At 69.8% G+C, this 114,492-nt stretch carries 105 protein-coding genes, 5 tRNA genes and 1 riboswitch (2 of these 111 cut by a window edge); of the genes, 29 read left to right on the top strand and 81 right to left on the bottom strand.

What is annotated here, in order from left to right:
* On the bottom strand, positions 1-803 hold the 5' end (the start) of the coding sequence (locus tag ACFY5C_RS19770; RefSeq protein WP_389445869.1) for a bifunctional cytochrome P450/NADPH--P450 reductase. Its footprint begins 2,422 nt before the window's first position; 803 of the gene's 3,225 nt are visible here — the first part of the coding sequence; the start codon lies at positions 801-803; its stop codon lies beyond the left edge, outside the window.
* A 130-nt stretch (positions 804-933) separates the two neighbouring features.
* On the opposite strand from ACFY5C_RS19770, the gene ACFY5C_RS19765 reads away from it, so the two are divergent.
* Positions 934-1,590: a TetR/AcrR family transcriptional regulator gene (locus ACFY5C_RS19765; RefSeq protein WP_389445867.1), complete on the top strand. Its 657-nt coding sequence runs from the start codon at positions 934-936 to the stop codon at positions 1,588-1,590.
* 8 nt (positions 1,591-1,598) lie between these two features.
* Here ACFY5C_RS19765 and ACFY5C_RS19760 read toward each other — a convergent pair whose 3' ends face one another.
* The 7 genes from ACFY5C_RS19760 to ACFY5C_RS19730 all read right to left on the bottom strand — a co-directional run bounded on the left by ACFY5C_RS19760 (position 1,599) and on the right by ACFY5C_RS19730 (position 10,293).
* The gene (locus tag ACFY5C_RS19760) at positions 1,599-2,897 is read right to left on the bottom strand and encodes a PucR family transcriptional regulator (RefSeq protein ID WP_389445864.1); all 1,299 of its coding nucleotides are present in this window, start codon (positions 2,895-2,897) and stop codon (positions 1,599-1,601) included.
* A gap of 297 nt (positions 2,898-3,194) precedes the next feature.
* Entirely contained in the window at positions 3,195-4,835 is a 1,641-nt protein-coding gene (locus ACFY5C_RS19755) for a bifunctional 3-(3-hydroxy-phenyl)propionate/3-hydroxycinnamic acid hydroxylase (RefSeq protein WP_389445861.1), read from the bottom strand.
* Between the two features lie 26 nt (positions 4,836-4,861).
* Positions 4,862-5,785, bottom strand: a complete 924-nt coding sequence (locus tag ACFY5C_RS19750) for a VOC family protein (protein WP_389445859.1) — start codon at positions 5,783-5,785, stop codon at positions 4,862-4,864.
* 61 nt (positions 5,786-5,846) lie between these two features.
* Entirely contained in the window at positions 5,847-6,722 is an 876-nt protein-coding gene (locus ACFY5C_RS19745; protein WP_389445856.1) for a fumarylacetoacetate hydrolase family protein, read from the bottom strand.
* Positions 6,723-6,844: 122 nt separating this feature from the next.
* On the bottom strand, positions 6,845-7,234 hold the full coding sequence (locus ACFY5C_RS19740) for a lipocalin-like domain-containing protein (protein WP_389445853.1): 390 nt from the start codon (positions 7,232-7,234) through the stop codon (positions 6,845-6,847).
* A 269-nt stretch (positions 7,235-7,503) separates the two neighbouring features.
* Positions 7,504-8,694: a spermidine/putrescine ABC transporter substrate-binding protein gene (locus ACFY5C_RS19735; RefSeq protein ID WP_389445850.1), complete on the bottom strand. Its 1,191-nt coding sequence runs from the start codon at positions 8,692-8,694 to the stop codon at positions 7,504-7,506.
* 159 nt (positions 8,695-8,853) lie between these two features.
* Positions 8,854-10,293, bottom strand: coding sequence for a gamma-aminobutyraldehyde dehydrogenase (locus ACFY5C_RS19730; protein ID WP_362384112.1), 1,440 nt, complete (start codon positions 10,291-10,293; stop codon positions 8,854-8,856).
* A gap of 168 nt (positions 10,294-10,461) precedes the next feature.
* On the opposite strand from ACFY5C_RS19730, the gene ACFY5C_RS19725 reads away from it, so the two are divergent.
* From ACFY5C_RS19725 to ACFY5C_RS19695, 7 genes are all read left to right on the top strand, one after another.
* A complete protein-coding gene (locus ACFY5C_RS19725; protein ID WP_328422862.1) occupies positions 10,462-10,977 on the top strand; it encodes an Lrp/AsnC family transcriptional regulator in 516 nt (171 codons plus the stop codon).
* Positions 10,978-10,996: 19 nt separating this feature from the next.
* The gene (locus tag ACFY5C_RS19720; RefSeq protein WP_389445847.1) at positions 10,997-12,370 is read left to right on the top strand and encodes an aspartate aminotransferase family protein; all 1,374 of its coding nucleotides are present in this window, start codon (positions 10,997-10,999) and stop codon (positions 12,368-12,370) included.
* Positions 12,371-12,554: 184 nt separating this feature from the next.
* A complete protein-coding gene (locus ACFY5C_RS19715; RefSeq protein ID WP_389445844.1) occupies positions 12,555-13,295 on the top strand; it encodes an ABC transporter ATP-binding protein in 741 nt (246 codons plus the stop codon).
* Positions 13,277-14,767, top strand: a complete 1,491-nt coding sequence (locus ACFY5C_RS19710; RefSeq protein ID WP_389445842.1) for a hypothetical protein — start codon at positions 13,277-13,279, stop codon at positions 14,765-14,767. The genes ACFY5C_RS19715 and ACFY5C_RS19710 overlap by 19 nt, the downstream gene beginning before the upstream one ends.
* Positions 14,768-14,907: 140 nt before the next feature.
* The gene (locus ACFY5C_RS19705; protein WP_389445839.1) at positions 14,908-15,327 is read left to right on the top strand and encodes a VOC family protein; all 420 of its coding nucleotides are present in this window, start codon (positions 14,908-14,910) and stop codon (positions 15,325-15,327) included.
* 37 nt (positions 15,328-15,364) lie between these two features.
* Positions 15,365-16,486 carry an LOG family protein gene (locus tag ACFY5C_RS19700; protein ID WP_389445836.1) on the top strand — a complete coding sequence of 374 codons (1,122 nt, stop codon included), beginning with the start codon at positions 15,365-15,367 and terminating at the stop codon, positions 16,484-16,486.
* A 182-nt stretch (positions 16,487-16,668) separates the two neighbouring features.
* Entirely contained in the window at positions 16,669-17,325 is a 657-nt protein-coding gene (locus ACFY5C_RS19695) for an LAETG motif-containing sortase-dependent surface protein (protein WP_389445834.1), read from the top strand.
* A 91-nt stretch (positions 17,326-17,416) separates the two neighbouring features.
* Here the strand turns inward: ACFY5C_RS19695 and ACFY5C_RS19690 are convergent, their stop codons facing one another.
* The 6 genes from ACFY5C_RS19690 to ACFY5C_RS19665 all read right to left on the bottom strand — a co-directional run bounded on the left by ACFY5C_RS19690 (position 17,417) and on the right by ACFY5C_RS19665 (position 23,741).
* Positions 17,417-18,214: a maleylpyruvate isomerase family mycothiol-dependent enzyme gene (locus tag ACFY5C_RS19690; RefSeq protein ID WP_389445832.1), complete on the bottom strand. Its 798-nt coding sequence runs from the start codon at positions 18,212-18,214 to the stop codon at positions 17,417-17,419.
* 25 nt (positions 18,215-18,239) lie between these two features.
* Positions 18,240-19,259 (bottom strand): ABC transporter ATP-binding protein, encoded by a 1,020-nt coding sequence (locus tag ACFY5C_RS19685; protein ID WP_389445829.1) that lies wholly within the window; start codon positions 19,257-19,259, stop codon positions 18,240-18,242.
* Complete coding sequence (locus tag ACFY5C_RS19680) at positions 19,260-20,948, bottom strand: ABC transporter permease (protein ID WP_389445827.1); 1,689 nt, start codon at positions 20,946-20,948, stop codon at positions 19,260-19,262. It abuts the gene before it with no gap.
* Positions 20,924-21,997 carry a thiamine ABC transporter substrate binding subunit gene (locus tag ACFY5C_RS19675; RefSeq protein ID WP_389446114.1) on the bottom strand — a complete coding sequence of 358 codons (1,074 nt, stop codon included), beginning with the start codon at positions 21,995-21,997 and terminating at the stop codon, positions 20,924-20,926. Before ACFY5C_RS19675 ends, ACFY5C_RS19680 begins: the two co-directional genes overlap by 25 nt.
* A gap of 112 nt (positions 21,998-22,109) precedes the next feature.
* A riboswitch (TPP riboswitch) is annotated at positions 22,110-22,215 on the bottom strand.
* 45 nt (positions 22,216-22,260) lie between these two features.
* Positions 22,261-23,367, bottom strand: coding sequence for a 23S rRNA (adenine(2503)-C(2))-methyltransferase RlmN (gene rlmN / locus ACFY5C_RS19670; protein ID WP_389445824.1), 1,107 nt, complete (start codon positions 23,365-23,367; stop codon positions 22,261-22,263).
* A gap of 125 nt (positions 23,368-23,492) precedes the next feature.
* Positions 23,493-23,741: a hypothetical protein gene (locus ACFY5C_RS19665; protein WP_389445822.1), complete on the bottom strand. Its 249-nt coding sequence runs from the start codon at positions 23,739-23,741 to the stop codon at positions 23,493-23,495.
* A gap of 402 nt (positions 23,742-24,143) precedes the next feature.
* Between ACFY5C_RS19665 and ACFY5C_RS19660 the strand changes: the two genes are divergently transcribed.
* Both ACFY5C_RS19660 and ACFY5C_RS19655 read left to right on the top strand, forming a co-directional pair.
* A complete protein-coding gene (locus ACFY5C_RS19660) occupies positions 24,144-25,631 on the top strand; it encodes a hypothetical protein (RefSeq protein ID WP_389445820.1) in 1,488 nt (495 codons plus the stop codon).
* 2,519 nt (positions 25,632-28,150) lie between these two features.
* Positions 28,151-28,303: a hypothetical protein gene (locus tag ACFY5C_RS19655; RefSeq protein ID WP_389445817.1), complete on the top strand. Its 153-nt coding sequence runs from the start codon at positions 28,151-28,153 to the stop codon at positions 28,301-28,303.
* A 404-nt stretch (positions 28,304-28,707) separates the two neighbouring features.
* Here ACFY5C_RS19655 and ACFY5C_RS19650 read toward each other — a convergent pair whose 3' ends face one another.
* The 6 genes from ACFY5C_RS19650 to rpsB form a co-directional block, all read right to left on the bottom strand.
* Entirely contained in the window at positions 28,708-29,022 is a 315-nt protein-coding gene (locus ACFY5C_RS19650) for a hypothetical protein (protein ID WP_389445814.1), read from the bottom strand.
* A 279-nt stretch (positions 29,023-29,301) separates the two neighbouring features.
* Positions 29,302-30,486, bottom strand: coding sequence for a phosphatidate cytidylyltransferase (locus ACFY5C_RS19645; RefSeq protein WP_389445812.1), 1,185 nt, complete (start codon positions 30,484-30,486; stop codon positions 29,302-29,304).
* Positions 30,486-31,043, bottom strand: a complete 558-nt coding sequence (gene frr / locus ACFY5C_RS19640) for a ribosome recycling factor (protein WP_062666818.1) — start codon at positions 31,041-31,043, stop codon at positions 30,486-30,488. Before frr ends, ACFY5C_RS19645 begins: the two co-directional genes overlap by 1 nt.
* Before the next feature lie 168 nt (positions 31,044-31,211).
* Positions 31,212-31,970 carry a UMP kinase gene (pyrH, locus tag ACFY5C_RS19635; protein WP_328422897.1) on the bottom strand — a complete coding sequence of 253 codons (759 nt, stop codon included), beginning with the start codon at positions 31,968-31,970 and terminating at the stop codon, positions 31,212-31,214.
* Positions 31,971-32,165: 195 nt separating this feature from the next.
* Positions 32,166-33,002 (bottom strand): translation elongation factor Ts, encoded by an 837-nt coding sequence (gene tsf, locus ACFY5C_RS19630; RefSeq protein WP_328878931.1) that lies wholly within the window; start codon positions 33,000-33,002, stop codon positions 32,166-32,168.
* A 183-nt stretch (positions 33,003-33,185) separates the two neighbouring features.
* Positions 33,186-34,094, bottom strand: a complete 909-nt coding sequence (rpsB, locus tag ACFY5C_RS19625) for a 30S ribosomal protein S2 (RefSeq protein WP_389445809.1) — start codon at positions 34,092-34,094, stop codon at positions 33,186-33,188.
* Between the two features lie 320 nt (positions 34,095-34,414).
* Here rpsB and ACFY5C_RS19620 point away from each other — a divergent pair, with 320 nt between their 5' ends.
* The gene (locus ACFY5C_RS19620; protein WP_389445806.1) at positions 34,415-35,023 is read left to right on the top strand and encodes a murein hydrolase activator EnvC family protein; all 609 of its coding nucleotides are present in this window, start codon (positions 34,415-34,417) and stop codon (positions 35,021-35,023) included.
* A 124-nt stretch (positions 35,024-35,147) separates the two neighbouring features.
* Here the strand turns inward: ACFY5C_RS19620 and ACFY5C_RS19615 are convergent, their stop codons facing one another.
* The 20 genes from ACFY5C_RS19615 to proS form a co-directional block, all read right to left on the bottom strand.
* A complete protein-coding gene (locus ACFY5C_RS19615) occupies positions 35,148-35,705 on the bottom strand; it encodes a TetR/AcrR family transcriptional regulator (RefSeq protein WP_389446112.1) in 558 nt (185 codons plus the stop codon).
* Between the two features lie 95 nt (positions 35,706-35,800).
* Complete coding sequence (gene whiG / locus ACFY5C_RS19610) at positions 35,801-36,643, bottom strand: RNA polymerase sigma factor WhiG (RefSeq protein WP_389445805.1); 843 nt, start codon at positions 36,641-36,643, stop codon at positions 35,801-35,803.
* A 293-nt stretch (positions 36,644-36,936) separates the two neighbouring features.
* Complete coding sequence (gene dprA, locus ACFY5C_RS19605) at positions 36,937-38,097, bottom strand: DNA-processing protein DprA (RefSeq protein ID WP_389445802.1); 1,161 nt, start codon at positions 38,095-38,097, stop codon at positions 36,937-36,939.
* Positions 38,094-39,719 (bottom strand): YifB family Mg chelatase-like AAA ATPase, encoded by a 1,626-nt coding sequence (locus ACFY5C_RS19600; protein ID WP_389445799.1) that lies wholly within the window; start codon positions 39,717-39,719, stop codon positions 38,094-38,096. Before ACFY5C_RS19600 ends, dprA begins: the two co-directional genes overlap by 4 nt.
* Before the next feature lies 1 nt (position 39,720).
* Positions 39,721-40,098: a YraN family protein gene (locus ACFY5C_RS19595; RefSeq protein WP_389445797.1), complete on the bottom strand. Its 378-nt coding sequence runs from the start codon at positions 40,096-40,098 to the stop codon at positions 39,721-39,723.
* Positions 40,099-40,205: 107 nt separating this feature from the next.
* On the bottom strand, positions 40,206-40,514 hold the full coding sequence (locus tag ACFY5C_RS19590; protein WP_003993268.1) for a DUF2469 domain-containing protein: 309 nt from the start codon (positions 40,512-40,514) through the stop codon (positions 40,206-40,208).
* A gap of 56 nt (positions 40,515-40,570) precedes the next feature.
* Positions 40,571-41,116 (bottom strand): NUDIX hydrolase, encoded by a 546-nt coding sequence (locus ACFY5C_RS19585; RefSeq protein ID WP_389446110.1) that lies wholly within the window; start codon positions 41,114-41,116, stop codon positions 40,571-40,573.
* Between the two features lie 10 nt (positions 41,117-41,126).
* A complete protein-coding gene (gene lepB / locus ACFY5C_RS19580; protein WP_389445794.1) occupies positions 41,127-41,873 on the bottom strand; it encodes a signal peptidase I in 747 nt (248 codons plus the stop codon).
* Positions 41,874-42,000: 127 nt separating this feature from the next.
* The gene (locus ACFY5C_RS19575; RefSeq protein WP_389445793.1) at positions 42,001-42,408 is read right to left on the bottom strand and encodes a hypothetical protein; all 408 of its coding nucleotides are present in this window, start codon (positions 42,406-42,408) and stop codon (positions 42,001-42,003) included.
* 89 nt (positions 42,409-42,497) lie between these two features.
* A complete protein-coding gene (locus ACFY5C_RS19570) occupies positions 42,498-42,863 on the bottom strand; it encodes a hypothetical protein (RefSeq protein ID WP_389445790.1) in 366 nt (121 codons plus the stop codon).
* 253 nt (positions 42,864-43,116) lie between these two features.
* On the bottom strand, positions 43,117-44,103 hold the full coding sequence (lepB, locus tag ACFY5C_RS19565; protein WP_389445787.1) for a signal peptidase I: 987 nt from the start codon (positions 44,101-44,103) through the stop codon (positions 43,117-43,119).
* Positions 43,991-45,082, bottom strand: coding sequence for a signal peptidase I (lepB, locus tag ACFY5C_RS19560; RefSeq protein WP_389445785.1), 1,092 nt, complete (start codon positions 45,080-45,082; stop codon positions 43,991-43,993). The genes lepB (ACFY5C_RS19565) and lepB (ACFY5C_RS19560) overlap by 113 nt, the downstream gene beginning before the upstream one ends.
* On the bottom strand, positions 45,075-45,791 hold the full coding sequence (gene lepB, locus ACFY5C_RS19555; protein ID WP_389445782.1) for a signal peptidase I: 717 nt from the start codon (positions 45,789-45,791) through the stop codon (positions 45,075-45,077). The genes lepB (ACFY5C_RS19560) and lepB (ACFY5C_RS19555) overlap by 8 nt, the downstream gene beginning before the upstream one ends.
* A gap of 60 nt (positions 45,792-45,851) precedes the next feature.
* The gene (gene rplS / locus ACFY5C_RS19550; protein WP_004924850.1) at positions 45,852-46,202 is read right to left on the bottom strand and encodes a 50S ribosomal protein L19; all 351 of its coding nucleotides are present in this window, start codon (positions 46,200-46,202) and stop codon (positions 45,852-45,854) included.
* 134 nt (positions 46,203-46,336) lie between these two features.
* A complete protein-coding gene (gene trmD / locus ACFY5C_RS19545; protein WP_389445779.1) occupies positions 46,337-47,170 on the bottom strand; it encodes a tRNA (guanosine(37)-N1)-methyltransferase TrmD in 834 nt (277 codons plus the stop codon).
* Positions 47,170-47,721: a ribosome maturation factor RimM gene (gene rimM / locus ACFY5C_RS19540; protein WP_389445776.1), complete on the bottom strand. Its 552-nt coding sequence runs from the start codon at positions 47,719-47,721 to the stop codon at positions 47,170-47,172. Before rimM ends, trmD begins: the two co-directional genes overlap by 1 nt.
* 126 nt (positions 47,722-47,847) lie before the next feature.
* Positions 47,848-48,087, bottom strand: coding sequence for an RNA-binding protein (locus ACFY5C_RS19535; RefSeq protein ID WP_005479813.1), 240 nt, complete (start codon positions 48,085-48,087; stop codon positions 47,848-47,850).
* Positions 48,088-48,089: 2 nt separating this feature from the next.
* Entirely contained in the window at positions 48,090-48,509 is a 420-nt protein-coding gene (gene rpsP, locus ACFY5C_RS19530; RefSeq protein WP_328878942.1) for a 30S ribosomal protein S16, read from the bottom strand.
* 359 nt (positions 48,510-48,868) lie between these two features.
* Entirely contained in the window at positions 48,869-49,465 is a 597-nt protein-coding gene (locus tag ACFY5C_RS19525) for a hypothetical protein (RefSeq protein ID WP_389445774.1), read from the bottom strand.
* 261 nt (positions 49,466-49,726) lie between these two features.
* Entirely contained in the window at positions 49,727-51,142 is a 1,416-nt protein-coding gene (gene proS / locus ACFY5C_RS19520; RefSeq protein ID WP_389445773.1) for a proline--tRNA ligase, read from the bottom strand.
* Between the two features lie 197 nt (positions 51,143-51,339).
* Here proS and ACFY5C_RS19515 point away from each other — a divergent pair, with 197 nt between their 5' ends.
* Entirely contained in the window at positions 51,340-52,206 is an 867-nt protein-coding gene (locus tag ACFY5C_RS19515) for an SAM-dependent methyltransferase (protein ID WP_389445770.1), read from the top strand.
* Positions 52,207-52,209: 3 nt separating this feature from the next.
* Here ACFY5C_RS19515 and ftsH read toward each other — a convergent pair whose 3' ends face one another.
* The 6 genes from ftsH to ACFY5C_RS19485 all read right to left on the bottom strand — a co-directional run bounded on the left by ftsH (position 52,210) and on the right by ACFY5C_RS19485 (position 61,902).
* A complete protein-coding gene (ftsH, locus tag ACFY5C_RS19510; RefSeq protein WP_389445767.1) occupies positions 52,210-54,147 on the bottom strand; it encodes an ATP-dependent zinc metalloprotease FtsH in 1,938 nt (645 codons plus the stop codon).
* A 127-nt stretch (positions 54,148-54,274) separates the two neighbouring features.
* The gene (gene ffh / locus ACFY5C_RS19505) at positions 54,275-55,828 is read right to left on the bottom strand and encodes a signal recognition particle protein (RefSeq protein WP_389445764.1); all 1,554 of its coding nucleotides are present in this window, start codon (positions 55,826-55,828) and stop codon (positions 54,275-54,277) included.
* An 84-nt stretch (positions 55,829-55,912) separates the two neighbouring features.
* Positions 55,913-58,360 (bottom strand): [protein-PII] uridylyltransferase, encoded by a 2,448-nt coding sequence (locus ACFY5C_RS19500; protein WP_389445762.1) that lies wholly within the window; start codon positions 58,358-58,360, stop codon positions 55,913-55,915.
* Between the two features lie 28 nt (positions 58,361-58,388).
* Positions 58,389-58,727 carry a P-II family nitrogen regulator gene (locus tag ACFY5C_RS19495; RefSeq protein WP_003997576.1) on the bottom strand — a complete coding sequence of 113 codons (339 nt, stop codon included), beginning with the start codon at positions 58,725-58,727 and terminating at the stop codon, positions 58,389-58,391.
* Positions 58,724-60,070 carry an ammonium transporter gene (locus ACFY5C_RS19490; protein ID WP_389445760.1) on the bottom strand — a complete coding sequence of 449 codons (1,347 nt, stop codon included), beginning with the start codon at positions 60,068-60,070 and terminating at the stop codon, positions 58,724-58,726. The genes ACFY5C_RS19495 and ACFY5C_RS19490 overlap by 4 nt, the downstream gene beginning before the upstream one ends.
* 338 nt (positions 60,071-60,408) lie before the next feature.
* On the bottom strand, positions 60,409-61,902 hold the full coding sequence (locus tag ACFY5C_RS19485) for a hypothetical protein (protein ID WP_389445757.1): 1,494 nt from the start codon (positions 61,900-61,902) through the stop codon (positions 60,409-60,411).
* Positions 61,903-62,361: 459 nt separating this feature from the next.
* Between ACFY5C_RS19485 and ACFY5C_RS19480 the strand changes: the two genes are divergently transcribed.
* Positions 62,362-63,018 carry a bifunctional DNA primase/polymerase gene (locus tag ACFY5C_RS19480; protein WP_389445754.1) on the top strand — a complete coding sequence of 219 codons (657 nt, stop codon included), beginning with the start codon at positions 62,362-62,364 and terminating at the stop codon, positions 63,016-63,018.
* A gap of 78 nt (positions 63,019-63,096) precedes the next feature.
* Here the strand turns inward: ACFY5C_RS19480 and ftsY are convergent, their stop codons facing one another.
* On the bottom strand, positions 63,097-64,308 hold the full coding sequence (gene ftsY / locus ACFY5C_RS19475) for a signal recognition particle-docking protein FtsY (RefSeq protein ID WP_389445752.1): 1,212 nt from the start codon (positions 64,306-64,308) through the stop codon (positions 63,097-63,099).
* A gap of 105 nt (positions 64,309-64,413) precedes the next feature.
* On the opposite strand from ftsY, the gene ACFY5C_RS19470 reads away from it, so the two are divergent.
* Complete coding sequence (locus ACFY5C_RS19470) at positions 64,414-65,385, top strand: LLM class flavin-dependent oxidoreductase (protein WP_389445750.1); 972 nt, start codon at positions 64,414-64,416, stop codon at positions 65,383-65,385.
* A gap of 156 nt (positions 65,386-65,541) precedes the next feature.
* Here ACFY5C_RS19470 and ACFY5C_RS19465 read toward each other — a convergent pair whose 3' ends face one another.
* The 4 genes from ACFY5C_RS19465 to ACFY5C_RS19450 form a co-directional block, all read right to left on the bottom strand.
* Positions 65,542-66,957 carry a sugar porter family MFS transporter gene (locus ACFY5C_RS19465; protein WP_389445747.1) on the bottom strand — a complete coding sequence of 472 codons (1,416 nt, stop codon included), beginning with the start codon at positions 66,955-66,957 and terminating at the stop codon, positions 65,542-65,544.
* Between the two features lie 235 nt (positions 66,958-67,192).
* On the bottom strand, positions 67,193-70,801 hold the full coding sequence (gene smc / locus ACFY5C_RS19460) for a chromosome segregation protein SMC (protein WP_389445744.1): 3,609 nt from the start codon (positions 70,799-70,801) through the stop codon (positions 67,193-67,195).
* Between the two features lie 253 nt (positions 70,802-71,054).
* Positions 71,055-71,258, bottom strand: a complete 204-nt coding sequence (locus tag ACFY5C_RS19455) for a hypothetical protein (RefSeq protein WP_030048901.1) — start codon at positions 71,256-71,258, stop codon at positions 71,055-71,057.
* A 383-nt stretch (positions 71,259-71,641) separates the two neighbouring features.
* Entirely contained in the window at positions 71,642-71,923 is a 282-nt protein-coding gene (locus ACFY5C_RS19450; protein WP_389445741.1) for an acylphosphatase, read from the bottom strand.
* Positions 71,924-72,075: 152 nt separating this feature from the next.
* Here ACFY5C_RS19450 and ACFY5C_RS19445 point away from each other — a divergent pair, with 152 nt between their 5' ends.
* Positions 72,076-73,257 carry a CAP domain-containing protein gene (locus tag ACFY5C_RS19445; RefSeq protein WP_389445738.1) on the top strand — a complete coding sequence of 394 codons (1,182 nt, stop codon included), beginning with the start codon at positions 72,076-72,078 and terminating at the stop codon, positions 73,255-73,257.
* 74 nt (positions 73,258-73,331) lie between these two features.
* Here the strand turns inward: ACFY5C_RS19445 and ACFY5C_RS19440 are convergent, their stop codons facing one another.
* Together ACFY5C_RS19440 and ACFY5C_RS19435 are read right to left on the bottom strand one after the other, a co-directional pair.
* Entirely contained in the window at positions 73,332-73,688 is a 357-nt protein-coding gene (locus ACFY5C_RS19440) for a hypothetical protein (RefSeq protein ID WP_389445735.1), read from the bottom strand.
* Positions 73,689-73,766: 78 nt separating this feature from the next.
* Positions 73,767-74,351 (bottom strand): flavodoxin family protein, encoded by a 585-nt coding sequence (locus ACFY5C_RS19435; protein WP_389445733.1) that lies wholly within the window; start codon positions 74,349-74,351, stop codon positions 73,767-73,769.
* Positions 74,352-74,474: 123 nt separating this feature from the next.
* On the opposite strand from ACFY5C_RS19435, the gene ACFY5C_RS19430 reads away from it, so the two are divergent.
* Positions 74,475-74,876: a winged helix-turn-helix transcriptional regulator gene (locus ACFY5C_RS19430; protein ID WP_389445730.1), complete on the top strand. Its 402-nt coding sequence runs from the start codon at positions 74,475-74,477 to the stop codon at positions 74,874-74,876.
* Here ACFY5C_RS19430 and mutM read toward each other — a convergent pair.
* The 8 genes from mutM to recG all read right to left on the bottom strand — a co-directional run bounded on the left by mutM (position 74,849) and on the right by recG (position 82,187).
* On the bottom strand, positions 74,849-75,709 hold the full coding sequence (mutM, locus tag ACFY5C_RS19425; protein ID WP_389445728.1) for a bifunctional DNA-formamidopyrimidine glycosylase/DNA-(apurinic or apyrimidinic site) lyase: 861 nt from the start codon (positions 75,707-75,709) through the stop codon (positions 74,849-74,851). The genes ACFY5C_RS19430 and mutM overlap by 28 nt on opposite strands.
* A 99-nt stretch (positions 75,710-75,808) precedes the next feature.
* Entirely contained in the window at positions 75,809-76,642 is an 834-nt protein-coding gene (gene rnc / locus ACFY5C_RS19420) for a ribonuclease III (RefSeq protein ID WP_389445726.1), read from the bottom strand.
* Positions 76,643-76,649: 7 nt separating this feature from the next.
* Complete coding sequence (rpmF, locus tag ACFY5C_RS19415) at positions 76,650-76,823, bottom strand: 50S ribosomal protein L32 (RefSeq protein ID WP_015657589.1); 174 nt, start codon at positions 76,821-76,823, stop codon at positions 76,650-76,652.
* Between the two features lie 2 nt (positions 76,824-76,825).
* Entirely contained in the window at positions 76,826-77,464 is a 639-nt protein-coding gene (locus ACFY5C_RS19410) for a YceD family protein (protein ID WP_389445723.1), read from the bottom strand.
* A gap of 138 nt (positions 77,465-77,602) precedes the next feature.
* A complete protein-coding gene (locus tag ACFY5C_RS19405) occupies positions 77,603-78,703 on the bottom strand; it encodes an ATP synthase F0 subunit B (RefSeq protein WP_389445721.1) in 1,101 nt (366 codons plus the stop codon).
* Positions 78,704-78,761: 58 nt separating this feature from the next.
* Entirely contained in the window at positions 78,762-79,241 is a 480-nt protein-coding gene (coaD, locus tag ACFY5C_RS19400) for a pantetheine-phosphate adenylyltransferase (protein WP_328422970.1), read from the bottom strand.
* Positions 79,242-79,267: 26 nt separating this feature from the next.
* Positions 79,268-79,855, bottom strand: coding sequence for a 16S rRNA (guanine(966)-N(2))-methyltransferase RsmD (gene rsmD / locus ACFY5C_RS19395; RefSeq protein WP_389445719.1), 588 nt, complete (start codon positions 79,853-79,855; stop codon positions 79,268-79,270).
* Positions 79,856-79,979: 124 nt separating this feature from the next.
* Positions 79,980-82,187, bottom strand: a complete 2,208-nt coding sequence (gene recG / locus ACFY5C_RS19390) for an ATP-dependent DNA helicase RecG (RefSeq protein ID WP_389445716.1) — start codon at positions 82,185-82,187, stop codon at positions 79,980-79,982.
* A gap of 190 nt (positions 82,188-82,377) precedes the next feature.
* Here recG and ACFY5C_RS19385 point away from each other — a divergent pair, with 190 nt between their 5' ends.
* A complete protein-coding gene (locus ACFY5C_RS19385) occupies positions 82,378-84,216 on the top strand; it encodes an HSP90 family protein (RefSeq protein ID WP_389445714.1) in 1,839 nt (612 codons plus the stop codon).
* A complete protein-coding gene (locus tag ACFY5C_RS19380; RefSeq protein WP_389445711.1) occupies positions 84,213-87,185 on the top strand; it encodes a tetratricopeptide repeat protein in 2,973 nt (990 codons plus the stop codon). Before ACFY5C_RS19385 ends, ACFY5C_RS19380 begins: the two co-directional genes overlap by 4 nt.
* A gap of 34 nt (positions 87,186-87,219) precedes the next feature.
* Here the strand turns inward: ACFY5C_RS19380 and ACFY5C_RS19375 are convergent, their stop codons facing one another.
* Positions 87,220-88,911 carry a DAK2 domain-containing protein gene (locus ACFY5C_RS19375; protein ID WP_389445708.1) on the bottom strand — a complete coding sequence of 564 codons (1,692 nt, stop codon included), beginning with the start codon at positions 88,909-88,911 and terminating at the stop codon, positions 87,220-87,222.
* A gap of 256 nt (positions 88,912-89,167) precedes the next feature.
* On the opposite strand from ACFY5C_RS19375, the gene rpmB reads away from it, so the two are divergent.
* Complete coding sequence (rpmB, locus tag ACFY5C_RS19370; RefSeq protein ID WP_003993230.1) at positions 89,168-89,353, top strand: 50S ribosomal protein L28; 186 nt, start codon at positions 89,168-89,170, stop codon at positions 89,351-89,353.
* A gap of 125 nt (positions 89,354-89,478) precedes the next feature.
* On the opposite strand, the gene thiD is transcribed toward rpmB, so the two are convergent.
* Positions 89,479-90,279 (bottom strand): bifunctional hydroxymethylpyrimidine kinase/phosphomethylpyrimidine kinase, encoded by an 801-nt coding sequence (gene thiD / locus ACFY5C_RS19365; RefSeq protein ID WP_389445706.1) that lies wholly within the window; start codon positions 90,277-90,279, stop codon positions 89,479-89,481.
* Entirely contained in the window at positions 90,276-91,244 is a 969-nt protein-coding gene (locus tag ACFY5C_RS19360; protein ID WP_328422982.1) for a thiamine-phosphate kinase, read from the bottom strand. Before ACFY5C_RS19360 ends, thiD begins: the two co-directional genes overlap by 4 nt.
* 206 nt (positions 91,245-91,450) lie before the next feature.
* Between ACFY5C_RS19360 and ACFY5C_RS19355 the strand changes: the two genes are divergently transcribed.
* On the top strand, positions 91,451-91,684 hold the full coding sequence (locus ACFY5C_RS19355) for an Lrp/AsnC family transcriptional regulator (protein WP_383243292.1): 234 nt from the start codon (positions 91,451-91,453) through the stop codon (positions 91,682-91,684).
* A 20-nt stretch (positions 91,685-91,704) separates the two neighbouring features.
* Positions 91,705-92,214 (top strand): DUF3515 domain-containing protein, encoded by a 510-nt coding sequence (locus tag ACFY5C_RS19350; protein ID WP_389445704.1) that lies wholly within the window; start codon positions 91,705-91,707, stop codon positions 92,212-92,214.
* 43 nt (positions 92,215-92,257) lie between these two features.
* Here the strand turns inward: ACFY5C_RS19350 and ACFY5C_RS19345 are convergent, their stop codons facing one another.
* From ACFY5C_RS19345 to ACFY5C_RS19335, 3 genes are read right to left on the bottom strand one after another with little or no spacing between them, the layout of a single operon-like run.
* The gene (locus ACFY5C_RS19345) at positions 92,258-93,415 is read right to left on the bottom strand and encodes a D-alanine--D-alanine ligase family protein (RefSeq protein WP_389445701.1); all 1,158 of its coding nucleotides are present in this window, start codon (positions 93,413-93,415) and stop codon (positions 92,258-92,260) included.
* Between the two features lie 59 nt (positions 93,416-93,474).
* Positions 93,475-94,485, bottom strand: coding sequence for an NAD(P)H-dependent glycerol-3-phosphate dehydrogenase (locus ACFY5C_RS19340; protein ID WP_389445698.1), 1,011 nt, complete (start codon positions 94,483-94,485; stop codon positions 93,475-93,477).
* Positions 94,482-95,273: a lysophospholipid acyltransferase family protein gene (locus tag ACFY5C_RS19335; RefSeq protein WP_389445695.1), complete on the bottom strand. Its 792-nt coding sequence runs from the start codon at positions 95,271-95,273 to the stop codon at positions 94,482-94,484. Before ACFY5C_RS19335 ends, ACFY5C_RS19340 begins: the two co-directional genes overlap by 4 nt.
* Before the next feature lie 170 nt (positions 95,274-95,443).
* Between ACFY5C_RS19335 and cofC the strand changes: the two genes are divergently transcribed.
* On the top strand, positions 95,444-96,100 hold the full coding sequence (gene cofC, locus ACFY5C_RS19330) for a 2-phospho-L-lactate guanylyltransferase (RefSeq protein ID WP_389445692.1): 657 nt from the start codon (positions 95,444-95,446) through the stop codon (positions 96,098-96,100).
* Between the two features lie 10 nt (positions 96,101-96,110).
* The gene (locus ACFY5C_RS19325) at positions 96,111-96,314 is read left to right on the top strand and encodes a hypothetical protein (protein ID WP_389445690.1); all 204 of its coding nucleotides are present in this window, start codon (positions 96,111-96,113) and stop codon (positions 96,312-96,314) included.
* An 80-nt stretch (positions 96,315-96,394) separates the two neighbouring features.
* On the opposite strand, the gene ACFY5C_RS19320 is transcribed toward ACFY5C_RS19325, so the two are convergent.
* The 4 genes from ACFY5C_RS19320 to leuC all read right to left on the bottom strand — a co-directional run bounded on the left by ACFY5C_RS19320 (position 96,395) and on the right by leuC (position 99,725).
* Entirely contained in the window at positions 96,395-97,036 is a 642-nt protein-coding gene (locus tag ACFY5C_RS19320) for an HU family DNA-binding protein (RefSeq protein WP_389445687.1), read from the bottom strand.
* A gap of 137 nt (positions 97,037-97,173) precedes the next feature.
* Complete coding sequence (locus ACFY5C_RS19315; protein WP_328878980.1) at positions 97,174-97,404, bottom strand: hypothetical protein; 231 nt, start codon at positions 97,402-97,404, stop codon at positions 97,174-97,176.
* A gap of 290 nt (positions 97,405-97,694) precedes the next feature.
* A complete protein-coding gene (leuD, locus tag ACFY5C_RS19310; RefSeq protein WP_389445685.1) occupies positions 97,695-98,288 on the bottom strand; it encodes a 3-isopropylmalate dehydratase small subunit in 594 nt (197 codons plus the stop codon).
* 6 nt (positions 98,289-98,294) lie between these two features.
* A complete protein-coding gene (gene leuC, locus ACFY5C_RS19305; RefSeq protein ID WP_389445682.1) occupies positions 98,295-99,725 on the bottom strand; it encodes a 3-isopropylmalate dehydratase large subunit in 1,431 nt (476 codons plus the stop codon).
* Between the two features lie 202 nt (positions 99,726-99,927).
* On the opposite strand from leuC, the gene ndgR reads away from it, so the two are divergent.
* Positions 99,928-100,644 carry an IclR family transcriptional regulator NdgR gene (gene ndgR / locus ACFY5C_RS19300; protein WP_328423005.1) on the top strand — a complete coding sequence of 239 codons (717 nt, stop codon included), beginning with the start codon at positions 99,928-99,930 and terminating at the stop codon, positions 100,642-100,644.
* Positions 100,645-100,796: 152 nt separating this feature from the next.
* Here ndgR and ACFY5C_RS19295 read toward each other — a convergent pair.
* The 10 genes from ACFY5C_RS19295 to ACFY5C_RS19250 form a co-directional block, all read right to left on the bottom strand.
* Positions 100,797-100,869: transfer RNA gene (locus ACFY5C_RS19295), tRNA-Glu, on the bottom strand.
* Between the two features lie 28 nt (positions 100,870-100,897).
* Positions 100,898-100,969 (bottom strand) — tRNA-Gln (locus ACFY5C_RS19290).
* Positions 100,970-100,989: 20 nt separating this feature from the next.
* A tRNA-Glu gene (locus ACFY5C_RS19285) sits at positions 100,990-101,062 on the bottom strand.
* A 62-nt stretch (positions 101,063-101,124) separates the two neighbouring features.
* Positions 101,125-101,197: transfer RNA gene (locus ACFY5C_RS19280), tRNA-Glu, on the bottom strand.
* Between the two features lie 39 nt (positions 101,198-101,236).
* A tRNA-Gln gene (locus ACFY5C_RS19275) sits at positions 101,237-101,308 on the bottom strand.
* A gap of 91 nt (positions 101,309-101,399) precedes the next feature.
* Positions 101,400-102,131 (bottom strand): HAD family hydrolase, encoded by a 732-nt coding sequence (locus ACFY5C_RS19270; protein ID WP_389445679.1) that lies wholly within the window; start codon positions 102,129-102,131, stop codon positions 101,400-101,402.
* Between the two features lie 36 nt (positions 102,132-102,167).
* The gene (locus ACFY5C_RS19265) at positions 102,168-104,384 is read right to left on the bottom strand and encodes a FlgD immunoglobulin-like domain containing protein (protein WP_389445677.1); all 2,217 of its coding nucleotides are present in this window, start codon (positions 104,382-104,384) and stop codon (positions 102,168-102,170) included.
* A gap of 166 nt (positions 104,385-104,550) precedes the next feature.
* Positions 104,551-106,035 (bottom strand): glutamate--tRNA ligase, encoded by a 1,485-nt coding sequence (gene gltX, locus ACFY5C_RS19260; RefSeq protein ID WP_389445675.1) that lies wholly within the window; start codon positions 106,033-106,035, stop codon positions 104,551-104,553.
* Complete coding sequence (locus ACFY5C_RS19255) at positions 106,019-106,804, bottom strand: fumarylacetoacetate hydrolase family protein (RefSeq protein ID WP_389445673.1); 786 nt, start codon at positions 106,802-106,804, stop codon at positions 106,019-106,021. Before ACFY5C_RS19255 ends, gltX begins: the two co-directional genes overlap by 17 nt.
* Positions 106,805-106,931: 127 nt before the next feature.
* Positions 106,932-107,117: a hypothetical protein gene (locus tag ACFY5C_RS19250; protein WP_389445672.1), complete on the bottom strand. Its 186-nt coding sequence runs from the start codon at positions 107,115-107,117 to the stop codon at positions 106,932-106,934.
* A 599-nt stretch (positions 107,118-107,716) separates the two neighbouring features.
* Between ACFY5C_RS19250 and ACFY5C_RS19245 the strand changes: the two genes are divergently transcribed.
* The 5 genes from ACFY5C_RS19245 to ACFY5C_RS19225 all read left to right on the top strand — a co-directional run.
* On the top strand, positions 107,717-111,529 hold the full coding sequence (locus ACFY5C_RS19245; RefSeq protein ID WP_389445670.1) for a nitrate- and nitrite sensing domain-containing protein: 3,813 nt from the start codon (positions 107,717-107,719) through the stop codon (positions 111,527-111,529).
* Positions 111,530-111,538: 9 nt separating this feature from the next.
* Positions 111,539-111,952, top strand: a complete 414-nt coding sequence (locus ACFY5C_RS19240; RefSeq protein ID WP_093910158.1) for a roadblock/LC7 domain-containing protein — start codon at positions 111,539-111,541, stop codon at positions 111,950-111,952.
* A gap of 114 nt (positions 111,953-112,066) precedes the next feature.
* A complete protein-coding gene (locus tag ACFY5C_RS19235; RefSeq protein ID WP_003997626.1) occupies positions 112,067-112,465 on the top strand; it encodes a DUF742 domain-containing protein in 399 nt (132 codons plus the stop codon).
* Positions 112,446-113,021: an ATP/GTP-binding protein gene (locus ACFY5C_RS19230; RefSeq protein WP_030051303.1), complete on the top strand. Its 576-nt coding sequence runs from the start codon at positions 112,446-112,448 to the stop codon at positions 113,019-113,021. Before ACFY5C_RS19235 ends, ACFY5C_RS19230 begins: the two co-directional genes overlap by 20 nt.
* 388 nt (positions 113,022-113,409) lie before the next feature.
* Positions 113,410-114,492 carry the 5' portion of a nitrate- and nitrite sensing domain-containing protein gene (locus ACFY5C_RS19225; protein WP_389445668.1) on the top strand. 2,151 nt of this gene lie beyond the right edge of the window, so only the first 1,083 of its 3,234 coding nucleotides appear in the window; its start codon is at positions 113,410-113,412; its stop codon lies beyond the right edge, outside the window.

Below are 114,492 nucleotides of genomic sequence, written 5' to 3'. Positions count from 1 at the left end.
ACCTGGTCGCGGACGTTGTCGTCGTCCAGCGGCTTGCCGGTCTCCGGGTCGGTGGCCTCCAGCATCAGACCCAGCAGGTCGCCCTCACCGCTGCTCTTGCCCTGGCGGCGCTCCTTGATCACATGCTCGACCAGGTCGCGCATCACCTGGATGTTCTCGCGGTACTTCTTGTCGTCGTCCTCGCGCAGCGCGGTCATCTCCGGCAGCTCGCCCGTGCGCCGCATCGACTCCGTCAGCGCCTCCAGCAGCGCGTTAAGGAAGGGGTGCAGCTCCTCCTCCTCGAAGGAGTCGAACCGGTAGCCGAACCCGGACAGAGCGATGGTGTCCAGTGTCAGCCGCGTGTAGTCATCGGTGATGGCCACCGGCTGACCTGCCCTGCGCTCCCACTTGCCCACCAGGTTCTGTGCGATCTCCAGCATCTGCCCGTAGTAGTTCTTCATGGCCCGCTGGCTGAAGGCCGGCATGAGGATCCGGTGCGCCATGCCCCAGAGGTCGCCGTCGTCCTCCTCATGGGCCGTGAACAGGCCGGTGCCGGTGTAGTCCCGGACGTGGGACAGCGGCGCCAGGATCGGCTTCCCGAAACGCGTCTCGTCGGAAACCTCGGTGACCAGGTCCGGGTCGTAGACGAAGACGTTCTCCCGGCCGCCGAGGTCCAGGCTGAAGATGCCCTCGGGGAACTGCTTGGACAGCTCCGCGAAATACGCGACCGGGTTCGTGTCGGGGATCTGCGGGGTGTCGCCGAGGATCGGGATCCCGCCCGGGGACCGTATGGCGCTTGCGTCGGTCACGGGTTGCCGGGTCATGGCGTACTCCTTTTGCGCGGAGAGGGGGGAGGGGCAAGAGCGCTGTGCATGCGGGTGAGGCCGCCACGGACAGCGGACCCCCGATTTCCATACGCTGTATGGAACTGCCTTCAGTGGTACCATACGCCGTATGGAAACTCAAAAGAAGGCGCCCCGAGGGACGAGGAAGAGGGACGTACCGCTCACCAAGGACGGCATCTACGCCAAGGCGCTGGAACTCATCGACGCCGACGGGGTCGAGGCGCTGACCATGCGCAAGCTCGCCACCGCCCTGGACGCGAACCCGATGTCGCTGTACCACCACGTGCCGAACAAGGACGCCGTACTGCGCGGCGTGACCGAACGCATCGGCTCACAGTTCCGCACCCCGGAACGGGTGGACGCTCCCTGGCAGGACCGCTTGCGGCAACTGGCCCTGGACTTCCGCGCCCTGTCGCACCAGCACCCCAAACTGATGGGCTACTCCTTCGGGCGCGCCGACTTCATCCAGCCGGAAGACCCCTTCTGGCAAGGACTCACCGAGACACTCGCCGCCGCGGGTCTGCCGACCTCCGAGGTCCCGCGCGTGGCCGGCACCCTGTGCGCGGTGTTCACGGGGCTACTGGGCGGCGAGCTGACCGGAGCACTGCAGCGGTGGAGCAGGTTGCCGCCGGCGCCCACCGGCCCAGGTGGGGATGACGCGCCCCCACTCCCGGAAGCCGCGCTCGACGCGATGTTCGGCTGGGCGGTGGACGCCGTGATCACCGGCGTCGAAGGTCATCCCGCGCGGGCCCGCGAGGAGGCGTGACGGGGCACTCAGGCGCTGGCAGATGGGCGTTGCTCCGAGGCAGCCGCGATTTCGAGGGCCACCCGCAGTTCAAGTGAGCTGCCCGCTGTGGTGGTTGCGGGCAGCAGTTCCTCCGCGCGTTTGACGCGGTAGGTGACGGTGTTGCGGGCGATGTGCAGGCGGTCGGACGCGGTGCGGAGGCTGCGTTCCTCGGCGAGGTAGACGCGCAGGGTCTCGCGCAGCTCCCGCAGCCGGTCGCCCTCGGAGGCGAGCGGGCCGAGCACCTCCTGTACGAACCAGCGGGCGTGTTCGGAGTCAGCCGTGACGAGGGCCGCCAGGCGGACATCCCGGTACTCGCAGAGCCAGGAACGCGTACCGTGCGAGGCCATCCGCTGTGCCTGCAGCGCCCCCCGGTGGCTGCGGCGCATGCCGTGGGGGCCGGTCGCGGGCGGGCCGAGAGCCGCCCGCACCCCTGCCGGGTCGGGCAGGGAACTGCGCAGGTGCTCGACGCGGTCTTCGGCGAGTTCGCCCGTGACGGCGAACCAGGCCCACACAGTGTGGCCGTGGGCCGGGATGATGAGCGCCTTGGCCGCCTCCAGGGCGCGGGCCAGGGTGGAGGCCGCGTGGTGCAGCCGCTCCGCAGCAGGGCCCGAGCCGGCGGTGTCGTCCCACAGCACCGCGGCCACGTGCGTGCGGGACAGGTCATACCGCAGGCTTCCGGCGGCGGCCTCCTGGTCGACCGGGCGTCCGGCCAGGATTTCGTCGATGACGGCGCGGCGTGCGGCTTCGTCACTGCCACGCCAGCGGTCCCGTTCGGCGATGTACTCCTCGGCCATCACGCTGGAATGGGCGTCGACGTAGGAGAACATCAGGTCCTCGATCCGGCGCAGCTCACCCAGGCGCTGGTCGGCCGGAACGTGCTCCTCGACTCCTGCCGCCAGGCCGCGCGTCACCTGCGCGTGACCGAGCCGCACTCCGCGCAGGACGAGTTCCAGCGGGATCCCGCGGCGCGCGAACTCCCGGCATCCTTCCAGTGCTTCCTCGGCTAGGGGCGGTACGGGCGCGTTGAAGTCGAACCGCATCAAGTACAAGCCCGTCAGCACCGCGGACTGGGTCACACGTCTCAGGGTGGTCACGGCAGCGGGACCGCCGCCGTGCTCGGGCACTTTCCTGAGGACTTCCTCCGCGATCGCGTCGGCGTTCTGCAGCGCCCACCCGACCGCGTCCGGGCCGAGCTCTGTGCGTGCCGCGGCCAGCTCGGCCGGCGACAGGACGGGCTCGGTGGGGCGGCTGGGGTCCGGCCGCAACCACTCGAGCCACTGACCCATCACGTTCGCTTCCCTCCGTCGCCGGGGAGCCGGGCGGGCGGGCCGCTCACCGCTGCCGCCCAGGCCAGGGGACCATATCTTTCCCGGGAGCGTCGAGCAGCCGCGGACCTCGCCGCTGACGGGCGCCGCCGTACGGCCGAAGGCAGGAGCGTTCTGCCCGGCCGGGACGGTCGTACCGTTCACGGCCGTGGTTGTTCGCTCCGCGCGGCGGCACGGGGCAGCGCATGGAGCGCCGACCGTCCCGTGCGGCTGTCCTCGGGGCGGCCGGCTAGGGGCTCCGTCTGTGGCGCCGACGGCTCAGGCCGTGGGCTCCGAGGCGGGTACCGCCGTGAGCCTGCCGCGCAGCGCAGCCACCAGACGCGGGACGTCGGCCGTACTCTTGGCGCCGCCGAAGACGTAGAAGTCGGGGCGCACCAGCATGGCCTCGAGGCCGGCCCGGGCCAGGTCGGCCACGTAAGTGCGGTCGAGATCGACGACGACGTCGGGGCCGTTCGCCGTCGGATCGTCGGTGATCCTCAGCAGGCGGAGCCCGACCTCGTCGCACCAGGCCAGCGTGTCCTCGTCGAGCCCGTCACGCGGATCACCCGTGGTGAACAGGGTGAACCCGATGCCGACGGTTTCGTCGAACAGGCCGGTACGGCCACTGAACCGCACCCGCCCCTGCCGGCTGAGCTGCCCGGTCGGCTCCGCCCGGGCGCCGGTGAGGTCGCCGTCCAGCAGTCCGTCCACGAAGGTCTGCAGGAAGGGGTCGCCTTGCGGTACCCGACCGGCCTCCTGGTCGGCGAGCATGCGGGCGTCACGCTCGGCGGCCGCGGCCGGGTCCGGCTCGCAGATGACCCGGCCCAGGCGCACTGACGTCTGCATCGCATGCTGCAGATGCCGGCTTCGTTCGGTGGTGTACGTGTCCAGGAGCGCCTCGTCGGCTCTGCCGGACAGCACCAGGTCGAGCTTCCAGCTCAGGTTGATGGCGTCACGCAGGCCTGAGCACAGGCCCTGCCCGGCGAAAGGCGGCATCTGGTGGGCCGCGTCCCCGGCCAGCAGCAGCCGCCCCTCCCGCCAGGCGTCCGCCCACCGTGCCTGGAAGGTGTAGACGGTGTGCCGCTCCATGGTGGCGTTGCCCGGGTGCAGGTCCCACGGCTCGAGCAGCTTCCAGGCGGTCTCGATCTGGTTGAGCTCTGCGACGGACTCGCCGGGCAGGCGCATGAACTCCCAGCGGCGGCGGCCCGGGCCGCCGACCACCGCCGTGGTCGGCCGCCCCGGATCGCAGATCTGCAGGTTCCGGGGCGTCCACTCGCGGTCCCGGTCATGGGGTATGACGTCGAGGACCAGCCAGTCGAACTTGAAGCCGAGGTCGCTGACCGAGGTCCGCATGCACGACCGGATGAAGCTGTTGGCGCCGTCGCAGCCGACGACGTACGCGGCCCGGAGGGTACGCTGCGCGCGTTCTCCGTCACGGAGCAGGGGCTCGTCTCCCGCGCTCTCCGCCACCGTGACTTCCACGGCCGTGGCACCCTCGTCGACGCTGACGGCTTCCCAGCCGCGCAGGAGCTCGATCCCCGGCAGCGACCGGACGCGCTCCTCCAGGGCCGCTTCCAGGGTGGGCTGGTTGAACGCGCTCAGGTTGGGCCAGCCGGAGTGGCTGCCGTCCGAGAAGTCGTAGTGGAGAAGTCTCTGGCCCTCTGCGTTGCGCCACTCGTACTCCACAGCGGGCTCACTGACAGCGGCCATGTCCACCCCCAGGGACGCCAGGATGCGGCCGGCCTCGTGGTCGAAGACGACCGCCCGCGGCAACGGGTAGGCCTGCGGCCAGCGTTCGACGACACCGACCCGCCGGCCTCGGCCGGCCACCTGGATGGCCAGTGCCAGCCCGACCGGCCCGGCACCGACGACCAGCACGTCGTAGGGCTCCTCGGCGAGGCCCTTGGTGGAGATGCTCATACGTACTTCCGTCTCCTTGCGTTCGTTCAGCCGGCGTCGTGCGCGCCGGTCATCAGCGCGGCGAGGTCCTCGGGGCGGAGGAAGGACGGCGGTACGGGCGGGCCCCAGTTGTACAGAGCGAGGCGGGCGTCCTCCCACATCCCGGGGGTCCACAGCTGGTCGTCGACGATGCAGTCCATGTCGGAGTAGTACTCGGAGAAGTTGCCGGCCGGATCCTTGAGGTACCAGAAGAAGTTCGACCCCAGCTGGTGGCGGCCCAGACCCCACACATGGCGCTCGGGGTGGCCTTCCAGCATCCGGGTGGCGCCGCGTCCGACCTCGTCCACGTCGTCCACCTGCCAGGAGGTGTGGTGGAGGAAGGAGATGGGGGCCTTCTGGACGAGCACGTTGTGGTGGTCGGTGGAGCAGCGCAGGAACGCCGCGCCCGGCACCTGGTCGCTGACCTTGAAACCGAGCCCTTCGGTGAAGAAGCGCTGGGAAGCCTCCTGGTCGGTGGAGCCCAGGACGACATGTCCGAGCCGGCGGACGCGCACCGGCCCCTCACGCAGCACGCCGGGGGCACGCTCACCGGCTCGCTCGATCCGTCCGGGAGCGTTGTACGGTGCCGCGACGGGCGCGGACTGCACGATGCGCGGCTGCACCTCGACGGTCACCGTCACCTCCGTGCCTGGGTCGACCGCGCGCAGGCGGTGGCTGTGCCGGACGAACGGCACCTCGAGCCGGTCCAGGGCGGAGGCGATCCGGCCGAGGTCGTCGGGCTCGTCGGCGCTCAGGGTGAGGTCCTCCAGGCGGCGCCGCGCCGCCTGAACGATCTTGAGCTGTTCGCCTCCGTCGGCAGTCGCGAAACGGCCGTCGCCGAGGTCGGTCAGCCCGAAATCGGCGTAGTAGGCCGAGGTGGCGGCCACATTGGGCACGCCCATCGTGATGTGCGCCACGCGATGCAAAGACATGGCAGTCTCCTCAGAAGCTTCAATGTGCGGTCATCTGCGCAGGGAAGTCATGGGCCGCGCGTCAGGCGGCCTGGGTGCCGTCCGGGTAGCTGGGGCCGGCGATCAGCGCAGTGCGCAGCTCACCGATGCCGTCGATCCAGCTGTGCAGTTCCTCACCGGGAGCCAGGAAGCGGCGCGGGTTCCGGGCGCCGCCCACACCTGCCGGTGTGCCGGTGAAGATCAGGTCGCCGGGCAGCAGCGGGCAGATCGACGAGAGCCAGGCGATCTGCTCGGACACCGAGAAGATCATTTGGGAGGTGCGGGAGTCCTGCACGGTCTCGCCGTCGATCGCGCAGCCGAGTGCGAGGTCGTCGGGGTTGTCGAACTCGTCCGGGGTGACCAGGACCGGCCCGGTCGGGCTGAAGCCGGGGAACGACTTGCCCAGCGAGAACTGGGGGGCCGGTCCCTGCAACTGGACGCCGCGCTCGGACAGGTCCTGACCGAGCGTGAGGCCGGCCACGTACTGCCACGCGTCCAGGGCGGCCACCTGGTACGCCTCACGACCGATGACCGCTACCAGCTCGACCTCCCAGTCGACCAGGGCACTCGGCAGCGCGACCGTGTCGTAGGGCCCGGTCAGGGACGTGGGGTACTTGGTGAAGACAGCGGGACGCTCCGGTACGGCGACCCCCGACTCCGACACGTGGTCGGCGTAGTTCAACGCGACCGCGAAGACCTGCCGCGGGCGCGGCACCGGGGCGCCCAGCTGCCGCTCCTCCACAGGGATCCGCTCGTGGCCGGTCGCGGCCGCGGACCCGGCCCAGGAGCGGAACTCGGCCCAGCGGTCGAAGACTGCCTGCGGGTCCGAGGTGAACAGCCCGTTGCTGGCCTTCTCCACGTCGACGGCACCGTCAGGGAAGACGAGTACCAGGCGGCTGTTGAGCGTGGCTGTGCGCATGGCACAACACCTCCATGAGAAAAGGGGGATGAGGGAAAGGAAGGGGTGTGAGAGGGGGATCAGCCAGGCGGGCGCAGGTCGCTGCTTCGGCTACGTGGCGGGGGGCCGCCGGGCCTCGGCCCTCAGGCGTCGGCCCGGCGCCAGCGCAGGCGCAACAGGGACTCATCGGGCCCGGCGGCTGTCAGCTCCAGCCCTGACGGGTTGAGCCGGACATCGCGTACCAACGCCGTCCCCGTCCAGGGTGTGTAGTGGCTGGCCTGAAGACGGTGCACGACCGGCCCGTCCGCCTCGCGCTCCCAGCGTCCGGCATACGCCACGGTCCCGCCGGCCGTCTCCTCGAAGGGGGACGCGAGCGGAGCATCATCGGGATGGACTGTCAGCAGGGCGCTCATCCACCCGTCGGCGGTGTAGAACAGCATCCCGCTGGGACGCTCCCCGAGCGGATGGACGACCGTCCCCTCACGTGTGAGCGTGAAATCCTCAAGCTCCCAGGCTCCGACCAAGCTGTCCATGTCCGCCTCGCACCGTGCTCCAGTACCGTCGGCCCGACCGCGACGGGCACCGTCACAGCACCACGGAGATGCCCGAGCGGCCGGGCCGAGTGGTCGGCCCCTGCCGCCCACACGAACCAGTCAACCCGCGACCGCGGCACCGGCTCTCGGTCTCCGGAACCAAAAATTCCGTCTGCCTTGGGCTGACAGCGCCCATGCGCCCGGCGCGATCCGCAACCCGAATCACAACGCCAGGAGCGTGGAGGTTCGTCAAGAAGGCCCCAGGCGCCCTACAACCCCGCGATCGCGTTCCACCGCTTCGCGAACTCCACCCGCTCCTGCGACGTGATGTCCCGAGCGATCGCCAGACGCCGGCGCATCGCCGTGTCCGGAAAGATCAGCGGGTCCTCGGCCAGGGCCGCCGTCTCCTCGTCCTTGGCGGAGGCGAGGACGTCCTGGGCGGCCGGGACCGGACAGACGTAGTTGACCCAGGCGGCCAGATCGGCGGCGACCTCGGGCTCGTAGTAGTAGTCGATCAGCCGCTCGGCGTTGGCCTTGTGGCGGGCCAGATTAGGGACCATCAGGGACTCCGACCACAGTTCGGCACCCTCTTCCGGGACGACGAAGCGGATGTCGGGGTCGTCCGCCTGGAGCTGGATGACGTCGCCCGAGTACGCCTGGCAGGCCAGGACGTCGCCGCTCGAGAGGTCCTTGATGTAGTCGTTGCCGGTGAAGCGGCGGATCTGGCCCTTGCGGACCTGCTGCTCGACCTGGTCGCAGACCGTGTGGAAGTCGTCCGCCGTCCAGCGGGTGATGTCGACGCCGTTGCCCTGCATGAGCAGCGCGAACGCCTCGTCCAGGCCGGAGAGCAGGGTCACCCGGCCCTTCAGGTCGCTCGCCCACAGTTCGGAGACGCTGTGTATGTCGCGGCCCAGCCGGCGGCGGTTGTACGCGATGCCGGTGATGCCGGACTGCCACGGCACGGTGTACTTCCGTCCGGGGTCGAAGGCCGGTGAACGCAGCAGCGGGTCCAGGTACTTCGTGACGTTCGGCTGGCGCGCCCGGTCCATCTCCTGCACCCAGCCCAGCCGTACGAACCGGGCGCACATCCAGTCGCTGATGACGACGAGGTCGCGGCCCGTGCGCTGATGGTTCATCAGGGCGGGGCTGATCTTGCCGAAGAACTCGTCGTTGTCGTTGATCTCCTCGACGTACTCGACGGAGATGCCCGTGCGCTTCTGGAAGGCCTCCAGCGTCGGCCGCCGGGTCTGGTCCTCGTCATCGGTGTCGATGTACAGCGGCCAGTTCGCCCAGGTGAGCCGCTTGTCGGTGCCGGAGAGATCGGCGGCGGCCCGCTCGGCGGGCGGCACGTAGGCCGCGGGCACCCCGCAGCCGGCGAGGCCGCCAAGCAGCGCACCGGCGCCGAGGGTTCGCAGCAGAGTCCGGCGGGGCAGCGGGGAGTTCGTCGCGGGGAGGGCCATTGCCGCAGCATGCCGCCGCGGCCGGCGGCCGGGCAATCGACGTCCCGTCGAGCCCTACGGCGTCCATCGGACACCTTGTCGATCAGTCGCGGAACCGCAACTCCCTGAGGGACGCGGGGAACTGCGCGAACAGCCCCCCGCGCCCCGTCAGCAGAAGAACTACGCGTCCAGAGACGTCATGACGTGCTTGATCCGCGTGTAGTCGTCGAACCCGTACGCCGACAGGTCCTTGCCGTACCCGGACTTCTTGAACCCGCCGTGCGGCATCTCCGCGACCAGCGGAATGTGCGTGTTGATCCATACGCACCCGAAGTCCAGCGCCTTGGACATCCGCATCGCGCGCCCGTGGTCCTTGGTCCACACGGACGACGCGAGGGCGTACTCGACGCCGTTGGCCCACTCGACGGCCTGCGCCTCGTCCGAGAAGGACTGCACGGTGATGACCGGGCCGAAGACCTCCTTCTGGACGATCTCGTCGTCCTGCTTCAGCCCGGACACCACGGTCGGCGCGTAGAAGTACCCCTTGTCACCGACCTGGTGACCGCCGGCCTCGACCTTGGCGTGGGCGGGCAGCCGCTCGATGAACCCGGAGACCTGCTTGAGCTGGTTCGGGTTGTTGAGCGGGCCGAACAGCACGTCCTCGTCGTCCGGCTGCCCGGTCTTCGTGTCGGCGGCGGCCTTCGCGAGCGCCTGCACGAACTCGTCGTGGATGGCCTCGTGGACGAGGACACGGGTGGCCGCCGTACAGTCCTGCCCGGCGTTGAAGAAGCCCGCGACGGAGATGTCCTCCACGGCCTTGGCGATGTCGGTGTCGGCGAAGACGACGACCGGTGCCTTGCCGCCCAGCTCCAGGTGGACCCGCTTGAGGTCCTTGGAGGCGGACTCGGCGACCGACATACCGGCCCGCACCGAACCGGTGATGGAGGCCATCGCCGGAGTCGGGTGCTCGACCATCAGCCGCCCGGTGTCACGGTCGCCGGTGATGACGTTGAAGACACCCTTGGGCAGGATGCCTCCGATGATCTCGGCGATCAGGACGGTCGACGCCGGGGTGGTGTCCGACGGCTTGAGGACGACCGTGTTGCCCGCCGCGAGGGCCGGCGCGAACTTCCATACGGCCATCATCATCGGGTAGTTCCAGGGCGCGACCTGCGCGCAGACACCGATCGGCTCACGGCGGACGATGGAGGTCAGGCCCTCCATGTACTCACCGGCCGAACGGCCCTCCAGCATCCGCGCCGCGCCCGCGAAGAAGCGGATCTGGTCGACCATCGGCGGGATCTCCTCGGACCGCGTGAGTCCGATCGGCTTGCCCGTGTTCTCCACCTCGGCCGCGATGAGCTCTTCGGCCCGCTCCTCGAACGCGTCGGCGATCTTCAGCAGGGCCTTCTGTCGCTCGGCGGGGGTCGCGTCACGCCACGCGGGGAAGGCGCGCGCGGCGGCCTCCATCGCGGCGTCGACGTCCGCCTGCCCGGACAGCGGTGCGGTTGCGTACGCCTCGCCCGTCGCGGGGTTGACCACCTCGGTGGTCCGTCCGTCGGCGGCGTCCCGGAACTCACCGTCGATGTAGTTGCGCAGACGACGCAGCTCGGTGCTCACTGCCGGCCTCCTGTCAGGTCGAACTGTCCATTCTCTGAGACACCCACCCTAATCGGCTGACCCACGTTTTCAACACCCCCGCCGGTGCCCCTTCTGCGAAATCCGCAGGTCTCGGTCGCGTAAACAACGAATTTCATCGCCTCGGCCTTGCGGAACTGTCGAGACGTCGTGCACAGTGACGTCGTGGCCAGTCGAAGCGCAGAGCACAGGGACTCCCGCGAGTCCAGGAACGGCGGTCCCCAGCTGGACGCCGTCTCCCTCGCCATCATCGAACAACTTCAAGAGGACGGCCGCCGGCCGTACGCCGCCATCGGCAAGGCCGTCGGCCTGTCGGAGGCGGCTGTGCGCCAGCGCGTCCAGAAGCTGCTCGATCAGGGCGTCATGCAGATCGTCGCCGTCACGGACCCGCTCACCGTGGGCTTCCGCAGGCAGGCGATGGTCGGCGTGCACGTCGAGGGCGACGTGGAGTCCGTGGCCGACGCACTGACCGCCATGGCCGAATGCGAGTACGTGGTGATGACCGCCGGGTCCTTCGACCTGATGGTGGAGATCGTCTGTGAGGACGACGACCACCTCCTGGACGTCATCAACCGACGCATCCGTGCCGTCCCCGGAGTGCGCTCGACGGAGAGCTTCGTCTACCTCAAGCTCAAGAAGCAGACCTACATGTGGGGAACCCGATAACCGTGAGGACCCGATAACCGTGAGCACCAACAGCCCTCAGGACCTCAGCAGGACCGCGTACGACCACTTGTGGATGCACTTCACGCGTATGTCCTCGTACGAGAAGGCTCCCGTCCCGACGATCGTCCGGGGCGAAGGTACCTACATCTACGACGACAAGGGCAGGCGCTACCTCGACGGGCTCGCCGGCCTGTTCGTGGTGCAGGCCGGGCACGGCCGCGTCGAACTGGCCGAGACCGCCTCCAAGCAGGCCCAGGAGCTGGCGTTCTTCCCGATCTGGTCCTACGCCCACCCCAAGGCCGTGGAGCTGGCGGACCGGCTGGCCGACCACGCACCGGGCGACCTCAACAAGGTCTTCTTCACCACCGGCGGCGGCGAGGCGGTGGAGACCGCCTGGAAGCTGGCCAAGCAGTACTTCAAGCTGACCGGCAAGCCCACCAAGCACAAGGTCATCTCGCGCGCGGTCGCCTACCACGGCACCCCGCAGGGCGCCCTGTCCATCACGGGCCTGCCGGCCCTCAAGGCCCCCTTCGAGCCGCTGGTCCCGGGCGCGCACAAGGTGCCGAACACCAACATCTACCGCGCCCCGATCTTCGGTGACGACCCGGAGGCCTTCGGCCGCTGGGCCGCCGACCAGATCGAACAGCAGATCCTCTTCGAGGGCCCGGAGACCGTCGCCGCGGTCTTCCTGGAGCCGGTCCAGAACGCGGGCGGCTGCTTCCCGCCCCCGCCCGGCTACTTCCAGCGGGTGCGCGAGATCTGCGACCAGTACGACGTGCTGCTGGTGTCGGACGAGGTCATCTGCGCCTTCGGCCGGCTGGGCACGATGTTCGCCTGCGACAAGTTCGGCTACGTCCCGGACATGATCACCTGCGCCAAGGGCATGACCTCGGGCTACTCCCCCATCGGCGCCTGCATCATCTCCGACCGCCTGGCCGAGCCGTTCTACAAGGGCGACAACACCTTCCTGCACGGCTACACCTTCGGCGGCCACCCGGTGTCGGCCGCGGTGGGCCTCGCCAACCTCGACCTCTTCGAGCGCGAGAAGCTCAACCAGCACGTCCTCGACAACGAGGCCGCGTTCCGCTCGACGCTGGAGAAGCTGTACGACCTTCCGATCGTCGGCGACGTCCGCGGCAACGGCTTCTTCTACGGCATCGAGCTCGTCAAGGACAAGGCGACCAAGGAGTCGTTCAACGAGGAGGAGACCGAAAGGGTTCTGTACGGATTCCTCTCCAAGGCCCTGTTCGACAACGGCCTGTACTGCCGTGCCGACGACCGCGGGGACCCGGTCGTCCAGCTCGCGCCGCCGCTGATCTCCAACCAGGAGACGTTCGACGAGATCGAGCAGATCCTGCGTGCGACGCTGACGGAGGCGTGGACCAAGCTCTAGCCTCACGAGGTTCGTGCGACGGCGGGGGTGCACCCGTAGGAGTGAGAAGGGTGCACCCCCGCCGCGTGCTGTCCGTCGTTGCGCCCCCGGATCCTTAGCGTGCCTTGTAACCGATCGGCCCTGTCTTCGTTCCCCCGCACGGGGGAACGGCCCGGGAACTACGGATCTGACGAGGTGTACGCCCATGGAGGCTCCGCCGGACAACGACGTGCTCTGGGCACGCGCGCTGCACTTCACGCACGGCGACGGCTCCCCCGCACTCGGCGGGGTCTCGCTGGGTGTGCGTGAGGGTGAGATCCTCGCCGTCACCGGTCCCCGCGGCAGCGGCAAGACGGCTCTCCTGCAGTGTCTGTCCGGCCTGGCCCCCGCCCGCAGCGGCGAGGTCTGGTTCAACAGCGTGCCGGTGCACACCATGACCCCGATGGCGCGTGAACGGCTCCGCCGCGACCGCTTCACCTGGATCGACCCCGCCCCCTCGCTCGTCCCCGAGCTGAACGTCTGGGAGAACGCCGCGCTCCCGCTGATGCTGCGCGGCACCAGCCGTCGCCGCGCCAAGACGACCGCACTGGAGTGGCTGAACCGCCTGGACGTCGGCGAGGCGGCCGGCAAGCGCCCGCACCAGCTGGTCCAGGCCGAGCGCCAGCGCGTGTGCATCGCCCGTGCCCTGGCCCCCTCCCCCACGGTCCTGTTCGCCGACGAGCCGACGGCCCCGCTGCACCGCGCCGACCGCGCGCACGTCCTGCGCACCCTGACGACAGCGGCCCGCTCACACGGCATCACCGTCGTCCTGGCCACCCACGACACGGAGAACACGGCCGTCGCCGACCGCACCCTCGCCCTGCTCGACGGACGGCGCGTGAGCACGGTGCACCTGCCCCCGGTCACCGCGACGGAAGGCCGGGCCGCGTGCTCGCTCTCCGTCTGAGCCGCGCCGCCCAGCCCGCCGTACAGCTGCGCCGCCTGCTGCTGGCAGCGGCGTCGGCGGGCACGGGCTTCCTGCTGCTGTGCGCCCTGGGCTACGCCATGTCCCACACCGACACGTCCGCGGCGGTCCTGCGCCTTGCCTGGTGCGTGCCCCCGCTGGCCGCGACGGTCCACTTCGCGGTGGCGGTGGCCCGCACGGACCCCGGCACCAAGCCCCGCCCCGGCCTCTCGGCGATCGGACTGGGCCCGGCGCGCCTGATGCTCGTCTCGGCCACCACCACGGCCCTGTCCTGCGCCCTCGGCTCGATGCTCGCCCTGCTCGTCTTCCTCCACCTCCGGGGCGACCTGACCGGCATGCCCTTCGACGGCGCCGCGTCGCAGTTCCTGGCAGCGAACGCCCCCCTCCCCCTGCCGGCCGCCCTGACCCTGCTGACCCTGACCCCGGCCATCGCCTCGACGACGGTGGCGCTGGTCCTGCGCCCGAAGGAGCCCGGACCCACCGGGGCACGGGGCGCGAGGCGGACGTACGGCGCCTTCGGGGAGTACGGCAGGACCGTGGCGCGGGAAACCTTCGGTGCGTACGGGCGGTTCGGCTCCCACCTGCGACGGGGCGGCAAGGCCGGGCCCGGTACCGGTACCGGTACGGCAGAACACAGCGCGCCCGGTACCGCGGAGGACAGCGCGCCCGGTACCGCGGAGGACAGCGAAGGCGCTGCCGCGCCCTCCGCCGGCAGTCGTGCCGCTGAGGCGGCGTCCGTCCCGGACACCGACGGCACTTCCCCGGCGCCGGACCGCGCGACCGACCCCGCAGCTGACGACGCCAGTCAAGCGCCGGCCCATATGACCCGGCTTCCGGCTCCCAGCAAACCCCCAGCCGGCCTGCCCTGGGGCATCGCGGTCCTCGCCGCAGGCATCGCCGTGGAGGCGTACGCCGGCCGCACCGCCACGCCCACCCCCCTCACCGTTCCCGCCGCCCTCCCCACCGGCCCCGCCGGAGTCCTTGTCGGCTGGCTCCTGACCGCCCTCGGGCTGGCCCTCGCCACCCCCGGCCTCACCCACCTGTGCGGCCGTGTCCTGCAGGCCGTGCGCCCGGGCGCGGTACGCCTCCTCGCGGGCCGCGTCCTGATGGCGGAAGCCACCCGCATCGGCCGCCCCCTCGGCGTCGTCTGCGCCGTGGCCTCCGCGGCGTACGCCATGGCGCCCCTGTCCTCCCCCGCGGCCACCGACGCCATCGGCCCCCTCACCGCCATCGGCGCCACCGTGGTCACCGGCTGCGCCGTGGCCACCCTCCTCACGGCCGCCGTGGAGGCCAGGCAGGCCCGCGCCGACACCACGGCCGCACTGCTCCGCCTCGGCGCCCCCACCACGTTGCTCCGCAGCGCGGCAGCCCTGCGCGCCGGTGCGCTGCTTGTCTTCTTCTGCCCGCTCACCCTGATCGTGGCCGAACTGGCCGCGGCGCCCCTGACCCGCTGACGCCATCCAGCGGGCCTCGCCGAGCCCCGCCGAAAAACTCGTACGAGAAAATCTCCGCCCGGCGATGACTTCCGCTCGGACCCCCGGTCTATCCCACCGAACAGCAGCGAAAGCAGCAGCCACCCGAGGGAGAGACCACGATGACCGCCCCCGCCTACCAGCAGATGATCTTCCTGAACCTGCCCGTGACCGACCTCGACGCCTCGAAGAAGTTCTTCACGGAGCTCGGCTTCGCGATCAACGAGCAGTTCAGCGACGACACGACCGCGTCGGTCGTGATCAGCGAGACCATCGTCGCGATGGTGCACACCCACGAGAAGTACGCGCAGTTCACGAAGAAGCCGATCGCGGACGCGACGAAGACCAGCGAGGTGCTGATCGCGCTGAGCTCCGAGAGCCGCGAGAAGGTCGACGAGCTGGTCGAGAAGGCGGTCGCCGCGGGCGGCTCCGTCACCGGCGAGACCCAGGACCACGGCTTCATGTACGGCCGCGCCTTCGACGACCTCGACGGCCACACCTGGGAGGTCGTGTGGATGGACCCGTCGGCCATCGAGGGCTGATCCCCGCCGTCCCCTGCGTGGTGCCTAGCATGGGCGGGTGCAGACGATGCCCGCCCATGCGGCCCACCACAACGACCGTGAGATCGAGACGCTGGAGGAGTTCGACGCGACCGTCTCGGCGCGCGGCTCCCTCGCCGGATTCCGCATCCAGGCCGTCGACCTGACGGACCGTACGCGCGAATTGCTCAGCACCGACACGGCGGGCGCCGTCTTCCTCGGCTGCCCGATGCGCGAGGACGCGGCCGCGAAGATCCGCACGGACGGCGCCCTGGTCTTTCCGCCGGTCCCCGACCTGCCGTTCGACCCGTACCGGGGCCTGGTCTACACACCCGACGATCTCTTCGCGTCGCTGGCGGACGGCTACGAGAACACGCCCGACGCCCACGCGTACGCCTGGTTCCAGCGGACGAAGGCCGACCGCGACATCCACGCCTCCATGCTCCGCGCGATCCACGACGACTCCATATCGGACGCGCTCGACGAACTCCTGTCCGGCGCCCGGGTGGTGGGCGTCATGGGCGGCCACGCGATGCGCCGCGGCACGCCGGAGTACGAGGGTGCCGCGCGGCTCGGCCGGGAACTGACCCGCGCCGGCTTCACGGTCGCCACCGGCGGCGGCCCGGGCGCGATGGAAGCGGCGAACCTCGGCGCGTACGCCGCCCCGCACGACGACGAGATGCTCGGCGAGGCCCTCCGACTCCTGGCAAAGGCGCCCCTGTTCACGCCGTCGATCACCGAGTGGGCGACGGCCGCCTTCGAGGTGCGCACCCGCTGGCCGCAGGGCGGCCGCTCCGTCGGCATCCCGACCTGGTTCTACGGCCACGAGCCGCCGAACCCCTTCGCCTCCCACATCGCGAAGTACTTCGCCAACGCCACCCGCGAGGACGGCCTCCTGGCCCGCTCGAACGCGGGCGTCGTCTTCCTGCCGGGCGCCGCCGGCACCGTGCAGGAGATCTTCGACAACGCGACGCCGAACTACTACGAGTCGCGCGGCGAGCCCACTCCGATGGTGCTGGTGAACAGGGCCCACTGGACTCAGAAGCTGCCGACCTGGCCGCTGTTGCAGGCCCTCGCCCGGGATCGGTCGATGGAGTCCCGTATCGCCCTGGTCGACCGGATCGAGCAGGCTCCGCAGGCGCTGAAACGCCTCAGCGATTAATAAGAGGGCAAAGCCAACGCGCGTGGGCGGCATATGCGTTGACACTGCTTATGCCACGCTTATAAACCTGTGAGACTCCTGGGGACGGTGATGTGTCCCATCGCCGCCTCGTTCAACCCCCCTCAGTAGTGCAACTCGTAAGGACAAACGTGTCCATAAACCGCCGTACTGTTGCGCGCTCCGTGCGCGCTCTTGGTGTTGCGTCCGCCTCCGCCGCCCTCGCGCTCGGCCTCGCGGGCAACGCCCTCGCCTGCGACATCAGTGAATTCTCCGCCGAAGCCAAGTGCGACGGCGACAAGGGCGTCATCACGGTCACCGACGTGGACCCCAGCGGCATCCCCGCGACCGTCAGCGTCTACCTGCAGAACAACGGCGCCGACCTGAAGAAGGTCGGCGAGCAGGTGGTCAAGGGCTCCCGCGAGGGTGTCACCATCACCTTCGCCGAGAACTGGAAGCCGGACGCCGAGTACCGCGTCCACGTCAAGGCGGCGGGCTACGTCGACGAGGACATCAAGCCGAACCTGACGACCCCGTCGACCGCCTGCAAAAAGGAAGAGGAGGAGCCGCCGGCTCCGTCGGACACCCCGACCCCGTCGGACTCCGCCTCGACCCCGGCCGAGGAGACCCCGGCCCCGACGCCCTCGCAGAGCACGAACACCGCTCCCGCGGACACGGCGAGCAGCGCCCCGTCCCCGGCGACCGATGACTCCAACCTCGCCGAGACCGGTGCGAACTCCAACACCGGCCTGATCGCCGGCATCGCGGTCGGCCTGGTCGCCATCGGTGGCGGCGCGGTCTTCTTCGGACTGCGGCGCCGCGGGGCGAGCAGCGACCGCTGACGCGCCCGTAGAGCAACGCCGCTGTGGCCCGCCCCCGCCCCCCGGGGGGCGGGCCATACGCCTGTTCCCCCGGGGCCACGCCCCACGCCTGTCAGCCGAACGTCGCCCGCTCCAGCCAGAACTCCAGCAGCTCCCGCTCGCCGAGGACCTCCAACTCCGGGCTGTCCAGCGGCAGCCGGCGGTAGAAGGCGAGCAGTACGGCGGTGAGCGGGCCGCGGAGCGCGACGGTCGCCTTCTCGTGGCCGCGCCGCCAGGCGACGACGTCCTGGTCGAGCTCGACGAACCATTCGGCGTTCAGCTCGGCGGCGCTGTCCGTGGCGTGCAGATGGATGCTGCTCCCGGGACGGCGCAGCTCCCGCGCCGGGTCGTCCGGCAGCGTCCGCTGCGCCCACTCGACGATCTCCAGCCACTCGTCGATCGCGTCTGCGGCGATGTCGGGGGCGACCTCGTAGGGCAGCCCGGCGGCGAGGGTCGCGTCCGCGCGGTGGATCGTGACCTCGTGGGTCATACGGCGGGCCCAGAACCCGGCGTTGAACACCCCGGCCCAGCTCCACACCTTGGCGTCGGGGCCGGCCTCCCGCAGCGTGCCGACGATCATCTCGCCGGTCTCCGCGAGCCAGGCGTCGAGCGCGGCGGCGTCCCCGTCGCTCTCCGGGCCGGCGATCCCCGGCACCCGATCCTCCGGGATCTCCGCCTCGGCCCGTGTCCGCACGGTCAGCTCCACCCACCGCAGGGCTCCGCCCGTGTGCCGGACGAGCTGTTCCAGCGACCAGTCCGGGCAGGTCGGCACGGTGGCCGACAGGTCGGCGCCCGAAGTCACGACGGCCCTCAACAGGCCGATTTGGTGGGCGATTTCGTCGCAGTGGCGATCGTGCGGGAGTGACGTCATGCCCCGCACCCTAGGTGCGGGGTGATCAGCTCAGCAGCACAATTTCCGCCGCGTCGAACTCCACGCCGACGGCGTCCCCGACCTCGGGCGCCTCCCGCAGCGCACACGCCGCCTCCAGGCGCGGCGCGTCCTGCGGCTGGAGGTGCACGGCGACATGCGTGCCCTTGAACGTGCGCGCCGTGACCGTGCAGCGCAGCCCCGAGTCCGGGGACACGAGCCGCACCCCGGCCGGCCGTACGAGCAGCGTCCCGGTGCCCTGTGCGGCGTCCTCGCCCACGGGCAGCTTGCCCCAGGGGGTGTCCGCGGCCTCCCCCGCGACCGTGCCCTCGACCACGTTCTCGAACCCGAGGAAGCGCGCCACGAACTCGTCCACCGGACGCTGCCACACCTCGAGCGGCGTGCCGGTCTGCGCGATCCGCCCGTCCCGCATCACCACGACCCGGTCGGCGAGCGCGAAGGCCTCGCCCTGGTCGTGCGTCACGGCCAGCACGGTGGTGCCCAACCGACCGAACAGCTCCCGGAGTTCGACCACGAGCCGTTCCCGCAGCGAGCGGTCGAGCTGGCCCAGCGGCTCGTCCAGCATCAGCAACCGCGGGCGGGGCGCGAGCGCACGGGCCAGCGCCACCCGCTGCTGCTCACCGCCGGACAGGGAGGCGACGGCACGGCGGGCGGCGCCCGGAAGTCCGACCAGGTCGAGCAACTCCCTTACCCCCTCGGCCTGTTCGGCCTTCGAGGCGCCGTGCATCCGCGCCCCGAAGGCCACGTTGCCGCCGACGTCCCGCTGCGGGAACAGCTGATGGTCCTGGAACATCAGCCCGACCTCCCGCTTGTGCGCGGGCACCCCCGCCTGGTCCCGCCCGTCGAGCAGCACCCGGCCCTCGTCCATCGGCTGGAGCCCGGCCACCACCCGCAGCAACGTCGACTTACCGCTGCCGCTCGGCCCCAGCACGCAGACGATCTCGTGCTCGGCGACGTCGAGGCCGACCGCGTCCAGCACGGCACGTCCGCCGAACCGTACCGTCGCGTCCGCAAGGCTCAGCAGCATCTAGAACTCCCCGGTCCGGTCGGTGCGCAGCCGCTCCAGCACCAGCAGCGCCACCGCGCACACGATCATCAGAATCGTCGAAAGGGCCATCGCCTGCCCGTAGTTGAGATCACCGGCCCGCCCGAGCAGCTTCGCCACGGCCACCGGCAGCGTCGGGTTGTCGGGCCGCGCGATGAACACGGTCGCCCCGAACTCCCCCAGCGACACCGCGAACGCGAACCCGGCCGCGATCAGCAGCGCCCTTCGCACCATCGGCAGGTCCACCTCACGCCAGACCCGCCACGGTGACGCCCCCAGCACCGAAGCCGCCTCGCGCAGCCGCTGGTCCACGGCGCGCAGCACGGGCAGCATGGTCCGCACGACGAAGGGCACGCCGACCAGCGCCTGCGCGAGCGGGACGAGGATCCACGTACTTCTGAGGTCCAGCGGCGGCTCGTCCAAGGCGATCAGGAACCCGAAGCCGACCGTCACCGCGGACACCCCGAGCGGCAGCATCAGCAGTGCGTCGAAGCCCCGAACGAACCGGCCCGCGTCCCGTCGGGTCAGCGCGGCCGCGGCCAGACCACCGATCAGCACGGCGATGGCGGTGGCCACGACGGCGTACTGCAGGGAATTGCCGATCGCCTCGATGGGCGGGACGAGGAAGACGCCGCCGTCGGCACTGGTCAGCGCCCGGTAGTAGCCGAAGTCGGGCGCGTCCAGCGAGCGCTGCACCAGCACGGCGAGCGGCAGCACCAGGAGTACGGCGACGACGACCAGGACACCGGCCAGCAGCGACCACTGCCCCGCCCCGCGCGGCCGCCGCGCGGTCACCGACGCGTCCACCAGGCGCAGGGCGCTCTCCCGCCGCCGTACCGTCCAGGCGTGCACGGCGAGGATCGCGCCGACGGCGAGGAACTGGACGATCGTCAGGACGGCCGCCGTGGACAGGTCGAAGATCTCGGATGTCTGGCGGTAGATCTCGACTTCGAGCGTCGAGAACGTCGGACCGCCGAGGATCTGCACCACGCCGAAGGAGGTGAAGGTGAACAGGAAGACCATCAGCGCGGCGGCGGCCACGGCGGGCCCGAGCGCAGGGAGGGTGACGGTCCGCCAGGCAGTGAGACGTGACGCCCCCAGCATCCGTGCGGCCTCCTCCTGCCGCGGGTCGAGCTGCGCCCACAGCCCGCCGACCGTCCGTACGACGACGGCGTAGTTGAAGAAGACATGCGCGAGCAGGATGGCCCACACGGTGGTGTCGAGCCGCACGCCCCACAGCTCGTCCAGGAGTCCGCCGCGGCCGACGAGCGCGAGGAACGCCGTACCGACGACGACCGTCGGCAGCACGAACGGGACGGTCACCACGGCCCGCAGGATCTGCTTGCCGGGGAAGTCGAAGCGGGCGAAGACGTAGGCGCCCGGCAGCGCGATCAGCAGGGTCAGGGCGGTGGAGGCGAGCGCCTGCCACGTGGTGAACCACAGGACGTGCCGGACGTCGGACTGCCCGAGCACGTCCAGGAGGCGCCCGAACTGCCAGACCCCGTCGACCTTCAGGCCGCGCGCGACGATCGCGGCGACGGGAAGGGCGAAGAAGACCGCGAAGAACGCGACGGGCACGGCGATGAGGCCGAACCGCACCGCCGCGCTCCGCGCGCGTCCCCTTCGGAAGGCGCCCTTGCGGGGGGCTACTTCAGTACGAGCGAGGTCCACGACTTGACCCAGTCGTCACGGTTGTCGGCGACCTTCGCCGGGTCCAGGGTCTCTGGATTCTCGGCCTGCGGGCCGTACTTCGAGAACTCCTGCGGCACCTGGGCGCCCTCGACCACGGGGTAGACGAACATGTTGAGCGGCATGTCCTCCTGGAACGTCCTGGTGAGCAGGAAGTCGAGGAGCGCCTTGCCGCCCTCGGTGTTCTGGGCGTTGCTGAGCAGACCCGCGTACTCGACCTGCCGGAAGCAGGTGCCGCTCGCGACACCCGTCGGCGCGGTCGCCGGCTTCGGATCGGCGTAGATCACCTCGGCGGGCGGGGACGAGGCGTACGACACGACGAGCGGACGGTCGGCCTTGGCCTTCTTACCGCCGGCCGAGCCGGAGAACTCCTCGTTGTAGGCCTGCTCCCAGCCGTCGACGACCTTGACGCCGTTGGCCTTCAGCTTCTTCCAGTAGTCCTGCCAGCCGTCGTCGCCGTACTTGGCGGCGGTGCCGAGCAAGAAGCCGAGGCCGGGCGAGGAGGCGGAGGCGTTCTCGGTGACGAGGAGGTCCTTGTACTCGGGCTTGATCAGATCGTCGAACGAGCTGGGCGGGGTCAGCTTGTGCTTGCTGAAGTACGCCTTGTCGTAGTTGACGCAGATGTCGCCGGTGTCGACCGGGGTGACCCGGTGCTTGTCCTGGTCGGCCAGGTACTCGGCCTTGATCTTGTCCGCGCCCTTCGGCTCGTACGACTGGAACAGCCCGTTGTCGAGCGCCCGCGAGAGCAGGGTGTTGTCGACGCCGAAGAAGACGTCGCCCTGCGGGTTGTCCTTGGTGAGGACGGCCTTGTTGACGGCCTGCCCCGCGTCGCCGTCCTCCAGGACCCTGACCTTGTAGCCGGACTGCTTCTCGAAGGCGGCGAGGACGCTCTTCGAGACGGCCCACGAGTCGTGGCTGACGAGCGTGACGGTCTTGGACCCGCCGCTGCCGTTGCCGCTTCCGGCGTCGGACGACCCGCACGCGGACAGCGCGGGCAGGGCGACGAGGCCCAGCCCGACGGCCAGGGCCATGGTCTTCACCGTGGACTTCTTGGTGATGCTCACTAATTCCTCCTGGGGGTGACCAGGAAGAGACGCGGCCCTGCCCGGAACCCTTGGGAAGGCTCCGGGCAGGGCGCAACAGCTCGAGTGGTGACCGATCTCCCTACCCAGAATGACCTGGGCCAGGTTCGGAGGGTCTGCGGCCGATGCCGCACTCTCAGCGCTGTGGCGCTCCCCTGTCGGAATATGAAGATGTATTTACGCCATATGAAAATGTACCTACGGCGGTCAGACTACCGTTCGGTCGCGGCGAGCTGCCCGCACGCCCCGTCGATCTCCTGACCACGAGTGTCCCGAACCGTCACCGGCACACCATGCGCGGCGATGGCCTCGACGAACGCCTTCTCGTCCTCGGGGCGGGACGCGGTCCACTTGGAGCCCGGAGTCGGGTTCAGCGGGATCAGGTTCACATGCACCGGCTTGCCCTTGAGCAGCCGCCCGAGCCGGTCACCCCGCCAGGCCTGGTCGTTGATGTCGCGGATGAGCGCGTACTCGATGGACAGCCGGCGGCCCGACTTGGCGGAGTACCCGAATCCGGCGTCGAGCACCTCGCGCACCTTCCACCGCGTGTTCACGGGGACGAGGGTGTCGCGCAGCTCGTCGTCGGGCGCGTGCAGCGAGATCGCGAGCCGGCACTTGAAGCCCTCGTCGGCGAACCGGTGGATGGCCGGGACGAGACCGACGGTCGAGACGGTGATCCCGCGCTGGGACAGCCCGAGCCCGTCCGGCTCCGGATCGGTCAGCCGCCGGATGGAGCCCACGACCCGGTTGTAGTTGGCGAGCGGCTCACCCATGCCCATGAAGACGATGTTGGACAGCCGAGCGGGCCCACCGGGCACGTCACCGTCCCTCAGCGCCCGCATCCCGTCCACGATCTGATGCACGATCTCGGCGGTCGACAGATTCCGGTCCAGCCCCGCCTGCCCCGTGGCACAGAACGGGCAGTTCATCCCGCACCCCGCCTGGGAGCTGATGCACATGGTCACCCGGTCCGGGTACCGCATCAGCACCGACTCGACGAGCGTCCCGTCGAACAGCCGCCACAGCGTCTTGCGCGTGGTGCCCTGGTCGGTCGACAGATGCCGCACGACCGTCATCAGTTCCGGGAACAGCTCCTCCCGCAGCTTGGCCCGCGCCCCGGCCGGGATGTCGGTCCACTGCTCCGGCTCGTGCGCATACCGCGCGAAGTAGTGCTGCGAGAGCTGCTTGGCACGAAACGGCTTCTCGCCGATCGCAGCGACGACGTCCTTGCGCTCAGCAGGCGTGAGGTCGGCAAGGTGCCGCGGCGGCTTCTTGGCTCCGCGGGGGGCGACGAAAGTGAGTTCTCCGGGTGCAGGCATAACTCTCCCAGTGTCGCAGATCCACTTGGGTGACCTGGGGCTGCCGCTGGCTACGACTGTCGTTAGCAGCCGTCACCGGTCACTGCTGAGCGCCCTCGGACGGCCCACAGACGGCCCAGGTTCGATCACCCGTCGGCTCCCTGCCACTCGTCGAACCGAACCCTGACCTGGTGGTTGCGGTCGCCCTGCCAGTAGACCTCACTGCTGACCAAGGCCCCGAGAGCCGGAAGCTCCATCCCCAGGGGCATCGACGTGATCTCCGCCAGCGCTACGGCGTTCGGCACACCGTCTATACGTATGAAGACCCCGAAAGACTCGCGACCGATGACCTCTCCGGTGATCTTGCTCCCAGACAGGGCCGCGACAGTCGCCACGCAGCCCGCCCACACCGCCTCCGCAGCCGGCACTTCAGGGCCCGCGGACCCACGCGTACACGTCCATCGCTAGATCATGACGCAGCAAGCGCTCAAAAGACGCGGGCACGCCCTGGCAGCCCGGTCCAATCGTTAGACCAGCACCACGCCAGGCTGTTGAGTGCCGCTGCCGTCCACTGTTGTTGCCGTCATTGGCGTCGGCGGGGCTGACGTGTGACCACCGCTCAAGGAGTTCGGTCACGCCCACTCCGGCTACCCCCTCGACTGATGCAATGGCCGGAAGGGTCGCTGGTGCATGCCTGTCCGGCGTTTGTTGGCCGCGGGGCCCAACGGCTTTGGACTGGAACCTGAACGGAGTAGTTTCTCGTGCACATTGCCGACTGAGGCTGCAGTTTTACCCTTATGGGCATTCAACCATGGGTGACTGTGGAACCACCTGATTGCCGCGGCCTTCGCAAGATCATCGTCGACGGCGAGACGGTCGGCAAAGCCTGGTCATTTCGTGAAATGCAAAAGATCCTCCGCCGCCTCGGTTACTCAGAAACGATAGATTTGGAAGATCCGTCATCAATATACTGGCGCGGAGGCGACAGCAAGACATGGCCCGACCACCCGCAGAGAAGGCGCGTAATTATTACATTCATGGTCGCGGGAATGCTCGGATCTTTCATTTTGCACCTGTTTATCGGCTGGCCAGATGCCTTCGACGGACTGACTTTCGCACAACGAATTGTCGGCGCCATATTCATCCTGGCGGGCATGCTGCAGGGTGCGGCGACACTTGCAATCTTTGACTATTGGGGTAGGCGTCAGTCGAAGCTATCTGGAGTAAATGTCCTGATCGGAGCATTGATCGCACTAGGGACCAGTAGCCTCCTCCTGTTCATGTGGTTCGAGGAGAGAGAATATATCACCTTCGTATTGGTGTTTATTTCGCTTTGGGTTTGGTCACTTTGGGCCCTTTGTTTGCTTATCCGAGAAAAGCCTTGGGAGGGAGTTCAGCACCCAAACAGGATTGCCGTCGGGGTGATTGCCACTGCACTCCTTACGGCCGTAAGCCTGGCCTATTCGACCATGTATCAACCCACCGCAGCGCCAGTCCACCTCCTACTTAAGGCTGAATTTGGGAAGCCGCAAGAAAGCCCCGATTCCAAGTATGTCCATATTCCTCTAAGGCTATACGTAAAAAACAGTGGCGGTATTGCCGTCTACGTCATCAACGATGACTACACCGTAGCCGGGTCGTCGGTCTCATACGCCGATAGCGGCGAAGGGTTGAAGCGATGGAAAACCGAAACAGAGAAGATTCCTGGTTATGTCGCAGAAGCCGAGCGGTACATCCGAAACAACGAGGAGACGGTAGTAAGCTCAGGGCACTTCTATGGACCCGGCGGTTGGTTTGAAGTCGGAGAAGAATACGCACACGAGACTGTAGTAAGGCTGCCCAAGGATTCCAAGTTCGATACACTGGAAGCCCGCCTCACTATCGTCACAATAAGAAAGGATCGAGGGAAAATTGATGAAGAATTCTCTTCCCCTCGATTGTCATGGAAGGAATACGAGGGTTCTTACTACTGCCCTCCAAGCGAATGCAGAGAGTACGGAGAGTACGTTGCCTACCGCGGCCGCGTGCGACACAATAACAACATGATCAATGTGACGCGCAGGCCAAGATATGTGACAGCCTTTTGGAATCCAGAATTTGGCAATAATGACTTCATTTCATCATTCAACCCCAAGAAGAAGACTCAAGTTGCATACGATAAAGACTTTGCCAAGAAGGGAGCGCAAGAGGAAATGGAAAGGGAGTCGGCCCGATATGGCGCTGGGGTAGTTTTCACCTATTCCGAGATGCCCATTAAGGCATTACTGAGTCGTTCCGGGGTCTGAGGTTGAAATTACTGGTACTGCCCCAGAGCTACTGTAAGTGACCTTCAGAGGACCTTGCTGCCGTTCTGGGAGGCATTGTCTTAACGAGGGGTCAGTGGAGTCTCAATGGGCGCGTCAGGCGCCGTTACGCGGCCCCGAGAGCACCAATTTGGAAGATCGCGTATGCAGATGCCGCCCGACTTGGCACAACGCTGGCTTGCGCGTTCTTGGGAGGCAATCCCGTGCTCCCCGTCCTTCCCCATTGCTTACCCCTTGATCGGGCACGCAAGGGGCACGTATGGCTCTCTGCCGTGTTCGCAGCTCCCACGACCCGCCAGATGCGTGCGTGCTCACGAGGCTCGTGAGGCGCGGCCTTGGGGCGCCGCTCTGGCGCCACTGTGGACAATCTGACACAGGCGGCGTTTGTAAGGCCGACATGAGGGCTGGACGAGGGGGCTAACGGACCGTGCGCATCTCCTTACGAGACTTAGTGAACTTCTCGCCATGAGGAACACGGCACGTACGGTCGTACGTCTACGCGAAGCACGTGAAGACCTTGATCGGACGCTTCGGATGGAGAGGTCGGCGCGTTCGGAGCTTGCTCGGCTGTACGCAACACGCGAACGGATGCGGAACGGCTATGGAGCGCCGCCGCCATCGGCACATCGGCAGGACTGATTCACTGTCCGCCGCTCCAGTTAGCGGTCTTGCTGGTCACCGACAAGGTCGGCTGAGTCTCAATGACCGAGTCAAGGCAACGGGCGCCGGCCCACAGTGAGGACGGACGGCGCCCATACGAGGCCCAGTTTTTGAGATCTGAGCTCATCCTTATCAGGTCGATCACAAGGGCTCGATCGTCCCCGTCGTCGCCTTGTGCCTGGCTAATGATTGGTCGTGAAGGTCCGGCGTTATCCGTCGCGGTTCGCGCTTGTTGGTGTCAGCTGATGGTGTCAGGAGCTGAGGCGGTCTTGACAAGCGGGCAGCCTACTTCGCCCCCGTTGGAGCCTACGCTGTTGCTGGGGAGATCTCGGCCGACCTGCCCCGGGACAGAGCGAACGGGCCAGCGGCGAGCCGGTGCTCGGTGCTGTGCGGGCTTTGCCTAGGACTGGACCGGGTGACCGAGGCGTACCTAGGAGCAGCGGCGAGTGCAGCGAGCAGCACTGGTATGTGCAAGATTTACCTGCCCTGCTTAGGGAGCAGTCACCCTGCGGCGCGATCCACAGTGTCGGTCGAAGACATCGGCGTCACGTCAGCCGATGCCACCTTCACCACCACTCACCCAGCTCCCATCCCGTCCGCCGTCGACCCACACATCGTGGAGCGGGCGTGGTTCATGGCGTCCAGGTGGAGCGCGCCACTGTACGAACGACCTGCACGCCATGGGCCGCGTCTGCTCGGCTTCGCCTGGGTCGACGGCGGACGGGATGGGAGCTCCCCGCGCACGCCACTACGGACCCGCAGTCGGGAAGCTGTACTTCATTGCTGTACCGCGGCGACGAACCGATTTACATCGTGCTGTTTGACTCGAACGCCAGCTCTCGCCGCCTTGGACTCGAAGGGGTATGGATCACCTGGTGAGCGGCTCTGAAGAACTTGGTGCGCGCTGCATCGGCGCGGTCTTGCAGCTCGTGCAGTTCCTCGAAGGTGGATCAAGGCCAGGCGGCGGTATTGGCGGCAGCGATCGGAATCCCCGGGGTGCTGCTGAGTGGTGTGCTCTCGTATCGAGCGGGCCGACGGCAGGTTCGTGACCAGGGAGTCAACGAGCACTCTCATTGGCTCAGGCAACAGCGGCAAGAGCATTACGTTCGCTTTCTGCAAGCTCTGCATCTCTGCCTGAAGGCGTTGGATGCTCATACACAGGCATGCTGACGGCCTGATCTCCAGGTCGGCGGGTGCCAAGGAGCTTCCGGCCATCGTGGCTCCGGACATGCGGGTACGACAACCGGCACACACGCCTTCCCGAATGGCTCAACGTCGGGATCCCGCCCGCTCAGGTGGCCGAGTGGGCCGGAACAGCGTGCCGGTACTCCGCGCCACGTACGCCCGCTGCGTCGAAGGGCGGCTTTCTGATTTGAAGAAGCGCCTCGAAGCAGCCGGAGACTCCCCGAGCTGTCCGACGCTGATTGATCTTCGACTGAGGAACTTCGACACGTATTCGACACAGCCACCCGCGACAACCCGGTGACAGCCGACAGCCGGACGGCCCCGGATTCTGCCCTTGATCATCAAGAGGGCGCCTGCGGCTCGTCACGTCGGCTGGAAAGCACCCTGACCAGCAAAAACGCCCTCCCGAAGGAGGGCGGAGACTGGTCGCCCCCGGCAGGACTCGAACCTGCGGCCAAGCGCTTGGAAGGCGCGTGTGCGCTAGGAACCTATACACCCTCTGATCAGCGCTAATAGGCATGCTGAAGTCGCTGAGGCGCCTGCGACGACACACATTCGACAGACATCCGCTGTCACGCGACTGAACGCGCCGTCGGTCGCGGTCTCGTCAAGAGCGACTGGGGCTGCTGAACTTGTCGCTATGCAGGCCGTGTTAGTTGCGCTCATCGCAGTCCTGGGCACGCTCGGCGGGTCCGCAGTCACAGGTCTTCTTCAACGACGTCATGCAGATCGTGCCGCTGAGCTGGCCCGCCGCGATCGTCAGCGGCAAGAGCAGCGAACAGCCATTTGCGACCTGGCGGAGGCGCTAGTGGAACTACGCCGCCGGCAGATCTGGCGATGGTCCACGAGACGCGACTACGGGACCGACAACGAAACGTACAGAGAGGCCAAGGACGCCTGTTTCGAGGCCCGCACGACGAGTAGAGCTTGCCTGCTTCGGCTCAGGCTCGCGGGGGTTCCGGAACCAATCGTCCGCCTGGCCGGTGATGCCTTCGAGGCCTCCATCGTCATCGAAGAAGCTTCAGATGCAGAGGAGTTGACCAAGAGAGCGGAGGTGTCGAGGGTCGCCATGGACGCATTTGTGGCTGCTGCAGCCAGTCATTGCGCTGCTACGTAGTCGGTCGGCCCCGGGGCCCTCGCCCAGCCCGGAGACGCCCGACGCAATGCAGGTCACTTCTTTGGTTCAGCGGCAGAGAAGTGAATCAGCAGCTGCTCACGCTGTCTCGTGGTTCAGGTGGATGAGCCCTGCGATGGAGCCCAGGCGGGTCTGCAGGGCGGGGTCCGGGATCAGGGTGCTGGTCAGCAACAGCACCTGGGCCGTCGGGTGTTCCGGAGCGTAGAGGCCGTCGTCGCCGGGGATGGGGTTGGGCTGGATCTCGATCCGTCCGTAGGGGCTGCTGGTGAGGTGGTAGACGCCCCGGTATTCACTGTCGCGCTCGGTGAAGACCAGCCCGAGGCAATCAGTGACGAGCTGGACCAGCTCGCCCATGGTGTGGGTGCTGGTGCCGTAGGTGTGGTGGTCGGTCATGGTGTCCCAGACCCTATGCCGCGAGGTGGCCGGGCGCTTGGCCAGTCGGCCGCGGACGAATCGGGCCCCGGCTCGGACGAGTGCGACGAGGTGGGGCGCGTTCACGGCTCGCCACCGCTGTTGGGCGGACTCGACAGAAGCCGAGCGCGCCGTCGCCGACCGCCGGCGTAGCCCGCCCGCCCCCCGCAGTCGATCGGCCGTACGACGGAGCCGCTACCTGAACCAAAGGGCCCCCGCTCGGCCAGAGCGGGGGCCCCCAGGTGTGTGCATGTACGGACGTCAGCCCGAGCCCACGAACAGCACCATCAGCAGCCACACCACCGGCGCCGTGGGCAGCAGCGAGTCCAGTCGGTCCATGATCCCGCCGTGCCCCGGCAGGAGCGTGCCCATGTCCTTGATGCCCAGGTCCCGCTTGATCATCGACTCGCCGAGGTCGCCCAGCGTGGCGGTGGCCGCGACCGCGAGGCCCAGGAGCAGGCCCTGCCACCACGTGCCGTCGTCGATGAGGAACTGCATGCACAGCGCGCCCGCCACCATCGCGAAGCTCACGGCGCCGAGCAGGCCCTCGCGGGTCTTGCCGGGGCTGATGCGCGGGGCGAGCTTGTGTGTGCCGAAGCGCCAGCCGACGGCGTACGCGCCGGTGTCGCTGACGACCGTCAGGAGCAGGAACGTCAGGACCCGCCAGGGCCCGTCGTCGGCGGTCAGCATCATCGCGACGAACGTCGCCAGGAACGGCACGTAGAACGCCGCGAAGACGCCTGCGGTGACGTCCTTGAGATAGCCCTCCGGCGGCTCCGTCATCCGCCAGACCAGCACGGCCAGCGAGGTCAGCGCCATCGCCGTCCAGGCGCCTTCGGCACCCCGGGCGTACCCGGCGACCACCATGGCCGCACCGCCGAGCGCGAGCGGGACGAGGGGCGCCTTGATGCCCTTGCGCTCCTCGAGCCGCTTGGTCAGTTCCCACAGACCCACGACCACGGCGACCGCGACCACACCGACGAACACGGCCTTGACGACGAACAGCGAAGCGACGATCACCACGCCGAGCCCGACAGCGACCCCTATGGCCGCACCCAGGTCGCGCCCCGCGCTCTTCTTCTGCGGCGGGTGCGCCGGCTGCGGGGAGTCGTGCATGGGCTCCGGATTCTGCTGCGCCGCCTCGGAGGGCCGCGCCTGCGACGTGTCGTACGGCCGCGCACGGGGCGGCTGTTCGCGGAACAAGGGGCCGCTCAGCCGAGCGGCCCCCCGATCGTCATCCTGGTCTCCGCCATACGCGGGTACGTCGGGCACGATGGGCATGGGGCGAGTCTGCTGCGCCTCAGGCGCATCGTACGCGGGACCCGCCGGGGCAGCCCCTTGTACAGGTCCACGCGCGGTGGTCCCCCAGTACCCGGCCTGCCCGGCATGCCCGGCCTGCCCGGCCTGCCCGGCTTGTGGCGGCGCCCCCCAGGAAGAGTCGTTCATCAGACCTCGAGCAGCTCGGCTTCCTTGTGCTTGAGGAGCTCGTCCACCTGAGCGACGTACTTGTGCGTGGTGTCGTCGAGCTCCTTCTCCGCGCGGCGGCCCTCGTCCTCGCCGATCTCGCCGTCCTTGATCAGCTTGTCGATGGCGTCCTTGGCCTTGCGGCGGACGGAGCGGATGGACACCTTGGCGTCCTCGCCCTTGCCCTTGGCGACCTTGATGTAGTCGCGGCGGCGCTCCTCGGTGAGCTCGGGGAACACCACTCGGATGATGTTGCCGTCGTTGCTCGGGTTGACGCCGAGGTCGGAGTCGCGGATCGCCTGCTCGATGTTGCGCAGCGCGCTCTTGTCGAACGGGGTCACGACGGCCATGCGCGGCTCCGGCACGGAGAACGAAGCCAGCTGGTTGATCGGCGTCGGCGCACCGTAATAGTCGGCCACGATCTTGTTGAACATCGCCGGGTGCGCACGGCCGGTGCGGATCGCGGCGAAGTCCTCCTTGGCGACCACGACGGCCTTCTCCATCTTCTCCTCGGCCTCGAGGAGGGTCTCTTCGATCACCACTTGCTCCTGCGTGTCTTGAGTAAGGCCCGGCTGCGGTTCCTCGGTGGGGCGGCGGCCGGCTGCGTCGCGTCTTCTTCCTGCACGGTTCCCGACCGGCAGGACATTGTCCATCCCCCGGTCAGGGTCCGTCCCGTCCGTCCCCCGGACGGGCTTGTTGTCGGAGCGTCAGCCCCGGCCGCCCTGCTCACCCACAAGCGTGCCGATCTTCTCACCCTTGACGGCGCGCGCGATATTGCCCTCCGCCAGAAGCTCGAAGACAAGGATCGGAAGCTTGTTGTCGCGGCACAGCGTGACGGCGGTCGCGTCGGCGACCTTGAGGTCGCGGGTGATGACCTCGCCATAGCCGAGGGAGTCGAACTTGACGGCGTCCGGGTTGGTCTTCGGGTCGGAGTCGTAGACCCCGTCCACGCCGTTCTTGCCCATCAGCAGCGCCTCGGCGTCGATCTCCAGGGCGCGCTGCGCGGCGGTGGTGTCGGTGGAGAAGTACGGCATGCCCATACCGGCGCCGAAGATGACCACGCGGCCCTTCTCCAGGTGCCGTACGGCGCGCAGCGGGATGTACGGCTCGGCGACCTGGCCCATGGTGATGGCGGTCTGGACCCGGCTGTCGATGCCCTCCTTCTCCAGGAAGTCCTGGAGAGCGAGGCAGTTCATCACGGTGCCGAGCATGCCCATGTAGTCGGAGCGGGCCCGGTCCATGCCGCGCTGCTGGAGTTCGGCGCCGCGGAAGAAGTTGCCGCCGCCGATGACGACCGCGACCTGCGCGCCGTCGCGCACGACGGCCGCGATCTCGCGGGCGATCTTGTGCACCACGTCCGGGTCGACGCCGAGGCCCCCGCCGCCGGAGAAGGCTTCTCCGGACAGCTTCAGCAGGTACCGGCCGCGTACTTTGCCGTCGTCGCTCTTCTGGGCCTTGGTGGTCATCGAGATCCCGCCTTTGTTACGTGGTGCACATACGAAGAAGGCCATTGCCGGTTGGGGTGTGTTTCGCATCCCATGCGCGGCAATGGCCTCCTCGTCAGATCTGCTGTCGTCCGTCACGCGCGCGTGCGTGGTGACGGCGTCCGCGGACGACTGCCCTCGACCCTATCGGGGTCGGGCGCCGATCGCGGTACGGACTCAGATGCCGACCTTGATGCGCGTGAAGCGCTTCAGGGTGACACCGGCCTCGTCCAGAACCTTCTGGACGGACTTCTTGTTGTCGAGCGCGTACGGCTGACCGAGCAGCGTGGCGTCCTTGAAGAAGCCGTTGAGGCGACCCTCGACGATCTTCGGCAGGGCGGCCTCGGGCTTGCCCTCGGCGCGGGTGGTCTCCTCGGCGACACGACGCTCCGACTCGACGACCTCGGCCGGCACGTCCTCCTTGGCGAGGTACTTCGGCGCGAAGGCGGCGATGTGCTGGGCGATGCCCTTGGCGACCTCGGCGTTCGGCTTGTCCAGCTCGACGAGGACACCGATCTGCGGGGGCAGGTCGGGCATCGTGCGGTGCATGTACGCGAGCACGAAGCCGTCGCCGTACTGCGCGAAGCGGTCCAGGACGATCTTCTCGCCCAGGTTCGCGTTGGCCTCGTCCACGAACGCCTGGACGGTCTTGCCGGCCTCGATCTCGGAGGCGAGCAGGGCCTCGATGTCGGCCGGGGAGGTCTTCGCGACGTGCTCGGCGATCGCGGTGGCGACGGCCTGGAACTTGTCACCCTTGGCGACGAAGTCCGTCTCGCACTTCAGCTCGACGAGGACACCGGAGGAGTTGTCGTCGGCGATGATCGAGACCACGGCGCCGTTCTCGGCGGAGCGGCCTTCGCGCTTGGCGACGCCCTTCTGGCCCTTGATACGGAGCGCCTCGACGGCCTTCTCGACGTTGCCCTCGGCCTCGTCCAGCGCCTTCTTGCAGTCCATCATGCCGGCGCCGGTGAGCTCACGGAGCTTCTTGACGTCAGCGGCGGTGTAGTTCGCCATGAGTCTGTGAATCTTTCTCGAAGTCTGGAAGATCGAAGATCTACGGGGTCTGCGGCCCCCATGAAGGCGGAAGCCGCTGACCTTTCGTCGACCTACGGGTGAACGGCGGGAGCGGACTTCACCGCGCCGAAGGCGCAAGTGGGTGCAGTACCGCTCCCGCCGTCAACCCTGACGCTGACGGTGTCAGGCCTGCTCGCCCTCGGCGGCCGGGGCCTCGGTGGCGGGGGCGTCGGCAGCCGGAGCCTCGGCGGCCGGAGCCTCGGCGGCCGGAGCCTCGGCGGCCGGGGCCTCGGCAGCGGCCGGAGCCTCGTCGGCCTTCTTCTCGCCCTCGAGCAGGTCGCGCTCCCACTCGGCGAGCGGCTCGCCCGCGGCCTTCTCACCCTTGTCGCCGGTGGCGACGCCGGAGCGGGCGATGAGGCCCTCGGCGACGGCGTCGGCGATCACGCGGGTGAGCAGGGTGACGGAGCGGATCGCGTCGTCGTTGCCCGGGATCTTGTAGTCGACCTCGTCGGGGTCGCAGTTGGTGTCGAGGATCGCGACGACCGGAATGTTGAGCTTCCGGGCCTCACCAACGGCGATGTGCTCCTTCTTGGTGTCCACGATCCAGACGGCGCTGGGCACCTTCTGCATCTCGCGGATACCACCGAGGGTCTTCTCCAGCTTGGCCTTCTCGCGGGAGAGGACCAGCAGCTCCTTCTTGGTGAGGCCGGAGGCGGCCACATCCTCGAAGTCGATCTGCTCGAGCTCCTTCAGGCGCTGCAGGCGCTTGTAGACGGTCGAGAAGTTGGTGAGCATGCCGCCCAGCCAGCGCTGGTTGACGTAGGGCATGCCGACGCGGGTGGCCTGCTCGGCGATGGCCTCCTGCGCCTGCTTCTTCGTGCCGACGAACATGACCGTGCCGCCGTGGGCGACGGTCTCCTTGACGAACTCGTAGGCGCGGTCGATGTACGACAGCGACTGGAGCAGGTCGATGATGTAGATGCCGTTGCGCTCCGTGAAGATGAAGCGCTTCATCTTCGGGTTCCAACGACGGGTCTGGTGACCGAAGTGGACGCCGCTCTCCAGCAGCTCCCGCATCGTGACGACGGCCATGGCCGTATCTCCTTGAATGTTCTCGGTTGTGCCGCGGATGCCGGACGGCTTCCGCGCCTGACGCCCACATGCGCCGTGCCACAAGGACCGAGAGGCGCTGATACGGACCGTCTCCGGTTGTCGTATCGGGGCGTGCGAAGTCGACCCGGTGACCCGGATCGCCAGAAGAAGTGTACGGGACCCGCGGGGCACCGAGTGACGCCGCTGTCCACAACCCGGGAGTTATCCACAGATCCCGGCCATGATCTGCGGGGGTGGGGGACGGTTCTCGCATGCGAGCGAAGCAATGTGCGAGGGCGGCGAGGGCCACGAAGGCCCCGATGACGGCGAGCGCGACCAGGACGGCCAGGGCATGCGGCCGGCTGGTGGTGCTGTTGCTCCTGACGGCGACCGTCCTGCTGTCCCCGGCACCACGACTGACCCCGGCCGCCACGAGCGCCGGCGCAGCATCGGCCCCGGACCCCACAGTTCCCGCGATCGGGCGAGCATGGCCCGTGGGCTCACCCCCGCCGATCCTCCGCGCCTGGGAACCTCCGGCGACACGGTACGGGCGCGGCCACCGGGGCGTGGACCTCGGCACCCCGCCCGGGTCACCGGTACGTGCGGTGGCGGCCGGACGGGTCTCCTTCGCCGGCCGCGTGGCGGGCAGGGGGGTCGTCTCGGTCGAGCTGACGGGGACGGGGGATCCGCCGCTGCGGACGACGTACGAGCCAGTGCGGGCGGTGCTGAGGAAGGGCGCCGAGGTGGCGGCCGGCGAGGTCGTGGGGACGGTGGAGGCGACGGGCTCGCACTGCACGGGAACGTGCGTGCACTGGGGTCTGCGCAGAGGCGACGCCTACCTGGACCCGCTGTCACTCCTGCCACCAGGGCTGCTGCGCAGGGGACCGTCGCGGCTGCTGCCGGTGCTCGGGGTGCCGCTGCCGTCGTAGCCCGACCGGGCTGTACCGCCCCGTCGTAGCCGACCGGGCTGTACCGCACCCCCCCGACCTCAGCGCCGACGCAAACAGTCCTTCCAGCACGGGACGGCGCACATACGCTCGCCCCCCGTCTGGCTCAGCCCCGGACGCCCCTCAGCGCCATCGACACAGCCGCCTCCGTGATCGCCGCAGGCTCCTCCGCCGCCCCCAGCTCGATCCGCCGTACGGCCGCATCCACGACGCCCTGCAACAGCATCGCCGCCAACCGGGGCTCGGCGTGCCCCATCTCCCCCAGCGCCTCGACGATCATCGCGACCAGCCCGCCGTGCGCCGCACGGATCTTCTCCCGGGCCCCCGCGTCCAGCTCGCTGGCGGAGATCGCCACCACGGCCCGGTGCCGCCGGTCCCCCACGAGCGTGAGCTGCTGCCGGACGTACGCCTCGACCTTGCCCCCGGCCGTGGCCTCCCGCTCCATCGCCGCCGAGACCTCCGCGGCCCACACGGGGAAGTCGACCTCGCACAGCTCCTCGACCACGGCGGCCCGCGACCGGAAGTACTCGTACACGGACGACCGCGCGAGCCCCGTCCGCTCGGCAAGGGCCGGGAACGTCAGCGCCTCCGTCCCGCCCTCGGACAACAGAGATCGAGCCGCGTCCAGCAGGGCGGCTCGCTGCATCGACCGGTGCTCGGCCACGGAGGCCGCTCGAATCCTTGGCACGTCAACCACTTTACGGACGCACCCGCGCCGACGGGAGTCTCTCCGGCCAACCCGGCACACGTCCCGCCAGGTCAACGACCGAAGCCGGCCAGTTTCGCCCGCAGCTGCAGCACCGACTTGGTGTGGATCTGGCTCACCCGGCTCTCGGTCACACCCAGCACGTTCCCGATCTCGGCCAACGTGAGCCCCTCGTAGTAGTACAGCGTCACCACGGTCTTCTCCCGCTCGGGCAAGGTGTTGATGGCCCGCGCCAGAAACCGCCGCAGCTCCCTGTCCTCGGCGACCTCCACCGGGTTGTCCGCCGCGGTGTCCTCCAGCGTGTCCATGACGCTGAGCCCGTCGCCGCCCTCACCGCCGACGTGCAGCAACTCCTCCAGCGCGACCACATTGGCCAGCGACAACTGGCTGAAGACCGAGTGGAGTTCGTCCACCGCGATGCCCATCTCGAGGGCCACCTCGGCCTCCGTGGGCGTGCGCCGCAGCCGCGCCTCCAGCGTCGCGTAGGCCCGCTCGACGTTGCGCGCCTTCTGCCGCACCGACCGCGGAATCCAGTCCAGCGCTCTGAGCTCGTCGATCATCGCGCCCCGGATCCGCGTGATCGCGTACGTCTCGAACTTGATCTCCCGGTCGATGTCGAACTTCTCGATCGCGTCGATCAGCCCGAACACGCCCGACGACACGAAGTCCGCCTGCTCCACATTGGGTGGCAGGCCGACGCTCACGCGGCCCGCCACGTACTTGACGAGCGGCGAGTAGTGCAGGATCAGCTGCTCGCGCAGGCGCTCGTCCCCCGTCGCCTTGTACGACCGCCACAGCTCGTCGAGTGTCGAGGGAGCGGGCGGCCGCACGCTGCCACCGTCACGGGCGGCTGGGGGGATCGCCGCCCGGTCGGACCCGGAGGTGTGCTGGGGCATTCGTTGCCTTGTGCCGTTCTGCCGTGAAGTGGGGGTGCCTGGGGGAGCAACCGGTCGGATGTCGTACTGCTGCCGTTCTGGGGTCGAGGTGCCGGTCTGCGCCGGAATCCTCGTGAGCGTAGCGTGACTGAAGTGTCGCGGTGCGCGAAGGGCGGAGCGCACGCCGTACGCAGATACGTTCCGCTGGACGCCCCGCAGGGTCATAACGGTCGCTCTACGTGATCACCCGGACACCCCAACTGGGGGAATTCTCAAGGGCGTCCGTGTTCCCCCGTACGGCCGAACACGCTCGGTCAACATCGACTCCGACCGGCGTGAACGGACATCATCGCCTGGCGTGTCAACTTCCAGCCGTCGCCGTGTCGTTCGACGTAACCAAGTGAGCGGAGTTCGTACAGCCTCGCGATCGCGTCGTCCTCGGTGGTCTGAGCACCGCGCGCGACCTCGTCCGCTCTCGCCGCGCGAGCACCGGGCAGCGCCGCGAGGACCCTGCGCGCGCGGGGCTCCAGCAGATCGCGCGGCAGGACGGGCCCGCGCCGCTCGGGTGCGAGCTCTCCCATGTCGCCGACCAGTTCGACGACCTCGGCGGCGTCGGTGACCAGCACGGCATCCCCGCGCAGCAGTTCGTGCACGCCCGCTGAGAGGCCACTGGTGGCCGGACCGGGAACACCCATCGTGTGGCGTCCCAACCGCTGGGCGGCCCGGGCGGTGACCAGTGAACCGCTGCGGTGGGCGGCCTCGACGACGACCGTGCCCCGCGTCAGGGCCGCGATCACCCGGTTCCGGACGATGAACCTGCTGGGCGTCGGATGGTCCCCGGGCGGCAGCTCCCCGATCACGAGCCCCTGTTCCGCGATCCTGTTGATCAGCTGGGTGTGCCCGCGCGGGTAGGGACGGTCGACGCCGCAGGCGAGCACGGCGACGGTGGCTCCGCCGGAGCCGAGGGCCCCGCGATGAGCGGCACCGTCGACCCCGTAGGCGCCGCCCGACACGACCACCCACCCCCGCTCGGCGAGCCCGCCGGCAAGGGTGGCCGCCATGTGTGCGCCGTACTCGGTGCAGGCGCGGGCCCCGACGACGGCCACGGACCGCAGCGCCCACATCCGCAGACTGGCCCGGCCGCGCACCCACAGCCCGAGAGGCCGGGCGTCGCCCAGGTCGTCGAGCTGCCCCGGCCACTCGACATCCCCGGGGCGCACAAACCGCCCGCCGGCTTCCCGGGCGACGGCCAGATCCCGCTCGGGCTCGGCACGCAGCCCCCGGGCCCTCAGCCCGTCCCACCGCTTGTAACCCACCCCCGGCAAGGCATCCGCCCCCTGCCGCAACCGCCGCACCACTTCCCCCACGCCGTACTCCCGCACCCACCGCCCGGCGACCTCGTCCCCGGGCTCGACGACCCGGCTGAGGAAGACACGGCCGAGCAGTTCGTCGTCGGGATCCCCGGTGCCGGTCACGTCAGCGCCCCGATGGCCATGGGTACGCCGCGCGGCACACCCGTGCGCAGTTGCAGTGCCAGGGCGACGTCCGTGGCGTCGGGCCGGTCGTGGCCGACCAGGTCGGCGACGGTCCAGGCGACCCGCAGCACACGGTCGAGTCCTCGGGCGGTCAGTACGCCGCGTTCCAGGTTCCGTTCCGCCTCGTCCATGGCGCCGATCGCCGCGTACCAACGGCTGCGCAGCTCCCGTCCGGGGATCTCGCTGTTGGTCCGCCACGGGGTGCCGGCGAGCCGGACCGACGCCCGCTCCCGAGCCGCGCGGACCCGGTCGGCGACCGTGGCCGTGGACTCGCCCCGGGCCCCGCGCTCGGTCAGCTGGGCGCGGGTGACACGGTCCACCTCGACGCGGAGGTCGACCCGGTCGAGCAGCGGCCCCGACAGCCGCGCCTGGTAGCGACGAATCGCCGAGGGCGGGCACTCGCACAGGTCGCCCATCTGGGAGAAACGGCCGCAGGGGCAGGGATTGGCCGCGAGCACCATCAGGAACTTCGCCGGGAAGCGCACCACGCCTGCGCTTCGTGCGATCACGACATGCCCGGCTTCCAGGGGTTGCCGCAGTGCGTCGAGGGCGTGGCTGCTGAACTCCGGTGTCTCGTCCAGGAAGAGGACCCCCCGGTGGGAGAGTGACACCGCGCCGGGCCGGGCGATGCCCGCGCCGCCGCCGACCAGCGCCTGCATGGTCGCCGAGTGATGCGGTGCGCAGTAGGGCGCCAAGTCGATCAGAGGCTTGCCCGGGGGCAGCAGCCCCGCCACGGAGTGCACGGCCGTGACTTCCAGCGACTCCTCCCTGCGCAGCCGGGGCAGGATGGCCGGGAGCCGCTCCGCGAGCATCGTCTTGCCCGCGCCGGGCGGCCCTTCGAGGAACAGGTGATGCCCGCCCGCCGCGGCGACCTCCACGGCCGTACGTGCCGAGATCTGGCCCACCACATCGGCGAGGTCGTGCCCGTGATCGGGCTCGGCGGCACCCATGCTGTGCATGCCCGTGGCCGCGCCCGTGCCCGGCACGCGCAGGCCCGCGAGCAGCGGATCCGGGCGGCCCCGTTCCACCGGTTCCTCGTCGGGCACGGGCTCGTCCGCGAGGACGGCGATCAGCTGCCGCAGACTGCGCACGCCGAGTACGGAAACGCCCGGCACCAGCGAGGCCTCGGCCGCGGCGCACTCGGGGACGACGACCTGCTCGTAGCCTGCGTCCGCCGCGGCCAGCACCGCGGGCAGGATGCCCCGCACGGGACGCACCCGTCCGTCCAGACCCAGCTCGCCGATCATCACGATGTCGGCGAGGACCCGCGGATCGATCCGCTCGGCGGCGCCGAGGACGGCGCATGCGACGGCCAGGTCGAAGCCGCTGCCGGCCTTGGGTACCGATGCCGGGCTGAGCCCCACGGTGAGCTTCTTCTGCGGCCATTCCCCGCCCGAGTTCACGACGGCCGCCCGTACCCGGTCGCGGCTCTCCGACAGGCTCTTGTCCGGCAGTCCCACCAGGGTGAACGCCGCCACCCCGGGCTCCAGATCCGCCTGGACCTCCACCACAACGCCCTCGACGCCCACCAGAGCGACCGAGCACGTACGCGCGAACCCCATGTCAGGCCACCCCTCGCGCATGCTCGACCACGGGCGCGCCGCGGTCGGGAAGGACCACGCCGACCAGATCGATGCGCACGCCTCCGGGTGGTGCCCCGCCATGGGCGTGGATCCAGTGTTCCGCGAGGCCGCGCAGGCGCCGCGCCTTGTCGGGGGTGACCGCGGCCATCGGATGCTCGTAGCCGCTGGTCCTGCGGGTCTTCACCTCACAGATGACCAGCACGTCGCCGTCCCGGGCGACGATGTCGATCTCTCCGGTCCTGCCACAGCGCCAGTTGCGCTCCAGAACCGTCATCCCGGCCTCGGCCAGCCGCCGTGCGGCCAGCCTCTCGCCGTACCTGCCCAGTGCGCTGCGGGCGTTTCCCGTGCTCGTGCTCATGTCGGCACCACCTCCGGCGCCAACGATGAGGGCAGCTCAGCGAGCTATTGGATCTTGGTGGACAAGTCCGCGACTGTGGACAACTCCGTCACCCCTGCGAGTGGACCTCACCCGCTCGGAAGCTCGAGATCGCTCTTGTTGAGCTCCTCGATGTTCACATCCTTGAACGTGAGCACCCGGACCTGCTTGACGAACCGGGCCGGCCGATACATGTCCCACACCCAGGCATCCGCCATGGACACCTCGAAGAACACCTCACCCTGTACCGAGTGCACCTGCATCTCGTAGTCGTTGGTCAGGTAGAAGCGCCGCTCGGTCTCGATCACGTACTTGAACAGACCGACGACATCGCGGTACTCCCGATAGAGCTTGAGCTCCATCTCGGTCTCGTACTTTTCGAGGTCCTCGGCGCTCATGGCATGTTCCCCTTCAGCCGTGCGATCCCACCATTGTGCGCCAGTCCCGTCCGCACCTAGACAATTTCGGGGTCAAGGGTCACGGGCCCAGCGGGGGGACCTTCGTCGAGCAGTGTGCGCAGTAGCTCGGCGAGTCTGGTCGGATACACCGTCTCATGCGCCTGGGCAAGTTCCCGACACGTCCACCAGCGTGCTCCGGCCACGCTGCGCCGCTCCAGTTCCGTGAGTCCCGTGGCCCGGGTCGCCGTCTGTGTCGTACGGGCCAGGTAGTACCACTCGTCCTGGTCCCAGCGACGGCCGGCGAACGGGAACGAACACATCCGGTGCCACAGCACGGGACCGAGCTCGACCTCCGTGATGCCGGTCTCCTCGGCGAGTTCCCGCAGGGCGGCCTGAGCACGGCTCTCGTCGCCCTCGACGCCGCCGCCCGGGGTGAACCACCAGTCGACGGCCGGATCCTCCGGCTCGTGGCCGTGCAGCAGCAGAATGCGGTCCTGCGGGTCGAGGAGGACGACGCGGGCGACCTTGCGCAGTCCGCCGTCGTACGAGTCGCCGTACGGCCCGTTCCCGAGGCCTGTCCCGCCGTACGGCCCGTTGCCCACGCCCGTCGCCTCAGCGGGCACCCGCAGGCTCCACACCGGGCCGGGAGCGCTTGCTCAGCCGTTTCGCGATCGGGCCGTAGGCCCCGCCGGCCAGGACGAGTACGCCCCCGCCGACGATCAGCGCGACCATCGTCCGCAGCGGCCCCGGTGACGACAGCGAGCCGAGCTGCTCGAAGCTGGTGGCGGGCTCCAGCATGCCGTCCATGGGCCAGACGACGGCGTCCACGCGGGCCGACACGGCGCTGCGCGCCACGGTGCCCTTGGCGGCGTCCGTGAGGTGGGCCGTGGAGTCCAGGGAGCCGCTGCGCTCGTCGCCGAGCAGGAAGAGCCGGCCCTTCGGCACCGTCACCGTCGGGAAGTTCTGGATCTCGGCCAGGCTGTCCTCGGCCAGGTAGGGCTCGTCGATCTGCTTGCCGTTGACGGTGAGCTTGCCGTCCGTGCAGCAGGCGACCGTGTCACCGCCGACGGCGACCACACGCTTGACGACGGGGGCGTTGGTCACCCAGGTCTTGTCGGTGAAGACGACGACGTCACCGCGGCGCACCTCGCCGCCGTCGACGCGCTGGGCCAGCACCCGGTCCCCCGCGCCGATCGTCGGCGCCATCGAACTGGTGGGCACGGTGTACGGCCGGTAGACCACCGCTCCCCAGGCGAACCCGGCCAGGAACAGCACAAGGCCGAGGGCCACCGCCAATCCGGACACTATTCCGCCCGGATCGGCGCCCGACTTCCCCTTGTCACGTCCAGTGCTGCCCACATCCACTCCCATCCCGCAGTCCGCGCCCGCACCCTATCGCGGCACGAAAAAGGGACCGTGGTGGTCTTCGCGAGATCCTGAATCGCGCGGAGACCACCACGGTCCCGGTAGGCATCAAAGAGGAAGATCAGGCCGTACCGCAGCTCCAGTAGCCCCAGTAGCCCCACTCTCCGCTGCGGTACTCGCCCGCGCCCGCCTGCATGCAGACCCCAGTGCCCTCGGCATAGCTCTTGTTGACCGTCACCGGAGAGCCGTCCGCACCGTTCGGGTTCCAGATGGCGAAGTCATAGCCACCGTTGGACTGGTAGGGCGCGACATCCACCTTCACCACCGCTGACAAGCCCTCCGCGCACTTGTCGTACACGGTGAACACCTCACCGTAGGACGCGAAGTGCGCGGCGGAAGAGTTCGGACAGCCCGTCTTGGCGCTCGCCCCATACACCGTCACGTCCGTTGCCGCCAGGGCCGGCGAGTTGGCGAGCCCCACCAACGCAACCCCACCGACCAGTGCCCCAGCAAGCCGAAACTTCTTCACAAGACCCCCAAAGTTCAACTGATCCCAGCGCCCGAATGCGGCTGGTCCCAGGAGGGGCGAGCCCCCTGGGACCAGCTCACAGTGGAAGATCAGGCCGCGCCGCAGCTCCAGTAGCCCCACGCGTTCGAGCCCGTTTCCCCGCTGGAGTACTCACCCGATCCCGCCTGCATGCAGACGCCGGTTCCTTCGGCGTAGCTCTTGTTCACGGTCACCGGGGAGCCGTCGGCCGAGTTGGGGTTCCAGATGAGGAAGTCGTACCCGCCGTTGGACTTGTAGGGCGCGACATCCACCTTCACCACCGCGGCCCAGCCGTCGGCGCACTTGTCGTACACGGTGAACGTCTCACCGTAGGACGCGAAGTGCCCGGCGGAGGCGTACGAGCAGCCCGCCTTGAAGCTCGGTCCGTACACCGTCACGTCCGTTGCCGCCAGGGCCGGCGAGTTGGCAAGCCCCACCAACGCAACCCCACCGACCAGTGCCCCAGCAAGCCGAAACTTCTTCACTAGACCCCCACAGTTCAACTGATCTTCACCGCTCGAACAAGATCGAAGATTAACAGCAGCCACTCAGAGGGGGGAACAAGTATCCGAATGTGACCATCTCGTGATGTCGCGCTCGGAGAAAAGAAGGGGCCCCAGCGGTGGGATCTCGCGTCCACCTCTAGGGCCCTGGGAGTCGGCGTTGTGATACCGAGCCGTCTTCGTCCGGCTATTCAGCAGCTCCGGCGGAAGTCCGGGCGGGCCGGCGCCGCCACAACGCCACGGGGAGAACGCTCGCGAAAGCGACCGTATTCAGCGCGTCGGACGGTGTCGCAGCGGCGGCGGCCTGCTGGTCGAGCCCCGGCTGGTCGAAGGTGTCAGGCACGGGCAGCGTGTCCCAGCGGTCGATCGGCCAGGCCTTCACGATGGCGCGTCCAATGACTTCCTCGACCGGGACCATGCCGTGGTACTTCTCGCCCTGGTTGTAGCGCGAGTCACGCGAGTTCTGTCGGTGGTCGCCCATGACCCAGAGGTAGCCCTGAGGAATCTTGACCTTGAACTGACCACCCGAGTCGTCGTTCGAGCAGGGTGTGTTGCCGGGGTACACGTACGGCTCGTTCAGTGCCTTGCCGTTGACCTTCAGCGGACCGGTCCCCTGGCACTCAACCGTGTCTCCACCGACCCCGATCACGCGTTTGATCAGGTCCTTCTCCTCCACCGACGGCATCAGGCCGATCCAGCTGAGGAACGTCTGCAGTGCGTTGGGATCCGGGGTCGGCTCGCCCCTGAGCCAGTTACCGGGGTCGTGGAACACGACGACCTCGCCGCGCTCGGGCTCGGAGCCGAACCAGGGGGTGAGCTTGTCGACCAGGACGCGGTCACCCTGCTGGAGGGTGTTCTGCATCGAGTCGGAGGGGATCGAGAACGCCTGTACCAGGAACGTCTTGATCAGCAGCGCGAGGACGAGCGCGATACCGATCAGGATGGGCAGCTCCTTCCAGAAGGAGCGCTGCTTCTTCGACTGGGGGGAAGCCCCGCCCGACCCCTGACCGTCGGCCGGCGGCCGCCCGCCGGACCCTTCGCCGTCGCCGGCCGCTCCGGGGTCATTCCCGGAGGTCACGGCGCCGTCCGCGGCCGGGTCGGCTGCTCCCACGGGGCGTCCGCGGTGCTCCTCGCCGTCGTGCCCGGATCGTGCGCCAACAGCCACATCCCCCACGCCAACTCCTCACTCTCTGCCGCTGCCTGACCGAGAGACGGTGCAGGCCCACCACTCCCATAACGAGCGGGAGTTCCGCAGGGCTCGGGAGCTGAATCGTTCCGATCGATTCGTCGGAAGCAACCCTATGCGACTGCTGGGCGGCCGCGGTCGACCCGGTCGCCGCGTCGGACACCGATGCGTAAGTTTTAGGTTCCTCGAGTGAGTTCCAGTGACCGAAGGGCCAGGCGATGACCATGGCCCGTCCCACGACCTCGGTCTCGGAGACCGTGCCGCCGTAGCCCTGGTTCTGGTGTACGCGGGAGTCCGCGGAGTTGGCGCGGTGGTCGCCCATCACCCACAGCCGGTCCTGCGGGACGGTGATGTCGAACTCCGTCTTGGAGGGGGCGTTGCCGGGATACAGATAGTCCTCGTTCAGGGGAACGCCGTTGACGGTGACCCGCCCTTGCGTGTCACAGCACTTGACGCGGTCGCCGCCGACCCCGACGACCCGCTTGATGAGGTCCTTCTCGTCCTCGGACGGCAGCAGGCCGATGAAGGTGAGCGCCTCCTTGACCTGCTTGATGACGACCGGGTCCTCCTTCTTCACCGTCGTCTGCTCGTCCTGGAGCCAGCCGCCGGGGTCCTTGAAGACAACGACGTCCCCGCGCTCGGGCTCGGAGCCGAACCAGGGGGTGAGCTTGTCGACCAGAACACGGTCGCCGATCTGGATCGTCTGCTCCATCGAGCCGGACGGGATCACGAAGGCTTGGACGAGGAATGTCTTCAGGACCAGCGCTATGAGGACCGCGACGCCGACGAGGAGGGGTATCTCCTTGATCGCGGAACGCCTGCGGCGGCGCTTGACCTTGCGCTGGAGCTTGCGCCGCTCCGCGCGCGTACGACCGCCGGCGGGGCTGGCTGAGCGCCGGGAGCCGGTGGGCAGCAGGTTCTCGGCGGGGCTGCTCGCGACGCCGCGCGGTTTGCCACGGTTACCCATGCGCGCCCTCCGCTGCGGGCACGCGCGCGTAGGCGTCCGGACGGTCCAGGCGGGTCCAGTGGGCGGTCGGCCATACGACCCAGTCGACGCGGCCGATGACGTCGTCGAGCGGGATCATGCCGCCGCCGGGCGAGCCGAGGTGGTCGCGGGAGTCGCTGGACTCGCTGCGGTGGTCGCCGAGGAGGAAAAGGGTGCCGTCGGGCACGACGACGTCGAAGGGCACCGTGGACGGGCTGTCGCCGGGGTGCAGGAATGTCGACTCGTCGACCGACCGGCCGTTCACCTGGACCCTCCCCTCCTTGTCACAGCAGACCACGTGGTCTCCCCCCACACCCACAACGCGCTTGACGTAGTCCGCATCCCCGAAGTACCCAGTTCCGTCGAACACGACAACATCGCCGCGTCGCGGCTCGGCACCGAAACGGTACGCCAACTTATTTACGAGAACGCGGTCGCCGATCCTCAATCCGGACTCCATGGATCCGCTGGGAATCTCGAACGGCCGCAGCACGAACGTGTTGAGCAGCAGCAGAAAGACCAGGAAGACCAGCAGAGTCAGGCTGATCCGCCCGCCCGGGACCCACGCGGCGATCCGCGACAGCAACGCGAAGCGCGACCGCCCCTCCGGTCCCTCGGTGTCCGAGATCGCCTCGGAGTCGGAAGGGCGGGAGGAGCGGTCGCGCTCCGTCGGCTGTGCTTCGGTGTCCATCGGGGCCAGATGTTATCCGGCCCCGCTGGGGACCCCGCGGGGGTGATCCCCCGAAAGCGCTCAGTTCTCGCGCTTCTCCTTGATCTTCGCCGCCTTGCCGCGCAGCTCACGCAGGTAGTACAGCTTGGCGCGACGCACGTCACCGCGGGTCACGAGCTCGATCTTCTCGACGATCGGGGTGTGCACCGGGAAGGTGCGCTCGACGCCGACAGAGAAGGAGACCTTGCGAACCGTGAAGGTCTCGCGAACGCCGGCGCCCTGGCGGCGGATGACAACGCCCTTGAACTGCTGCACACGGGAGCGGTTGCCCTCGATGACGCGGACGTGGACGTTGACGGTGTCGCCCGGGCGGAAGGCCGGAACGTCGCTGCGCAGCGACGCGGAGTCGACGGAGTCGAGCAGGTGAGACATTTCGTCTGCTTTCTTCGCCCATGCCACAGGTCATAGGCGGGAGATAGATTCTTCGTGAGGATGCTGTTCGCGTCGGGGCGGGCGTCGTGTCCCCCTGTGGCAGGGGCGCATGCCGGACGGCGCACAACAGCGGCCTATTCTTCCACGCTCTCGGTCCTGCGCCAAAATCGGCCGAACCGCTCCCCCTCCGGGTCGGGCATCCAGCCCAGGATGGAGAGCATCTCGCGGTCCTTCTTGTCGAAGGCCTTGGGGTCGCAACGCTCGATCAGGTCGGGCCGGTTGGCCGTCGTACGCCTGAGAGCCTCGTCACGCCGCCAGCGGGCGATCTTGCCGTGGTGGCCGCTGAGCAGCACGTCGGGGATGTCCCGGCCGCGCCACTCGGGCGGCTTGGTGTAGACGGGACCCTCCAGGAGGCTCGCCATCGCGCCGGGCGCGAAGGAGTCGTCCCGGTGGGACTCGGCGTTGCCCAGGACGCCGGGCAGCAGGCGCGCCACGGCCTCGGTGATGACCAGTACGGCCGCCTCGCCGCCGGCGAGGACGTAGTCCCCGATGGACACCTCGTGCACCGGCATACGGGTCGCGTACTCGTCGATCACCCGGCGGTCGATGCCCTCGTAGCGGGCCGGCGTGAAGATCAGCCAGGGCCGCTCGGAGAGTTCCACGGCGAGTTCCTGGGTGAAGGGGCGGCCGCTGGGGGTGGGGACGATCAGGCAGGGCCCGCCAGAGCCCGTCTCGTAGCCGTCGGCCAGGACGGAGTCCAGTGCGTCGCCCCAGGGGTCGGTCTTCATGACCATGCCGGGGCCGCCGCCGTACGGGGTGTCGTCGACCGTGTTGTGGCGGTCGTACGTCCAGGTACGCAGGTCGTGCACCTGGACGTTCAGCTGCCCACGCGCGCGTGCCTTGCCGACGAGGGAGACGTTCAGGGGCTCCAGGTACTCGGGAAAGATCGTGACGACGTCGAGCCGCATCAGCCCTCGGCCTCCGCGTCTCGGGAAGAGGCGATCTCCGCGTTGTCGTCGATCAGACCCGGGGGCGGGGCGATGACGGCGCGCTGCTCCTCCAGGTCGATCTCGGTGACGATCGCCTCGACGAAGGGGATCATCACCTCGCTCCCGTCGGGCCGCTCCACGATGAAGAGGTCCTGGGAGGGCAGATGCGAGATCTCGGTGATACGACCGACCTCGATGCCGTCCACGGTCACCACGTCCAGGTCCATGAGCTGGTGGTCGTAGTACTCGTCCTCTTCCTCGGGCAGCTCGTCCGGGTCGATCTCGGCGATGAGGAGGGTGTTGCGCAGCGCCTCGGCGGCGGTGCGGTCCCTGATCCCCTCGAAGCGCAGGAGGAGGCGGCCGCTGTGGACGCGGCCGGTCTCGATGGTGAGCGGCCCGGTGGCGGCCGGGTCCGTGGCCAGGACGGCGCCGGGGGCGAGCCGCAGTTCCGGCTCGTCGGTGCGAACCTCGACGGTGACCTCGCCCTTGATGCCGTGGGCGCGGCCGATCCGTGCGACTACCAGCTGCACTGTGCTTGCTCTCCTGTCATGCGACTGGCCGTACGACGCATACGACGGCCATGAACCGCCCGTACGACTACGGGCCGGGGACGGCCCAGTGGCCCTCCCCGGCCCGAGCCGGTGCTGCGTTCGGCGTCAGCGGACGTGGTCCACGTCGACTAGGTCGACACGGACACCGCGGCCGCCGATGGCGCCCACGACGGTGCGCAGAGCGCGTGCGGTACGGCCGTTGCGGCCGATCACCTTACCGAGGTCGTCGGGGTGGACCCGGACCTCCAGCACACGCCCGCGACGCAGGTCGCGCGAGGCGACCTGCACATCGTCAGGGTTGTCGACGATGCCCTTCACGAGGTGCTCGAGAGCCTCCTCGAGCATGCTCAGGCCTCGGCCGACGCGGACTCGGCGGCAGCCTCGTCCTTCTTCTCCGCCTTCTTCTTCTGGGTGATCGCCTCACCCTTGCCCTCGTCCTCGCCACTGAGGGCCTCGAACGTCGGGCGCGCCTTCTTCGGCTCGGCGACGAGCAGCGGAGCCGGGGCGGGCTCGCCCTTGAACTTCTGCCAGTCGCCGGTCTTCTTCAGAATGGCGAGGACGGGCTCGGTCGGCTGGGCGCCGACACCGAGCCAGTACGCCACGCGCTCGGCGTCGACCTCCATCACCGACGGGTTGTACGTCGGGTGGTACTTGCCGATCTCCTCGATCGCACGGCCGTCACGGCGGGTGCGGGAGTCGGCGACGACGATGCGGTAGTGAGGCGAACGGATCTTGCCCAGACGCTTCAGCTTGATCTTGACTGCCACGGGAGTGGGTTCTCCTGGTTTTGACGTGGTTGGGCACGGCGAGACTGCCGCGTGGGGTTGCGGTACCCGAGTGCCCGATGGACGCGTCAGCCGGAGGCGAGAGGGTTCCTGTGCGGCTGTCGAGTACAGCTAGCCATTGTGCCACACCCTGCGGGGCGCTTTTGAGCCGAGGGGCGGCGAGGGTGCCTGGGCATGCCTGCGAGACACCCGGCGACAGGGGGTGCCGTCGGGTGGGGCGCGCAGCCCGGCGCTGGTGGGGTGCCGTCGATACGGCCGATACGACTGTGCAACGGCACCCCGGCGTCGACGCCACGTACTGAACCGGCAGCCACGAGATGCCGGTGTCCGACGAGGCGTCGCTACGCCGCTCCGACCACCTCGGGAATCCGGAACGGCTTCCCGCAGCCGCCGCACACGATCGGCGCCTGCGCCAGCACCGACGGGACGACCCGGACGTTACGGCCGCAGTCGCAGACCGCCTTGACGCGGACTCCGCCCCCGGAGGAGCCGTGGCGGGCGGCCGGGCCCCGGAAGGTCCTGCTCGTGTCGGCGGAGGTGGCCGCCGTGTGGGCCTTCAGGGCGCGCTGAAGGCGTTCCATGGTCGGGCGGTAGCGGCGCTTGGCCTCGGGGTTGAGCGTGACCAGGGAGAAACCGCTGCTCGGGTGCGGTTCCTCGGGGTGGTCCAGGCCCAGCTCCTCGGCGACGGCGAGGAATCTGCGGTTGTGGTAGCGGCCGGCCCGGGAGGTGTCGCGGACGCCGCGCGCGGCGGCGATGCCATGGACTGCCTCATGAAGCAGTCGCTCGAAGGAGAGCTCGTGACCGCACGCGGACGACGACTCCCCGATCAGGGACTCTGGCGCGGCGAGATCCGGCAGCTCGGGGTGGTACCGCTGAATATCGGCCCACGCCTGCGCCAGCTCTGCGGCGAGTACAGGTGGTGTCTGTGTCGTGCTCACGTAATGACAACGAGCCGGGGTGCCGCTGTGTTCCGATTCCGGGGCATCCCAAATAATTTGCACGTACCCGTCAGTTGCGAATGATGCGCCCGGACGAGGGCGGGTGCGCTGATCTGCGGAGAAGCCTCACAGCTCATACCAAGCCGGTGCGTAGTCTGACGTACGCCCCGGCGCGTACGCCCCGTCCACGCGCCGGTGCGGCTGGGGTCCGCGCATGCGCAAGAGGCGTTTCGGCCGGTCTTCTTCCACCCGGGCGTCGTCTCAGTATGCGCGCGCAACGACGGCGACGTTACCGGGTGCGTCCTCGGCGTCCGGCACCGACCCGTCCTCGGCGACCAGACACCGTACGGTCACCGCGTGCTCGGCCAGTCTGACCTCGCCCTCTTCGCCGAGCGTCGCCCACGGGACACGTGCCCAGCCGCCGGCGACGGCCGCGTCGATCGCGTCCTCGATCGTCGTCACGTCGGTGGTGCGGGACTCGCGGCGCTCGCGGGCCTGGGTCAGCAGCAGCGCCTGGTCCTCCTCGAGGACGGCGGGGAGCAGTCGTACGAGATCCTCGATCGCGATCGGCTCCTTGCCGCCGGGGATGCGGCGGGCCAGCATCGCGGTGCCGTTCTCCAGGTCACGGGGCCCGACCTCGATGCGGACGGGCACGCCCTTGAGCTCCCAGTCGACCGCGCGGCGGCCGAAGGGGGTGTCGGTGCGGTCGTCGACGTGGACGCGGATACCGGCCGCCTTCAGCTGGTCGCCGATCTCGCGGACCTTGGCCAGAACCGCCTCGTCGCCCTTGATGGCGAGGACGACGGCCTGGATCTGCGCGAGGCGCGGCGGCACCCGCAGGCCGTTGTCGTCGCCGTGCATCATCACCAGGGCGCCGATCATGCGGGTGGTCGAGCCCCAGGAGGTCTGCCAGACCAGTTCCTGGGCGCCGTCCCTCGACAGGTACGAGGTGTTGAAGGCCTTGGCGAAGTTCTGCCCCAGCTCATGGCTGGTGGCCATCTGCAGGGCCTTGCCGTCGCCCATCATGCCTTCGAGCGTGAGGGTGTTGACGGCGCCGGCGAAGCGCTCCTTGACGGTCTTGCGGCCGGGGACGACGTCCATCGCGAGGACGTTCACCATGAAGTCCTCGTAGACCGCGCGGTGGATGTGCGCGGCGAAGTCGCGGGCGTCCTCGTAGGTGGCGTGCGCGGTGTGGCCCTCCTGCCACAGGAACTCGGTCGTGCGCAGGAAGAGACGCGGTCTGAGTTCCCAACGGACCACGTTCGCCCACTGGTTGATCAGCAGGGGCAGGTCGCGGTAGCTCTGCACCCACTTCGAGAAGTAGTCGTTGATGATCATCTCGGAGGTGGGGCGGACGACCGCCGGCTCCTCGAGCTCCTTGCCGCCGCCGTGCGTGACGACCGCGAGTTCCGGCGCGAAGCCCTCGACGTGGTCCGCCTCCCGCGTGAGATACGACTGCGGGATGAGGAGGGGGAAGTACGCGTTCTGCGTGCCCGTCGCCTTGATCCGGGAGTCCATCTCGGCCTGCATCCGCTCCCACAGCCCGTACCCGTACGGCCGGATGACCATCGTGCCGCGCACCGGGCCGTTGTCGGCCAGCTCCGCCTTGGCGATCAGATCCTGGTACCAGCGCGGGAAGTCGTCCGCCCGTGGCGTGAGTACGGGTGCCTTTGCCATGGCGCGATGGTACGGGTCCACGTTGCCGGAATGTGAATTTTGGCCACGAACGCAGGGATCTCACAAGCCGGGCTCCGCGACCCCTGGACGCAGCGACGGGTGCGGAGTTTCCTGGCATACGGGGGGATGTGAGCGCATGTCACGGGGGCCACGAAATCAGGTACAGCGGCAACTCTCGGCGGATTGGGGCGCTTTAGATGACACCTACGCTCGTGCGGCAGCACCCACCTCATGCGGGCGCGACGCCCCGTGTGAACCCGAGTGCACGCGCGCGTGACTGGTCCGAGATCCAGGAGCGGATGCTGGTTCCGCTCTACGAGGCCGTCTACGAGCGAGTGGAAGTGTGCACCGGCACCCGACTGCTGGGCCTCGGCTGCGGCAGCGGCCTCGCCCTGCTGATGGCGGCGAGCAGAGGCGCGGCCGTGACCGGTGTCGAGTCCTCCTCCCACGAACGGCTGGCCCTCGCGCGGCAGCGGTTGCTGCCCGAGGCGGGGGGCACGCGCGCGCATGGCGAGGCCCGGCTCATGGACGGCTCGCCCGGCGACCTGGCCGCCGCGGCCGGCGCGCGGACGCCCGCGTACACGCTGGTGACCGCGTTCGAGCCCATCGGATGCCTGGCGGGTGACTCGGAAGGGCTCGGTGAGGCGCTCGCGGCCGTGACGCCGCTCGCCGAGCGCGGGGCGCCCGTGGTGCTCGCCGGCTGGGGCCCGCCGGAGCGCTGTGCCACGTCGTCCGTGCTGCGGGTGGCCACCAAGCTGGCCGATCCCCTGCGCAGTACGGGCAGTTGGCGCCCCGCCCTGCGCGACGACCTGGAGGAGGTCGCCCAGCGCGCGGGCCTCAGGCCCGACGGTTCCGGGCGGGTGGCCTGCCCGTTCGGGTACGCGGACGTCGACAGTGCCGTACGGGGACTGCTGTCGACGGGGCTGTTCGACGCGGCGATCGCGGCGACCGACCAGGCCCAGGTGGACAAGGAGGTGACGGAGGCGCTGCATCCGCACCTGCGGCAGGACGGCACGGTATGGATGCCCAACGTGTTCCGGTACCTGATCGCCCGCGTGCCCTGAGCCCTACCGGGCGTCGTCCTTCTTCAGCCGCGTGATCCCCGCGATCCGGTACGCGTCGGCCTCCTCCAGCGTCTCGTTCTCCAGCAGCGCCTCGGCCAGGGCGTTCAACTGCCCGCGGTGGTCGCGGAGTTTGCGGCAGGCTTCCTCGTAGCACTCGTCGACGATCCGGCGCATCTCGGCGTCGATCACGTCGAGGGTCTGCGGGGCTGCCGCGAGCCCGTACGCCTGCTGGGCGTCGCTGGGCAGGGCGGACAGCCGTCCCACGCGCTCGCTCATGCCCCAGCGGGCGACCATGGCGCGCGCGATGTTGCTGACCTGTTCGAGGTCGTTCTCCGCGCCCGTGGTGACGACCCCGTAGACCACCTGTTCCGCCGCCATGCCGCCCAGGGCGCCGATGATCCGCCCGCGCAGATAGCCCTCGGAGTGCGCGTACCGCTCCACCTCGGGGGTCGACATCGTCACCCCGAGCGCCCGGCCGCGGGGCACGATGGTGATCTTGCGTACGGGGTCGGCGCCGGGCTGCAGCATGCCGAGGAGGGCGTGTCCGCTCTCGTGGTACGCGGTGCGCCGGCGGTCCTCCTCGGGCATCACCAGGGTGCGCTCGGCGCCCAGTTGCACCTTCTCCAGGGCCTCGGACAGGTCCGGCTGGGTCACCTGGTCCTGCTTGCGCTTGACGGCGAGGAGCGCGGCCTCGTTGGCGAGGTTGGCCAGATCCGCGCCTGTCATGCCCGGGGTGGTGCGGGCCAGCTGGGTCAGGTCCACGTCTTCGGCGAGGGGGATCTCGCGGGTGTGGATGCGCAGGATGGCCTCGCGCCCACCGCGGTCCGGCGGGGCGACGTTGACCACCCGGTCGAAGCGGCCGGGCCGGGTCAGCGCCGGGTCCAGGATGTCGGCTCGGTTCGTCGCCGCGATGACGATGACGCCCTCGGAGCCGGAGAAGCCGTCCATCTCCGTGAGGATCTGGTTCAGCGTCTGCTCGCGCTCGTCGTGGCCGCTCACCGAGGCACCGCCGCCCCGCATCCGTCCGATGGTGTCGATCTCGTCGATGAAGATGATCGACGGCGCCACCTTGCGCGCCTCGGCGAACAGTTCCCGGACTCGGGACGCGCCGACGCCGACGATCATCTCGATGAACTCGGACGCGGAGGCGGAGAAGAACGGCACGCCCGCCTCGCCCGCCACCGCGCGGGCCAGCAGGGTCTTGCCGGTGCCGGGCGGGCCCGCGAGCAGTACGCCGCGCGGCATCTTCGCGCCCATCCTGCGGTACGCGTCGGGATGCTCCAGGAAGTCGACGACGTCATCCAGCTCGCCCTTGACCTCGTCGATGCCGGCCACGTCGGCGAAGGTCGTGCGCTCCTTGCCCGGCTGGAGCTCCACCGGTTTCGGCGGCGCCTTGCGGCCGAGCATGCCGCCCGCGCCGCCCAGGCCCGCGCCCATCCGCCGGGCGACGAAGATCCAGACCGCGAGCAGCAGAGCGATCGGGATCAAGGAGAACAGCAGGTTGGACAGCACGCCGCGCTCCCGCACGACCGGCTCGGCGGTCACCGTCACGTCGCGGCTGCTCAGGTCCTGCCAGAGCTCGTCGTCCGCGAAGGCGGGGCGCTGCGTCTTGAACTTGGTGTAGTCGCCGTCGCCGTCGGGGTTGTCCCGGGCGCTCTTGAGCTCGCCCTGGATCGCGTCGCCCTTGGAGTAGATCTTGGAGACGTTTCCGGCGTCGACCTGCCTGCTGAACTCCGTGTAGGAGATCGTCGGCTCGTTGCCCCGGTCGAAATACGTCAGTCCCAGGTAGGCGAGCAGGAAGACGATCACGGCGGTGAGGAGCAGGCCCCACCAACGGCCGCGCATCCGTCGGCCGCGGGGCCGCCCGGGCGGCTCGTCCGGAGTGCCCTCGGTGCGCCACGGCTGGTCAGGAGCCTTGCGCGGCGGCGCGGCATTGCTCATATCTGGACGTTACGGCAGATACCGAGCCGCGGCATGCGCTGGGGGCGCCCCCAAAGCGAGGGGCGCCCCCAGTGACGTAGGCAACGGGACGGCTGTACGTGACGGGACAGCCGTACGAAACGAACCGTCAGCCCATGAACTTCTTGAACTCGTCCGGCAGCTCGAAGTCCTGCCCGCCCTGCTGGCCCGGCAGACCGAGGGCGCCGCCGGCCTGGGCGGCGGCGGCCCGACGGGCGGCCTCCTCCTGCTCCTGCTGCTTGCGCTTCATCGGGTTGCCGGAGCGCTGCTTGCCCTTGGCCTTCTTCGGGGCCTTCTTGGTGCGGCCGGGGCCGCCTCCCATACCGGGCATCCCCGGCATACCCGGCATGCCGCCGCCCTGAGCCATGCGGGACATCATCTTGCGGGCCTCGAAGAACCGCTCGACGAGGTTCTTGACCGCGCCGACCTCGACACCGGAACCGCGGGCGATACGCGCGCGTCGCGAGCCGTTGATGATCGTCGGCTCCTGGCGCTCGGCCGGGGTCATCGACTTGATGATCGCGGCCGTGCGGTCGACGTCCCGCTCGTCGAGGTTGTTGATCTGGTCCTTGATCTGGCCCATGCCCGGAAGCATGCCGAGCAGCTTGGAGATGGAGCCCATCTTCCTGACCTGCTCCATCTGGGCCAGGAAGTCGTCGAGGGTGAAGTCCTGGCCCTTCTTGGAGGCCAGCTTCTCGGCCATCTTCTGGGCTTCGGCCTGGTCGAACGTCTTCTCCGCCTGCTCGATCAGGGTGAGCAGGTCACCCATGTCGAGGATGCGGGAGGCCATCCGGTCCGGGTGGAAGGCGTCGAACTCGTCGAGCTTCTCGCCGTTCGACGCGAACATGATCGGCTTGCCGGTGATCTGCCGGATCGACAGGGCCGCACCACCGCGGGCGTCACCGTCGAGCTTGGAGAGCACCACGCCGTCGAAGCCGACGCCGTCGCGGAAGGCCTCGGCGGTGTTGACCGCGTCCTGACCGATCATCGCGTCGACGACGAACAGGATCTCGTCCGGCGAGACCGCGTCCCGGATGTCGGCGGCCTGCTGCATCATCTCCTGGTCGATGCCCAGGCGGCCGGCGGTGTCCACGATCACGATGTCGTGGACCTTGGTCCTGGCGTGCTCGATGGAGTCCTTGGCGACCTTGACCGGGTCACCCACGCCGTTGCCCGGCTCGGGCGCGTAGACCGCGATGCCGGCGCGCTCGGCGACGACGCTGAGCTGGTTCACCGCGTTCGGGCGCTGGAGGTCACAGGCCACCAGCAGTGGCGAGTGGCCCTGCTCCTTCAGCCAGCGGCCGAGCTTGCCCGCGAGGGTGGTCTTACCGGCACCCTGCAGACCGGCCAGCATGATCACGGTGGGCGGCTGCTTGGCGAACCGCAGGCGACGGGTCTCCCCGCCGAGGATCGTGACGAGCTCGTCGTTGACGATCTTCAGGACCTGCTGGGCCGGGTTCAGCGCCTTGGAGACCTCGGCGCCGAGGGCACGCTCCTTGACGTTCTTGATGAACGTACGGACGACGGGCAGAGCCACGTCCGCTTCGAGGAGGGCGATGCGGATCTCGCGCGCGGTCGCGTCGATGTCCGCCTCGGAGAGCCGTCCCTTGCCGCGCAGGTTCTTGAAAGTCGCTGAGAGGCGATCGGAAAGAGTATCGAACACGGCGCTCGCGGTCCTCGGGGTCGGTGGCGGCTGGCAATCGCCCTCCAGGGTATCCCGGCGGCGCGGGTTGCCGGGATCCCCCGTTCAGCCCTGCAATGTCTCCTCCAGCTTGCGGGCCACGGAGGCCGCCTCCTCCCTGGGCAGCGGCGCCCCCTCCGGCCCTGTGACATAGAACGCGTCGACGGCGTTGGCGCCCAGGGTGCTGACATGTGCACTGCGCACCCGCACGCTCGCGTCCTCCAGCGCCCGGCCGATCCGGAAGAGCAGCCCGGGGGCGTCCTGGGCCCGCACCTCGATCACCGTGGCCAGCCGGGAGGCCGCCGGGTGGACGGACACCCTCGGTGGCGGCGCCACCACGCCCCGGCGGCGCGGGTACGCCGCGTCCCGCTCCGCGAGACGGCCCGCGATGTCCAGTGAGCCGTCCAGGGCGCGTACGAGGTCGGCGCGCAGCCGGGCGGCCTGCGGCAGGGAGCCGTACTCGGCGGCGACCCACCAGTTCAGCAGCAGGACGGAGCCGTCGACGCCGTCCGGGAGATCCAGGGCGCGCAGTTCCGCCGTGCGGACGGTCAGGCGGTGCATCGCCAGGACGCCCGCCACCGCGGGCAGCACGCCCGGCTGGTCCGGTACGGCGATGAGGAGCTCCACGCCTAGCGGCTCGGGATCGCCCGCAGGCTGCTCCCCGGTCGGCGGCTCGGTCTGGGCACGCAGCGCGAGCACCGGACTGCCGGTGGCGATGGCCTCCAGGGCGAGCCGCTCCTGCTCGGCGGTCGGCGCGGCGGCCTCGGGCTCGTCCGGGTCGTCCCCGGCGAGTACGGCCGCGACCCGCTTCACCAGGTCGGCGACCAGGGATCCGCGCCACGACGACCAGGCTGCCGGACCGGTGGCCAGGGCGTCCGCCTCGGTCAGGGCGTGCAGCAGCTCCAGGGTGCCCTGCGAGCCGACGGCGTCGGCGACCGAGCGCACGGTGGCCGGGTCCTCCAGGTCGCGCCGGGTGGCCGTGTCGACGAGGAGCAGATGATGGCGTACGAGGGTGGAGAGCACGCTCACGTCGTCGCGGTCGAAGCCGATGCGCCCGGCCACGTCCCTGGCGATGATCTCGCCGGCCACCGAGTGGTCGCCCGGCCAGCCCTTGCCGATGTCGTGCAGCAGCGCGGCGACCAGGAGGAGGTCGGGGCGGTGGACACGGCGGGTGAACTCGGAGGCGCGCACGGCCGTCTCGATCAGATGCCGGTCGACGGTCCAGATGTGCACGGCGTTGCGCTGCGGGCGGCAGCGGACCCGCTCCCAGTCGGGCAGCAGGCGGGTGATCAGCCCCTCGGCCTCCAGCGCCTCCCAGACGTCGACGGTGGGGCTGCCGGAGCCGAGCAGGGTGACCAGCTGCTCGCGCGCCTCGGCGGGCCAGGGTGTGGGCAGCGGGCGGACGGTGGCCGCCATGCGCCGTACGGCGTGCAGGGAGAGCGGAAGTCCGGCCTGCGCGGCGGCGGCCGCGGCGCGCAGAGGGAGCACGGGGTCGCGTTCGGGGCGCGCGGCGCGGGCGAGCACCACCTCGCCGTCCTGCTCGACCACGCCCTCGGCCAGCGGGGAGCGCTCGGTGGTCGGCTTCCCGCCACCCAGCATGGCGCGCAGACGAGGCCGCACAGCGCGCGAGCGCAAAACGCGCCCCACTTCACGCCAAGTGACATCACTCGCATACGAGATCACCCGGGCCGCCTCGTACACCTGCCGCAGCAGCGTGTCGGCGTCGAGCAGCCCGAGCTCGGCGGCGACCTGGTCCTGCTCCTGCAGGGCGAGCCGGTCGGTCGCACGCCCGGTGGTCAGGTGCAGGGCGTCCCGCACGTCGAGCAGCCGGCGCCGGGCGTCGTCGAGGCCCTCGCGCGGGGCGTCGGCCAGCCAGGAGGCGGCGACGGCGCGCAGGATCGTGGCGTCGCGCAGACCGCCGCGCGCTTCCTTCAGGTCGGGTTCCAGGAGGTACTGCAGCTCGCCCTGGCGCTCGGCGCGTTCGGCGGACAGCTCCTGGAGTTCGGGCAGCCGCTTGGGTGCCTGGTTGCGCCAGTCGGCCAGGACCGCCGTACGCAGTCCGGCCGTGAGTCCCAGGTCGCCCGCGATGTGCCGGGCGTCCAGCAGGCCCAGCTGGACCTTGAGGTCCTCGCCGGCCGTCTTGCGGGCCTCGGCGGGGGTGCGCACGGAGTGGTCGAGGGCCAGGCCCAGGTCCCACACGGGGTACCAGATGCGGTCGGCCAGCGCGGCCACCGCCCGGCTGTCGCCGCTGTCGTGCAGCAGGAGCAGATCCAGGTCGCTGCGCGGAGACAGCTCGCCGCGCCCGTACCCGCCGACGGCGATCAGGGAGACGCCGCGCGTCCCCTCGGCGCCGGCGGCGAACAGGCCGGTCAGCCAGTCGTCGGTCAGTTCCGCGAGGGCGGTACGGCGCGGCGGCCCGGACCGCGCCCCCTCGGTGAGGAGACGCAGCCGGGCCGCCGCGTAGCCGCTGGGTCCCGAGTCCTCTGCATCCTTGGAAACGTCCGTACTCGTCACCCAGCGACTCCTGTTCTGTTTCCCTGCCTCAGAGCGCGTCGGGCCCGCGCTCGCCGGTCCGGACCCGTACGGCCGTCTCGACCGGGAGGGACCAGACCTTGCCGTCACCGATCTTGCCGGTACGGGCGGCCTTGACGATGACATCGATCAGCTGCTCGGCGTCGTCGTCCTCGGCCAGGACCTCGATGCGGATCTTCGGGACCAGGTCCACGGTGTACTCGGCACCGCGGTAGACCTCGGTGTGGCCCCGCTGACGACCGTAGCCGCTGGCCTCGGTGACCGTCAGGCCGTGGACTCCGAAGGCCTGGAGGGCTTCCTTGATCTCGTCGAGCCGGTGGGGCTTGACGACGGCGGTGATGAGCTTCATGCGTCCACCTTCTTGCTCGCGGCCGCGCCGACCGGTGCCGGGGCGGCGGCCGTACGGGCGGCACCGCCACCGGCGCCACTGAAGTCGTATGCGGTCTCGGCGTGCTCGGCCTGGTCGATGCCGGCGACCTCGTCGTCCTCGGAGACCCGCATCCCGATGGTCTTGTCGAGGATGAAGGCGAGGAGCGCGGAGACGATCAGCGAGTAGGCCAGGACCGCGAAGACACCGGCGCACTGCTTCCAGAACTGGGTCAGGCCGCCGCCGTAGAAGAGGCCCTCGACCTCGGACTGGCCCTTGCCGCTGGCGAAGAAGCCGATCAGCAGGGAGCCGACGACACCGCCGACCAGGTGGACACCTACGACGTCGAGCGAGTCGTCGTAGCCGAGCTTGTACTTCAGGCCCACGGCCACGGCGCACAGCAGACCGGCGATGGCGCCGACGGCGATCGCGCCGAGCGGGCTGACCGCACCACCGGCGGGAGTGATGGCGACCAGACCGGCGACCGCGCCGGAGGCGGCGCCCAGCGTGGTGAACGCGCCGTGCCGGATCTTCTCGTAGATCAGCCAGGCCAGCATGGCGGCGGCGGTGGCGACCTGCGTGTTGACGAACATCAGCGCGCCGACGCCGTCGTCGTTGCCCAGCCACGAGCCGGCGTTGAAGCCGAACCAGCCGAACCACAGCAGACCGGCGCCGAGCATGACGAGCGGCAGGCTGTGCGGACGCATCGGGTCCTTCTTGAAGCCGACGCGCTTGCCGATGACGAGGATCACGCCGAGCGCCGCGGCGCCCGCGTTGATGTGGACCGCCGTACCACCGGCGAAGTCGATCACGCCCAGTTCGAAGGCCCAGCCGCCGGCGCCCCAGACCCAGTGCGCGACCGGGAAGTAGACGACCGTGGCCCACAGCGCGACGAACAGCGCCCACGCGGTGAACTTCACGCGGTCGGCCAGCGCGCCGCTGATCAGGGCAGGAGTGATGATCGCGAACATCAGCTGGAAGACCAGGAAGACGAAGATCGGGATGGTGTATCCGTCCCACAGCTCCGTCAGGCCGATGTTGCTGAGGCCCACCCAGTCCGAGTTCCAGCCGATGAGGCTGCCGGAGTCGGTGCCGAACGCCATGGAGAAGCCGTACAGCACCCACAGGATGGTGACGATCCCCAGACTGATGAAGCTCATCATCAGCATGTTCAGGGTGCTCTTGACGCGGACCATGCCTCCGTAGAAGAAGGCCAGGCCCGGGGTCATGAGCATCACCAGGGCGGAACAGATGAGCATGAAGCCTGTGTTGGCGGACGACAGCGTGGGTGCGTCCGCCGCAAGCGTGATGGCGGCTGATGCCATCGGCGTCTCCTCGTCGATTGGTACGGCCCCGTGCGGGCGAAGCCTGAGCGGATTGAGGGGTGGGCCGGTTATGCGCCATGAGATTGGCGCAGCGCCGTTTCGGTGGAAGCCCCTCGTTGTTTCGCCGCCGTGACGAAGGCGCCTTGTGTGTTACGCGTCGATGAACTGCCGGATCTCCGGCTGCCGGATCGTTATCGTGGCGCAACCTTCAATGAAGGTGTACAGGACCGGCCGCGGGCGGCCTTCCGATGACCTGGCATGGGGGAGCCGAGTCGGGCAGTTCGGGAAGGCCGGCCGCGGCCGGGGTTCTGGGGTTGTGCGGGATTTACCCGCGGCTGTCAGACCGCCTCCGCGCTCTCCGGCAGCTCCACCGCGAGCTTGTCCGTCAGGTCCACGACCTCGGCGAGATCCCCGAAGTCGCGTACGGCCGTGTCGACCGTCTTTCGAATACGAGTGTTGACGCGCTCGGAGCGCACCTTCTTGGCGACCTGCATGGCGTGCTCGGCGTAGACCGTGCTCTGCTCGGGCTCGCGCCGCAGCAGGTGCACGGTGGCCATGCCGATCAGGTTCAGCGCATACGACCGCTGGTGTTCGGCGTCCTTCGCGAACAGGTCCACGGCCTGCTGCATGACCGGCTCGGCCAGCGAGGCGTATGTCGGGCTGCGGCCGGCGACATAGGCGAGGTCGCGGTAGGAGTGGGAGTTCTCGCCGTACAGCTCGGCCTCGGAGAAGAAGCGGATCCAGTCGGGGTCCGGCTCGTCCCACTCATCGGCCTCGGAGAAGGTGTCCTCGGCCATCCGGACCGCCCGCTTGCACTTGCCGGGCTGACCCATGTTGGCGTAGGCGCGGGCCTCCATCGCATACAGCATGGACTGGGTGCGCGGGCTGGCGCAGTCCCGGCTGCCGTACTGCGCGAGGTGGACCAGCTCCAGGGCGTCGTCGGGCCGGCCGAGGTGGATCATCTGGCGGCTCATGCTGGAGAGGATGTACGAGCCGAGCGGCCGGTCACCGGCCTCCTTGGCGGCGTGCAGCGCGAGGACGAAGTACTTCTGGGCGGTGGGCTGGAGCCCGACGTCGTACGACATCCAGCCGGCCAGCTCCGCCAGCTCGGCTGCGACCTTGAACAGCTTCCTGGTGGTGGACTCCGGCTGGGGCTCCTGGAGCAGGTCGGTCACCTCGTGCAGCTGGCCCACGACCGCTTTGCGGCGCAGACCGCCGCCGCACTGGGCGTCCCACTGCCGGAACATCACGGTGGTGGACTCCAGCAGGTCCAGCTCGGGCCTGGACAGCCGACCGCGCGCGCGGGACGACGGGACGGGCCGGGTCTCCGCGCGCGGGGCGGACGGCGCAGGGACCAGCCAGCGCTGCATCGGCTCGATGAGGGCCGGGCCCGCAGCCAGGGCCAGCGAGCTCCCGAGGAAGCCGCGCCGCGCCAGCATCAGGTCGCTGCGCGAGAACTCGCTGAGCAGGGCCACCGTCTGCGGACCCGTCCAGGGCAGGTCGACGCCGGACACGGAGGGTGACTGGCGGGCGGCGCGCAGGCCGAGGTCCTCGACGGAGACGACACAGCCGAACCGCTCCGAGAACAGCTCGGACAGGATCCGCGGGATCGGCTCGCGGGGGTTCTCACCGTCGAGCCAGCGGCGTACGCGCGAGGTGTCGGTCGAGATGTGGTTGGCACCCAACTGGCGTGCGCGGCGGTTCACTTGGCGGGCCAGTTCGCCCTTCGACCAGCCGCTGCGCACGAACCAGGACGCGAGCAGCTCGTTCGGGCGCTTGTCAGCGTGCGCTGCGCCACCGGCGCTCGTACCGCTTCCGCTGTTGCCGCTCACTGGAACGCCCCCATCCCTTGGACCACTTGTCACCGAGTGCGCCAAGCCCTATCAGAATGCCGGTAAATACGGTCTCCCGTCCGGCAGTTGTCACCCTTCGAACGGAAAGCCGACTTGCCCCCGGCATACCCACGAGTGCATGTGCCCCGAGGCTCCGTGCACACACGGTAATCCTACGATCACGCCTCCAGCCATGGCGATCCGGGAAACGCCACCATTCGCCACCCCTTCGAATGAACTAACGGGCGCCTCCACGCGATTCACTTGACATAGGACGGCCGGAAGTGGGCGGAGCGAAGCACTCACAGGCGCGCGTCGCACTGTCCACAACCCTGGACGCTTCCAAGCGCCGCGTGAACCGAGCGGCGTCGGCGGGTAACCGGCCTTCTGAGGAACACACAGGGTCACGATGCGAATTCGCGCCGTAACCACTGGCGCGCTGGACCCGTTGGAGGGGGCATGGGCTTCACGATCGGCGGCATCCGGGAGATCCGATCCGGCTCGCGTCGGCGCGGCCGCGCCTCGGAGTGCACCGCCGTCGCCGAGTTCACCGGGCTGTGGGGCTGGGACGTGGTGCCCGGCGCGCGCGCCTCAGCGGGCGCCTGCTCGTGCGGCCGCTCCGACTGCGGTGCGCCCGGCGCACACCCCCTCGACTTCGCGCCGCAGATCCCGGCCGGGGCCACGCTCGACGAGGTCGCCAAGGCGTGGTCGGAGTTTCCCGGTGCCTCGGTGATGCTGCCGGCCGGGCGGGCGTTCGACGTGATCGAGGTGGCCGAGCCGGCCGGACGCCGTGCGTTGGCCCGGCTCGAACGGATGGGTCTCCCCCTCGGCCCGGTCACCGCCACGCCCGACGGCCGTGCCCAATTCCTGGTCGCCCCGGGCGCCGCCGCCGAGCTCCCCGAGCTCCTGTACCGCATGGGCTGGGACGACCCGCCCCACCTCGACCTGCGTGGTCTCGGCCCCGGTACGTCCATCACCGCCCCGCCGTCCGACCGGGGCGGACTGGGGCCGGTGCGCTGGCTGCGCCCGCCCGAACTGGACACGGCGACGAAGCCGCCGGCCGCGCGGCTGCTGCTGGGAACGCTGGCCTACGTGGCCCATCGGTCGCGCGCGTAGCTCTCGATACGGAAGAGCCCCACACCATCTGCACCATGAGTGGGGCTCTTCCTCGGGTACGACTTCTCGTACGTGCACTCAGTCGCCGATAAGCGCATCCACGAACGCCTCCGGCTCGAACGGCGCCAGGTCGTCGGCGCCCTCGCCGAGACCGACCAGTTTCACCGGCACGCCCAGCTCCCGCTGGACCGCGATCACGATGCCGCCCTTGGCCGTGCCGTCCAGCTTGGTGAGCACGATGCCGGTGATGTCGACGACCTCGGCGAAGACACGGGCCTGGACCAGACCGTTCTGCCCCGTCGTCGCGTCCAGCACGAGCAGCACCTCGTCGAGCGGCGCGTGCTTCTCGACGACCCGCTTGACCTTGCCGAGCTCGTCCATGAGGCCGGTCTTGGTGTGCAGGCGTCCGGCGGTGTCGATGAGGACGACGTCCGACCCCATCTCCTTGCCCTCCTTCACCGCGTCGAAGGCGACGGAGGCGGGGTCGCCGGCCTCCGGCCCGCGCACGGTGTAGGCGCCGACCCGCTCGCCCCAGGTCTGCAGCTGATCGGCGGCGGCGGCACGGAAGGTGTCGGCGGCACCCAGCACGACGCTGCGGCCGTCGGCCACGAGGACGCGGGCGAGCTTGCCGGTGGTGGTGGTCTTGCCGGTGCCGTTGACGCCGACGACCATCACGATGCCGGGCTTGCTGGTCTCCGGCTCGGTCTTGACCACGCGGTCCATGTCGGTGCCGACCAGCTTGAGCAGCTCCTCGCGCAACAGGCCGCGCAGCTCGTCGGGCGTGCGGGTGCCGAGGACCTTCACGCGCTCGCGCAGCCCCTCGACCAGCTCCTGGGTGGGCTGCACGCCGACGTCGGCGGTGAGCAGCGTGTCCTCGATCTCCTCCCAGGTGTCCTCGTCGAGGTGCTCGCGCGACAGGAGCGTGAGCAGCCCCTTGCCGAGGGCGGTCTGGGAGCGGGAGAGCCGGGCGCGCAGTCGGATCAGGCGGCCGGCGGTGGGCTCCGGTACCTCGATCTCGATCGGCGGGGGCTCTTCGACGACGGGCGGTTCCTCGACGGCGACCCCGGTCGAGCCGTCGGGAAGATCCACCTCCTCTATGGTCCGGCGCGGTTCGTCGCGCGGCGTCTCGGCCTCGTCGCCGACGTGCGGCTCGGCCGGAGGGGCGGTGATGTCGGGGGCGGCGGGCGGCGGCGGGGGCAGCTGCTTCTTGCGCCGGCTGCCGATGATGAGCCCGCCGAGCGCGCCGAGCACGACCACGGCGATGACTACAGCAAGGATGACGATGTCCATAACCCGTCCAGTATCGGCCATGGAGCCCGGCGACACCGCTCTGGATGTCTGACACACCGTCAGCTAACGTCCGCCTTCACACCCGCCCGGTGAAGGGGGACCCCCATGCCCGTCACGGTCGTACGCTTCAACCTCGTCGAGCCCGACGCGACCCCCGCCTCGCTCGCCGCCCGCTACCGGGCGGCCCTGGAGATGTCCGCGTACGCCGATGAGCACGGCATCACCACCGTGCAGACCGAGGAGCACCACGGCGCCGACAACAACTGGCTGCCGTCTCCGTTCGCCTTCGCGGCCGCGGTCTTCGGCGGGACACAGCGCGTCGCGGTCACCGTCTCCGCGATCATCGGCCCACTGCACGACCCGCTGCGGCTGGCCGAGGAGATCGCCGTACTGGACCTGCTGAGCGGCGGCCGGCTGGTGACGGTCGCCGGGATCGGCTACCGGCCCGAGGAGTACGCCCTGTTCGACGTGGACTGGAAGCGGCGCGGAAAGCTGCAGGACGAACTGCTGGAGACGGTGCTGAAGGCCTGGACCGGCGAGCCCTTCGAGTACCGGGGCCGTACGGTACGGGTCACTCCGCGTCCGTACACCGATCCGCACCCGCTCCTGCTGGTCGGCGGCTCCTCGAAGGCCGCCGCCCGCCGGGCCGCCCGGCTCGGCCTGCCGTTCTTCCCCAGCGCGCATCTGCCGGAGCTGGAGGCGTATTACAAGGAGCGCCTCGTCGAGTACGGCACCGCGGGCTGGACCATGATGCCGGCCGCCGAGACTCCGCTGCTGCACGTGGCCGAGGACCCCGACCGGGCGTGGGCGCAGTACGGGAGGCACTTCCTGCACGAGGCACGGACCTATGCCTCCTGGCAGTCCGGGGACATCCGCTCGGCGGTGAGGTCGGGGGCCACGACGGTGGAGGAACTGCGCGCGGAGGGCGTGTACCGGATCGTGACGCCCGAGGAGTGTGTGGCGCTGGCACAGGCGAACTACGTACTGCACCCGTTGTCGGGCGGGATGCCGGTGGAGGAGGGGTGGCGCAGCCTGCGGTTGTTCTGCGAGCAGGTGCTGCCGCGGCTCGCCGCCTGATCCCGTCGCATACGACCGCATCCGCCGCCCTGTCCCGTCGCATACGACACCGCCGCCCCGGCTCGGGCAGTGGCCGAGCCGGGGCGGCGACGAGGTTACGGGGAGAGGGGCAGCGGGGACTTGGCCCTTCTCCCCGAGTTCGGGGAGCCCTGAGACTCAGCCCATCTCCTCCAGCTTCTTGCCCTTGGTCTCGGGCACGAACTTGAGGATGAAGGGGATGGAGAGGAAGGCGAACACCGCGTACATGACGTAGGTGAGCGACAGGTTCCAGTCCGCCAGGTCCGGGAAGGTGATCGTGATCACCCAGTTGGCGATCCACTGGGCCGAGGCGGCCACACCCAGGGCGGCGGCACGGATCTTGTTCGGGAAGACCTCGCCGAGCATGACCCAGACGACCACGCCCCAGGACAGGGCGAAGAAGAGGACGAAGGCGTTGGCGGCGATCAGCGCCACGTAGCCCTGCGCGGTCGGCAGCGGGTCGTTGCCGTTCTGGAAGGAGAAGGACCAGGCGGCCGCCGCGAGCGAGATGCCCATACCGATGGAGCCGATGAGGGCCAGCGGCTTGCGGCCGATGCGGTCGACGAAGATCATCGCGATCACGGTGCCGATGATGTTGATGATCGAGGTCTCGAACGAGTAGAAGAACGAGCTCGACGGGTCGACGCCCACCGACTGCCACAGCAGGTTCGAGTAGTAGAAGATGACGTTGATGCCGACCAGCTGCTGGAAGACGGAGAGGCCGATGCCGATCCACACGATCGGCAGGAGGCCGGACCGGCCGCCCAGCAGGTCCTTGAACGTCGACTTGTGGTCGCTCTTCATGGCCTGCTCGATCTCGGTGACGCGGCCGTCCAGGTCCACGCCGCCCTCGACGTCGGTGAGCACCTTCTTCGCGTCCTCGATGCGGCCGACGCTGATCAGGTAGCGCGGGGACTCGGGGATGGCGAAGGACAGCAGGCCGTAGACGATGGCGGGCACGAGCATCACGCCGAGCATCCACTGCCAGGCCTCCAGGCCCGCGACCGTGCCGCGCTCCTCGCCGTCGGCCATGTTGAGGATGGCCCAGTTGACGAGCTGCGAGACCGCGATGCCGATGACGATGGCGGCCTGCTGGAAGGAGGCGAGCCTGCCTCGGTACGCGGGCGGGGCGACCTCGGCGATATAGGCGGGGCCGATGACCGAGGCCATGCCGATGGCGATGCCGCCGAGGACGCGCCAGGCGGCGAGGTCCCACGCGGCGAACGGGAGACCGGAACCGACGGCGCTCACGGCGAACAGCACCGCCGCGATCTGCATGACGCGGATGCGGCCGATGCGGTCGGCTATGCGGCCGGCGATTGCGGCGCCGAGGGCGCTGCCGAGCAGGGCGCTTGCGGCGACCGTACCGGTGACGCCTGAGCTGAGGTCGAACCGGGCCTGGATGCCGCCGTTGGCTCCGTTGATGACGGAACTGTCGTAGCCGAACAGGAAGCCGCCCATGGCAGCCGCCGCGGTGATGAAGACGACGTGCCCGAGATGTTCGGGGTGCGCCGTCCTCGCTCCTGACGTGGATGCCTGCGCTGTGCTGGTCACGTGTACTCCTCGGGCGCCGGCAACGCTGCCGGGTGGGGGTCAGCCGCTCCAAGTAGTGATACCTGAAGTTAAAAACAACGTTGCAGAGACTATGCCTTCAAGTATCGAAGTCAATACCCAAGAAGCTGTGACCTTGGAGACGCGACTGAGTGAGTTGTGTTCACTTCTTGAAGTGAACGTGAAGGGAAAGGTGCGGCGGGAGGTGATCGCGCCCGGTGGTCGGCAGCGGCAGGCGTCAACGCAGGCGCTGGCTGATGACCTTTGACACCCCGTCACCCTGCATGGAGACGCCGTACAGCGCGTCGGCGACCTCCATCGTGCGCTTCTGGTGGGTGATCACGATCAGCTGCGAGGCCTCCTGCAGCTCCTGCATGATGCGGATCAGCCGCTGGAGGTTGGTGTCGTCGAGGGCGGCCTCGACCTCGTCCATGACGTAGAACGGGCTCGGGCGGGCCTTGAAGATCGACACCAGCATCGCGACGGCGGTGAGTGAACGCTCACCACCCGAGAGCAGCGACAGCCGCTTGACCTTCTTGCCGGGCGGACGCGCCTCGACATCGACACCCGTGGTGAGCATGTTGTCGGGATCGGTCAGGATCAGCCGTCCCTCGCCACCGGGGAACAGCCGGCTGAAGACGCCCTCGAACTGCCGGGCCGTGTCCCGGTAGGCCTCGGTGAAGACCTGCTCGACGCGTTCGTCGACCTCCTTGACGACCTGGAGCAGGTCGGCGCGGGTCTTCTTCAGGTCTTCCAGCTGCTCGCTGAGGAACTTGTGCCGTTCCTCCAGTGCCGCGAACTCCTCCAGGGCGAGCGGGTTGACCTTGCCGAGCTGCTGGTAGGCGCGCTCGGCGGCCTTGAGCCGCTTCTCCTGTTCGCCCCGGACGAAGGGCTTGGGCTGGTTGCGGGGATGCTCGGGGTCCTCGGGGAGCTGCTCGCCCTCGGCGGCCAGGGAGGGCGGTACGAGCTGGTGGGGGCCGTATTCGGAGACGAGCCCGGCGGGCTCCACGCCCAGCTCCTCCAGCGCCTTGGTCTCCAGCTGCTCGATCCGCATCCGCTTCTCGGCGCCGAGGACCTCGCCGCGGTGGACGGAGTCGGTCAGCTTGTCGAGCTCGGCCTTGAGCTCGCGGCCCTCGTTACGGGCGACGGTGAGTTCCTGCTCGCGACGGGCCTTGGCGGCCTCGGCGGCGGTGCGCTCCTCGTCGGCGCGGGCGAGGGAGACCTCGACGTGCGCGAGGAGCTGCCGGGCACCGGAGGCGACGGCTTCCGCGACGGCCGCCTCGTGGCGCAGCCGGGCCCGCCGCTGCTCGGCACGCGCGCGTGCCTCGCGTTCGGCGCGGGCGGCACGGTCGAGGGAGTCGGCACGCCCGGCGAGTCCCTTGACGCGCTCCTCGTGGGTACGGACCTGGAGCCGGGCCTCCATCTCGGTCTGCCGGGCGTTGGCACCGTCGGCGGCGAGACGGTCCCGCACCGATGTGTCGGGCTCCTCCTCGACCGGCATCTCCTCGGCTACGGCGAGCCGCTCGGCCAGCTCCTCGGCCTCCTGGAGGGCCTTGTCCAGCGAGTCCTGCGCCCGCGCGGCGGCGGCGACGGACCGCTCGGCCTCGCCGGCGGCACCGCGCGCCTGCCCGGCGAGCCGCCCGAGCTGCTGCGCGACGGCCGACTTCTCCCGGTCGGCCGCCCTGCGCCGCTCCCCCAGCTCCTCGACCAGCCCGGCGCACTCCTTGCGCCGCTCGACCGCCGCATGCTGCGCCTCGGCCAGCTCCTCGCACCGCACGGCCAGCTCTTCCAGCTCGGCAGCGGCCTCGTCCACGGAGGCCTGCACTTCGAGGAGGCTGGGCGCCCCGGCGGACCCCCCGTGCGCGAAGTGCGCCCCGAGCAGGTCACCTTCGGCGGTTACGGCGGTGAGGTGGGGGTGGGTGTGGACGAGGTCTTCGGCGTCCTCGAGCGTGCCGACGACGACGATGCCGTGCAGGAGGCGTCGTACCGCCGGCATGAGGTCGGAAGGGCCGCGGACCAGATCTGCCGCGTGTCGCTGCGTGGCGTCCGCCGGTTCGTCGTGGCTGGTCTCGCCTCGCGGCGGAGCCGCGGATTGATACAGCCCCGCGCCCCTTTGGGGCGCCTCCGGTGACCCGGCGAGCAGGAGGGAGGCCCTTCCGCCGTCCTGCTTGCGCAGCATGCGGATCGCGTCCGCCGCCGCCGAAGCCGACGTCACCGCCAGCGCGTCCGCCGCCGCACCGAAGGCCGCCGCAAGCGGTACCTCGTAGCCCGGTGTCACCGTGAGCAGTTCCGCTGCGGGGCCCAGCAGTCCCGTGAGGCGGTCCTGCGCGCCGAGCAGGGCGCCGGTGCCGTCCTTGCGGCGCAGTCCCAGGGCGAGCGCCTCGTGGCGGGCCTGCGTCGCCGCGCGGCCGCGTTCCGCCGCGGTGGCCGCCTCGCGGGCTGCCGTGAGCGCGGCCTCGGCCTCGGCGAGCTGCTGCTTGGCGGCCTCGTGCTGCTCGGCGAGTTCCGCGTCGCCGGCGTCCAGGCCGTCGACCTCGGCCTGCAGCGCCTCGTACTCCTCCTGGGCGGCGAAGGCCCGCTCCTGGGCCTCGTCCCGTGCGGCGGCCAGGCGGTCGATCTCGGCCTGGGCGGAGGCTGCTCGTGAACGGGCCGCGTTGACCTGCCCGTTCAGCCGGGCGAGGCCCTCGCGGCGGTCGGCGATGGCGCGGGCGACGTCCTTCAGGCGCCGCTCTTCCTGCGTGAGTTCGCGCTCCAGCTCGGCGCGGTGCGCGACCGTGTCCTCCAGGGCCCGCTCGGCCGCCTCCAGGGCCGCTTCGAGCTCGGCCTCCTGCTCGCGGATCCGGGCGGCCTCGCGCTCCATGTCCTCGGGGTCACGGCCCCGCCGTTCCTCCGGCGGCGCGGAGGTCGCGCTCTTCACGCGTGCGTCGGCCAGCGAGATCGTGCCGCGCACCCGCTCGGCGAGCTGGGACAGCTCGTACCAGGTCTGCTGGGCCCGCTGGAGGCGCGGCGTGAGCTGCCGTACCTCGTCCTCCAGGAGGCCTTCGCGCTGGAGTGCCTTCTTCAGCTCCTGCTCGGCGGCCTCCTTGCGCTCCTTCAGCGCGGCCTCGTCGGCGACCTCGGTCTGGAGCGCCTGACGGAGCCGTACGAGATCGTCGGCGAGGAGGCGGAGTCGGGCGTCGCGCAGATCCGCCTGGATGACGGCGGCCCGGCGTGCGACCGCCGCCTGGCGGCCCAGGGGCTTGAGCTGTCGGCGCAGCTCGTCCGTCAGGTCCTGCACGCGCGCGAGGTTGGCCTGCATCGCGTCCAGCTTGCGCAGCGCCTTCTCCTTGCGCTTGCGGTGCTTGAGGACGCCGGCCGCCTCTTCGATGAAGGCGCGGCGGCCCATGGGGTCGGCGTGCAGGACGGAGTCGAGCTGGCCCTGGCCGACGATGACGTGCATCTCACGGCCGATGCCGGAGTCGGAGAGCAGTTCCTGGATGTCGAGGAGGCGACATGTGTCGCCGTTGATCTGGTACTCGCTGCCGCCGTTGCGGAACATGATCCGCGTGATGGTGACCTCGGCGTACTCGATGGGCAGTGCGCCGTCCGAGTTGTCGATGGTCAGCGAAACCTCGGCTCGGCCAAGTGGCGGACGGCCGGTCGTGCCGGCGAAGATGACGTCCTCCATCTTGCCGCCGCGCAGCGACTTGGCGCCCTGCTCACCCATGACCCAGCTGAGCGCGTCCACCACGTTGGACTTGCCCGAGCCGTTCGGTCCGACGACGCACGTGATGCCCGGCTCGAACCGGAGCGTGGTCGCCGAGGCGAACGACTTGAACCCGCGGAGGGTCAGGGCCTTGAGGTGCACGCCGCTGGACTCTACCGTCCGCCTGTATCTCGCTCCATGAACCCGCGGTTTCACCGTTGAACGTGCAGGGCACACCAGACGTTAAAGAGGGTGAAAGGATGCGCGGGGCAGTAAGCGGGGGCAAGAAAGAAGGGACGCCGAAGCGTCCCTTGCAACTTCTGGCGACTGGCTGGCCAGTCGCCTGACTACTACCTAGCGGTTGGATACGAGCCGCCCAAACCACTGCCTGTGCTGTCGTGGAGCAATGCAGTGATCAGGTGAGCGCAGGCTCCGCCTGGTGTGCGTCGATGCTCTCCATGATCCTGTCGTGAGAAGCGGCAGCCGTCAGCGCGTCGTTCTCCGCCTGGATCCGTCCGAGCTCGGATTCCAGGTCCTGGACACGCTGCTGGAGCCGTCGCATCTCGGCGAGGAGTCGAGGGTCGGAGCCGCCGACGTAACCGAGAAGCGCCTTTGCCATGATGGATGGTCCTCCACAATGAGTGACCGACCGAAGCGGTGTGGGTCGTGAGGGATTCGCACCCGCGGTTGCTTGGCAGGACTGTGGTTGTGCTGCCGTTCAGCCACGCCAAACAGCTAAGGTGCGCGGGGCTTTCAGCGTCTCACCAAAAAGTTTGACGGTCAACACGATCACGCCCCGTATTGGCGGGCAAACCCGGGGGCACACGGCCTTGAGACGGCTGCGCGGCGACTCCTGCGGGCCCTTCGGGGCGTGGCGATCATCCTTAAGTGCGGAGCCTGCCACCGCGAGCCGTTCTTGGCAACCACCTGCTCATTTCTGCTCGGGGCAGTTGCCCGTGGCAGGTCCCTCCGCTTGCGCCAGGGCGGCTTTACAGAACCGGCTCAACGGATGGCGAAGCCGTCGTAACCCCCGCGAGGTGTGTCCCAGATCTCGGTGACACCGTCCACCTGCCCGGGCGTGTCGTCGCCCCGGAGCCAGTCGAGGAGTCCTTCACAACCCTTGCGCGGACCCTCAGCGACCACTTGGACCCGGCCGTCGGCCAAATTGAGAGCAAAACCACTCAGGCCGCCGATCTCGAGAGCCTTGGCCCGCGTGAACCAGCGAAAACCCACACCTTGGACGCGTCCACGCACCCAGGCGACCAGCCGTACATCCTCGCTCATGACTGCAACCTAACGGGCCAATGTCTCTCCGGACACTTCCTCCCCTGCCGCCATGCGGTACCGTCCCCACCCAATGAATCTCATATGAAACTCACACGATCGAGTGAGTTCTGTGAGGACGTTGAGACCGCAGGGACCAGGAAGGCCAGGACATGGGACGCCACCGACGCTCCGCCGCCGGACGCGCCGCCACGGGCCGCGCCACGGGGGTCACACATTCGGACGGCTCTTACACGGAGGGCCACGACCCGCTCAACTCGTATGACGGCGAGCGGCCCACTATGGGCATCGCGCCCTATCTGAACCCTGAGGCGTACGCCGAGGCCTACGCGAAGAGTGACGCCTACCTCTTCGCCGAGGACGACGACTACGACCGGATCACCAACACCGCGACCTTCCCGAGCGACGCCGGCTCCATGAGCGGCTCCGCCTCCGGCATGGACACCGCGGTCTTTCGCAGCGACGGCTTCACTCCCAGCTCCGGCTCCCGTCGCCCCGGGAGCGGCGCGCACCGCCGCCGCAAGAAGAAGGCGACGGCGCCGGTGAAGACCGGTCTGCTCGGCGTCTCCGCGGCGGTCGCCCTGGGCACGGTCGCGGTCGCCACCGGTGTGGTGCCCGGCATCGACAACTACCGGCTCGGCGGCGGCAACGGCGCCGACAAGGTGCAGGCCGCCGACACCCCGACCAACTCCCCCAACGAGCAGGGCGGCACGTCCGGCAGCGCCGACAGCCACGACAACGGCTCCTCGACGAGCCGCGACAACGAACGGCCCACCTCGCCGGTCCCGTCGACGTCGTCGGCCGCACCGACGAAGACCCCGTCGCAGAAGCCCTCGGCCACGCCCAGCCAGAAGCCGAAGGAGACCCCTTCCCGTACGGCCACGAAGACGCCGGAGAAGGAGCCTGAGAAGAAGCCCGAGAAGGAGCGGACCAGCGCTCCGGTGGCGGTGTCCGCGCAGGCAGCCGCCGCGGCCGAGGTGCTGAAGCTCGTCAACGAGGAGCGCGCTCAGGTCGGCTGCAGCGCGGTCGCCGCCAACAGCTCGCTCACGGAGCTGGCCCAGGACTTCAGCAAGGACATGGCCCAGCGGGGCTTCTTCGACCACACCGACCCCGACGGCGCGTCCCCGTGGGACCGGGCCGCGAAGGCCGGCATCACCGACCTCGGCGGCGAGAACATAGCCCGCGGCCAGTCCGACGCGGCCGCGGTGATGGAAGCCTGGATGAACAGCCCCGGCCACAAGGCCAACATCCTGAACTGCGACTTCAAGACCCTCGGCGTGGGCGTGCAGCTCGGCGCCGGCGGTCCCTGGTGGACGCAGGACTTCGGGTACTGAGACACCGCTGACACGAAGCCGGGGCCCGAAGGGGGCGGAGCGCGTTCAGGCGCCACGGCCCCGGGCTTCGGCCGTCAGTCCTCGGCAAGCCCCAAGGGGCGCATGGCCGACCTGTAGTCGCCGGTGGTGACGAGCTCGTCGATGACGAGGACCATGGCGGGGATGCCCGGGTCCCGGACGATCAGGTCGTCCCAGCCGAAGAAGTACCGGCCCCCGAGGTACTCGCCGGTGCCCTTCCAGCGCTCCATCAGGCGGCGCGCCTCGTCGAGGGTGAAGACAGTTCCGGACCAGCGCTGCCCATCGGTGAACGTCACCCACACGTCAACGCTGCAGACCTCGTCGAGATCCTCCCCCGCGTCGGGCACGAAGCAGATCTCGTATCCGTCCCTGCGCACCCGGTAGAACGGGCCGTCCCACACAGTTCCCCCCAAGGCGCCGTCCCCCGCAGCCGGCTCGGTCGGCAGGCTACAGCGGGGACGGCGCCTCGCGCGCGTCCAATACAGCGTCCCTCAGACGGCCACGCGGCCCCGCGCGAGCACCTTCGCCGTGTCCGCCACCCGGCGCCCCAGGTGCTCGGCCGTCGCCACGTCGGCCTTGTGGACGGCCTCCGGCCCCTGGTCGGCGTTGGTCTGGGCGGCGGCGCCCGTGAAGACGCCGAGGCGGTTGAGGTCGTTCTCGGAGCCGGCGCTGCTGTTCCAGCCGGGGAGCAGGCCGAGGTTGATCCAGTGCATGCCGAGCTGGGCGGCAAGGATCTGGAAGAACTGCAGGGTGTGCAGCTTGTCGCCGCTCTTGGAGGCGGAGTTGGTGAAGCCGGCGGCCAGCTTGTCCGTCCAGGTCTGCTCGGCCCAGCGCTTGGAGGTGGCCTCGGCGAAGACGTGGAAGGCGCCGGATGCGGTGCCCATGTAGGTCGGTGAACCGAACACGATCGCGTCCGAGGCGTCGAGGGTCGCCCACTGCTCCTCGGTGATCTCGTCCACCTTGATCAGGTGCACCACGGCACCGGCCTCGACGGCACCGGAACGGACGGCTTCGGCGATGACGGCGGTGTGGCCGTAGCCGGAGTGGTAGGCGATGGAGACGACGGGGGTGGTCACTTGGGCACTCCTGAACGTAGGCAGCCCAGCGAGAAGCAGCTCACTGGTGATAACCAAAGGAAAGCACTAACTTCTAGTTAGTGCAACCTGCCGGTTAGCGCTGCGTTCGAGTACGCTTCAGATATGGACACCACGCAGGAGCGCACGGAGGCGCAGGACCTCCCGTACAACGTGTTCGCCAAGGCCTGCCCCTCGCGCGGCACGCTGGAGCACGTCACGGGTCGCTGGGGCGGGCTCACGCTCGGCGCCCTGTACGAGGGCTCGCTGCGCTTCAACGAGCTGCGCCGCCGGGTCGACGGCGTCAGCGAGAAGATGCTGTCCCAGACGCTGCACGCCCTGGAGCGGGACGGATTGGTGCACCGCGATGCCCAGCCGACGAACCCGCCGCGGGTCGACTACGAACTGACGCCCCTCGGGCGCGGTGTGGCGGAGCGGCTGCTGAACCTCATCCACTTCGTGGAGGGGCAGATGGACGACGTCCTCGAAGCACGTCTGCGCTACGACGAGACGCGCGGCGCCCTCTGACACTTCGGGCAGAAGTAGCTGGACCGGTTCATCCAGGCCCGCCTGCGCATCGGCGTACCGCACCTCTTGCAGGGCAGCCCTTCACGGCCGTACGCGTCGAGCGACCGGTCGAAGTAGCCCGACTCGCCGTTGACATTGACGTACAGGCTGTCGAAGCTCGTGCCGCCGACGGCGAGGGCGGCGTTCATGACGTCCCTTACGTGGCCCAGGAGTTCGAGGCTGCGCGGGCGCGTGAAGGCCGCGGTCGGGCGGTCGTAGTGGAGGCGGGCGCGCCAAAGGGCCTCGTCCGCGTAGATGTTGCCGACACCGCTGATCAACGACTGGTCGAGCAGGGCCCGTTTGATGGTCGAACGCTTGCGGCGCAGGGCCTGATGGAAGGCCTCGTCGTCGAAGAGCGGGTCGAGGGGGTCGCGGGCGATGTGCGCGATGACGTCGGGCAGCCCGTCGGGGGTGTTGTCGTGCAACGACAGGCCGCCGAAGGTGCGTTGGTCGACGAAGCGCAGTTCGGTGGCGAGGGCGTCCGCGAACCGCACCCGGATCCTGAGGTGCTTCTCGTCGGGCGCGGTGCTCGGCTGCACCAGCAGCTGACCGCTCATGCCGAGGTGGGCCAGGATCGACTGGTGCGTGTCCTCCAGGGGCAGCCACAGGTACTTGCCGCGGCGGCTGGGTGTGCCGATGCGGTGGCCCTTGAGGCGGTGCGCGAAGTCGTCGCCGCCCGCGATGTGCCGGCGTACGGCACGCGGGTGCAGCACCTCGGCATCGGCCACCGTACGGTGGGCGACCCACCGCTCCAGGCCACGTCGTACGACCTCGACCTCGGGCAACTCGGGCATGGGGATCCCCCGTAACACCTGCGCGGCCCGGCAGGGCCGCTCAATGGACCGAGCGCCCGCCCCACGGCGGGGTACGGGCGCTCGGATCGCGCTGTTCGGTCAGGCGGAGGCCGACGACGCATCGGCGCCGGGCTCGGCGGCATCGGCCGCCGACTTGCGGGCGCGCTCCTCCGCGGCGGCCTTGATGGCCCGCCACGCGGATTCCGCGGCCTGCTGCTCCGCCTCCTTCTTGCTGCGGCCGGTGCCGGTGCCGTACGAGACGCCTCCGACGCGGGCGGCAGCAGTGAAGGTCTTCTCGTGGTCGGGGCCGGTCTCCGTGACCAGGTACTCGGGCACGCCGAGCCCCTCGGTCGCGGTGAGCTCCTGGAGACTGGTCTTCCAGTCCAGGCCGGCTCCGAGGTTCGAGGACTTCTCGATCAGGGGGTCGAACAGGCGGTGCACCAGCTCCGCCGCCGAGTCCAGGCCCTGGTCGAGATAGACCGCGCCGATCACCGCTTCCAGGGTGTCGGCAAGGATGGACGCCTTGTCCCGGCCGCCCGTGCCCTCTTCACCGCGGCCGAGCCGGATGAAGGAACCCAGGTCGAGCCCGCGGCTGACCTCCGCCAGCGCACGAGAGTTGACCACCGCGGCCCGCAGCTTGGCCAGTTGGCCTTCGGGCAGGTCGGGGTGGGTGCGGTACAGCGTGTCCGTGACAACGAGGCCGAGGACGGAGTCCCCGAGGAACTCCAGGCGCTCGTTGGTGGGCAGGCCGCCGTTCTCGTACGCGTACGAACGGTGGGTCAGCGCACGCACCAGAAGGGCGGACTCGAGCTTGTACCCGAGCCGCCCTTCCAACAGCGTGTGGGACGAGGCCTGGTTGTCCGCCTTTTTACGGGCGTGTGGGTCCGCCTGGGCGTCTTCCGCCTTCTTGGCAGTGGACACAGTGCCTCTCACCAGCCGCTCAGACCTCGAGGACCTGGCGCTTGTTGTAGGTGCCGCAAGACGGGCACGCAATGTGCTGCTGCTTGGGCTCGTGGCAGCGCTCGCACGCAACCAGGGGGGTGACCGCAGCCTTCCACTGCGACCGGCGGTGGCGCGTGTTGCTGCGCGACATCTTCCGCTTCGGAACAGCCACGGCTACTTCTCCTGCTTCTCGTCGACGCCCGCTTCGGCGCCGCTCATCTCGTCCTTCTCGCCGTCCGTCATGGTCTCGGCGAGTCCCTGCAGTGCCGCCCAACGGATGTCGACGGCGTCATGGTGGTGGTCCGGGTCGTCCGCGAGACGTGCTCCGCACTGGGCGCACAGTCCAGGGCAGTCGTCCTGGCACACCGGCTGCATCGGCAGTGCGAGCACCACCGCATCACGCAGCACTGGTTCGAGGTCGAACAAGCCGTCCTCGAGAAAGAGCCTGTCCTCGTCGTCCTCGGCGTCGTCGCCGGGTTCCGTGCTGTGACGGCCCCGGTCGTCGGCGTCAGGGTACGAGAACATCTCCTGGAATTCCGCTTCGACGTCGAGCTGAAGCGGCTCCAGACACCTTACGCACTCCCCCTCGGCCTGTGCACGGCCGGTGCCTGTGACAAGCACCCCTTCCATGACCGACTCGAGTCGGAGTTCGAGCTCCATCGGGGCGCCTTCCGGCACTCCGATGACGCCCTGGATACCGAGATCCTTGGGGGCGTCGACCGTGCGGGTCAGGCGCTGGAGCGCACCGGGCCGCCGACCCAGCTCGTGCGTGTCGAACACGAGAGGGTTGCGGTGGTCGAGGCGGGCTGTCACGCCATTCCTGCTTTCGATCTGCTGAGCTCAGGGGGTTACTGCCCTTGAATGATCCCGGGCAGCGTTGATCGCGGACGTACACGCGACCGAAGAGCCAGGATACTGGACCTTTCGCTCATGGCCCAATCCGGTGGCTGCTTACTGGCCGCGCCCCTGCTCGTAGGCCCGCAACTGCTCCGCGCTGATCATGCTCGTGTCGAAGAGACTGGTCTCGTCGAGGGCGTAGCCCTGGCCGTCCTGTGCGGCCTGCTGCGGGACCTGATGCTGGGCGTGCTGGGCCTGGTGCGGGTCGTAGACAGCCTGCTGAGGGTCGTAGCCCTGGTAGGCGTAGGGATCGGCCTGCTGGTAGCCGTAAGGATCCTGCTGGCCCGCGTACTGCTGCTGATAGCCGGCGTACGGGTCCGCGGTCTGCTGCTGATAGCCGTACGCGGGCTGCGCTGCCTGCTGGTCGTACTGCTGCTGGGCCGGTACGGCGGCCGGCTGCTCGGTGGGCGCCGCCGGAGCCGCCGAGGCGTCCTGCTCCGCGAGCGCGGCCAGGTCGGCCAGGTAGTCGGCGTCGCTGGAGTGCTGGACGGTGCTGGTGTCGTCGGAGAGGGCGCCGAGGTCGTCGCTGGCGATACGGCCGTGCAGCTTCTGCCGGCCGCGGCCGACCGCCTCCAGGGTCTTGGCCAGCACTGCCTCGAAGGCGCCGAGCTTGACGTCGACGTAGTCGTCGGCGTTGCGGCGCAGGGTCTCCGGGTCGTGGCTGCGCTCGGGGGCGTCCTCGTCCTCGTAGCCGTGCTCGTCGGTGCCGGGTCCGGTGCCGAGGAGCTTCTCGCGGCCCCGGCCGACGGAGCCGAGGGTCTTGGTGAGGACGACCTCGAAGTTGGCGAGCTTGGAGTCGACGTAGTCGTCGGCCTCCGCGCGGATGTCCTCGGCCTCCTTGCGCGCCTCGGCGAGGATGCGGTCGGCCTCCGCCTGGGAGCGGCGGGCGACCTCGGTGTCGGAGATCAGCGAACCGCGCTCGGCGTGCGCGCCCTGGATGATCCGGTCGGCCTCCTGGCGGGCCTGCTCGACCATCTGCTCACGGCCCCCGATCAGCTCCTGAGCCTGGGCGAGGGAGCCGGGCAGGGCCGCACGGAGCTCTTCCAGCATCGAGAGCAGATCGGCGCGGTTGACCACGCACGAGGCCGACATGGGCATCGACCGGGCACCTGAGACCGAGGCGACGATCTCGTCGAGCTTCTTCTGCACGTCCACCGTGTGCTCGCCACTCTCTACAGCTGTGATGGAGACGGACGGGACGACTGTAGCCCCATCAGTCCTTGCGCAGGCGCTTGTTGAGGGCCTCCAGAACCACCGGCGGCACGAGGTGGGAGACGTCGCCGCCCCAGGTCGCCACCTCCTTGACCAGCGAGGAGGACAGGAAGCTGTAGGTGGGGTTGGTCGGGACGAAGAGCGTCTCCACGCCCGACAGGCCGATGTTCATCTGGGCCATCTGCAGCTCGTAGTCGAAGTCACTGACGGCACGCAGGCCCTTGACGATGGCCGGGATGTCGCGCTGCTTGCAGAAGTCGACGAGCAGGCCGTGGAAGGCCTCCACGCGGACGTTGCCGTACTCGGCCGTGACCTGGCGGATCAGGTCGAGCCGCTCGTCCACCTCGAGCAGGCCCTTCTTGGCCTTGTTGATCATGACGGCGACGTAGACCTCGTCATACAGCCTGGAGGCGCGGGAAATGATGTCGAGGTGTCCGTTGGTGATCGGGTCGAACGACCCGGGACATACGGCTCGGCGCACTTGTGATCCCTCGCTCTCGGGTCCGGTCATCGTGCGTCTTCGCACGTGGAGGCGGCGCGACCGTACCAAAACGTTCCCTCGCCGTAACGGCGGGCCCGGATCCCTTCAAAACCGTCCGGCCACCGGAACTCTCCGCCTCTGGTGCTGCGCTCCACGGTGACGAGCGCTTCGGCCGCGAGCCAGCCCCCCGAGCGGAGTGTGAGGAGAATCTCCCGAAGATCGTCGTCCGAGACGGCGTACGGGGGGTCGAGGAAGACGAGGTCGTACGGCTCGGTCGGCGCCGGGGTCTGGATGATCTGTTCGGCTTTGCCCGACCTGACCTCGGCGCCGGGGAGTCCGAGGCTCTTCACGTTCTCGCGGACGACCCTGGCGGCTCGGGCGTCGGCCTCGACCAGGAGGGTGTGGCCGGCGCCGCGGGAGAGTGCCTCCAGGCCGACGGCGCCCGAACCGGCGTAGAGGTCGAGGACGCGTTCGCCTCCCAGGGGGCCGCCGAGGAGGGACTGCCACGTGGAGAAGAGACCTTCGCGTGCGCGGTCGGAGGTCGGGCGGGTACCGGTCCCTGGCGGGACGGCCAGGCGACGTCCGCCGGCCGTGCCGGCGATCACGCGGGTCATCTTGGGTCCTTGTTCGGGGGTGGTTACGGGTTCAGTGTGGCAGCAGGTCCGTCGTGGTTGCTCGCGCCCGCCCGGCGGAGCCGCATGTCGACGCAGCCCCGCGCCCCTTCCGGGGCGACGCCGCTCACCCCTTTTCCAGGAACTGCTCCCTTTCGTCGTCCAGAAGGGCGTCCAGGGCCGTCCGCAGGCCGGGAAGTCCCGTCAGCTCCGGATCGGCAGCAACCAGCGTCGCCGCTTCCTCCCGCGCCTCCGCGATGATCTCCTCGTCCTCGATGACGGCCAGGACTCGCAGCGAGGAACGTGCCCCGGACTGGGCCTGGCCCAGGACGTCACCCTCGCGGCGCTGTTCGAGGTCGATGCGGGAGAGTTCGAAGCCGTCCAGGGTGGCGGCGACCGCGCCCAGGCGCTGGCGGGCCGGGCTGGCCTCCGGCATCTCCGTGACCAGGAGGCAGAGGCCAGGAGCGGAGCCTCGGCCGACCCGGCCGCGCAGCTGGTGGAGCTGGGAGACGCCGAAGCGGTCGGCGTCCATGATCACCATCGCGGTGGCGTTGGGGACGTTCACGCCGACCTCGATGACCGTCGTCGCGACCAGGACGTCGGTCTCGCCGGCGGCGAACCGGCGCATCACCGCGTCCTTGTCGTCAGGGTGCATACGGCCGTGCAGGACCTCGACCGCGAGGCCCTGGAGAGGCCCCTTGGCAAGCTGGTCCGCCACGTCCAGGACGGCGAGCGGCGGGCGCTTCTCCGCCTCGTCCTCCGGGGACTTCTTCTTGCCGGCTTTCTTCGGGTCGTCCTCCTCGTCCCCGATGCGGGGGCAGACGACGTACGCCTGATGGCCGTTGCCCACCTCCTCGCGCACGCGTTCCCAGGCGCGGGCCAGGAAGTGGGGCTTGTCGGCGGCCGGGACGACATGGCTGGCGATCGGTGAGCGGCCGGCCGGGAGCTGGTCGAGGACCGAGGTCTCCAGGTCGCCGAAGACGGTCATGGCGACCGTGCGCGGGATGGGCGTGGCCGTCATGACCAGGAGGTGGGGAGGCTGCTTGCCCTTGCCGCGCAGGGCGTCGCGCTGCTCCACGCCGAACCGGTGCTGTTCGTCCACGACGACCAGGCCGAGGTCGTGGAACTGCACCTTGTCCTCGATCAGCGCGTGTGTGCCGATCACGATCCCGGCCTCGCCGGTGACGAGATCGAGCAGCGCCTGGCGGCGGGCGGCGGCGCCCATGGACCCGGTCAGCACGACCACCTTCGTGGCCTGCTCCGCCCCGCCCAGCATCCCGCCCTCGGCGAGCTCGCCCATCATCTCGACGATCGACCGGTGATGCTGCTGGGCGAGCACTTCGGTGGGCGCGAGCATGGCGGCCTGCCCGCCCGCGTCGACGACGGCGAGCATGGCGCGCAGCGCCACCATCGTCTTGCCACTGCCCACCTCTCCCTGGAGCAACCGGTGCATCGGGTGTTCGGTGGCCAGGTCGTCGAAGATCTCCCTCGACACCTTCTGCTGGCCCTGCGTGAGGGTGAAGGGGAGCCGGTCGTCGAAGGCACTCAGGAGGCCGTCGGGCTTGGGTTTGCGGGCGACCGCCGGGAGTTGGGCGTCGGCGTGGCGGCGGCGGGCCAGGGCCACCTGGAGGACGAAGGCCTCGTCCCACTTGAGGCGGGAGCGGGCATCCTCGATGTCCGCCTTGGTGTGGGGGCGGTGGATCTTGAGGAGGGCCTCGGGGAGGGGAACCAGGCCGCGGCCCTCGCGCAGAGCGGCCGGGACGGGGTCGACCGCCTCCTGGGCGCTGGGCAGGACCGTCTGGATGGCCTTGCCGATCTTCCAGGACTCCAGCTTGGCGGTGGCGGGGTAGATCGGGATGAGGGCGCCGGCCCATGTCTCGACCGTTTCCTCCGAGTCGCCGCGCAGCAACTCGTACGCCGGGTGCGCCAGTTGGAGGCGGCGGTTGAAGACGGAGACCTTGCCCGCGAACATCGCACGGGTGCCCGGCAGGAGCTCCTTGTGGGGCTTGTGAACGCCGTTGCCGAAGAAGACCAGTTGGAGCCGGCCGCTGCCGTCGGTGATCGTGACTTCAAGGCGCTGGCCCTTGCCGCGCGGGGCCTTGCTGGAGGCGAAGGTGTGCAGGCGCGCGTCGGCGACCATGGCGACCACCGTGACGTGCTCGTCCATGGGGAGGTCGGCGAGGTGGGTGAGCTGGCCACGCTCCTCGTATCTGCGCGGGTAGTGGTGCAGCAGATCGCCGACGGTGTGCAGGCCGAGGTGCTCGGCCATCACCTTCGCGGTGGGAGGGCCGAGCACCTTCTTCAGTGGTTCTTCCAGTGCGGGCACGAGATCCATTCCACACCACGGCACTGACAATGCCGTAGAGGTCAGGGCGGCGGTGCGGGTAAACGTCCCGGAAACCCCTGGTCAGACGGCTCGTTTCGGCCCTAGGATGGCGCGCTCCGGCCATCCTTTCGCGGTCACCGCCTCACCGGGACCGCCCGACCCCGCGCCGTCGCGAAGTCCCCCCACCGGCGCAGCGACGATGGACTCCCAGACCTCACAGTCATCCCAGGCTCCCCAGCCGTCCCAGTCACCTCATACGTTCCAGGTCGACCTGCGCGGTCTGGTGGACCTGCTCTCCCACCATCTCTACTCCAGCCCGAAGGTCTACCTTCGGGAGCTGCTGCAGAACGCGGTCGACGCCATCACCGCCAGACGCGCCGAAGAGCCGGACGCGCCCGCCAAGGTCCGGCTGTACGCCGAGTCGGGCACCCTGCGGGTCGAGGACTCCGGGGTCGGACTGACCGAGGCGGACGTGCACAACCTCCTCGCCACCATCGGCCGTAGCTCCAAGCGGGCCGAGGGGCTTCAGGAGGCCCGGTCCGACTTCCTCGGCCAGTTCGGCATCGGTCTGCTGGCCTGTTTCGTGGTCGCCGAGCGCATCCGGGTGGTCAGCCGCAGCGCTCGTACGCCGGACGCGGCCCCCGTGGAGTGGACGGCGACGGACGACGGTTCGTACACCGTGCGGACGCTGCCGGACGACGCCCGCGCCGAACCGGGAACCACCGTGCACCTGGTGGCGCGGGCCGGGGCCGGGGAGTGGCTTGCGCAGGACCGGGTTCTCGCGCTGGCGCGGGACTTCGGCTCGCTGCTGCCGTACGACGTCCGGGTCGGCGACGAGGCGGTCACCGACCTGCCCGCGCCCTGGGACCGGCCGTACCCCTCCCCCGCCAACCGCAGGGTGGCCCTGGCCCGGCACTGTCACGACCTGTTCGGCTTCACACCGCTGGACTCGATCGAACTGGACGTGCCGCTCGCGGGGGTCCGCGGCGTCGCGTACGTCCTTCCGTCGGCGGTCAGCCCCGCCCAGCGGGCCGGTCACCGCGTCCACCTCAAGGGCATGCTGCTGACCGAGCGCGCCGAACAGCTGCTGCCCGACTGGGCGTTCTTCGTGCGCTGTGTCCTGGACACCGACAGCCTGCGGCCGACGGCCTCACGCGAGTCGCTGTACGAGGACGAGACGCTGGCGGGCGTACGGGAAGCACTCGGCGAAAGGATTCGGTCCTGGCTGACGGGGCTGGCGGCCGGCGATCCGGAACGGCTGGCGGCGTTCTTGTCCGTGCACCATCTGGGCGTGAAGTCGCTCGCGCGGCACGACAAGGAGATGCTGCGCACGATGCTGCCGTGGCTGCCCTTCGAGACGTCCGACGGGCGGCTGTCCCTGGAGGAGTTCGCGCAGCGGCACCCGGTGGTGCACTTCACCCGGACCGTCGAGGAGTACCGGCAGGTCGCGCCGATCGCGTCCGCGCAGGGCGTCGGGGTGATCAACGGCGGTTACACGTACGACAGCGAGCTGGTCGAGGCGCTGCCGTCGGTGCGGCCGGGGACGGTCGTCGCCGAGCTGGACGCGGACACCGTGACCGCCCATCTGGACTCGGTGGACCCGGCCGAGGAGCTGGCCCTTGCCGGCTTCCTGGCGGCCGCGCGGGCGAAGCTCGACCCGCTGGGCTGTGACGTCGTGCTGCGGGCCTTCCATCCGCTCTCCGTGCCCGCGCTGCACCTGGACGACCGGGCGGCCCGGCACGAGCAGGCGCGCGCGGAGGCCGAGGAGCAGGCCGACGACCTGTGGGCGGGCATCCTCGGCTCGCTGCGCGGCAGCGCGCCACGCGCGCGTCTGGTGCTCAACCACCTCAACCCGCTGATCCGGCGGATCAGTTCACTGGGCGATCCGGAGCTGATCGGCACCGCCACCGAGTCCCTCTACGGGCAGGCCCTGCTGATGGCGCAGCGCCCGCTCAGGCCGGCGGACTCGGCGCTGCTGAACCGGGCCTTCATCGGCCTGCTGGAGTGGGCCACGAACGGCGAGGAGGGCCGCCGATGAGCGACATCACGGACTTCGACTCGCTGCGCCGGGCGATGGCGGAGAACTCCGAGGAACCGGAGGGGCCCGCCCGCAACGCGCGCGCGGAGCAGCTGCTCGCCGAGGCCGAGAAGCTGGGCATCCCGCTCGCCGTGATCGAGGCGCTCGGACACCAGCTGAAGGTCTACAACTACAGCTCCGAGAAGGACAAGATGTTCGTCCCCTTCGCGCGTCTGCTGCGCATGTGGGACGAGCGGCCCGAGGACTTCGACGAGTACGAGACGCACTCGCTGCACTGGGTCTTCAAGTGGATGTCGTCCGGCATGCTCGACCAGCCGCACATCCCGCTCGCGTCGATCGAGAAGTGGCTCGGCGAGATGGAGCACCGCTACCGGCTCGCCGGGCACTCCGAACGGGCCGTGCGCAGCGCCGAGTTCAGTGTGGCCGCGCATGTCGGTGACATGGCGCGGGCCGAGCGGGCCTACGGTGCCTGGCTGGCGGCCGACCGGGACAGCATGGCCGACTGCCACGCGTGCGAGCTGCACGGGCAGGGCTGGTGGCAGGCCGAGCGGGGCCGGGACACGGAGGCGCTCGAGCTGTGGGCGCCGGTCCTGGAGGGCGAGTTCGCCTGCGCCCACGAGCCGCACACGGTCCTCGCGTCCTCCCTGGCGCCGCTGCTGCGCCTGGGCCGCGTGGACGAGGCCCGCGCCAACCATCTGCGGGGCTTCAGGCTCGTGCGGGCCATGGAGAGCATGCGCGGCGCCTACGCGGACCACGTCGAGTTCTGCGTGCTGACCGGCAACGAGGCGCGCGGCCTGGAGCTGCTCGCGGAGCGGCCGGCGTACTTCACGGACACCGGGCATCCACGCAGCAAGCTGGAGTTCATGGCGGTCGTGGCGCTGCTCATGGACCGCCTGACCGAGCTGGGGCTGGCCGAGCAGCGGGTTCCGGGGCCGGCGGGCCGCGACTGGACCGCCCGTGAACTCGCCGCACACGCGCGTGCGCAGGCCCTCGCGCTGGCGGCGGGCTTCGACGAGCGCAACGGCACGGAGCACGTCAGCGAGCGGGCACGCGCGCGTATGGCGCAGCGGCCACTGGTGGAGCGGCTGCCGCTGGGGGTGCGTACGGCTGCCCGGCCGCAGGCGGTGGCGTTGCCCGCACCGGCTGCGGCCGCCGCACCCGGCGGCTCCGAGGGCACCGGCGCGCAGGCCGACCTGCCCGCGCTGCTCGCCGAGGCACGGCGGCTGTCGGACACCCTTCAGCCCAACGCCATCGAGGCCTGGGCGGCCGTCTCCCGCGCCGCTGACGGCGTCGAGCTGCACCCCCTCGACCGCGCGGAGATCGCCGACCACCGGGCGATGGACCTGGGCCCCGAGGGCATCCCCCTCTTCGAGGAGGCCGCCGAGCTGTATGCGGCGGCGGGCGATCCAGGCGAGGCGCTGGCGGCCCGCGCGCGTGGAGCGTATGTAAGCGCTCTCACCGGCGAGGTGCCGCAGGCCCTCACGGCGATCGCCGACCTGTACGACCGGGTTCTCGCGCTGTACGCCGAGGACGGCACTGGCGTACGTCAGACGGCGGCCGTGCTGATGAGCCGGGCGCGGATTCTGATGCGGCGGGTGCACGAGGCGGAGGGCGCGGTGCAGGAGCGCGTCGTGCCCGACGCCGAGGCTGCCGCCCGCGAGGTGCTCGCGCTCGTCGAGGGGCAGACCGGGGACGACGTACGGCTGACCTCGCGGGTCGCGGAGGCCCGGGCGATGCTCGCGGAGCTGGCCGCGCTGGCCGGGGACGTGGAGGGGGCAGCGGAGCTGTTCGCGCGGGCCTCGGCGGAGTTCGTCGGGGCCGGGCTGCCATGGTTCGCGGTGGAGTATGAGGCCCGGCTGGCCGGGCTCGCGCACCATCTCGGCGACACCGCGGAGGCCGAGCGGGCGCTGCGGGCGGCCCTGGAGCACGGCGGGCCGCACCTGGAGGCGACGGGGCGGGCCCAGCTGCACCTCCAGCTGGCCGAGGTGCTCGGCGGCCGGGGGCTGTCCGAGGAGGCCGCCGAGCACGCTCTTCAGGCGGCGCACTGGGCCGACGAGGCGGGCGAGAGCCGGACGCTGGGCGCCTGGGCGCGGCAGCAGTTGGGCGGGTTCCTGCTGCGTCAGGGACGGTTCGCCGAGGCCGCCGAGGTGCTGGAGTCGGCGCTGCCCGACCTGAGCGCCGAGACGCACGGCGACGGCGCGGTCGTCCAGACGCAGTGGTGGCTCGGCGACTGCCTGAGCGAGCTCGGCGAGCACCGCGAGGCGGCCGAACGCCGATTGCAGGCGGCCGAGATCGCCCGGCACTGGCCCGAGCAGCACGACCACGCCACCCTGGCCCACCTCGCCGCGGAGTCTCTCGGCCACGCGGGCCGGCACACCGAGGCGGACCAGGCGTACGCCCGAGCGGGCGCGCTGTGGCGCACCCTCGGCAATGTGCACGGCCTGATCCGCTCCCTGCGTGCCCGCGCGTGGCTGGCGCTGCGGGTGGAGGACGCGGAGGGCAGGTCGGACACGGCGTCCGCGTTGATGGCGAGCGCGGTCGAGGAGTGCAGGGCGGCGCTGGAGGCGGTCGACGACGACGCGGCGCGCGAACGCCTGGTCGCCGAACTCGGCCACACCCACCGGCAGTTCGGTGACCTGCTCGCCCGCTCGGCCGCGGAGGACGCCGAGGACGAGTCGATCCGGACCGCGCTGGAGGAGGCCCTGGCCCAAGTGACGCGGGCCGTCGCGGTGTTCGCCTCCCTCGGCGGGGAGGCCCTGCACAGCCGCACCGGCGCCGAACTCGCCGCGGGCTGGCTGGAGGCCGACCTGAGCCGCCCGGCCGAGGCCGCGGCACGCGCGCGTGCGGTGCTGGTGGCGTACGACGGCCACGACGAGGACGACGAGGCGGCGCAGGAGCGGCGGGCGGAGGCCGCCCAGATGCTCCACGTGGTGCAGGAGCAGGCAGACGCGGAGCAGGGCAGGGCGTAGCTCCCGGCCGGAACCGGGGCCTTTCGGCGTGGCGCTACTCCACGCCGATGAGCAGCAGCGCCCCCTGCCGCCCGCCCCGGTAGACCACGGTGTCGACGGCGAGATACGACTCGCGCACGCGTGCTTCGAGGTGCTCGGCGATCGTCTCGGGCGCCTCGTCGCCGAGGACGAGGGTGACGAGTTCACCGCCGGCCGAGAGCATGCGGTCGAGGACGGTCTCGGCGGTGGCCGTGACGTCCGTCCCGATCACGGCCACGTCCCCGTCGATGAGGCCGAGGACGTCGCCGGCCTGGCAGATGCCGGCCATGGTCCAGGACTGGCGCTCGGCGACGGCGACCTCGGCGTAGCGGGTCGCGCCGGCCGCCGAGGTCATCGACACGACGTCCTCGTCGAAGCGGCGGTCCGGCTCGTGCACGGCGAGTGCCGCGATGCCCTGCACTGCGGAGCGGGTGGGGATCAGTGCCACGCGGATGCCCTCGGTGCGGGCCTGCTCGGCCGCCGCGGCCGCGGTGTGGCGCAGTTCGGCGTCATTGGGCAGCAGCACGACCTCACGCGCGTGGGCCCGCCGTACGGCCTGCACGAGCTCCCCGCTCGCGGGCGGTTCCCCCGGGCGCGCGAGGACGGTGGTCGCGCCGGCCTCGCTGTACAGCCCGGCCAGGCCCTCGCCGGGCACGACGGCGACGACGGCGCGCTGGGCCCGCTCCCGGGGCGGCCGTTCGGCACCCGTGGTGTGCACGTCCCCGGCACCGAAGTGGGTGATCCGGATCCGGTACGGCCGCCCGGCCTCGACGCCGGCCTCCACGGCGGCCCCGGCGTCGTCGACGTGCACGTGCACGTTCCACAGCCCGTCACCGCCGACGATCACGAGCGAGTCCCCGAGGGCGTCGAGCCGCCCCCGCAGCCGCGCCACGGCCGCGTCCTCGGCCTCCAGCAGGTAGATCACCTCGAACGCGGGCGCGCCCGCCGCGACGGCGTCGGTGCAGTCCTCGGCGCCGGCGTGAGGGGTCCCGTCATCGGGTGGACCGCCCTGCACACGCGCGTGCGTCCCGGCGACCTGGTGGGCCACCGGGGCCGCGGCCTCCCCCGTGAACGTCTCCACCAGCGCGCCCAGCACCGCCAGGAGTCCCCGTCCGCCGGCGTCGACGACCCCCGCACGCTCCAGCACCGCCAGTTGCCCGGGCGTCTCGGCCAGCGCCACGCGCGCGCCTTCGTAAGCCGCCCGCGCGACGGCCCCGCAGTCGTCGTGCGCGGCCCCGCCTGCCGCGTCGGCGGCTGCCGAGGCGACCGTGAGGACGGTTCCCTCGACGGGGTGGGCCACAGCCTGCCGGGCGGAGTCCGCGGCCTGCCGCAGGGCGAGCCGGAGGCCGGAGCCATCGGTGTGAGCCGTCTCACCTTCGGCGGCGAGCACCTGAGCCATGCCGCGCAGCAGCTGGGCGAGGATCGTCCCGGAGTTCCCGCGGGCGCCGATCAGGGCCCCGTGCGCCATCGCGCGGGCGGCGTCCGCGAGGGTGGGCTTGCCCACGTCGTACGCGGCGAACACGGCCTCCACCGCTGCGACCGCCGACTCCACCGTCAGGTACAGGTTCGTCCCGGTGTCCCCGTCGGCCACGGGGTAGACGTTGATCGCGTCGATCTCCTCGCGCGCCCGACCGAGTGACTCCAGCGCGAGGCCGCACCAGGTGCGCACCGCGAGAGCATCGAAGAATGTCTGCGGCACCTGCGCCACCTGCGCCTCCTTGAGCTGCCGGCCGTGGCACGCAGCGTAGACCCAGGGCGGGTGCGGGCCGGAAGCGGGCCGGGAGCGGGCCCCTGATCAGGCATGGTAGTTTCGTTGGACTGGCGCAGTCGTTGTATGCTGCTCCGGTTGCCCGATGAAAATCGGGCCGTTCCCCTGGCAGCGCCACTCAGATCTCTGATCGTAGATCTCGATCCCGGCATGCCGGGATTATCCGTAAGAGCATCTGAAGTCTTTGGAGTGACCCGTGGCTGCCAACTGCGACGTCTGCGGCAAGGGGCCGGGCTTCGGCAACAACATCTCGCACTCGCACCGCCGTACGTCCCGTCGCTGGAACCCGAACATCCAGCGCGTGCGTACCGTGGTCGGCGGGACGCCGAAGCGCGTGAACGCCTGCACCTCGTGCATCAAGGCCGGCAAGGTCTCGCGCTGACGCACAGCTAAGCGCGCGGCCACAGCTGGTTCGCTGCAGTAAGCCGGTCCACCTCAGGGTGGGCCGGCTTTTTGCCATTCCCGTGGACCGGACTCTTGCCGTGCGCGAGGCAAGGATCCGCGGCGTCAACGGGCCGTGGTACCCCGCCTCAGAGCCCAGCCGTGATCCACGGGCCCGATCCCCCCGCCGAGTGCGAACCCGGCGGCGATGGCGCCCGTGACGTACTCCTTGGCGGCCGCCGCCGCGTCCGGCACGGACAGCCCCTTCGCGAGGTGTGCAGCGATCGCGGAGGCGAGCGTGCACCCCGTGCCGTGGGTGTGGCGGTTGTCGTGGCGCGGGGCGCGCAGCCAGAACTCCTCACAACCGTCGGTGAGGAGGTCCACGGCGTCGCCCGCGAGATGGCCGCCCTTCACCACGACCCACCGGGGTCCGTAGGCCAGCACGGCCGCCGCGGCCCGCCTGAGGTCGTCCTCAGCCTCGACGTGGACGCCGGTGAGCTGGGCCACCTCGTCGAGGTTCGGGGTCGCCACGGTCGCCACCGGCAGCAGCTTCGTGCGCACGGAATCCAGCGCCGACGCCGCCAGCAGAGAGTCGCCGTGCTTGGACACCCCCACCGGGTCGATCACGGCGGGCACGTCGGTGCCGCCGATCAATTCGGCCACCGTCTCGACGAGTTCGGCCGACGCGAGCATGCCCGTCTTGACCGCCTGTACGCCGATGTCGTCGACCACGCTGCGGTACTGGGCCCGTACCGCGTCCACCGGCAGCTCCCAAGCGCCCTGCACGCCAAGGGAGTTCTGGGCGGTGACAGCGGTGATCACGCTCATGCCGTGCACGCCGAGCGCGAGCATCGTCTTCAGGTCGGCCTGGATGCCCGCGCCGCCGCCGGAGTCGGAGCCCGCCACCGTAAGGACGCCCGGGATCATGACTCGATGTCCCCTCCGAAGTGGTCCCAGCCGCCCTTACGGGTCCACGGCGCCCCGTCCACCGTCACCTGGGGCAGCGCCGAGGGGTTGAGGACCTCGCCGATGACCTTCCAGCGGGCCGGCAGCTTCACGTCCGGCGGGAAGGTCGCCACGATCGCGTGGTCCTCTCCCCCGGTCAGTACCCACTGCATGGGGTCCACGCCGACGGCCTGCCCGATGTCGTTCATCTGGGAGGGGATGTCGATCGCCCCGGAGCGGATGTCGATACGGACCTTGCTGGCCTCGGCGATGTGCCCCAGGTCGGCGATCAGCCCGTCGCTCACGTCGCACATCGCGGTGGCGCCGAGCCCTGCGGCGGCCGGACCCGCGTGATACGGCGGCTCGGGGCGCCGGTGTGCCTCGACGAAGGCGCGCGGCGAGCGGAAACCGCGGGCGAGCACGGCGTACCCGGCCGCGGACCAGCCCAGCCAGCCCGTCACGGCGACGAGGTCGCCGGGCTGCGCTCCCGCCCGCGTCACGGGCTCCTGATTGCGCAGATCGCCGAGCGCGGTGATCGACACCATGATCGTGTCGCCCCGTACGACATCCCCGCCGACCACGGAGGCACCCGCGACCTGGCACTCGTCACGCAGGCCGTCCATCAGCTCGGTCGGCCAGGTCACCGGGAGTTCGGCGGGGACGACCAGGCCGAGCAGCAGCGCGGTCGGCACGGCGCCCATGGCGGCGATGTCCGCGAGGTTCTGCGCGGCGGCCTTGCGGCCCACGTCGTAGGCCGTGGACCAGTCACGGCGGAAGTGCCGCCCCTCCAGCAGGATGTCGGTGCTGGCGACCACCCTGCGGTCCGGAGCGGCCACCACCGCGGCGTCGTCGCCGGGGCCGACCCGGACCGCCGGGGTGGTGGTGAGACGGGAGGTGAGCTCCCTGATGAGCCCGAACTCGCCGAGCTCACCAACAGTGCCCTTCATTGCCCTTACGCCCCTTCTGTCCCTGTCCGCACCCGGTCGCGCGTCACGACTGGCCTCGCTACGGTCGACGTGTACGTCAACATCTGTCCTGCCTGCACCCTGGCGCGCAAGCCCCGGCCATCGCAGGTCTCCCCGCGGCGAGCGGCGACGCGATACCGTGGCGTTCCTTTTCCCCACATGATCCTCGTGGCCGCCCTGGAGGTTCCGTGGTACAGGCGTACATCCTGATCCAGACGGAGGTCGGCAAAGCGTCGACCGTCGCCGAGACGATCAGCAAGATCCCTGGAGTCATCCAGGCCGAGGACGTCACAGGACCGTACGACGTCATCGTGCGCGCCCAGGCCGACACCGTCGACGAGCTGGGTCGCCTGGTGGTCGCCAAGGTCCAGCAAGTGGACGGCATCACCCGCACCCTGACCTGCCCGGTCGTACATCTGTAGCCCCCGTCTACCCTTGGCCGGTGAACTCTTTGCGTCACCGGCACATTTCTGTCCTCGGGCTGCCCGCGCTCGTCCTGCTGATCACCGCAGCGGGCTGCTCATCAGCAGACGGCAGCGCGTCGGCGGCGGTTCCCAGCCCCGGCGCGAAGGCCGGGCAACTGTGCCGGAACCTCGACAAGGTGCTGCCGGCCAAGGTGGACGGTGAGAGCCGTGAGGACCCCTCGCCCGCCTCCGCGCTGACCGCGGGCTGGGGGGACTCGGCGATCATACTGCGGTGCGGTGTACCGCAGCCGCCGAAGATGGTCGATCCGAAGGTGGCCGAGGGGCGGGATCCGGACGCCGTGGCCGGTGGCGTGGAAGGCGTCAGGTGGCTGATGGAGAAGCAGGACGGCGGCGGGTACCGGTTCACGACCGCCGGCCGTCTCGCATATGTCGAGGTCAGCGTGGCGGAGGCCCGCGACAGCTCGGGTGTGCTGATCGACCTGGCCCCGGCCATCAAGAAGGCGATCCCCGAGGGGATCGCCAACTGAACGGTTCGGGCCTCGCCGGTAACGGACCGGATCCGTCCGGCTCCTACCTGAGACCCGTCGACCTGCGCAGCGCCGCCTCGATCAGCCGGTCCACCAGGTCCGGGTAGCTGATCCCGCTCGCCTGCCACATCTGCGGGTACATCGAGATCGGCGTGAAACCGGGCATCGTGTTGATCTCGTTGATCACGAACTCGCCGTCCTCGGTGAGGAAGAAGTCCGCCCGCACCAGCCCCTCGCACGAAGCCGCCTCGAAGGCTTCCACCGCCAGGCGCTGGACCTCCGCCGTCTCCTGCGGCGTCAGGGGCGCCGGCACGATCCCCGGCGTCGAGTCGATGTACTTGGCCTCGAAGTCGTAGTACGCGTGCGCGTCCGGCGGCGGGATCTCCGCGGGAACGGAGGCGCGCGGGCCCTCCTCGAACTCCAGCACCCCGCACTCGATCTCCCGGCCGCGCAGTGCCGCCTCGACGAGGATCTTCGGGTCGTGCCGCTGGGCCTCGGCGATCGCCTCGTCCAGGCCGGACAGGTCCTCGACCTTGGTGATGCCGATCGACGAGCCCGCGCGCGCGGGCTTCACGAAGAGCGGCCAGCCGTGGTCGCCGGCGAGGTCGATGATCTTCTTGCGGGCGGCGGACTCGTCCCGCTCCCACTCGCGGGGCCGGATCACCACATACGGGCCCACCTTGAGCCCGAACGAGGTGAACACCCGCTTCATGTACTCCTTGTCCTGGCCGACGGCCGAGGCGAGCACTCCCGCGCCCACGTACGGCACGCCGGAGAGCTCCAGGAGGCCCTGGAGGGTCCCGTCCTCGCCGTAGGGACCGTGGAGCACCGGGAAGACGACGTCGATCTCGCCCAGCGCCTTGGGCACCGATCCGGGCTCGGTGTAGACGACTTCGCGGTTCGCCGGGTCGACGGGGAGCACCACGCCGCCCTCGCTCGACTCGGCCAGCTCCTCGACGTGGGGCGTACGGCGCTCGGTGATCGCCATGCGGTCCGGATCGTCGGCGGTGAGCACCCAGCGCCCGCTCTGCGTGATGCCGATCGGCAGGACGTCGTACTTCGTCCGGTCGATCGCACGCAGTACGGCGCCGGCGGTGACCATGGAGATCCCGTGCTCGGAGCTGCGGCCGCCGAACACGACGGCCACGCGCGGCTTGCGCGGCTGCTGGTCAGGGCTCTGGGGGAGGTTCTCGGTGCTCATATCGCGTTGAGCGTACCCGTCCGTAGGGTCCGAGTCAGCGTCCGGAGGGTCGGCTTCGCTCAGCGTCGCTCCGGCTTCGCGCTGCGCGACATGAGCTCCTTCAGGGCGACCACGGGCGGCTTGCCCTCGTGCACGATGCCGACGACGGTCTCCGTGATGGGCATGTCTACGCCGTGCCGGCGGGCCAGATCCAGCACGGACTCACAGGACTTGACGCCCTCGGCGGTCTGCTTGGTGACCGCGATGGTCTCCTGCAGGGTCATGCCCTTGCCGAGGTTGGTGCCGAAGGTGTGGTTGCGCGACAGCGGCGAGGAGCAGGTCGCCACCAGGTCGCCGAGGCCGGCGAGTCCGGCGAACGTCATCGGGTCGGCGCCCAGCCGGACCCCGAGCCGCGCGGTCTCGGCGAGGCCGCGCGTGATGAGCGAGCCCTTGGCGTTGTCGCCGAGCCCCATGCCGTCCGCGATGCCGACGGCGAGCCCGATGACGTTCTTCACGGCACCGCCCAGCTCGCAGCCCACCACGTCGGTCTCGGTGTACGGCCTGAAGTACGGCGTGTGGCAGGCGGCCTGGAGGCGCTGCGCGACGGCCTCGTCGGTGCAGGCGACGACGGCCGCGGCGGGCATCCGCGCGGCGATCTCACGGGCGAGGTTCGGTCCCGTGACCACGGCGATCCGGTCCGAACCGACCTTGGCGACATCATCGATGACCTCGCTCATCCGCATCGCGGAGCCGAGTTCGACGCCCTTCATCAGCGAGACGAGGACCGTGCCGGGCGCGAGCAGCGGGGTCCACTCGGCGAGGTTGCCGCGCAGTGTCTGCGAGGGGATCGCGAGGACGGTGAAGTCGGCGCCGTGCGCGGCCTCGGCGGCGTCGGCCGTCGCCCGCAGGTTCTCCGGGAGCTCGACGCCGGGGAGGTAGTCGGGGTTCGTGCGGGTCGAGTTGACCGCTTCCGCGAGTTCGGGACGGCGGGCCCAGAGGGTCACCTCGCAGCCCGCGTCGGCGAGGACCATGCCGAAGGCGGTGCCCCACGACCCCGTGCCCATGACGGCCGCCTTGACGGGCTTGCTCACGTGCCCTGCCCCTCTTCCTGCCCGGCCTTGGGCTGCAACGGCGTCTGGTGGTTCTGCGCGGCGGTCCGGCGCCGCTGCTCGATGCGCTCCTGACGCGGATCGTACGGCGTCTCGGGCGCCTTCTCGCCGCGGATCTCCTCCAGCTGGCGAGTGACGGCGGCCATGATGACCTCGGTCGCCTCCTTCAGCAACTCCGGGGTCATCTCCTTGTCGTAGAAGCGCGCGAGGTCGACCGGCGGACCCGCGAGCACCCGGTGGGTCTTGCGCGGAAGGATGTTGGCCTTCTTGGCGTACGGCGGCAGCAACTCGTTGGCGCCCCACTGCGCTACGGGGATCACCGGGCACTTGGTCTGCAGGGCGACGCGGGCGGCACCGGTCTTGCCCGTCATGGGCCACTGGTCCGGGTCCCGGGTGATGGTGCCCTCGGGGTAGAACGCCACGCACTCACCGCGCTCCACGGCGTCGATCGCGGCCCGGAAGGCGCTCAGTGCGTCCGTGGTCTCCCGGTAGACGGGGATCTGGCCGGTGCCGCGCATCGCGGCACCGACGAATCCCTTCTTGAAAAGCCCGCTCTTCGCGAGGAATCGCGGAACCCGGCCGGTGTTGTACTGAAAGTGCCCGTACGTGAAGGGATCGATGTGCGAATTGTGGTTCACCGCGGTGATAAATCCACCCTCGGCCGGAATGTGCTCCATTCCACGCCAATCCCGCTTGATCAGAACCACGAGCGGCGGTTTGCAGAGCACCGCAGCGAAGCGGTACCAGAAGCCGATTCTGCGGCGGGGCACGCGGAGCACCTTCCTCTAGGAATCAAGGACATCGGACCCGGGAGCCGCACAAGTGTCGCCCCAGGCCGCCAGTCTGTCGAGAACACCGTACGCCTCGCCGCCACGGCTGCCAGATGCCCCTGGTGACTGCTGAGTGACAATGGCCGCGACTAGAGAGGGACGGAACGCGCGTGCAGTGGACCTTGGTCATACCCCTGAAACCCTTGGCGCGGGCGAAGAGCAGGCTCTCGGACACCGCCTCGGACGGGCTGCGCCCGGGCCTGGCCCTCGCATTCGCCCAGGACACCGTGGTGGCGGCGCTGGCCTGCCCGGCGGTGAAGGATGTGGCAGTCGTCACGGGCGACACGCTGGCGGGCCGCGAGCTGGGCGCACTTGGCGCACATATCGTCCCGGACGAGCCGGGCGGCGGCCTGAACGCGGCACTGGCGCACGCAGCGGCAGTCGTACGGTCGTCCCGTCCCGAAAGCCCCGTGGCGGCCCTGAACGCCGATCTCCCCGCCCTGCGTCCGCTGGAATTGGCCCGCGTGCTGGACGCGGCGGCGGAATTCCCCCGAGCTTTTCTCCCGGACTCCGCGGCAATCGGCACCACTCTGCTGGCCGCTGCCCCCGGACATGAATTGCGGCCGGCATTCGGCGAGGATTCACGGGCCCGCCATCGCCAGTCCGGGGCGGTGGAACTGCGCCTCGACGAGGTGGATTCGGTGCGCCAGGACGTGGACACCGGCGAGGATCTGCGGGCCGCACTGGCCCTGGGCGTGGGCCCGCGAACGGCGTCGGCAGCTGCTCGCCTGCTCATGGCACCGCACCCGAACCACAACCCGTCATAGGGTGGCAGCCATGCAGGCCACCGCTTACACCTACGACGAAGACACCCGCTGCGGCAGCGTCCTCCTGGACGACGGCACCCCCGTCCCCTTCGACGCTCCGGCGTTCGACGCGGGCGGCCTGAGGCTGCTGCGCCCCGGGCAGCGGGTCCGCATCGAGACGGAAGGCGACGGCGAGGCCCTGCGGATCACGCTGGTGACGCTGCAGACGCTCTAGGAACACGCCGCGGGCCGGACTCCACTCGGAGTCCGGCCCGGCGCGTGAGTGCCCTGCGGTTCTACCTGTGACCCGCAGTTCTACCTCTTGCGGGCGGTGGCCTTCTTGGCGGTGGTCTTGCGAGCCGTCGACTTCTTGGCCGGCGCCTTCTTGGCGGTCGCCTTCTTCGCCGGGGCCTTCTTGGCGGTCGCCTTCTTCGCCGTGGTCTTCTTCGCCGCGGTGGTCTTGGCGGTCGCCGTGGTCTTCTTCGCCGGCGCCTTCTTCGCGGTGGTCTTCTTGGCGGCGGCCGTGGTCTTCTTGGCCGTCGTCTTCTTCGCGGTCGTCTTCTTCGCGGCCGCCTTGGTGGTCTTCTTCGCGGCGGCCTTCTTGACCGTCGCCGAGGCACCACCGGTCAGGCTGCCCTTGGGCGCCTTCTTGACGGCGACCTCGCCGCCCCGAGGGAGCTTCTTCGAGCCGCTCACCAGGTCCTTGAAGCCCTGACCCGCACGGAAGCGCGGAACGGAGGTCTTCTTGACCCGAACCCGCTCGCCCGTCTGTGGGTTACGGGCGTAACGAGCGGGCCGGTCGACCTTCTCGAACGAACCGAAGCCGGTGACGGAGACCCGCTCACCCGAGACGACCGCGCGGACGATGGCGTCCAGTACGTGGTCGACAGCCTCGGCGGCCTGCTGGCGGCCGCCCATCTTGTCGGCAATCGCTTCTACGAGCTGCGCCTTGTTCACGTCTTCCCCTTCGGAGACATCGCCAGAACGAAAGTGTTCAAGCTTTTTCGCACGTTAGGCAGATATATACCGCAAATCAAACACGAAACGGGCTAATCACCCTTGTGCCGCAACAGACTCGACAGTCTCGAAGGTGTTCAGCGTTCCTCTTCGGGGAATCGCCCCGCGTCGAGGTCCGCCATGAACCGCTCCAGACGCCTTGTCGCTTCGGCGACGTCGTGTTTGGCCGCGGCCGTAATGACCAGCAGCTTCCGGGTCAGCGCCATCCGTACGCCCTCCGGGACTTGCAGTGCGCGCACCCTTCCATGCGCTTCCTTGAGTTGGTCCGCGACTGCCGCATAGAGCTCGAGTTGGCCGTCGTGTTCCATGCACAGATTGTGCCATCTGGGGCGAGTTGTCGCCTGCCAGGGGTGCAACTCCGGCCTCAAATGGCCTTCCGGGCACTTGCGGAAGCCGCGACTACAACACTCGCGTACCCCTTCAACATCCCTCGTAACGTGGGAAGTTGAGCGCGGCCGGCAAGCGGCGCAGGGCCGTTCGGGTGCAGACATGGCAGTACCCCCGATCGGGCTGATCGGGGGTACTGCGAGGGTGTTGTGGTGGCCGAAAGTGGCCTTGTTTCGAAGTCTCGCTCGCGTCTCGGGGTCAGGCCTTCGGATCAGGACTGAAGGGTGCGCGGCTTGAACGACGGCCGCTTCGCCTCATAGGCCGCGATGTCGGCCTCGTTCTGCAAGGTGATCGAGATGTCGTCGAGGCCGTTCAGCAGCCGCCAGCGGGAGTTCTCGTCCAGCTCGAAGGGGGCGGTGATGCCCTCGGCGCGCACCTCACGGGCCTCGAGGTCGACCGTGACCTCGGCCTGCGGGTTCTTCTCGGCAAGCTCCCACAGCGCGTCCACGATCTTCTGCTCAAGAACCACCGTGAGCAGGCCGTTCTTGAGCGAGTTGCCGCGGAAGATGTCCGCGAACCGCGAGGAGATGACGGCCTTGAAGCCGTAGTTCTGCAGCGCCCACACGGCGTGCTCACGGGAGGAGCCGGTGCCGAAGTCGGGGCCGGCGACCAGCACCGTGGCGCCTTCGCGCTCGGGGCGGTTGAGCACGAACTCCGGGTCCTTGCGCCAGGCCTCGAAAAGCCCGTCCTCGAACCCGTCCCGGGTCACCTTCTTGAGCCAGTGAGCAGGGATGATCTGGTCGGTGTCGACGTTGGAGCGGCGCAGCGGGACGGCCCGGCCGGTGTGCGTGGTGAATGCTTCCATGGCTGATCAGACTCCAGCGGGCGTACGGGTCTCGGCGTCGGACAGGTCGGCCGGGGAGGCCAGGTGGCCCAGGACCGCGGTGGCCGCCGCGACCTGCGGTGACACCAGGTGCGTACGACCGCCCTTGCCCTGGCGGCCCTCGAAGTTGCGGTTGGAGGTGGACGCGGAGCGCTCACCCGGGGCCAGCTGGTCCGGGTTCATGCCCAGGCACATCGAGCAGCCCGCGTGCCGCCACTCGGCGCCGGCCTCCTTGAAGACGACGTCCAGACCCTCGGAAACGGCCTGCAGACCCACTCGCGCGGAGCCGGGGACGACCAGCATCCGTACGCCGTCGGCGACTTTGCGGCCCTTCACGAGCTCCGCGGCGGCGCGCAGGTCCTCGATGCGGCCGTTGGTGCACGAGCCTACGAAGACGGTGTCCACCTTGATGGAGCGCAGCGGCTGTCCGGCCTCCAACCCCATGTATTCCAGGGCCTTTTCGGCGGCGAAGCGCTCCGAAGCGTCTTCGTACGAAGCCGGATCGGGGACCGACGCCGAAAGCGGCGCACCCTGGCCGGGGTTGGTGCCCCAGGTGACGAACGGCGACAGTTCGGCGGCCTCGATCACGACCTCGGCGTCGAACTCGGCGTCCGCGTCCGTCTTCAGCGTCTTCCAGTACGCGACGGCCGCGTCCCAGTCCTCGCCCTTGGGGGCGTGCGGGCGCCCCTCGAGGTAGTCGAAGGTGGTCTGGTCGGGGGCGATCATGCCCGCGCGGGCGCCGGCCTCGATCGACATGTTGCAGATGGTCATCCGGGCCTCCATCGAGAGCTGCTCGATGGCGGAGCCGCGGTATTCCAGGACGTAGCCCTGGCCGCCGCCGGTGCCGATCCTGGCGATGATCGCCAGGATCAGGTCCTTGGCGGTGACGCCGTCGGGCAGTTCGCCGTTGACCGTGATGGCCATGGTCTTCGGACGGGCCATGGGCAGCGTCTGGGTGGCCAGCACATGCTCGACCTGGGAGGTGCCGATGCCGAACGCCAGACCGCCGAAGGCGCCGTGCGTGGAGGTGTGCGAGTCACCGCAGACGACGGTCATGCCGGGCTGGGTCAGCCCCAGCTGGGGGCCCACGACGTGCACGACGCCCTGCTCGACGTCGCCCAGGGGGTGCAGGCGCACACCGAAGTCGGCGGCGTTCTTGCGCAGCGTCTCCAGCTGGATGCGGGAGACCGGGTCCGCGATGGGCTTGTCGATGTCGAGGGTCGGGGTGTTGTGGTCCTCGGTGGCGATGGTCAGGTCGAGCCGACGCACCTGGCGACCGCTCTTGCGGAGGCCGTCGAAGGCCTGCGGGCTGGTCACCTCGTGCAGCAGGTGCAGATCGATGAAGAGGAGGTCGGGCTCGCCCTCGGCGCGCCGGACGACATGGTCGTCCCAGACCTTCTCCGCGAGTGTCCTACCCATCGCTTTCCCTCCGGCCGGCATACGGTCCACCGGCCCAACTAGAGATCTTGAGAAGGCGACCTGCGCCCGCGCCCCTGCTTCCGGGCGTCCGCCGCCAGGCCCGCTCTGGTTTACGGGCCGCTCTGCCTTCGTTCTTCCAGAGTGGCGTGTTCCACGGAAAATTGAACTTGCGTTTCACAGAGTGAGACGCGAGTATCGTTTCATGGACAACAGTAGCGGCGTCGGCGTTCTGGACAAGGCAGCCCTTGTCCTGAGCGCCCTGGAGTCCGGTCCGGCCACCCTCGCAGGGCTTGTCTCGGCCACCGGACTGGCACGACCCACGGCCCATCGACTGGCCGTGGCTCTGGAACACCACCGCATGGTGGCGCGTGACATGCAGGGCCGTTTCATTCTCGGCCCCCGCCTGTCGGAACTGGCCGCGGCGGCCGGTGAGGACCGTCTTCTCGCCACGGCGGGCCCGGTCCTCACCCACCTCCGTGACGTGACCGGCGAGAGCGCACAGCTCTATCGCCGCCAGGGCGACATGCGTATCTGCGTCGCCGCGGCGGAGCGTCTGTCCGGCCTTCGGGACACGGTCCCGGTCGGCTCGACGCTCACCATGAAGGCGGGCTCCTCAGCGCAGATCCTCATGGCCTGGGAAGAGCCGGAGCGCCTGCACCGCGGCCTGCAGGGCGCACGCTTCACGGCCACGGCCCTCTCCGGCGTACGGCGCCGAGGCTGGGCCCAGTCGATCGGCGAGCGCGAGCCGGGCGTCGCGTCCGTCTCCGCGCCGGTGCGCGGCCCGTCGAACCGCGTGGTGGCCGCCGTATCGGTCTCCGGCCCCATCGAGCGCCTCACCCGCCACCCGGGCCGCATGCACGCCCAGGCGGTCATCGACGCGGCAGGCCGTCTCTCCGAGGCTCTGCGCCGCTCGGGCTGATCGAAGGAAAGTCAGGGCCGGCCTCAACGCCGCGGCAGGCCCTGACAGTTCACACGGGGGGCCGCAAGCCCCCACAGAGCCGCACCCGTCCGAACAACAGAAACGGCCCTCCACCTCACGCGCATGCGATGAGATGAAGAGCCATCGTTCTGTACCCCCGACCGGATTCGAACCGGCGCTACCGCCTTGAGAGGGCGGCGTGCTAGGCCGCTACACAACGGGGGCCTGGACACTGCGTTTCCGCAGGTCCGAGCTGGTCTACCTGGACTCGAACCAAGACTAACTGAACCAGAATCAGTCGTGCTGCCAATTACACCATAGACCAATGTGGTTTAGACCAGTCAGTACCCCCGACCGGATTCGAACCGGCGCTACCGCCTTGAGAGGGCGGCGTGCTAGGCCGCTACACAACGGGGGCCCTAGCGATCCTGCATCGAGATCGGTGGGAGCTACCCGAGCCGTCCTCGCGGGAAGGATCTGTACCCCCGACCGGATTCGAACCGGCGCTACTGCCTTGAGAGGGCAGCGTGCTAGGCCGCTACACAACGGGGGCTTTGCGGATGAGATCCGCGACGCAGATGAGCTCTGCGAGCTGGCCTACCTGGACTCGAACCAAGACTAACTGAACCAGAATCAGTCGTGCTGCCAATTACACCATAGGCCACTGGAACGCAAGCCCCTGAGGGGATCTCGTTCTAGTTTGCTCCCCCGGATTCCGGCCTTTCGGCCCGCTCTCCGGCGGCGCAGGAAGAACATTACCCGAAGGTGGACGGGGCTCCAAAACGGGTATCCGCGCCGAGGAGCGCGGGGAGTTCGGCGAGGGAGGCGATCCGGTGCGGCCCGCCGGGGGCGTCATCGCTGGTGTACACGCCGTCACGGTTGATCCACACCGAGAGCAGTCCGGCGTCGGCGGCACCCCGCCCGTCGATCTCCGGGTGATCACCGACGTACGCCACCTGGTGCGGGGCCAGCTCCAGTGCCGTGCAGGCGGCGTGGAAGGCGCGGGCCTCCGGTTTCGAGATGCCGAGCTCGGCGGCGCACAGGATCGCCTCGAACCGGTCGTGGACCCCGAGCACCCGCAGCTTGCGGTCCTGGACCACGAGGCTGGAGTTGGACAGGACGGCGTGCCGATGACTGGCCGCGAGGGCGTCCAGGACGGGCAGGACGTCCGGGAACAGGGCCCAGGCGGCCTCGTAGTGCGTGATGTACCGCTGGAACCACGCCTCGGCCTCGGCGTCCGTCAGCTCCGCGCCCAGGAAGGCCCGTACGCGATCACGCCGCTGGCCCTCGAAGGTCGCCTCCCCCGCCGAGAACCGTGCCCACTGCTGATCGGTGACCTGCCGCCAGCGCACGAGGGCCTGCTCGACGGTCTCGTACCCGTCGAGCAGGCCCTCGGCCAGCAGGTGCCCCCGCATTCCGGCGCGGTCGGCGGCGGTGTAGTCGAAGATGGTGTCGTCCACGTCCCAGACCACGGCCCGAATGCTCATGATCCGACCGTAACCCGGACGGCAGGGGGCTGTCCGTCAGTTGACCGTGGTCGTGCCGGTGACGGTGAGGGCGGGGCCCACCTCGTCGTGCGGCTGGGCAGTCAGTTTCCAGGTGTACGTGCCGGTGACGCGGCGGCCGTCGGTCCCGTAGCCGTCCCAGGCGGCGCGGACGGCTGCGCCCTCGGTGCTGCCGGTGAGGCTGCGCACGACCGTGCCGCCGCTGTTGGTCAGGGTGAGCGTCCAGTCGGCGGGCTTGTTGAGCTGCCACACGGGCTGCCAGGGCTTGGACTTCGTCGGGCCGCCCGGTACCGCGTCCGTCTGGGCTTCCATCTGTGCGAGCGTCGAGGCGGGGACCCCGCTGCGGACGATCGACACCTCGCCGTAGGTGCCGTTGAGGTAGGCGATGTGGCCGCCGAAGCGGTCGACGGCCCAGCGGCCGTTGCTGCCTCCGCTGTTCTGGTCCGTGGCGGGCAGCTTGACCAGGGTTCGGGTGGCCGCCGTACCGGTGTGGAAGTCCGTGAGCAGGAGCTCGTGGGTGGTGCGGTTCTCGCGGAGCAGGAAGCCGTCGGCGAGGCGGGCCGGGCCCTGGTCGGCGGGGACCGTGATCTTGCGGTTCGTCGCCCGGTCGTAGACGCCCGCGCTGGTGCCGCAGGACCAGTACAGCCAGGTGTTGACCGCCTGGATGTCGCTCGGGGTGCAGGGCGCGCCGGTGGCCAGGGTGGCTACCGTCTGGCCGGTCTTGAGACTCTTGCCGACGACCGAGCCCTGGGTGCTGCCGGGGGTCCACATCGTCTGGCCCCAGACGGCGGCCGCGGTGCGGGCGCGGCTGAGGTTGGTCCCGCCGTCGGTCGTGCCGCTCGGGAAGTCGACGACCTTCTGGGTGCCGGAGCCGCCGTTGTAGAGCACATAGCGGCCGGTGCCACCGGGGATACGGCCGGCGGAGTCGCCGCCCGTCGGCTCGGAGCGGCTGGGCGTCGTGGCGTCGGGGCCGACGTTGTGGACGAATTCCTGGCCCTCGGCGTTGGTCCACAGGAAGGCGACCCGGCCGTCGCCCAGGGCCTCCAGCTGAGGGCAGGCGGCGTCGCCCGGGAGGCAGGTGCTCTGGGTCAGCGCCGGGCTGCGGGGGGTCTGCGGGCCCGTGGGTTTGCCCGTGGCGTCCAGCTGGAAGCTGCTGAACCGGTTGGAGGCCCCAGGTGTCGAGCCGTACAGGAACAACTCGCCCCCTGCGACGGCCAGTCCCTCCACCCCGACTGCGTAGGCGGGGATCTGGGCCACCTTCTCGGTGGTGACCGTGCCGTCCTCGGTGGGCGTGATCCGGTGGACGTTCCAGTCGAGGCTGGACGGGCCGGCGGTGGCGAGCGCGCCGCCGTCCAAGGTCGGGCCTATCCCGCCGAACGAAGGGCGGAGCACCGTGGTGTCGGTGCCGGTCACGAGGGAGCGGGCGATCAGTGCGGGCTGTGTTCCGACCTCGACGAATTCCGGGTTGCCGATGAGGAGTTGATCGCCGACCACGGCCTCGGTGTCAGCGGCCGATCGGGGGTGCGTGGTGGGCTCGGTGCCGGGCTCGGAGTCGATCCGGATCGACTTCCAGTCGGCGACGAGCCAGCGGTCGTTGTAGACGACCTCGGGGGCGCTGATCACGCCGGTGACGTAGGTGCGGAAGGTGCCGTCCGCGAGGTCGATGAGACCCACGGACGTCGTGCCGTCGACCTTGTACACGACGGCGAGCCGACGGACCGAGCCGGCCTGCGGGTAGGCGGTGGGCTGGGCGCCCGCCGGGAGGCCGGAGACCGGCAGGTCCGTGGTGGTGCCGTCGGGAGCGGCGCGCAGGACGTGCAGGGCACCGGCGGCGTCCCGGGTCAGCACGCTCCAGCCCACGGCGGCCTGGTAGGTCTGGCCGGACGGGATCGTGAGGGTGGCGGTCACGCCCGTGGAGCGGTGCTTCTGCGTGGCGGTCGCACCGCTCATCGTGGTGATGACGTCGGTGCCGGTGGCCAGGTCGTCCGGACCGGCGTGCGCGGGCGGCACGAAGTCCGGGTCGTCCACCCAGGTCGTGGAGCCGCCGCTGACCGTGTCGTACCGGAACCCGGACGCGCCGGCCCACACGTACCGGATCTCCTGGCGCTTCTCCGTGCTGAGCCGGACGGTCCCCACGGGCGACTCCACGGCCTGCGCGGGTGTGATCGGCAGGGCGCACGTCAGTGCCACCGCCCCGCTGAGCGCCACCGTGGCAAGTCTTCGTGAACGAGTCACGTTCCCCTCCCCCTGTAACAGGGTGCACACGCACCTCATGTGCACAAGGAGCATCCAACGTCCACTCAGAAAGCGGTGGTTGGCCGGAAGGGTGAACTCCGGGTGACGCATGGGCGGACATGCGAAGGGCGGCGCCCGAACCGGACGCCGCCCTGCCGTGAACGCGCTATGCGGCCAGCTTGGCCAGCGCCGCGTCGATGCGGGCCAGCGTCTTCTCCTTGCCCAGGACCTCGAGGGACTCGAAGAGGGGCAGACCGACGGTGCGGCCGGTGACGGCGACGCGGACCGGGGCCTGGGCCTTGCCGAGCTTGAGGCCGTGGGCCTCGCCGGCGGCCAGGACGGCCTCCTTCAGGGACTCGGGAGAGGTCCAGTCGGCCGCGTCCAGCTTCTCGCGGGCGGTCGTCAGGAGCGCGTCGCTGCCCTCCTTCATCGCCTTCGTCCAGCTCGGCTCGTCGAACACCGGCTCCGGGAGGAAGAGGAAGTCGACGTTGTCCGTGATCTCCGAGAGGACCTTCAGGCGCGTCTGCGCGTGCGGGGCGATCGCGTGCCACTTGGCCTCGTCGAACTCCTCCGGCGCCCAGGGGGCGAACGGGGCCTTCAGCCAGGGGGCGCAGCGCTCCGTGAAGTCCTTCACGTCGAGCAGGCGGATGTGGTCGCCGTTGATCGACTCGCACTTCTTGAGGTCGAAGCGGGCCGGGTTGGGCTGCACGTCCGCGATGTCGAAGGCCGCGACCATCTCGGCCATCGTGAAGATGTCCTGGTCGGCGGAGAGCGACCAGCCGAGCAGGGAGAGGTAGTTGAGCAGGCCCTCGGGGAGGAAGCCGCGCTCGCGGTAGAGGTTCAGCGACGACTGGGGGTCGCGCTTGGACAGCTTCTTGTTGCCCTCGCCCATCACGTACGGCAGGTGGCCGAACTGCGGGGTCTGCTTGGCGATGCCCAGCTCCGTCAGCGCCTTGTACAGGGCGATCTGGCGGGGCGTGGAGGAGAGCAGGTCCTCGCCGCGCAGGACGTGGGTGATCTCCATCAGGGCGTCGTCGACCGGGTTCACCAGCGTGTACAGCGGGGCGCCGTTCGCGCGGACGATGCCGTAGTCCGGGACGTTCTCCGGGGTGAAGGTCAGCTCGCCGCGGACCAGGTCCGTGAAGGTGATCGTCTCGTCGGGCATGCGGAAGCGGACGATGGGCTCGCGGCCCTGGGCCTTGTACTCGTCGACCTGCGCGTCGGTCAGCTCGCGGCAGTGGCCGTCGTAGCCGGACGGCTTTCCGGCGGCGCGGGCGGCCTCGCGGCGGCTGTCCAGCTCCTCCTGGGAGCAGTAGCAGCGGTAGGCGTAACCGCCGTCCAGGAGCTTCTGACCGATCTCCTTGTAGAGGTCCATGCGCTGCGACTGGCGGTACGGCGCGTGCGGGCCGCCGACCTCGGGGCCCTCGTCCCAGTCGAAGCCCAGCCAGCGCATGGAGTCGAGCAGCTGCTCGTAGGACTCCTCGGAGTCGCGGGCCGCGTCGGTGTCCTCGATGCGGAAGACGAGCGTGCCCTGGTGGTGCTTGGCGAACGCCCAGTTGAACAGGGCCGTGCGGACCAGGCCCACGTGGGGGTTACCGGTGGGCGAGGGGCAGAAACGTACGCGGACGGGTGCGCTAGCCACGCTTGACAACCTTGTTGGTGAGAGTGCCGATGCCTTCGATGGTGACGGCGACCTCGTCGCCGACGTTGAGGGGGCCGACCCCTGCCGGGGTGCCCGTGAGGATCACGTCGCCGGGGAGCAGCGTCATGGCCTCGGAGATGTTGACGATCAGATCCTCGATCCGGTGGATCATCTCGCTGGTGCGGCCGAGCTGGCGCTGTTCGCCGTTGACCGTGAGCTGGATCGTCAGGTCGGACGCCTTCTCGAGGTCCAGGTCCGTCTCCACCCAGGGGCCCAGCGGGCAGGAGCTGTCGAAGCCCTTGGCCCGCGCCCACTGCTTCTCGCGCTTCTGGACGTCGCGGGCGGTGATGTCGTTGGCGCAGGTGTAGCCGAAGATCACGTCCTTGACGCGCTCGCGCGGGACCTCGCGGCACATGCGGCCGATGACGACGGCCAGTTCGGCCTCGTGGTGGAGGTCCTCGGTGAAGGACGGGTACTGGATCTCGTCGCCGGAGCCGATCACCGCGGTGGACGGCTTGAAGAAGGCGAACGGGGCGTCGGGCACCTCGTGGCCGAGTTCGCGGGCGTGCTCGGCGTAGTTGCGGCCGAAGGCCACCACTTTGTTGGGGAGCACGGGCGGCAGCAGCCTGACCTTGCTCAGCGGCACCTTCGTACCGGAGAGCTCGAAGTCCGCGAACGGGATGCCCTTGATGATGTCGAGGACGAGCTCGTCAGGCTTGTCGCCCTCGACCGCGCCGAAGGCGACGTTCCCGTCGATGGAGAATCTGGCGATGCGCACGGGATCCCTGCGCCCCTCACTTGAGCCGGCTGGAGTCTGACGCTCCAGGCTAACGCGGCAAGGGGCAGGTGCCTCGCGTATTACCTCGGGCGAGGGCGCCTTGAATGATCCTGGGCCGGCGCGCGTACTACTGCGCGACGGAGGCCGTGGCGGGGATCTCCATGAGGACGGTGCGCCTGGGGTTCGCCGTCTGGGCGGGGAGGTCGACGGGGTGCTCCTGCCCCGGGGTCTGCAGGGCGTCGGCGTCCTCGAGGTGCGCCAGCGTCGTGCGCCGCGGGTTGGCTATGTTGTGGAACATCATCGTCGTCTTCACGGTTGTACGTGACCCTGTCGTGTTCGGGCGCAGGTGGAGGCAGGGGGCCTCGCGCGGGCGCAGGTTGTCAAAGTCTTACATCATGTAAAGCGCGGGCTAAACCTGATGTTCCCCTCCAGGACCGCGCAGACCGTGGCTTCAGCGTGTGAGTTTGCTCACGACTCTGCGGACGAACCTGGCAATTCAGGCGCGCATTTCACCCCCACGAAACGGACATTGGCCCCCTGAAGCCATCATTCCGCTCCTGATCATGGCGACTGGGACACGTCCTACGCCCGAGCGGCTCGCGGGCATAAGTCCGATTTGGACGGGATCATTTTCTACGGCAGGTAATCTCCCCCTCACGTGGTGTCACGTATGTCACGGCTCGACCTACGGGCCTTGTTGGAGATCCGGCACTGTGCTGGAATTCCACGGACCGCCGCAGGATCGAGCCGGCGCACAGGGGGCGCATCGAGCGCCGAGCGGCGGCTAGAAGGGGGAGCCAGCGCCGGTCACTCACGACCATCAGGGAGCGTGTTCAGGACGCTCCCCAATACGCCGACACCGTGCCCGTCCGTTCACGCGGAGGGGCGCCTGGTCCAGAGGTTGCGACGCTAGTGCAGGGACGTTTCAAGAGGGATGGCAGCGCTTCGGCGGAGCCGGAGCACGGCGGGACCGACCGAGGTCCCTCGCCCCAGCACGCCCAGAACCCGGGCCCGGCCGTGTCCGTCGACGGCGGTGAGCGCTCCGGGCGCCCTGCCGTGTCGGCCTCCCCGGGGACGGCCAGCGCTTCCGCGCCACCGCCGCCGAAGAAGGCCCCCAAGTCCGCCACCGGTCCGGGCGCGCGAATAGCCCTGCGCAACTGGCGGATCTCCACGCGCCTGGTGGCGCTGCTGACGCTCCCGGTGGTCGCGGCCACCTCGCTGGGCGCCCTGCGTATCAGCGACAACATGGACGACATCCAGCAGCTCGACAACATGAAGCTGCTGACGGACATGACCAAGCGGGCCACCGAGCTCGCCGCGGCGCTCCAGGAGGAGCGCGACCAGTCCGCCGGCCCGCTCGCGCACGGCGCGAAGGCGACGGACTACACGGTCAAGGGCTACCGGGACAAGACGGACCGGGCCAGGGACAGCTTCATCGAGGCGTCCGAGGAGATCGACGACAGCAGCAAGGACGGCAACCTCAAGGGCGTCCGTGACAACCTCGTCCAGCTCGTCGGCGACCTGAGCGACATCGCGAAGATCCGCAACACCGCCTACCAGGCCAAGCAGAACTCCACGCAGTCCGTGGAGGCCTACCACCGCCTGATCACCAACCTGCTCGGTCTCTCGCAGGACATGGCGGAGGCGACCAGCAACCCGGAGATGATCCAGAGCACGCGTGCCCTGGCGGCCTTCTCCACCGCCAAGGAGTACGCGTCCATCCAGCGCGCCGTCCTCGCCGCCGCGCTGCCCGCGAACAACGACACCGCGGGCAAGCTCTCCGAGAACGACCGGCTGTACGCCGAGTCGGCCCTGACGAGCCAGCGCTCCGAGCTGAAGAGCTTCAGGAGCATCTACGGCATCCAGGGCGCCGCCGACCTGCTGCAGTCGATCGAGAAGGGCAACCCGACGATCACGGCGAGCGACAAGTACGCCACCCGTGCCCTCGGCAACCCGAACGCCCTCGACGACCTGGAGAAGCGCTCCTACAAGGACTGGGTGGACGACAGCACCACCAAGATCCAGCAGATGCGGGCCATCGAGACCACGCTGCTGGAGGACATGGAGCAAAAGGCCCGCGAGCTGCGCAACGAGTCGGAGCGCGAGGCGATCATCTCCGGTGCGCTGATCCTGCTCGTGCTCGGTGTCTCGCTGGTCGGCGCCTTCGTGGTGGCCCGCTCCATGATCCGCTCGCTGCGCCGCCTGGAGGAGACCGCCACCAAGGTCGCCCAGGACCGGCTGCCCGAGCTGGTCAAGCAGCTGTCGGAGTCGGACCCGCAGGACGTCGACACCTCCGTCGAGTCGGTCGGTGTGCACTCCCGGGACGAGATCGGCCAGGTGGCCGCGGCCTTCGACGACGTGCACCGCGAGGCGGTCCGCCTCGCCGCCGAGCAGGCCCTGCTGCGGGGCAACGTCAACGCGATGTTCACCAACCTCTCGCGCCGCTCCCAGGGCCTCATCCAGCGTCAGCTCTCGCTGATCTCCGAACTGGAGTCCCGCGAGGCCGACCCGGACCAGCTGTCCTCCCTGTTCAAGCTCGACCACCTCGCGACGCGCATGCGCCGTAACGGTGAGAACCTCCTCGTCCTCGCCGGTGAGGAGCCCGGCCGCCGCTGGACCCGTCCGGTCCCGCTGGTCGACGTGCTCCGCGCCGCCGCGTCCGAGGTGGAGCAGTACGAGCGCATCGAGCTGTCGTCCGTGCCGACCACCGAAGTGGCCGGCCGCGTCGTCAACGACCTCGTGCACCTGCTCGCCGAGCTGCTGGAGAACGCGACCTCGTTCTCCTCCCCGCAGACCAAGGTCAAGGTCACCGGTCACGCGCTGCCCGACGGCCGCGTCCTGATCGAGATCCACGACACCGGCATCGGCCTCTCCCCCGAGGACCTCGCCGCGATCAACGAGCGGCTCGCCTCGCCGCCCACCGTGGACGTCTCCGTCTCGCGCCGCATGGGCCTCTTCGTGGTCGGCCGGCTGTCGCAGCGGCACGGCATCCGCATCCAGCTGCGCCCCTCCGACTCAGGTGGTACGACCGCGCTGGTCATGCTGCCCGTCGACGTCGCCCAGGGCGGCAAGAAGCCCGCTCCGGGCAAGCCCGGCCCGGGCGGTCCCGGCGCCTCCGGTGGTCCGGCCGCAGCGCAGGCCGCTGCCGGTGCGGCTGCCGCCCGTCGCCAGTCCGGCGGCTCTCTCGGCGCGGGTGCGCCGGGTGGTGCCGCGGGTGGTGCGCTCGGTGCCGGTGCGTCCGGCGGGGGCCGCCTCGGTGCCGGTCAGGGACCGCGGGCCGCGCTGCCGGGACGCGACGGCGGCGGACTTCCGGGTGGGCCCGGCGCACCGCGTGGACCGCAGGGTCCGGGCGCCCCGTCGCAGGGCCGGCCGGCTCCCGCCGGTGCGGGTGCCGGTTTCGGTGGCCAGGCTCCGGGTGCTCCGCAGGGCCTGCAGGCCGCGGGCACGGGTCAGGATCCGTTCGGTGCGGGCCAGGACGCCTTCGGCGGCTCCGGTCGTGACCAGTCCCGTCCGGGTGGGCCTTCCTCCCAGCAGAACCCGCCCGCCGAGAAGGGCCGTCGTGGCCGTCAGCCGCAGCTGCCGCCGCGCGGTGGCCCGCGTGCCGAGCTGCCGGGCGGCAGCCAGCCCTCCCGCCCCAGCTGGAGCGACGAGAACGCGCAGCCGCCGGTGCCGCGCGCCTCGCTCGACACCCCGCGCGGGCACGACGAGGACTCCGCACAGACCTCCCGGATGCCGCGGGTCGACGACCGCCAGGGCACGGGCTCGGCCTCCGAGTTCGCCCGCCCGGACTTCGACGCCACGTCGCCGGGTTCGTACAACCCGCAGAGCACGGGCCAGTTCGTCCGCCCGGATGTCTACGGCACCCCGGGTGCCGGTCAGACCAACCCGTCGCAGACGGGCCAGTTCCCCGCTCCGCAGGCCTACGACAACAGCTCGACCGGCCAGCACGCCCTGCCCGGCCGCCAGAACCCGGACCCCACCGGACAGTTCCAGCGGCCCCAGGGCAACCCGCAGGGCGGTCAGAACAACTCGTCGCAGACGGGCCAGTTCTCCGCCCCGCAGGCCTACGACAACAGCTCGACCGGCCAGCACGCCCTGCCCGGCCGCCAGAACCCGGACTCCACCGGACAGTTCCAGCAGCCGCAGGTCAACGGCACGTACGGCGGCGGCTACGGCGCCGCGCAGCCCCCGGCCCCGCAGCGTCCGCAGCAGCGGCCCGCGCGGCAGGAGCCCGAGGCGCTGCCGCCCGCGACCGGCCCCGGTGACGGGCGTACGCCGCTGTACGACACGCTGGAGACCAACTGGTTCCACGGCGGTCCGCAGGGGCAGCAGCCCGAGGCGGGCGGCCAGGCTCCGGCCTCCGCTCCGCGGGAATCCCAGGCTCCCGCGGCGCCTCCGCAGCCGTCCTCCGCTCCTCAGCGGGGCGCATCGACCACCTGGCGCAGCTCGCCGAACGACGACCTCGTCCGGCAGGCGGAACGCGTCCGGCAGCCCGCCGCAGGCGGGGTCACCACCTCCGGCCTGCCGCGCCGGGTTCCCAGGGCGAACCTCGTCCCGGGAACGGCTCAGCAGCAACAGCACCAAGCCGGTCCGCAGATCTCGCGTGCGCCTGACGACGTACGCGGTCGGCTGACCAATCTCCGTCGGGGTATCGCGCAAGGTCGCCAGGTCGGTAACGGCCAGACCGGCAGCTTCCCGAACCCCACTCACCAGCAGGAGCGTTAGTTGAGCCAGATGAGCCAGGCGGCACAGAACCTCAACTGGTTGATCACCAACTTCGTGGACAACACCCCGGGTGTGTCCCACACCGTCGTCGTGTCCGCGGACGGTCTGCTGCTGGCGATGTCGGAGGGCTTCCCGCGGGACCGAGCCGACCAGCTGGCGGCCGTCGCGTCGGGTCTGACCTCACTGACGGCGGGGGCGTCGCGGATCTTCGACGGCGGCAGCGTGGCCCAGACCGTCGTGGAGATGGAACGGGGATTCCTCTTCCTCATGTCCGTCTCGGACGGTTCGTCCCTCGCCGTCCTGGCGCACCCCGAGTGCGACATCGGCCTCGTCGGCTACGAGATGGCGCTGCTGGTCGACCGCGCGGGCGCGGTGCTCACCCCGGACCTGCGCGCCGAGCTCCAAGGCAGTCTGCTCCACTGATCGCCCACGGATCCACCCGTCTCACCAAATCACCGTCCGGCCGCCACAATCCCCCCACTGGCCCCTTACCAGACGGCTTGACTGACCGACTTGCTGTCCCAGCCCGGAGGATTCATGACCCCGCCCACCGCCTCTCATGATCCGTACGCGGAGCCGTACGAGGATGAGGGCGACCAGCCGCTGGTTCGTCCGTACGCGATGACCGGCGGCCGGACCCGGCCGCGCTACCAGCTGGCCATCGAGGCCCTGATCAGCACCACGGCCGACCCGGCAGCGCTCATGGGACTGCTCCCGGAGCACCAGCGCATCTGCCACCTGTGCCGTGAGGTGAAGTCGGTCGCCGAGGTGTCGGCGCTCCTCTCCATGCCGCTGGGCGTGGCCAGGATCCTCGTGGCGGACCTCGCGGAGGCCGGCCTGGTCGCCATTCACCAGCCGGGTGGCGACGAGAACAACGGCGGCGCTCCGGACGTGACGCTGCTCGAAAGGGTGCTCAGTGGACTTCGCAAGCTCTGAACCAGGCCGGGCGACCACCTCCGCGAAGATCGTGGTGGCGGGTGGCTTCGGCGTGGGCAAGACCACGTTCGTCGGCGCGGTCTCGGAGATCAACCCGCTGCGCACCGAGGCCGTCATGACGTCCGCGAGCGCGGGCATCGACGACCTCACGCACACCGGGGACAAGACCACCACCACGGTGGCGATGGACTTCGGTCGTATCACCCTTGACCAGGACCTGATCCTGTACCTCTTCGGTACGCCCGGCCAGGACCGCTTCTGGTTCATGTGGGACGACCTGGTGCGCGGTGCCATCGGCGCCGTCGTCCTGGTGGACACCCGCCGTCTCGCCGACTGCTTCCCCGCGGTCGACTACTTCGAGAACAGCGGGCTCCCGTTCGTCATCGCCCTCAACGGCTTCGACGGACATCAGCCGTACACACCCGACGAGGTGCGCGAGGCGCTGCAGATCGGCCCGGACGCGCCGATCATCACCACCGACGCCCGGCACCGGGCCGATGCCAAGAGCGCGCTGATCACGCTGGTCGAGCATGCGCTGATGGCGCGGCTGCGGTAGCGCAAGTCGGGAGCGTCCTACGGCAGTTGTCGTAGATGTACCGGAGCCGGCTGTGGCCTTTGACACGGTCGGCTTCGTTGTTCATAACGTTTCGGCAGAGGAATCGGGTGGTACGGCCACTCGTCGCGGTCAAGCGGTGTCGCTGCGCGCACGAACGCCCCGTCTTTTGGCGGGGCTCGCTCTTTATGACCGTTTTATCTAGGGCTTACATCATGCGGAATCCTCGACTTCCACTGTTTGGAAGAGCGCAGGCCGACGTGCTGGAATGCGAGAACTGCCCAATAGTCAAAGACGTACTCAGCAGTACTGCGTACTCGATGGCGAACTGGGCTCTGAGACACAGCGGCACATACGTAGGTGCCGACCCCGCCGGAAGGTTGTTGGTCGAGTGAGGCGAAGCAAGAGCAGTCCCGAGCCGTCGGCCCGGGGCAACTTCACCCCGCCGCCGCGCGGAGCGGCGCCCGCCCATGTGCCCGGATCGGAACCAACGGCCTCGCCGGCCCCGAGCGGCGGCCGTCTCTCCCCGCGCAACTGGCGCGTGCCGACCCGGCTGAACGCGATCCTGCTCATACCCGTGATGGTCGGCCTCGTCATGGGCGGCTTCCAGGTGAAGAGCTCGATCGACACCTGGCAGGAGGCCGAGGACGCGGAGAACACCGCGCGTCTGGTCGCCGCCGCCCTGACCTACGGCGACGCGCTCCTCGAGGAGCGCGACACGACCGCCGCCCCCCTGCTGGCGGGCAAGGGCGAGGACGACCCGGCGGTCGTCAAGGCCCGCGCCACCACCGACAAGGCCGCCGACGCCTTCGACGAGGCCGCCCAGAACATGCCGGACCGGCCCAACCTGGTCCGCCGTCTGGACCGCTTCCGTGAGGTCGAGCCGGACCTGACCAAGCTCCGCGCAGCCGCCTACACGAGCAAGCTCCAGGGCGTGGAGACCGAAGAGGGCTACGTCGCGGTCGAGCACCGACTGCTGGAGTTCTCCAACGAGCTGGGCCTGGGCACAGGAAACATCACCAGCTACGGCCGTACGGTCTACGCCATCTCGCTCACCAAGGGCGCGCTCTCGCTGCAGCGCTCCATCGGTATGCACATGCTGACCCGGCCGGGTCCCAAGGCCGAGGACCTGGGCAAGCAGCGCGTCGCCCTGTCGTCGTACGCCTACCTGGAGGGCATCGCCATCCAGGAGTACCAGAGCGGTGGCACCGAGGCGGACAACGCCAAGCTGGTGCAGGCCTCGAAGGACATCAAGGCCGAGGGCGCGGCCCTGGCGGCGGCGGCCAAGCAGAAGAACCCGGACTACGTCCCGCCGCCCACCAAGGACAACGCGATGGTCTCGGCCATCGCGCAGCTGTCCTCCACGGACCCCAGTGACCGCCAGGCCCTCGCCGCGCAGGGCATCACCAGGGACAACTGGTGGGCGGTGAACACCCTCAAGTACAACGCGTACCGCGACATCGAGAACGACCTC

It is taken from the genome of Streptomyces sp. NPDC012935, assembly GCF_042900345.1.
In the GTDB taxonomy this organism is placed as follows: domain Bacteria; phylum Actinomycetota; class Actinomycetes; order Streptomycetales; family Streptomycetaceae; genus Streptomyces.
Note: the sequence above shows the minus strand (reverse complement) of the source record. Positions and strands in the feature narration are given on the sequence as shown.

Bases quoted from the DNA above. Each gene is read 5' to 3' on its own strand.
- ACFY5C_RS19765 (WP_389445867.1), top strand. From the start codon at position 934: ATGGAAACTCAAAAGAAGGCGCCCCGAGGGACGAGGAAGAGGGACGTA.
- ACFY5C_RS19760 (WP_389445864.1), bottom strand. From the start codon at position 2,897: ATGGGTCAGTGGCTCGAGTGGTTGCGGCCGGACCCCAGCCGCCCCACC.
- ACFY5C_RS19755 (WP_389445861.1), bottom strand. From the start codon at position 4,835: ATGAGCATCTCCACCAAGGGCCTCGCCGAGGAGCCCTACGACGTGCTG.
- ACFY5C_RS19750 (WP_389445859.1), bottom strand. From the start codon at position 5,785: ATGTCTTTGCATCGCGTGGCGCACATCACGATGGGCGTGCCCAATGTG.
- ACFY5C_RS19745 (WP_389445856.1), bottom strand. From the start codon at position 6,722: ATGCGCACAGCCACGCTCAACAGCCGCCTGGTACTCGTCTTCCCTGAC.
- ACFY5C_RS19740 (WP_389445853.1), bottom strand. From the start codon at position 7,234: ATGGACAGCTTGGTCGGAGCCTGGGAGCTTGAGGATTTCACGCTCACA.
- ACFY5C_RS19735 (WP_389445850.1), bottom strand. From the start codon at position 8,694: ATGGCCCTCCCCGCGACGAACTCCCCGCTGCCCCGCCGGACTCTGCTG.
- ACFY5C_RS19715 (WP_389445844.1), top strand. From the start codon at position 12,555: ATGGAGGCTCCGCCGGACAACGACGTGCTCTGGGCACGCGCGCTGCAC.
- ACFY5C_RS19705 (WP_389445839.1), top strand. From the start codon at position 14,908: ATGACCGCCCCCGCCTACCAGCAGATGATCTTCCTGAACCTGCCCGTG.
- ACFY5C_RS19690 (WP_389445832.1), bottom strand. From the start codon at position 18,214: ATGACGTCACTCCCGCACGATCGCCACTGCGACGAAATCGCCCACCAA.
- ACFY5C_RS19685 (WP_389445829.1), bottom strand. From the start codon at position 19,259: ATGCTGCTGAGCCTTGCGGACGCGACGGTACGGTTCGGCGGACGTGCC.
- ACFY5C_RS19675 (WP_389446114.1), bottom strand. From the start codon at position 21,997: ATGGCCCTGGCCGTCGGGCTGGGCCTCGTCGCCCTGCCCGCGCTGTCC.
- rlmN (WP_389445824.1), bottom strand. From the start codon at position 23,367: ATGCCTGCACCCGGAGAACTCACTTTCGTCGCCCCCCGCGGAGCCAAG.
- ACFY5C_RS19660 (WP_389445820.1), top strand. From the start codon at position 24,144: ATGGGCATTCAACCATGGGTGACTGTGGAACCACCTGATTGCCGCGGC.
- ACFY5C_RS19650 (WP_389445814.1), bottom strand. From the start codon at position 29,022: ATGACCGACCACCACACCTACGGCACCAGCACCCACACCATGGGCGAG.
- ACFY5C_RS19645 (WP_389445812.1), bottom strand. From the start codon at position 30,486: ATGAACGACTCTTCCTGGGGGGCGCCGCCACAAGCCGGGCAGGCCGGG.
- pyrH (WP_328422897.1), bottom strand. From the start codon at position 31,970: ATGACCACCAAGGCCCAGAAGAGCGACGACGGCAAAGTACGCGGCCGG.
- tsf (WP_328878931.1), bottom strand. From the start codon at position 33,002: ATGGCGAACTACACCGCCGCTGACGTCAAGAAGCTCCGTGAGCTCACC.
- rpsB (WP_389445809.1), bottom strand. From the start codon at position 34,094: ATGGCCGTCGTCACGATGCGGGAGCTGCTGGAGAGCGGCGTCCACTTC.
- ACFY5C_RS19620 (WP_389445806.1), top strand. From the start codon at position 34,415: ATGACGGCGAGCGCGACCAGGACGGCCAGGGCATGCGGCCGGCTGGTG.
- whiG (WP_389445805.1), bottom strand. From the start codon at position 36,643: ATGCCCCAGCACACCTCCGGGTCCGACCGGGCGGCGATCCCCCCAGCC.
- ACFY5C_RS19600 (WP_389445799.1), bottom strand. From the start codon at position 39,719: ATGGGGTTCGCGCGTACGTGCTCGGTCGCTCTGGTGGGCGTCGAGGGC.
- ACFY5C_RS19595 (WP_389445797.1), bottom strand. From the start codon at position 40,098: ATGAGCACGAGCACGGGAAACGCCCGCAGCGCACTGGGCAGGTACGGC.
- ACFY5C_RS19590 (WP_003993268.1), bottom strand. From the start codon at position 40,514: ATGAGCGCCGAGGACCTCGAAAAGTACGAGACCGAGATGGAGCTCAAG.
- lepB (WP_389445785.1), bottom strand. From the start codon at position 45,082: ATGGGTAACCGTGGCAAACCGCGCGGCGTCGCGAGCAGCCCCGCCGAG.
- lepB (WP_389445782.1), bottom strand. From the start codon at position 45,791: ATGGACACCGAAGCACAGCCGACGGAGCGCGACCGCTCCTCCCGCCCT.
- rplS (WP_004924850.1), bottom strand. From the start codon at position 46,202: ATGTCTCACCTGCTCGACTCCGTCGACTCCGCGTCGCTGCGCAGCGAC.
- trmD (WP_389445779.1), bottom strand. From the start codon at position 47,170: ATGCGGCTCGACGTCGTCACGATCTTTCCCGAGTACCTGGAGCCCCTG.
- ACFY5C_RS19535 (WP_005479813.1), bottom strand. From the start codon at position 48,087: ATGCTCGAGGAGGCTCTCGAGCACCTCGTGAAGGGCATCGTCGACAAC.
- proS (WP_389445773.1), bottom strand. From the start codon at position 51,142: ATGGCAAAGGCACCCGTACTCACGCCACGGGCGGACGACTTCCCGCGC.
- ACFY5C_RS19515 (WP_389445770.1), top strand. From the start codon at position 51,340: ATGACACCTACGCTCGTGCGGCAGCACCCACCTCATGCGGGCGCGACG.
- ftsH (WP_389445767.1), bottom strand. From the start codon at position 54,147: ATGAGCAATGCCGCGCCGCCGCGCAAGGCTCCTGACCAGCCGTGGCGC.
- ACFY5C_RS19495 (WP_003997576.1), bottom strand. From the start codon at position 58,727: ATGAAGCTCATCACCGCCGTCGTCAAGCCCCACCGGCTCGACGAGATC.
- ACFY5C_RS19490 (WP_389445760.1), bottom strand. From the start codon at position 60,070: ATGGCATCAGCCGCCATCACGCTTGCGGCGGACGCACCCACGCTGTCG.
- ACFY5C_RS19480 (WP_389445754.1), top strand. From the start codon at position 62,362: ATGGGCTTCACGATCGGCGGCATCCGGGAGATCCGATCCGGCTCGCGT.
- ftsY (WP_389445752.1), bottom strand. From the start codon at position 64,308: ATGGACATCGTCATCCTTGCTGTAGTCATCGCCGTGGTCGTGCTCGGC.
- ACFY5C_RS19470 (WP_389445750.1), top strand. From the start codon at position 64,414: ATGCCCGTCACGGTCGTACGCTTCAACCTCGTCGAGCCCGACGCGACC.
- ACFY5C_RS19455 (WP_030048901.1), bottom strand. From the start codon at position 71,258: ATGGCAAAGGCGCTTCTCGGTTACGTCGGCGGCTCCGACCCTCGACTC.
- ACFY5C_RS19450 (WP_389445741.1), bottom strand. From the start codon at position 71,923: ATGAGCGAGGATGTACGGCTGGTCGCCTGGGTGCGTGGACGCGTCCAA.
- ACFY5C_RS19445 (WP_389445738.1), top strand. From the start codon at position 72,076: ATGGGACGCCACCGACGCTCCGCCGCCGGACGCGCCGCCACGGGCCGC.
- ACFY5C_RS19430 (WP_389445730.1), top strand. From the start codon at position 74,475: ATGGACACCACGCAGGAGCGCACGGAGGCGCAGGACCTCCCGTACAAC.
- mutM (WP_389445728.1), bottom strand. From the start codon at position 75,709: ATGCCCGAGTTGCCCGAGGTCGAGGTCGTACGACGTGGCCTGGAGCGG.
- rsmD (WP_389445719.1), bottom strand. From the start codon at position 79,855: ATGACCCGCGTGATCGCCGGCACGGCCGGCGGACGTCGCCTGGCCGTC.
- recG (WP_389445716.1), bottom strand. From the start codon at position 82,187: ATGGATCTCGTGCCCGCACTGGAAGAACCACTGAAGAAGGTGCTCGGC.
- ACFY5C_RS19385 (WP_389445714.1), top strand. From the start codon at position 82,378: ATGGACTCCCAGACCTCACAGTCATCCCAGGCTCCCCAGCCGTCCCAG.
- ACFY5C_RS19380 (WP_389445711.1), top strand. From the start codon at position 84,213: ATGAGCGACATCACGGACTTCGACTCGCTGCGCCGGGCGATGGCGGAG.
- thiD (WP_389445706.1), bottom strand. From the start codon at position 90,279: ATGATCCCGGGCGTCCTTACGGTGGCGGGCTCCGACTCCGGCGGCGGC.
- ACFY5C_RS19360 (WP_328422982.1), bottom strand. From the start codon at position 91,244: ATGAAGGGCACTGTTGGTGAGCTCGGCGAGTTCGGGCTCATCAGGGAG.
- ACFY5C_RS19345 (WP_389445701.1), bottom strand. From the start codon at position 93,415: ATGAGCACCGAGAACCTCCCCCAGAGCCCTGACCAGCAGCCGCGCAAG.
- ACFY5C_RS19325 (WP_389445690.1), top strand. From the start codon at position 96,111: ATGCAGGCCACCGCTTACACCTACGACGAAGACACCCGCTGCGGCAGC.
- ACFY5C_RS19315 (WP_328878980.1), bottom strand. From the start codon at position 97,404: ATGGAACACGACGGCCAACTCGAGCTCTATGCGGCAGTCGCGGACCAA.
- leuD (WP_389445685.1), bottom strand. From the start codon at position 98,288: ATGGAAGCATTCACCACGCACACCGGCCGGGCCGTCCCGCTGCGCCGC.
- leuC (WP_389445682.1), bottom strand. From the start codon at position 99,725: ATGGGTAGGACACTCGCGGAGAAGGTCTGGGACGACCATGTCGTCCGG.
- ndgR (WP_328423005.1), top strand. From the start codon at position 99,928: ATGGACAACAGTAGCGGCGTCGGCGTTCTGGACAAGGCAGCCCTTGTC.
- ACFY5C_RS19270 (WP_389445679.1), bottom strand. From the start codon at position 102,131: ATGAGCATTCGGGCCGTGGTCTGGGACGTGGACGACACCATCTTCGAC.
- ACFY5C_RS19240 (WP_093910158.1), top strand. From the start codon at position 111,539: ATGAGCCAGGCGGCACAGAACCTCAACTGGTTGATCACCAACTTCGTG.
- ACFY5C_RS19235 (WP_003997626.1), top strand. From the start codon at position 112,067: ATGACCCCGCCCACCGCCTCTCATGATCCGTACGCGGAGCCGTACGAG.